The organism is Micromonospora nigra (assembly GCF_900091585.1).
Taxonomy (GTDB): Bacteria; Actinomycetota; Actinomycetes; order Mycobacteriales; family Micromonosporaceae; genus Micromonospora; species Micromonospora nigra.
The window spans coordinates 5,330,723-5,415,000 of record NZ_FMHT01000003.1; the positions used below are offsets into that span (position 1 = coordinate 5,330,723).

General features: G+C 73.4%; 78 protein-coding genes, 1 pseudogene and 1 riboswitch (2 of these 80 running past the window's edge). Of the genes and pseudogenes, 63 read left to right on the forward strand and 16 right to left on the reverse strand.

The genetic code is table 11. From position 1 onward, the window contains the following. The 8 genes from GA0070616_RS23465 to GA0070616_RS23500 all read left to right on the forward strand — a co-directional run. On the forward strand, positions 1-353 hold the 3' end of the coding sequence (locus GA0070616_RS23465; RefSeq protein ID WP_091087357.1) for a lipopolysaccharide biosynthesis protein. The gene continues 1,288 nt to the left of window position 1, outside the view; 353 of the gene's 1,641 nt are visible here — the last part of the coding sequence; its start codon lies beyond the left edge, outside the window; it ends in the stop codon at positions 351-353. Between the two features lie 3 nt (positions 354-356). After that, the gene (locus GA0070616_RS23470; RefSeq protein ID WP_091087361.1) at positions 357-1,694 is read left to right on the forward strand and encodes an O-antigen ligase family protein; all 1,338 of its coding nucleotides are present in this window, start codon (positions 357-359) and stop codon (positions 1,692-1,694) included. Further along, positions 1,691-3,292: a lipopolysaccharide biosynthesis protein gene (locus GA0070616_RS23475; protein WP_425412968.1), complete on the forward strand. Its 1,602-nt coding sequence runs from the start codon at positions 1,691-1,693 to the stop codon at positions 3,290-3,292. Before GA0070616_RS23470 ends, GA0070616_RS23475 begins: the two co-directional genes overlap by 4 nt. A gap of 18 nt (positions 3,293-3,310) precedes the next feature. Further along, entirely contained in the window at positions 3,311-4,213 is a 903-nt protein-coding gene (locus tag GA0070616_RS23480) for a sulfotransferase domain-containing protein (RefSeq protein ID WP_091087365.1), read from the forward strand. After that, positions 4,210-5,598 (forward strand): hypothetical protein, encoded by a 1,389-nt coding sequence (locus tag GA0070616_RS23485; protein WP_091087369.1) that lies wholly within the window; start codon positions 4,210-4,212, stop codon positions 5,596-5,598. Before GA0070616_RS23480 ends, GA0070616_RS23485 begins: the two co-directional genes overlap by 4 nt. Positions 5,599-5,809: 211 nt before the next feature. After that, positions 5,810-6,292, forward strand: coding sequence for a glycosyltransferase family 28 protein (locus GA0070616_RS23490; RefSeq protein ID WP_091087373.1), 483 nt, complete (start codon positions 5,810-5,812; stop codon positions 6,290-6,292). Beyond that, a complete protein-coding gene (locus GA0070616_RS23495; protein ID WP_091087376.1) occupies positions 6,289-6,957 on the forward strand; it encodes a glycosyltransferase in 669 nt (222 codons plus the stop codon). The genes GA0070616_RS23490 and GA0070616_RS23495 overlap by 4 nt, the downstream gene beginning before the upstream one ends. Next, complete coding sequence (locus tag GA0070616_RS23500) at positions 6,954-7,874, forward strand: glycosyltransferase family 2 protein (RefSeq protein ID WP_091087379.1); 921 nt, start codon at positions 6,954-6,956, stop codon at positions 7,872-7,874. The genes GA0070616_RS23495 and GA0070616_RS23500 overlap by 4 nt, the downstream gene beginning before the upstream one ends. 120 nt (positions 7,875-7,994) lie before the next feature. Here GA0070616_RS23500 and GA0070616_RS23505 read toward each other — a convergent pair whose 3' ends face one another. After that, positions 7,995-9,329 (reverse strand): cation:proton antiporter, encoded by a 1,335-nt coding sequence (locus GA0070616_RS23505; protein ID WP_139128985.1) that lies wholly within the window; start codon positions 9,327-9,329, stop codon positions 7,995-7,997. Between the two features lie 190 nt (positions 9,330-9,519). Here GA0070616_RS23505 and aroC point away from each other — a divergent pair, with 190 nt between their 5' ends. Both aroC and GA0070616_RS23515 read left to right on the forward strand, forming a co-directional pair. After that, positions 9,520-10,698, forward strand: coding sequence for a chorismate synthase (gene aroC, locus GA0070616_RS23510; protein WP_091087383.1), 1,179 nt, complete (start codon positions 9,520-9,522; stop codon positions 10,696-10,698). Further along, positions 10,695-11,210 carry a shikimate kinase gene (locus GA0070616_RS23515; RefSeq protein ID WP_091087387.1) on the forward strand — a complete coding sequence of 172 codons (516 nt, stop codon included), beginning with the start codon at positions 10,695-10,697 and terminating at the stop codon, positions 11,208-11,210. Before aroC ends, GA0070616_RS23515 begins: the two co-directional genes overlap by 4 nt. On the opposite strand, the gene GA0070616_RS23520 is transcribed toward GA0070616_RS23515, so the two are convergent. Both GA0070616_RS23520 and GA0070616_RS23525 read right to left on the reverse strand, forming a co-directional pair. Beyond that, positions 11,191-12,024, reverse strand: a complete 834-nt coding sequence (locus tag GA0070616_RS23520; RefSeq protein WP_245712865.1) for a cytochrome c oxidase assembly protein — start codon at positions 12,022-12,024, stop codon at positions 11,191-11,193. The two genes, GA0070616_RS23515 and GA0070616_RS23520, sit on opposite strands and share 20 nt — an antisense overlap. After that, a complete protein-coding gene (locus GA0070616_RS23525; RefSeq protein WP_091087390.1) occupies positions 12,021-12,569 on the reverse strand; it encodes a DUF2243 domain-containing protein in 549 nt (182 codons plus the stop codon). Before GA0070616_RS23525 ends, GA0070616_RS23520 begins: the two co-directional genes overlap by 4 nt. 157 nt (positions 12,570-12,726) lie before the next feature. On the opposite strand from GA0070616_RS23525, the gene aroB reads away from it, so the two are divergent. The 4 genes from aroB (at position 12,727) to nusB (ending at position 15,499) form a co-directional block, all read left to right on the forward strand. After that, positions 12,727-13,803 carry a 3-dehydroquinate synthase gene (gene aroB, locus GA0070616_RS23530; protein ID WP_091087393.1) on the forward strand — a complete coding sequence of 359 codons (1,077 nt, stop codon included), beginning with the start codon at positions 12,727-12,729 and terminating at the stop codon, positions 13,801-13,803. Further along, a complete protein-coding gene (gene aroQ, locus GA0070616_RS23535) occupies positions 13,800-14,240 on the forward strand; it encodes a type II 3-dehydroquinate dehydratase (protein WP_091087396.1) in 441 nt (146 codons plus the stop codon). The genes aroB and aroQ overlap by 4 nt, the downstream gene beginning before the upstream one ends. Before the next feature lie 267 nt (positions 14,241-14,507). Beyond that, a complete protein-coding gene (gene efp, locus GA0070616_RS23540; RefSeq protein ID WP_091087400.1) occupies positions 14,508-15,065 on the forward strand; it encodes an elongation factor P in 558 nt (185 codons plus the stop codon). Between the two features lie 23 nt (positions 15,066-15,088). Beyond that, the gene (nusB, locus tag GA0070616_RS23545) at positions 15,089-15,499 is read left to right on the forward strand and encodes a transcription antitermination factor NusB (protein ID WP_175440296.1); all 411 of its coding nucleotides are present in this window, start codon (positions 15,089-15,091) and stop codon (positions 15,497-15,499) included. Between the two features lie 93 nt (positions 15,500-15,592). Here nusB and bldD read toward each other — a convergent pair whose 3' ends face one another. Continuing rightward, a complete protein-coding gene (gene bldD, locus GA0070616_RS23550; RefSeq protein ID WP_013285505.1) occupies positions 15,593-16,081 on the reverse strand; it encodes a transcriptional regulator BldD in 489 nt (162 codons plus the stop codon). Between the two features lie 284 nt (positions 16,082-16,365). Here bldD and pyrR point away from each other — a divergent pair, with 284 nt between their 5' ends. The 18 genes and pseudogenes from pyrR (at position 16,366) to GA0070616_RS23640 (ending at position 37,288) form a co-directional block, all read left to right on the forward strand. Beyond that, positions 16,366-16,950 carry a bifunctional pyr operon transcriptional regulator/uracil phosphoribosyltransferase PyrR gene (gene pyrR / locus GA0070616_RS23555; RefSeq protein WP_091087408.1) on the forward strand — a complete coding sequence of 195 codons (585 nt, stop codon included), beginning with the start codon at positions 16,366-16,368 and terminating at the stop codon, positions 16,948-16,950. Continuing rightward, positions 16,947-17,861: pseudogene (locus GA0070616_RS23560) on the forward strand (aspartate carbamoyltransferase catalytic subunit); the annotation flags it as partial. The gene pyrR and the pseudogene GA0070616_RS23560, both read left to right, overlap by 4 nt. A gap of 7 nt (positions 17,862-17,868) precedes the next feature. Further along, positions 17,869-19,146 carry a dihydroorotase gene (locus GA0070616_RS23565; RefSeq protein WP_091087411.1) on the forward strand — a complete coding sequence of 426 codons (1,278 nt, stop codon included), beginning with the start codon at positions 17,869-17,871 and terminating at the stop codon, positions 19,144-19,146. Beyond that, positions 19,143-20,306, forward strand: a complete 1,164-nt coding sequence (gene carA / locus GA0070616_RS23570; protein WP_091087414.1) for a glutamine-hydrolyzing carbamoyl-phosphate synthase small subunit — start codon at positions 19,143-19,145, stop codon at positions 20,304-20,306. Before GA0070616_RS23565 ends, carA begins: the two co-directional genes overlap by 4 nt. Next, the gene (carB, locus tag GA0070616_RS23575) at positions 20,299-23,688 is read left to right on the forward strand and encodes a carbamoyl-phosphate synthase large subunit (protein WP_091087418.1); all 3,390 of its coding nucleotides are present in this window, start codon (positions 20,299-20,301) and stop codon (positions 23,686-23,688) included. Before carA ends, carB begins: the two co-directional genes overlap by 8 nt. Before the next feature lie 31 nt (positions 23,689-23,719). After that, positions 23,720-24,760: a quinone-dependent dihydroorotate dehydrogenase gene (locus GA0070616_RS23580; protein WP_091091471.1), complete on the forward strand. Its 1,041-nt coding sequence runs from the start codon at positions 23,720-23,722 to the stop codon at positions 24,758-24,760. Positions 24,761-24,880: 120 nt separating this feature from the next. Continuing rightward, entirely contained in the window at positions 24,881-26,155 is a 1,275-nt protein-coding gene (locus tag GA0070616_RS23585; RefSeq protein ID WP_091087421.1) for an adenosylmethionine--8-amino-7-oxononanoate transaminase, read from the forward strand. 64 nt (positions 26,156-26,219) lie between these two features. Next, on the forward strand, positions 26,220-27,059 hold the full coding sequence (gene pyrF / locus GA0070616_RS23590) for an orotidine-5'-phosphate decarboxylase (RefSeq protein ID WP_091087425.1): 840 nt from the start codon (positions 26,220-26,222) through the stop codon (positions 27,057-27,059). A 167-nt stretch (positions 27,060-27,226) separates the two neighbouring features. Next, positions 27,227-27,544: an integration host factor, actinobacterial type gene (gene mihF / locus GA0070616_RS23595; RefSeq protein WP_007458370.1), complete on the forward strand. Its 318-nt coding sequence runs from the start codon at positions 27,227-27,229 to the stop codon at positions 27,542-27,544. Between the two features lie 25 nt (positions 27,545-27,569). Further along, entirely contained in the window at positions 27,570-28,103 is a 534-nt protein-coding gene (locus tag GA0070616_RS23600; RefSeq protein WP_091087428.1) for a nucleoside/nucleotide kinase family protein, read from the forward strand. 51 nt (positions 28,104-28,154) lie between these two features. Next, positions 28,155-28,418: a DNA-directed RNA polymerase subunit omega gene (gene rpoZ, locus GA0070616_RS23605; protein ID WP_007075826.1), complete on the forward strand. Its 264-nt coding sequence runs from the start codon at positions 28,155-28,157 to the stop codon at positions 28,416-28,418. A gap of 12 nt (positions 28,419-28,430) precedes the next feature. Then, positions 28,431-29,639 (forward strand): bifunctional phosphopantothenoylcysteine decarboxylase/phosphopantothenate--cysteine ligase CoaBC, encoded by a 1,209-nt coding sequence (gene coaBC, locus GA0070616_RS23610; RefSeq protein ID WP_091087432.1) that lies wholly within the window; start codon positions 28,431-28,433, stop codon positions 29,637-29,639. 89 nt (positions 29,640-29,728) lie between these two features. Then, positions 29,729-30,922, forward strand: a complete 1,194-nt coding sequence (metK, locus tag GA0070616_RS23615) for a methionine adenosyltransferase (protein ID WP_091087436.1) — start codon at positions 29,729-29,731, stop codon at positions 30,920-30,922. After that, positions 30,919-32,901: a primosomal protein N' gene (locus GA0070616_RS23620; RefSeq protein WP_091087440.1), complete on the forward strand. Its 1,983-nt coding sequence runs from the start codon at positions 30,919-30,921 to the stop codon at positions 32,899-32,901. The genes metK and GA0070616_RS23620 overlap by 4 nt, the downstream gene beginning before the upstream one ends. Before the next feature lie 216 nt (positions 32,902-33,117). Next, positions 33,118-34,101, forward strand: coding sequence for an AAA family ATPase (locus tag GA0070616_RS23625; RefSeq protein ID WP_091087442.1), 984 nt, complete (start codon positions 33,118-33,120; stop codon positions 34,099-34,101). A 136-nt stretch (positions 34,102-34,237) separates the two neighbouring features. After that, positions 34,238-34,798, forward strand: a complete 561-nt coding sequence (def, locus tag GA0070616_RS23630) for a peptide deformylase (protein WP_091087445.1) — start codon at positions 34,238-34,240, stop codon at positions 34,796-34,798. Between the two features lie 7 nt (positions 34,799-34,805). Continuing rightward, complete coding sequence (gene fmt, locus GA0070616_RS23635) at positions 34,806-35,732, forward strand: methionyl-tRNA formyltransferase (RefSeq protein ID WP_091091474.1); 927 nt, start codon at positions 34,806-34,808, stop codon at positions 35,730-35,732. Continuing rightward, entirely contained in the window at positions 35,729-37,288 is a 1,560-nt protein-coding gene (locus tag GA0070616_RS23640; RefSeq protein WP_245712867.1) for an RsmB/NOP family class I SAM-dependent RNA methyltransferase, read from the forward strand. The genes fmt and GA0070616_RS23640 overlap by 4 nt, the downstream gene beginning before the upstream one ends. 85 nt (positions 37,289-37,373) lie before the next feature. Here the strand turns inward: GA0070616_RS23640 and GA0070616_RS23645 are convergent, their stop codons facing one another. Both GA0070616_RS23645 and GA0070616_RS23650 read right to left on the reverse strand, forming a co-directional pair. Beyond that, positions 37,374-38,273 (reverse strand): septum formation family protein, encoded by a 900-nt coding sequence (locus GA0070616_RS23645; RefSeq protein WP_425412969.1) that lies wholly within the window; start codon positions 38,271-38,273, stop codon positions 37,374-37,376. A gap of 81 nt (positions 38,274-38,354) precedes the next feature. Continuing rightward, positions 38,355-39,242 (reverse strand): septum formation family protein, encoded by an 888-nt coding sequence (locus GA0070616_RS23650; RefSeq protein ID WP_091087452.1) that lies wholly within the window; start codon positions 39,240-39,242, stop codon positions 38,355-38,357. A 257-nt stretch (positions 39,243-39,499) separates the two neighbouring features. On the opposite strand from GA0070616_RS23650, the gene rpe reads away from it, so the two are divergent. From rpe to ribH, 7 genes are all read left to right on the forward strand, one after another. Continuing rightward, the gene (gene rpe / locus GA0070616_RS23655; protein ID WP_091087456.1) at positions 39,500-40,180 is read left to right on the forward strand and encodes a ribulose-phosphate 3-epimerase; all 681 of its coding nucleotides are present in this window, start codon (positions 39,500-39,502) and stop codon (positions 40,178-40,180) included. Between the two features lies 1 nt (position 40,181). After that, positions 40,182-41,162, forward strand: coding sequence for a response regulator (locus GA0070616_RS23660; RefSeq protein ID WP_245712868.1), 981 nt, complete (start codon positions 40,182-40,184; stop codon positions 41,160-41,162). A gap of 57 nt (positions 41,163-41,219) precedes the next feature. After that, positions 41,220-41,391, forward strand: a riboswitch (FMN riboswitch). A 162-nt stretch (positions 41,392-41,553) separates the two neighbouring features. Beyond that, on the forward strand, positions 41,554-42,609 hold the full coding sequence (gene ribD / locus GA0070616_RS23665) for a bifunctional diaminohydroxyphosphoribosylaminopyrimidine deaminase/5-amino-6-(5-phosphoribosylamino)uracil reductase RibD (protein WP_091087462.1): 1,056 nt from the start codon (positions 41,554-41,556) through the stop codon (positions 42,607-42,609). 2 nt (positions 42,610-42,611) lie between these two features. Continuing rightward, a complete protein-coding gene (locus GA0070616_RS23670) occupies positions 42,612-43,298 on the forward strand; it encodes a riboflavin synthase (RefSeq protein WP_091087467.1) in 687 nt (228 codons plus the stop codon). Beyond that, on the forward strand, positions 43,298-43,996 hold the full coding sequence (gene pnuC, locus GA0070616_RS23675) for a nicotinamide riboside transporter PnuC (protein ID WP_091087470.1): 699 nt from the start codon (positions 43,298-43,300) through the stop codon (positions 43,994-43,996). Before GA0070616_RS23670 ends, pnuC begins: the two co-directional genes overlap by 1 nt. 64 nt (positions 43,997-44,060) lie before the next feature. Continuing rightward, positions 44,061-45,326 carry a bifunctional 3,4-dihydroxy-2-butanone-4-phosphate synthase/GTP cyclohydrolase II gene (locus GA0070616_RS23680; protein WP_091087476.1) on the forward strand — a complete coding sequence of 422 codons (1,266 nt, stop codon included), beginning with the start codon at positions 44,061-44,063 and terminating at the stop codon, positions 45,324-45,326. 2 nt (positions 45,327-45,328) lie between these two features. Further along, positions 45,329-45,829 carry a 6,7-dimethyl-8-ribityllumazine synthase gene (gene ribH, locus GA0070616_RS23685; RefSeq protein ID WP_091087480.1) on the forward strand — a complete coding sequence of 167 codons (501 nt, stop codon included), beginning with the start codon at positions 45,329-45,331 and terminating at the stop codon, positions 45,827-45,829. Between the two features lie 10 nt (positions 45,830-45,839). Here the strand turns inward: ribH and GA0070616_RS23690 are convergent, their stop codons facing one another. Then, on the reverse strand, positions 45,840-46,685 hold the full coding sequence (locus GA0070616_RS23690; RefSeq protein WP_091087483.1) for an ABC transporter substrate-binding protein: 846 nt from the start codon (positions 46,683-46,685) through the stop codon (positions 45,840-45,842). 160 nt (positions 46,686-46,845) lie between these two features. On the opposite strand from GA0070616_RS23690, the gene GA0070616_RS23695 reads away from it, so the two are divergent. The 19 genes from GA0070616_RS23695 to argH all read left to right on the forward strand — a co-directional run bounded on the left by GA0070616_RS23695 (position 46,846) and on the right by argH (position 67,900). Continuing rightward, entirely contained in the window at positions 46,846-47,109 is a 264-nt protein-coding gene (locus GA0070616_RS23695) for a phosphoribosyl-ATP diphosphatase (protein ID WP_091091480.1), read from the forward strand. A gap of 45 nt (positions 47,110-47,154) precedes the next feature. Continuing rightward, positions 47,155-48,000, forward strand: a complete 846-nt coding sequence (gene hisG / locus GA0070616_RS23700) for an ATP phosphoribosyltransferase (RefSeq protein ID WP_091087487.1) — start codon at positions 47,155-47,157, stop codon at positions 47,998-48,000. Positions 48,001-48,113: 113 nt separating this feature from the next. Next, positions 48,114-48,578 (forward strand): PH domain-containing protein, encoded by a 465-nt coding sequence (locus GA0070616_RS23705; RefSeq protein WP_091087492.1) that lies wholly within the window; start codon positions 48,114-48,116, stop codon positions 48,576-48,578. 345 nt (positions 48,579-48,923) lie between these two features. Next, positions 48,924-49,574, forward strand: coding sequence for a translation initiation factor IF-3 (gene infC / locus GA0070616_RS23710; protein WP_091087496.1), 651 nt, complete (start codon positions 48,924-48,926; stop codon positions 49,572-49,574). A gap of 20 nt (positions 49,575-49,594) precedes the next feature. Continuing rightward, positions 49,595-49,789, forward strand: a complete 195-nt coding sequence (gene rpmI / locus GA0070616_RS23715) for a 50S ribosomal protein L35 (protein WP_091087499.1) — start codon at positions 49,595-49,597, stop codon at positions 49,787-49,789. A gap of 32 nt (positions 49,790-49,821) precedes the next feature. After that, the gene (rplT, locus tag GA0070616_RS23720; RefSeq protein WP_091087503.1) at positions 49,822-50,214 is read left to right on the forward strand and encodes a 50S ribosomal protein L20; all 393 of its coding nucleotides are present in this window, start codon (positions 49,822-49,824) and stop codon (positions 50,212-50,214) included. Positions 50,215-50,286: 72 nt separating this feature from the next. After that, positions 50,287-51,084, forward strand: a complete 798-nt coding sequence (locus GA0070616_RS23725) for a TrmH family RNA methyltransferase (RefSeq protein ID WP_091087506.1) — start codon at positions 50,287-50,289, stop codon at positions 51,082-51,084. Positions 51,085-51,303: 219 nt separating this feature from the next. After that, the gene (pheS, locus tag GA0070616_RS23730) at positions 51,304-52,371 is read left to right on the forward strand and encodes a phenylalanine--tRNA ligase subunit alpha (RefSeq protein WP_091087509.1); all 1,068 of its coding nucleotides are present in this window, start codon (positions 51,304-51,306) and stop codon (positions 52,369-52,371) included. Between the two features lie 40 nt (positions 52,372-52,411). After that, the gene (gene pheT / locus GA0070616_RS23735) at positions 52,412-54,958 is read left to right on the forward strand and encodes a phenylalanine--tRNA ligase subunit beta (RefSeq protein WP_091087513.1); all 2,547 of its coding nucleotides are present in this window, start codon (positions 52,412-52,414) and stop codon (positions 54,956-54,958) included. Between the two features lie 188 nt (positions 54,959-55,146). Further along, entirely contained in the window at positions 55,147-55,830 is a 684-nt protein-coding gene (locus GA0070616_RS23740) for a hypothetical protein (RefSeq protein WP_091087516.1), read from the forward strand. Between the two features lie 3 nt (positions 55,831-55,833). Beyond that, positions 55,834-59,220 carry a P-loop NTPase gene (locus GA0070616_RS23745; protein WP_091087520.1) on the forward strand — a complete coding sequence of 1,129 codons (3,387 nt, stop codon included), beginning with the start codon at positions 55,834-55,836 and terminating at the stop codon, positions 59,218-59,220. Positions 59,221-59,392: 172 nt separating this feature from the next. After that, positions 59,393-60,394: an N-acetyl-gamma-glutamyl-phosphate reductase gene (gene argC / locus GA0070616_RS23750; protein ID WP_091087523.1), complete on the forward strand. Its 1,002-nt coding sequence runs from the start codon at positions 59,393-59,395 to the stop codon at positions 60,392-60,394. Continuing rightward, positions 60,391-61,563, forward strand: coding sequence for a bifunctional glutamate N-acetyltransferase/amino-acid acetyltransferase ArgJ (gene argJ, locus GA0070616_RS23755; protein ID WP_091087526.1), 1,173 nt, complete (start codon positions 60,391-60,393; stop codon positions 61,561-61,563). Before argC ends, argJ begins: the two co-directional genes overlap by 4 nt. A 114-nt stretch (positions 61,564-61,677) precedes the next feature. Further along, entirely contained in the window at positions 61,678-62,565 is an 888-nt protein-coding gene (gene argB / locus GA0070616_RS23760; RefSeq protein WP_091087530.1) for an acetylglutamate kinase, read from the forward strand. Continuing rightward, positions 62,562-63,743: an acetylornithine transaminase gene (locus GA0070616_RS23765; protein WP_091087533.1), complete on the forward strand. Its 1,182-nt coding sequence runs from the start codon at positions 62,562-62,564 to the stop codon at positions 63,741-63,743. The genes argB and GA0070616_RS23765 overlap by 4 nt, the downstream gene beginning before the upstream one ends. Then, entirely contained in the window at positions 63,740-64,708 is a 969-nt protein-coding gene (argF, locus tag GA0070616_RS23770) for an ornithine carbamoyltransferase (protein WP_091087536.1), read from the forward strand. The genes GA0070616_RS23765 and argF overlap by 4 nt, the downstream gene beginning before the upstream one ends. Continuing rightward, entirely contained in the window at positions 64,705-65,220 is a 516-nt protein-coding gene (locus GA0070616_RS23775) for an arginine repressor (RefSeq protein ID WP_091087540.1), read from the forward strand. Before argF ends, GA0070616_RS23775 begins: the two co-directional genes overlap by 4 nt. After that, complete coding sequence (locus GA0070616_RS23780) at positions 65,217-66,428, forward strand: argininosuccinate synthase (protein ID WP_091087544.1); 1,212 nt, start codon at positions 65,217-65,219, stop codon at positions 66,426-66,428. The genes GA0070616_RS23775 and GA0070616_RS23780 overlap by 4 nt, the downstream gene beginning before the upstream one ends. 8 nt (positions 66,429-66,436) lie before the next feature. Continuing rightward, entirely contained in the window at positions 66,437-67,900 is a 1,464-nt protein-coding gene (gene argH, locus GA0070616_RS23785) for an argininosuccinate lyase (protein WP_091087548.1), read from the forward strand. A gap of 124 nt (positions 67,901-68,024) precedes the next feature. Here the strand turns inward: argH and GA0070616_RS23790 are convergent, their stop codons facing one another. Further along, positions 68,025-70,583 carry an AMP-binding protein gene (locus tag GA0070616_RS23790; protein WP_425413009.1) on the reverse strand — a complete coding sequence of 853 codons (2,559 nt, stop codon included), beginning with the start codon at positions 70,581-70,583 and terminating at the stop codon, positions 68,025-68,027. A gap of 103 nt (positions 70,584-70,686) precedes the next feature. Between GA0070616_RS23790 and GA0070616_RS23795 the strand changes: the two genes are divergently transcribed. Next, the gene (locus GA0070616_RS23795) at positions 70,687-71,313 is read left to right on the forward strand and encodes a DNA-3-methyladenine glycosylase (RefSeq protein ID WP_091087551.1); all 627 of its coding nucleotides are present in this window, start codon (positions 70,687-70,689) and stop codon (positions 71,311-71,313) included. A 125-nt stretch (positions 71,314-71,438) separates the two neighbouring features. Here the strand turns inward: GA0070616_RS23795 and GA0070616_RS23800 are convergent, their stop codons facing one another. The 4 genes from GA0070616_RS23800 to ppdK all read right to left on the reverse strand — a co-directional run bounded on the left by GA0070616_RS23800 (position 71,439) and on the right by ppdK (position 78,696). Next, positions 71,439-72,278 (reverse strand): universal stress protein, encoded by an 840-nt coding sequence (locus GA0070616_RS23800; protein WP_091087555.1) that lies wholly within the window; start codon positions 72,276-72,278, stop codon positions 71,439-71,441. Between the two features lie 4 nt (positions 72,279-72,282). Then, on the reverse strand, positions 72,283-73,176 hold the full coding sequence (locus GA0070616_RS23805) for a universal stress protein (RefSeq protein WP_091087558.1): 894 nt from the start codon (positions 73,174-73,176) through the stop codon (positions 72,283-72,285). 33 nt (positions 73,177-73,209) lie between these two features. Continuing rightward, on the reverse strand, positions 73,210-75,804 hold the full coding sequence (locus GA0070616_RS23810; RefSeq protein ID WP_175440189.1) for a cation-translocating P-type ATPase: 2,595 nt from the start codon (positions 75,802-75,804) through the stop codon (positions 73,210-73,212). 231 nt (positions 75,805-76,035) lie between these two features. Further along, on the reverse strand, positions 76,036-78,696 hold the full coding sequence (ppdK, locus tag GA0070616_RS23815) for a pyruvate, phosphate dikinase (RefSeq protein ID WP_091087564.1): 2,661 nt from the start codon (positions 78,694-78,696) through the stop codon (positions 76,036-76,038). A gap of 123 nt (positions 78,697-78,819) precedes the next feature. On the opposite strand from ppdK, the gene GA0070616_RS23820 reads away from it, so the two are divergent. From GA0070616_RS23820 to GA0070616_RS23830, 3 genes are all read left to right on the forward strand, one after another. Beyond that, positions 78,820-79,299, forward strand: coding sequence for a GNAT family N-acetyltransferase (locus GA0070616_RS23820; protein ID WP_091087566.1), 480 nt, complete (start codon positions 78,820-78,822; stop codon positions 79,297-79,299). Positions 79,300-79,384: 85 nt separating this feature from the next. After that, complete coding sequence (locus GA0070616_RS23825) at positions 79,385-80,044, forward strand: hypothetical protein (RefSeq protein WP_091087570.1); 660 nt, start codon at positions 79,385-79,387, stop codon at positions 80,042-80,044. An 86-nt stretch (positions 80,045-80,130) separates the two neighbouring features. Next, positions 80,131-81,588 (forward strand): hemolysin family protein, encoded by a 1,458-nt coding sequence (locus GA0070616_RS23830; RefSeq protein ID WP_091087573.1) that lies wholly within the window; start codon positions 80,131-80,133, stop codon positions 81,586-81,588. Between the two features lie 15 nt (positions 81,589-81,603). Here GA0070616_RS23830 and GA0070616_RS23835 read toward each other — a convergent pair whose 3' ends face one another. From GA0070616_RS23835 to GA0070616_RS23850, 4 genes are all read right to left on the reverse strand, one after another. Next, positions 81,604-81,921, reverse strand: a complete 318-nt coding sequence (locus GA0070616_RS23835; protein ID WP_091087577.1) for a hypothetical protein — start codon at positions 81,919-81,921, stop codon at positions 81,604-81,606. Further along, positions 81,908-82,288 (reverse strand): hypothetical protein, encoded by a 381-nt coding sequence (locus GA0070616_RS23840; RefSeq protein ID WP_091087581.1) that lies wholly within the window; start codon positions 82,286-82,288, stop codon positions 81,908-81,910. Before GA0070616_RS23840 ends, GA0070616_RS23835 begins: the two co-directional genes overlap by 14 nt. Next, positions 82,285-83,511: an NRAMP family divalent metal transporter gene (locus GA0070616_RS23845; protein ID WP_091087584.1), complete on the reverse strand. Its 1,227-nt coding sequence runs from the start codon at positions 83,509-83,511 to the stop codon at positions 82,285-82,287. Before GA0070616_RS23845 ends, GA0070616_RS23840 begins: the two co-directional genes overlap by 4 nt. 173 nt (positions 83,512-83,684) lie before the next feature. Further along, on the reverse strand, positions 83,685-84,095 hold the full coding sequence (locus tag GA0070616_RS23850) for a PaaI family thioesterase (RefSeq protein ID WP_091087587.1): 411 nt from the start codon (positions 84,093-84,095) through the stop codon (positions 83,685-83,687). 79 nt (positions 84,096-84,174) lie between these two features. Here GA0070616_RS23850 and tyrS point away from each other — a divergent pair, with 79 nt between their 5' ends. Next, positions 84,175-84,278, forward strand: partial view of a tyrosine--tRNA ligase gene (gene tyrS / locus GA0070616_RS23855; RefSeq protein ID WP_091091486.1) — the 5' end (the start) only. Its footprint extends 1,183 nt past the window's final position; only the first 104 of its 1,287 coding nucleotides appear in the window; it begins with the start codon at positions 84,175-84,177; its stop codon lies beyond the right edge, outside the window.

Here is an 84,278-nt window from a genome sequence, read left to right on the forward strand (position 1 = left end):
TGCCCCGACCGTCCGGTGACCCGGACGCCACCATCACGCTGCCCCGGGTGAAGTCGGGCGCGTCCAGCGGGAACGGCCGCGTCGCCCAGGTCGCCGGCGCGGTCGCCGTGGGGGTCGGCAGCGTCCGCTTCGGCACCTGGCGGGAGGGCGCCGACCACAAGCTGGTGCTGTACAACGCCCCACCCGCCGAGGCCGACGAGCGGGGCGTGGCGATGGCCCGGCAGGGCACCGCCGTGGTGGTGGTGGAACGCGACCGGACCCGCCAGGGCGACCTGCGTCGCCTCGCCGAGCGGCTGCGCGCCGCCGGCGTCAACCCGTTGGGCTTCGTGCTGACCCGCGCGGGCAAGGGCTGATCGGTGCCCGCGACCCGCGCGCCGGCCACCACCGAACCGGCCGGTCCCGCACCGCCCGCCCCGCCCGCACCCCCGCCCCCGCCCCGCCTGCCGTTGTGGCCGCTGGTCCTGATGTTCGGGCTGGTGCCGCTGTGGTGGCTGGCCGGGGCGTTCTACCTGGGCTGGCCGCTGCTCGGCGCGTTGCTGTTCGCGCTGCTGGTCGTCCGGGGCCGGGTGCCGCTGCCGCCGGCCGCGGGGATCTGGCTGCTGTTCCTGGCGGTCGTGATGGTCAGCGCCACCCAGTTGGGGTCCGCGGCCTCGCTGCTCACCTTCGCGCTGCGGCTGGCGTTCTACCTGACCGCGATCGTGGTCGGTGTCTACGTCTGGACGGTGGCCCGGGAGCGCCCCGACCAGGTCACGGTGCTGCTGCCGCTGTGCGCCTTCTGGCTCGGACTGGTCGTGCTGGGTTGGCTGGGCGTGCTGGTTCCCCGCTTCGCGTTGACCACCCCGGTGGAGGTGCTGCTGCCCGGCGGGGTGGCCAACACCCCGTTCATCCGGGACATGGTCCACCTCACCACCGCCGAGTACAGCGAACGCTCGCTGAACCCGATCTACCGCCCGGCCGCGCCGTTCGCGTACACGAACAACTACGGCAGCGCGTACGCGATGACTCTGCCCTGCGTGGTGGCCTTCACCATGCTGCGCCGCAGCGGTCCGCTGCGCCTGGCGCTGCTGGTGTCGCTGCCGCTGTCGTTGCCTCCGGCGTTCCTCACCCTCAACCGGGCGATGTTCCTCAGCCTCGGCGCGGGGCTGGCGGTGCTCGGCGTGCGGGCGGCACTGCGCGGCAACGTGCGGGTCGCCGCGTCCATCGTCGGGGTGGTGGTGCTCGGCGGTCTGGCCACCCTGTTCATCCCGATCACCGAGCTGATCGGCAACCGGGTCGAGTCCAGCGACACGAACACCGACCGGCTCTCCCTCTACGCGGAGGTGCTGCGTCGCGTGCAGGATTCGCCCTGGCTCGGCTACGGGGCGCCGGTCAACGTCGACACCGTCACCGCCCAGGCACCCATCGGCACGCAGGGGCAGCTGTGGATGGTGCTGTTCAGTCACGGCGTACCCGCTCTGCTGTGCTTCCTCGGCTGGTTCGTCGCCGCCGCGTTCGTCTGTGCCCGGGCGACCTCGGCCGCCGGTCAGTGGCTGTCGGTGGTGCCGGTGATCTGCCTGGTGCAGATCCCGTTCTACGGGATGGCAAACCAGAACCTCGCGGTCGCGTTCTTCGCGGTCTGCTTCGCCATGGCGCTCACCGAACGCGAGACCCGGCTGCGGGCCACCGCCCGGCCGAGGACGGCGGTGCCAGCGTGACCGCCGCCACCCGCCCGCCGGCCGGGGACGGCCCGCCCACCGCGCCGCCCGTGGGCCCGCCCGACGACGGCGCGGCCGAGACCCGGCGCAGCGCCCGCAGCGGCGTCGCCGGGCTGGTCGGCGCGGCCACCAGCGGCCTGTTCGGGTTCGTCCTGGCCGTCGTCATCACCCGTGGCTACGGCGCAGCCGGATCGGGTGCCTTCTTCGCCGCGATCGGGGTGGTCACCGTCGCCGCGGCGGTCTGCACCCTGGGCGCGGAGACCGGACTGATGTGGGCGCTGCCGAGACGCCGCTCCGGCGCGGACGGCGACGCCGCCCGCATCCTGCCGGTCGCCCTGCTGCCGCCGCTGCTCGCGGCGGTGGCGGTGGCCGTGACCGGTGCGCTCGTCGCGGACTCCGTCGCGCCGGACCTGCTGGGTGGGGCGGGAACGGCCGGCGGGCCGCTGCTCGCGGTCACCTTCGCCGCCGTGCCGGCGGTGGTCGCGATGAACCTGCTGCTGGCGGCGCTGCGCTGCGTGCGGCCCATCCGGGCGTACGTGGCGGTGCAGTTCTTCCTGCTGCCGGTGGCCCGGCCGTTGCTGGTCGGCGCGGCGGTGCTCACCGGCGCGGGCTTGCTGACCGGCATGACCGGCTGGCTGGTGCCGGCCGCCGTCGCGCTGCTGGTCTGCCTCGGCCTGGTCGCCGGGCCGCTGGGCCTCGGCGCGGGGGCCCGGCTGCGGCCGGAACGGGCCGACTGGCCGGCGTTCTGGCGGTTCGCTCTGCCCCGCGCCGCCTCGGCGGCCATCGACGCCGGCAGCATGTGGGTGGGGGTGCTGCTCACCTCGGCGCTCGCCGGCCCCGACGACGCCGGCGTGTTCGGTGCGGTGGGCCGCTACATCCTCGCCGGCCAGCTAGCCATGCAGGGGCTTCGGGTGGCGGTGTCGCCGCAGCTGTCCCGCCTGCTCGGCCGGGGTGAGCGGGCCGCCGCGGCGGCGGTGCACCGGCAGCTCACCACCTGGGGGCTGGTGCTGTCGTGGCCGGTCTACCTGCTGCTGGCGGTGTTCGGGCCGGCGTTCCTGGAGCTGTTCGGCCCGGAGTTCTCCGCCGGGGCGGGCGCGATGACGGTGCTGGCGCTGGCGATGCTCGTCAACACCGGGGTCGGTAACGTGCAGAGCCTGCTGCTGATGGGTGGGCGCAGCGGGCTGCACCTGGCCGGGGCGTCGGCCGGGCTGCTGGTCACCGTGTCCCTCGGGCTGTGGCTGATTCCCGCCCACGGCGCGACCGGCGCGGCGCTGGCCTGGGCGGCCGGCATCGCCACCGAGAACCTCACCGCGTTCGGCTGTGCCCGGGTCGTGGTGGGCCAGCCGTTGCTCGACGCGGCGCTGGCGCGGGCCGCCGCGGCCACCGTCGCCGGGGTGGGCACGGCGGCCACGGCCGGGCTGCTGGCCTCCGGCCGGGGCATCGCCGGCCTGGCGGTGGCGCTGGGCGTGCTCGCCGCCGGCTGCGTCGGCTTGTTGACGTTGGCCCGGGTGCGGCGCGGCATCCGGGTGACCATGATGCAGATCCGTGGGCGCGGCCCCGGTGGCCTAGCCGCCGACCGGGCCCACGACAGTCGATGAAGGGCAGGTGAGGTCGTCGTGCCGTCCATCCGGGACCGGGTGAAGCAGCTCGTACCGACCCAGGTGACCAACCGGGTGAAGGAGAGCCTCGTCGACTACGGGGTGCGCACCAGCGACCGCCGGCCGGTGCCGGACTTCCTCATCATCGGCACCAAGCGGGGCGGCACCACGTCGCTGTGGAACTACCTGATCCAGCATCCGCTGGTGCCGCGCCTGTTCCCGGCCTGGAACACCAAGGCCTCCCACTACTTCGAGGAGAACTGGGGGCGGGGCGAGGCGTGGTACCGCTCGCACTTCCCGACGCAGCGCCAGCGGGCGGCGCTGGAGAGCCGGCACGGCGGCGCGACGCGGGTCGGCGAGGCGGCCCCGTTGTACATGTTCCACCCGTTGGCGGCACAGCGGGTCTCGGCGCTGATGCCCTCGGTGAAGCTGATCGTGCTGCTGCGCGACCCGGTCGAGAGGGCGTACTCGCACTGGAAGGAGCGGCGCACCAACGGGGTCGAGCCGCTGGACTTCGCTGCCGCCCTGGCCGCCGAGCCGGAGCGTACGGCCGGCGAACGGGAGCGGTTGATCGCCGAGCCGGAGTACTTCAGCGAGGCGTACGACTGGTACACCTACCGGGCCCGGGGGCGTTACCTGGAGCACCTGGAGCCGTGGCTGGAGCGTTTCGACCGGTCCCAGATCCTGTTCCTGCCCAGCGAGGAGCTGTACCGCGACGCGCGGGCCACCTACCAGCGCACCCTGGACTTCCTCGGCCTGCCCCCGCACGACCTGCCCGACTTCAAGGTCTACAACGACCGGCGCTCCGCGCCGCTGGAGCCCCAGTTGCGCGCCGAGCTGACCGGGTACTACCGGCCCTACAACGACGCGCTGCGGCAGCGGCTGGGCATGGACCTCGACTGGCCGGACCGGGCGGCGTGACGGCGGCAGCCACCACGTCGACCGATCCCCGGTCGCGGGCCGACGGGCTGGGCTGGGTGACGCGGGCGGTCTTCGGCGACGAGCGGATCACGTTGACGGTGGGCGGGCCCCCGCCGGCCGGCCACACCGCCGTGGCCCGGTACGCGGTGGTCCCGTCGCTGGACCGGGCACGGTTCCTGCTGCCGCTCGGCGCACCCCGGGTCACCGCGGCGGCCCTGCTGGCGTACAACGCGCTGCGCCCGGCGAAGGTGCGCGCGATGCGGGCGGTGCTCGGCGGGGCGGCCCGGGTCGGCCTGGTCGACCTGGCGCCGTTTCCGACCCTGACGGTGTCGCTGCCCGCCGGGGTGCCGGCCGCCGACGCCCTGCTGGCGGGCCGGCTCGCGGCGCGGCTCGCCGCCGGGCCGCTGCACGCCGCCTGCGGGGTGCGCCCGCCGGACCCGAACCACAAGCCGACCCTGCAACTGTTCGACGCGACCGGCCGCCCGCGCGGCTACGCCAAGATCGGCTGGAACGACGCCACCCGCGCCCTGGTGACCGCCGAGGCCGCGGCGCTGCGCGAGCTGCCCGGGGTGTCCGGGGTGGCCGACCATCCCGTCGCGCCCCGGCTGCTCGCGGAGGTCGTGGAGCGGGACCGGGCGGTGGCGGTGGTGGAGCCGCTGCCGCCGACGGTGCGCGGAGTGCCGGTCACCGAACCGCCCGACACCGGGGCGCTGCTCGCGGTGGCCCGCCGGGGCCGGCCGCCGGCGCCGGCCCGGCCGCTCGCCGGGTCGCCGTTCCTGGCCCGGCTGGCCGCCGAGGCGCAGCGCGCCGCCGATCCCGCGAGGGCGCAGCAGGGTGGCGGGGCCGACTCCGCCGGAAGGCAGCAGGATGGCGGGGCCGACTCCGCCGGAAGGCAGGACGGTGGCGCCGCCGACTCCGCCGGGGCGCAGCGCGATGACGGAGCCGGCGCCGCCGGGGCCCGGGTGGTCGCCGCCGTGGCAGCGTTGGCGCGACGGCACGGCGCAACGGCCGTGGAGTTCGGACACTGGCACGGCGACTGGGTGCCGTGGAACCTCGGCCGGCACGCGGGCCGGCTGGTCGCCTGGGACTGGGAACACAGCGGGCCGGACGTGCCGGTGGGCTTCGACCTGGCGCACGACGCGTTCCAGCGGTCCCTGGTGCTGCGCGGCGAACCGGCCGCCACGGCGGCGGGGGCGGCGGACGCCCAACTCGCCCGGCTCGGTGGCCGGCTGGGGCTCGACGAGGCCGCGTGCCGACTGGTGGTCGACGCGTACCTGGTCGAGATGTGGCTGCGGACGTGGCGGCTGGCCGCCGCGGGTGCCGGCTGGAATCCCGCCCTGCATCCCGCCCTGTTGGACGTCGTCGAGAAACGACATAACGGGTGAGGCATCCCGGCGCGGGGCGACCCGCTGCCGGAGAGTGACGACAGATCTGCTGGTCGTGACGGGCGTCGATGGATGGCGGCCGCGCGGCGCACCTACCCGCCACGAACGGAGCTCGACCCGCCGGCCGGTCACCAGTGTCCACCGGCCGGGGAACGTGTGGTCTGCTGCTGCGTGGCACCGACCTGAAGGCCAAGCGAACGTGGGGAGTCGCGTGGACGTGAACAACGAGCAACCCGGGGACCGTCCGGTCCTGCTGCTGGTCGGGTCCAGTGGTGGGCACCTGGCCCAACTGCTGGCGCTGCGGCCCTGGTACGAGAGGCATCCGCGCTGCTGGGTCACCTTCGACACCCCGGAGGCGGTGTCGCTGCTGGCCGGCGAGGAACTGGTTCCGGCACACCACCCGACCACCCGAAACGTGCCGAACCTGCTGCGCAACGCGGTGCTGGCCTGGCGGGTGCTGCGCCGGCGCCGGATCGCCGCGGTGGTCACCACCGGCGCGGGAGTCGCGGTGCCCTTCGTCGTGCTGGCCCGGCTGCGCGGCGTCCCGACCGTCTACATCGAGGTCTACGACCGCATCGACACTCCCACGCTGACCGCCCGACTCTGCCGGCCGTTCCTGTCCGCGATGCTCGTGCAGTGGGAGGAACAGCGTCGCCAGTACCCGGAGGCGACCGTCGTGGGGACGCTGCTGTGAACGGCGAGGCCACGACCCGGCGCGAGGCCCACGCCGCCGGGCAGCCGCCGCGCCTGCCGGCCCAGCGGGGCCCCGACGGAGTGACCCGCACCAGCGTCCTGGTCGCCGTCGGCACCGACAAGCACCCCTTCGTCCGACTCGTCGACTGGCTCGGCGGCTGGCATCCGACGGTCGCCGACCGGGTGGCGCTCACCGTGCAGCACGGCCACACCCCGGCCCCCGGCCTGCCCGGTGCGGTGCCCTTCCTCGGCCACGACGAACTCCAGTCGGCGATGGCGGGTGCCGATCTGGTGGTCTGCCACGGCGGCCCGGCCACCATCCTGGAGGCCCGCCGGCACGGCCGCCTGCCCATCGTGGTCCCGCGCGACCCGGCGCACGGCGAGCATGTCGACGACCACCAGCAGTTGTTCGCCCGCCGTCTCGGCGAGGCCGGCATGGTGGCGCTCTGCGAGACCAGGCAGGCGCTGCTGGACACCCTCGCCACCGCGCTGGCCGACCCGGCCCGGTTCGACGTGACCGTCGACGCCGCCACCGAGGCGGGCCGGCACGCGGCGGTGCGCCGGGTGGGCACGATCGTGGAGGAACTGGTGGCCGCCGCCGAGTCGCGGCGCCGTCGACCCTGGTGGCGGGCGCGGGCCGGCCGGAACGGAGAGCACAGCCGATGACGACCTTCCCCAGCGTGAGCGCCGTGGTGCCCACCCGGGACCGCCCCGAACTGCTGCGGGCGGCGGTCCGGGCGATCGTCGGCCAGGACTATCCGGGCGAGGTCGAGGTGGTCGTCGTGTACGACCAGTCCGAGCCGGACGACTCCGTCGCGGAGCTGTCCGCGCCGGGACGGCCGGTGCGGGTCGTGCGCAACACCCGCACCCCCGGCCTGGCCGGGGCCCGCAACTCGGGGGTCCTGGCGGCGACGGGTGAACTGGTGGCCTTCTGCGACGACGACGACGAGTGGCTGCCCGGCAAGCTGCGCGCCCAGGCCGGAGCGCTCGCCGCCGCCCCCGGTGCGCAGTTCGTCAGCTGCGGCATCCGGGTCAGCTACGACGGGCACACCGTCGAGCGGGTGCTGACGCGCGCCTCGATCAGCCTGGCCGACCTGCTGCGCGACCGGATGACCGAGCTGCACCCGTCGACGTTCCTGATCCGGGCCGCCGCGCTGCGGGACGGCTTCGGGCTGGTCGACGAGGAGATTCCCGGCAGCTACGCGGAGGACTACGAGTTCCTCCTGCGGGCCGCCCGCAGCGCCCCACTGGTCAACCTGGCCACCCCGTACGTGCTGGTGCGGTGGCACAAGCGGTCGTACTTCGCGCAGCGGTGGGACACCATCTCCGAGGCGTTGCAGTGGTTGTTGGAGCGCTATCCGGAGTTCGTCACCCAGCCGGCGGGGGAGGCCCGGGTCGCCGGCCAGATCGCGTTCGCCCGAGCCGCCTCGGGGGACCGCCGGGGCGCGGTGCGGTGGGCGCGGCGCACCATCCGGCGCAATCCCCGCGAACCCCGCGCGTACCTGGCACTGGCGGTCGCCGGGCGGGTCGTCCGGGCCGACGCGGTGCTGCGCACCCTGCACAAGCGGGGCCGCGGCATCTGACGGCGGCGCACGACTGCGACGCCGCGGCTGGCCGCCGGCCGGCACACCCCGGCCGGGGCCAGCGTGGACTGTCCGCCCCGCCGACCGGAACGACCCCGGTCGGCGGGGCTGCCCCGGGGATCACTCCCGCACGGTCCCGTCCGGTCCGGTTTCGCCCGGTCCGGTTTCGCCCGGTCCGGTTTCGCCCGGTCCGGTCCCGTCCGGTTCGGTCCCGTCCGGTTCGGTCCCGTCCGGTCCGGTCATGCGTCGCTCGCGCCGTTCGGCGGACGCCTGTCGCAGCCGCTCGTACCAGGCCGGCGTGGTGACGGGGTCGAAGATCCGCGCGATCGCGATGTCGGTGGAGGAGTGCGCGAGAATCGACAGCACGATCGTCAACGCCACCAGGTGGAAGATGGCATCCGCAGCGGGGATGCCGGCTTGGAGCACGAGCAGTCCGTAGACGACCGAGGCGAATCCCTTCGGCCCGAACCACATGGCGGCGAACTGCTCGGTGCGGCTCAGCCGGGAGCCGAGGAAGGACACCGCGAGCGCGGCCGGCCGCGCCAGCACGATGGCCAGCACGGCGAAGACCCAGCCGGGCCAGGAGATCTCCCCGAGGAACTCGACCGAGATCAGTGCGCCGAAGACCAGCAGCGCCGCCAGCTTGAACAGCTCCGCCAGCACCTCGCCGAAGTGCGCGAAGCTCTCCCGCTGCCGCTCGCCGAAGGTCGCCACCGTGACGCCCGCGGCGAACGCGGCCAGGAACAGGTTGGCGTGGGTCACCTGGCCCAGCGCGAGGACGAGCAGCCCGATCGCGACCCCGTTCAAGGGCTCGTACTGGGTGGAGGCGGAGAAGAAGCGGCTCCGTTCCAGCCGCAGCGCCAGCCAGGGGACCGCCACCCCGATGACGACTCCGAGCAGCAGCTCCGTCCCGAGCTCGTCGAGGTGCAGGTCGTCCGAGCCGGCGGCGACCGCGAGGAACAGGATGACGAACGGCAGGGCCAGACCGTCGTTGATGCCGGACTCGACGTTGAGCAGGTGCCGCAACCGGGCGGGCACCCGCTCGTTGCCTACCAGTGCGGCGGCGAAGACCGGGTCGGTGGGGGCGAGGATCGCGCCCAGTAGAAAGGCCTCCGGCCAGTCCAGACCCGCCACGAAGTGACCCAGCCCCGCGGTGATCAGCAGGGTCAGCGGGAGCCCCCAGCCGAGCGCCCGACCGGGTAGCCGCCAGGCCGTGCGCAGGTCCGACCACCCGACCCGCATCCCGTCGGTGAACAACACGGTGAACAGGGCCAACTCGGCAAGTGTCGCCACGATGGGGGCGTCGGCGGTGACGTCCAGCACGCCGGTGGTCTCCGGGCCGAGCACGAAGCCGGCCGCCAGGAACACCACCGCTGTCGACAGGACCGTCCGGTGGGCGAGGCTGGACAGCAGCACGGCGACCAGCAGCACCGCCGCAAACGCGAAGAGCAACACTCCGACTCCCGGACTTCGTGATCACCGGCCCGGCTGCCCGGCGATCCCGCCAGTGCGCCGCGCCTGATCGTACGGCCGCCACCGCCCGATCGCCTGTCGACGCTGCTGCGCCGACCGGCTCCGCGTCCGCAGGGCGGGACGGCGCGGGCACCGCGCGGTGGCGGCCACCGGACGTGACAGACTGAGCGCTGTGTTGCGCTGGCTGACTGCAGGTGAATCGCACGGTCCCGCCCTCGTTGCCCTGTTGGAGGGGGTTCCCGCCGGGGTGGAGGTGACCTCCGCCGACATCGCCGGGGAGCTGGCCCGCCGTCGCCTCGGCTACGGCCGGGGCGCCCGGATGGCCTTCGAGCAGGACGAGGTCGAGTTCATCGGCGGCCTTCGGCACGGGGTGACCCTGGGCAGCCCGGTCGCGATCCGGGTGGGCAACTCGGAGTGGCCGAAGTGGCAGACCGTGATGGCCGCCGACCCGGTCGACGCCGACGAGCTGGCCGGGCAGGCGCGCAACGCCCCGCTGACCCGCCCCCGGCCCGGCCACGCCGACCTGGCCGGCATGCAGAAGTACGGCCACACCGACGCCCGGCCGATCCTGGAACGGGCCAGCGCCCGGGAGACCGCGGCCCGGGTGGCCGTCGGCACCGTCGCCAAGGCGCTGGTGAAGCAGGCGCTGGGCATCGAGATCGTCTCGCACGTCGTCGAGCTGGGGCCGGTGGCCGCGAAGCCGGGGCTGCGACCCGTGCCGGGCGACGCCGAGCGCATCGACGCCGACCCGCTGCGCTGCCTCGACCCCGAGGCCAGCGCCCGGATGGTCGCGGAGGTCGACGCCGCGAAGAAGGCCGCCGACACCCTCGGCGGCGTGGTCGAGGTGCTGGCGTACGGGGTGCCGCCGGGCCTGGGCAGCCACGTGCAGTGGGACCGCAAGCTCGACGCCCGGTTGGCGACCGCGCTGATGTCGATCCAGGCGATCAAGGGGGTGGAGATCGGCGACGGCTGGCAGCAGGCCCGCTCCCGTGGTTCGGAGGCGCACGACGAGATCGTGCCCACCGCCACCGGCGTCCGGCGGATCACCGACCGGGCCGGTGGGCTGGAGGGCGGCATCACCACCGGTGAGCCGCTGCGGGTGAAGGCCGCCATGAAGCCGATCTCGTCGCTGAACCGGGCCCTGTCGACCGTGGACGTGACCACCGGAGAGCCGGCCACCGCGATCAACCAGCGCTCCGACGTGTGTGCGGTGCCCGCCGCAGCCGTCGTCGCCGAGGCGATGGTGGCGCTGGTGCTGGCCGAGGCGGCCACCGAGAAGTTCGGCGGCGACTCGGTCGCCGAGATCCGGCGCAACCTCGCCGGTTACCTCGACGCCCTGGTGATCCGGTGACCGCACCGACCCGCCCGGTCTGTGTGCTGGTCGGCGCACCCGGCTCGGGCAAGACCACCGTCGGGCAGGCCGTCGCCGCCACGCTCGGCGTCGAGTTCCGCGACACCGACGCCGACATCGAGCGTCTCGCCGGCAAGCCGATCCCGGAGATCTTCGTCGACGAGGGCGAGGAACACTTCCGTACGCTCGAACGGGCGGCCGTGGCGGCGGCGCTGGCCTCCTGCCCGGGGGTGCTCGCCCTCGGCGGCGGCGCGGTGCTCGCCGAGGACAACCGCGCCGTGCTGATCGGGCACCGGGTGGTGCACCTGTCCGTCGAGTTGCCCGACGCGGTGAAGCGGATCGGCCTGGGGGCCGGCCGGCCGCTGCTGGCGATCAATCCGCGCGCCACGCTGAAACACCTGCTGGACCAGCGTCGCCCGTTGTACGCGGAAGTGGCCACGGCCACTGTCGTGACCGACGGGCGGACGACGGAGGAGGTCGCCGCCGAGGTCGTCACCCTGCTCGGCCACTGAGGTCGGCCCGGTGGCCGGGCCGCGGCCGGTGCCCGGCGGTGCGCGTTGCCGCCGGCCGTCGGGGCCCCGGGCGCCAGCCGGCCAGGAGGGCGAGGGCGAGCAGGATCTCGGCCAGGTCGCCGCCGTAGTACATCACCGTGGCCCCGGCACGCAGCTGCTCCGGCGGGGCGGGGACGTCGACCAGCAGGCCCGCGTACAGCAGTTGGGCGAGGGACGCGTGGGCGACCACCGCCGCCCCGAGCACCACCAGCCGCACCGGCACCCGGGGGCGGTGCGGGCCGGGATCCGGGCCGGCCATCGACCAGGTGAAGAGGCATCCGCTGACCAGGAAGTGCAGGTGGACCAGGTCGTGGAGCAGCGGGTCGACTAGGGTGGCCCGGTACAGCGGGGTGAGGTGGAGCAACCAGAGCCCGCCGGCGGTGAGCAGCAGCCCGGTGACCGGATGGGTGAGCGGCCGCAGGGCCGGGTGCCGCAGCACGTGGACCGCCGCCCGCCCGGCCCGCCGGTCGACCGTGCGTAGGGCCAGCGTGCCGGGTGCACCGAGGACCAGCCCGAGGGGGGCCAGCATGCCGAGCAGGAGATGCTGCCACATGTGCCCGACGAAGTCGTCGGCCGGCAGGATCAGCGCCGTGGCGAGCAGGGCACACCCGGCGGCGAAGGCCGCCGTTCGCCAGTGGCTCCAACCGGCTCCGTCCCGGCCGCGTTGGCGCAGCGCGGCGGCCAGGTAGACCCAGCAGGCCGCCAGGGGCACGAGCAGCGCCGGCCCGACGGTCGCGTGACCGGCGTGGTGCCCGGCGACCAGCGCGGTGTTCACCGGTCCGTGGTCGGCGTGGTTGCCTGCTCGTCGGCCGCGCAGAGGTCCACGGCGCGGGCCCGGCGCTGCACGAGCCAACCCACGACGATGAACACCACGCCGAGGGCGAGGAAGCCGAGGTCCCACCAGAGCTGGTCGGGCCCGGCACGGACGTGGTGGATGGCCAGGACGTGGTGGTCGACGACGCCCTCCACCAGGTTGAACAGCCCCCAGCCGATCAACGCCCAGCCCCACAGCATCGGCGAGCGCCAGAGCCGGCCCCGGGACCGGGTCACCCGGGAGTAGAGCAGGGCCAGCCCGGTCAGCACCGCCACCCAGGTGACCACGTGGAAGATGCCGTCCCAGAGCGTGTTCATCTCCAGCCCCGCGACGGTGTCGACCGGGTAGTCACGGACTCCGATGTTGTCGCTGTCGGTGCTGCTGAGCAGGTGGTGCCACTGCAACACCTGGTGCAGCACGATCCCGTCGACGAATCCGCCGAGGCCGACGCCGAGGATGGTGGCGGGCAGCCGGATGTCCGCGCCGTCGATGGTTCCTTCCGCCATGGGCGGACCTCCAGATCCCGTCAGCTGCGCACGATCCCGTCGGTCGGGCGGAGTTCTCGTGCCCGGGCTGTCGAGGGTTAAACCGCGCGTTCCACCGAGTGGTCACGCGGAGTGGGTGGACCGGGTCGGGTGCGGTTGCTGGACTAGGCTGCCGGCGATGGACGAGACGACCCGGATCCCGGTCGGCGGTGAGCGGCCGTACGACGTGCTGGTGGGACGCGACCTGCTGGGCAACCTGCCCGGGCTGCTGCCCGGCGCGGCGCGGGTGGCGGTGCTGCACGCGCCCCCGCTGGCGGCGCTGGCCGGTGCCGTGGCCGAGCGGCTGCGTGCGGGTGGCATGACGCCGCTGCCGGTCGAGGTGCCGGACGCCGAGGGCGGAAAGCACGCCGACGTGGCGGCCCGCTGCTGGGACCGACTCGGGGAGGCGGGCTTCACGCGTACCGACGCGGTGGTCGGTGTGGGCGGCGGCGCGGTCACCGACCTGGCCGGCTTCGTCGCGGCCTGCTGGTTGCGCGGGGTGCGCTGGGTGCCGGTGGCCACCTCGCTGCTGGGCATGGTCGACGCCGCGGTCGGCGGCAAGACGGGCATCAACACCGCCGTCGGCAAGAACCTGGTCGGGGCCTTCCACCCGCCGGTCGGTGTGCTGGCCGACCTGTCGACGCTGGACAGCCTGCCCCGGGCCGACCTGGCCGCCGGGATGGCCGAGGTCGTCAAGTGCGGGTTCATCGCCGACCCGGTCATCCTCGACCTGGTCGAGCGGGCGCCGACGGCGGCCACCGACCCCACCGACCCGGTCGCCCGTGAGCTGATCGAGCGGGCGGTGCGGGTGAAGGCCGACGTCGTCGCCGGTGACCTGCGGGAGTCGGGGGAGCGGGAGATGCTCAACTACGGGCACACCCTGGCCCACGCGATCGAGAAGGTCGAGGGTTACCGCTGGCGGCACGGCGACGCCGTCGCCGTCGGCCTGGTGTACGCGGGCACGCTCGCCCGGCTCGCCGGGCGGCTGGACGAGGCGACCGCGCAGCGGCACCGCACGGTGCTGACCGCGCTCGGCCTGCCCACCGGCTACCGGGCCGACGCCTGGCCGCAACTGCTGGCCACGATGCGGGTCGACAAGAAGACCCGGGGTGACCGGCTGCGCTTCGTGGTGCTCGACGGGCCGGCCCGTCCGGCGATCCTGGAGGGCCCCGACGACGAGCTGCTGCACGCCGCCTACCGGGAGGTGACCGGATGAGGGTGTACGTGCTCAACGGGCCGAACCTGGGCCGGCTCGGCACCCGGCAGGTCGACGTGTACGGCACGACCAGCTACGCCGACCTGGTGGCCCTCTGCGAGAGGACCGGGCGTGAACTCGGCCTCGACGTCGTCGTGCGGCAGACCGACGCCGAGCACGACCTGATCGGTTGGCTGCACTCCGCCGCCGACGAGGCCGCCGCCGTGGTGCTGAACCCGGCGGCCTGGTCGCACTACTCGATCGCGGTGCGGGACGCCTGCGCGTTGCTGCGCGGCCCGCTGGTGGAGGTGCACATCTCCAACATCCACGCCCGCGAGGAGTTCCGGCGGCACTCGGTGGTCTCCGCCGTGGCGACCGGCGTGATCTGCGGCCTCGGCCCCGACGGCTACCGCCTGGCGCTGCATCACCTCGCCGCCATTCGGGACCAGTCGGCCTGAGGTCGCGGCCGGGCCGGGCGCTCGGTGGCTTCCGCGCCGACGGCCACCCCCTCGTGATGGTTACCGTGTGTGATCGACTTCTTGCCGTCGGTCCACCTCTGCTCGCCCGCCGCGCGGCTGCACCGGGGGCGGTCCGGTGTGCTCGGGAGGCTGCCCGACCGGCCCGGCGGGGGCGGCGGACGGTGCGGCGTGCGGTGGCTACGGTGTGCCGCGCGGTGGCTAGTAGACTTGCCAGGTCTGTCCGCCAATTGATGATCAAGGCAGGAAATGGCCACCACCAACGACCTGAAGAACGGCCTGGTACTCAACCTCGACGGAGAGCTGTGGGCCGTCGTCGAGTTCCAGCACGTCAAGCCTGGTAAGGGTGGTGCGTTCGTGCGTACCACGCTGAAGAACGTGCTGTCCGGCAAGGTGGTCGACAAGACCTTCAACGCGGGCACCAAGGTCGAGACCGCGACCGTGGACAAGCGCACGATGCAGTACCTCTACGCCGACGGCGAGGACTACGTCTTCATGGACCTGGAGACGTTCGACCAGATCACCGTCCCCGACGGGACGGTCGGCGAGGCGGCCAACTACCTGCTGCCCGAGGCCGAGGCCACCGTCGCCACCCACGAGGGTGTTCCGCTCTACATCGAGCTGCCGACCTCCGTGGTGCTGGAGATCACCTACACCGAGCCGGGCCTGCAGGGCGACCGCTCGACCGGTGGCAACAAGCCGGCGACCGTCGAGACCGGCGCGACCGTGCAGGTGCCGCTGTTCATCACCACCGGCGAGAAGATCAAGGTCGACACGCGCGACGGCCGTTACCTCGGCCGCGCCTGATGGCCGAGGGGCCCAAGCAGCAGATGCCGGCGCGTCGCAAGGCGCGCAAGCGGGCGCTGGACGTGCTCTTCGAGGCCGACCTGCGGGACCACCCGCCGGTCGAGGTGCTCGCCGGCTACCTCGGGCGCATCTCCAGGCCCCATCCCGACCACCTGGACTACGCGGTGAGCCTGGTCGAGGGCGTCGCCGGCCACCTCGACCGGATCGACGAGCTGATCGCCAGCTACGCCGAGGGCTGGACGCTGGACCGGATGCCGGTCGTCGACCGCAACCTCGCCCGGATCGCCGTGTACGAGTTGCTCTACGTCGACGAGATCGACGACGCGGTGGCGATCAGCGAGGCCGTGGAGTTGGCCCGGCAGATGTCGACCGACGACTCGCCACGGTTCCTCAACGGCATCCTCGGCCGCATCGCCGAGTACGCCACCCGCTGAGGCAGCGCCGGCTGTCGGCCGCGCCGGCTGCCGACCGACCAGCGACGCGAAGGGCCCGTGCCGTCCGGCACGGGCCCTTCGCGTCGTCGGTGTTCAGGAGGCGAAGAACGCCCGGGGGTCGGCCACGAGCACGCCGTGCTCGGTCAGCCGCTCGATCAGGCCGGACGGCGAGGCGTCGTAGACGATCGCCAGGGCGCGCAGGTCGTCGGCACGGATCGACAGCACCCGGCCGTTGTAGTCGCCGCGCTGCTGCTGGATGGCGCGGGCGTACCGGGCGACGTAGGCGAGGTCCTCGCTGGCCTCGTCGTACAGGCGCTCCAGGTCCAGCACGATCTTGCTGGTGGGCTCGTGCCGCACGCCACTGCCGTCGGGCAGCAGCTCTGAGACGGGAACCCGGTAGAAGTCGGCCAGCTCGGCCAGGCGGGACACGGTGACGGCCCGGTCGCCGCGCTCGTACGAGCCGACCACCACCGCCTTCCAGCGCCCGTTCGACTTCTCCTCCACACCCTGCAGGGACAGGCCCTGCTGCTGGCGGATGGAGCGCAGGCGGGCGCCCAGAGACTTCGCGTATTCAGAGGGCATTCGGACACTCCCAGTGCTGCTCGGGGTTCTCCCAGCGATCGCTACGGAGCGTGACGGTACGGGGATTGCGACACCTGGTCAAGTGGTCGTGACCTTCCTGTTGGTCAGCGCGGAGTGAGATGTCCCGTTTCGCCGGGCTGACCGTGGGATCAGCGGCCGACGTCGGACCGCGCCGCCACCACTGGTAACGTGGCATGAAGCCCTCCGCCGGTCGTCCGCGGCCGCCCCGGAGCATCCGACGTCCTTTAACGACCCGTCCCGTGAGGCGGGGAAGGAGGTCCGCCGTGGCCTGCCCACCGGCTGTCCCCACATCGTCGCCGCGACAACCCTCGGTGAAGATGATCCTGACCGAGGCCGACGTGCACCGCGTAGTCGACCGGATCGCCCACCAGATCCTGGAGAAGACCCAGGGTGCCGCCGACACGGTCCTGCTCGGCATCCCCACCCGGGGCGCGCCCCTGGCCAGACGCCTCGCCGCCCGGATCAGCGCCTTCGAGGGCATCGACGTACCGGTCGGTGTGCTCGACATCACGCTCTACCGCGACGACCTGCGCCGGCACGCCACCCGCGCGGTCGGCCCGACCCAGGTCCCCGCCGGTGGCATCGACGGCAGGCGGGTCGTCCTCGTCGACGACGTGCTCTTCTCCGGCCGCACCGTGCGCGCCGCCCTCGACGCGCTGAACGACGTCGGCCGGCCGTCGTCGGTGCAACTCGCCGTCCTGGTCGACCGGGGTCACCGGCAGCTGCCCATCCGCGCCGACTACGTCGGCAAGAACATCCCGACCGCGCTGGCCGAGAGCGTGAAGGTCACCCTCGCCGAGACCGACGGCGTCGACGAGGTCAAGCTCTACGGGGGAGCCACCTCATGATCCGTCACCTGCTCTCCGGCGCCGACCTGGACGCCGCCACCGCCACCCGGATCCTCGACACCGCCGCCGAGATGGCCACCGTCGCCGGCCGGGAGGTCAAGAAGCTGCCCGCGCTGCGCGGGCGCACCGTGGTCAACCTCTTCTACGAGGATTCCACCCGCACCCGGATCTCCTTCGAGGCCGCCGCGAAGCGGCTGTCCGCCGACGTGATCAACTTCTCGGCGAAGGGCTCCAGCGTCACCAAGGGGGAGAGCCTGAAGGACACGGCGCTGACCCTCCAGGCGATGGGTGCCGACGCGGTGGTCGTCCGGCACCCCGCCTCGGGTGCCCCGCACCGGCTGGCCGCCTGGGTCGACGGTTCGGTGGTCAACGCCGGTGACGGTACCCACGAACACCCCACCCAGGCGCTGCTCGACGCGTACACGATGCGGTCCCGGCTGGGCCGGCTCGCCGGCCTGTCGGTCGCGGTGGTCGGGGACGTGCTGCACTCCCGGGTGGCTCGCTCCAACGTGCTGCTGCTGTCCACCCTCGGCGCCAAGGTGACCCTGGTCGGGCCGCCCACCCTGATCCCGCTCGACGTCGTCACCGCCCTCGCGCCGGGCACCGACGTCTCCTACGACCTCGACGCGGTGCTGCCCACCTCGGACGTGGTCATGATGCTGCGGGTGCAGCGGGAGCGGATGAGCGACTCCTACTTCCCCTCGGCGCGCGAGTACGCCCGCCGCTACGGCCTCGACGGCCCGCGCATGCGCCGGCTGCCGGAGCACGCGATCGTCATGCACCCCGGCCCGATGAACCGGGGCATGGAGATCACGCCCGAGGTCGCCGACTCACCCCGCTCCACCATCGTCGAACAGGTCGCCAACGGGGTCTCCGTGCGGATGGCCGTCCTCTACCTGCTGCTCGGGGGAACAACCTGTGAGCCCGTACCTGATCACCAACGTCAGCGTCGTCGGCGCCGCGCCGACCGACCTGCTGATCCGCGACGGCGTCGTCGCGCAGACCGGCGCCGGCCTGACCGCGCCGGACGCCACCGTCGTCGACGGCACCGGGCTCGTCGCCCTGCCCGGCCTGGTCGACCTGCACACCCACCTGCGCGAGCCGGGCCGGGAGGACGCTGAGACCGTCGAGTCCGGCTCCCGGGCCGCCGCCCTGGGCGGCTACACCGCCGTCTGCGCGATGGCCAACACCTCCCCGGTCGCCGACACCGCCGGCGTGGTCGAGCAGGTCTGGCGGCTCGGCCGCGAGTCCGGTCTGGTCGACGTCCAGCCGATCGGCGCGGTCACCGTCGGCCTGGCCGGTGAGCGACTGGCCGAACTGGGCGCGATGGCCGACTCCGCCGCCCGGGTGCGGATCTTCTCCGACGACGGGCACTGCGTCGCCGACCCGAAGCTGATGCGCCGCGCCCTGGAGTACGTCAAGGCGTTCGACGGGATCATCGCCCAGCACGCCGAGGAGCCCCGGCTCACCGAGGGCGCGCAGATGCACGAGGGCGAGGTGTCGACCCGGCTGGGCCTGACCGGCTGGCCGGCGGTCGCCGAGGAGGCGATCATCGCGCGGGACGTGCTGCTCGCCGAGCACGTGGGCAGCCGCCTGCACGTCTGCCACGTGTCCACCGCCGGCAGCGTCGAGGTGCTGCGTCAGGCCAAGGCCCGGGGGGTACGCGTCACCGCCGAGGTGACCCCGCACCACCTGCTGCTCACCGACACCAGGGCGGAGACCTACGACCCGGTGTACAAGGTCAACCCGCCGCTGCGCACCGCCGCCGACGTCGCGGCGCTGCGGGCCGCCCTGGTCGACGGTGTGATCGACATCATCGCCACCGACCACGCCCCCCACGCGGTGGAGGACAAGGAGTGCGAGTGGGCGTACGCCCGACCGGGCATGCTCGGCCTGGAGACGGCGTTGTCGATCGCCCTCGACGTGCTCGGCCCCCGGTGGGACCTCATCGCCGAGCGGATGTCACGGGTGCCCGCCCTCATCGCCGGGCTGACCGAACACGGCCACGACCCCGCCCCCGGCACGCCGGCCAACCTGACCCTGGTCGACCCGTCCGTGCGGCGGGTCGTCGAACCGGCGGAACTGGCCAGCCGCAGTCGCAACACCCCGTACGCCCACATGACGCTGCCGGGTCGCATCGTGGCGACCTTCCTGCGCGGTGAGCCGACGGTCCTGGACGGAAAGGCAGTCAAGTGACCCGCAGAAGATCGGCGATCCTGGTTCTGGAGGACGGCCGGACGTTTCACGGCGAGGCGTACGGCAGCATCGGGGAGACCTTCGGTGAGGCGGTCTTCAACACCGGCATGACCGGCTACCAGGAGACCCTCACCGACCCGTCCTACCACCGCCAGGTGGTGGTGCAGACGGCCCCACACATCGGAAACACCGGCGTCAACGGCGACGACGACGAGTCCCGCCGCATGTGGGTGGCCGGCTACGTCGTCCGCGACCCCGCCCGGATCAGCTCGAACTGGCGGGCCACCGGTGGGCTGGAGGACCGGCTGGCCGCCGAGGGGGTGGTCGGCATCAGCGGGCTGGACACCCGGGCGCTGACCCGGCACCTGCGCGAGCGCGGCGCGATGCGCGTCGGCGTGTCCAGCGTCGACGACGACCCGCAGGCCCTGCTGGAGCGGGTGCGCCGCTCGCCGCAGATGGTCGGCGCCGACCTGTCCGCCGAGGTGACCACCACCGAGCCGTACGTCGTCGAGGCCGAGGGCCCGCACCGGTTCACGGTGGCGGCCCTCGACCTGGGCATCAAGCGCAACGTGCCGCGCCGGCTCGCCGCGCGCGGCGTCACCACCCACGTGCTGCCCGCCACCGCCACCATCGACGACCTGCTCGCCACCGGCGCCGACGCGGTCTTCCTCTCGCCCGGCCCGGGTGACCCGGCGACCGCCGACGCCCCGGTGGCCCTCGCGCGCGAGGTGCTCAGCCGCAGGGTGCCGCTGTTCGGCATCTGCTTCGGCAGCCAGATCCTCGGCCGGGCCCTGGGCTTCGGCACCTACAAGCTGGGGTACGGCCACCGGGGCATCAACCAGCCGGTGCTGGACCGGGTCACCGGCAAGGTCGAGGTGACCAGCCACAACCACGGCTTCGCCGTGCAGGTGCCCGGGGCCGGGCCCGGCGTGGTCGTCCCCGACCAGGTGATCGAGACCGAGTTCGGCGGCGTCCGGGTGTCGCACGTCTGCCTCAACGACAACGTGGTCGAGGGACTGCGGGCGATGGACGTGCCCGCCTTCACCGTCCAATACCACCCGGAGGCGGCGGCCGGCCCGCACGACGCGGACTACCTGTTCGACCGCTTCGCCGAGCTCATCGAGGGCCGGACGAACACCGAGGGGCGCGCGAATGCCTAAGCGGACCGATCTGAAGCACATCCTGGTCATCGGGTCCGGCCCGATCGTCATCGGCCAGGCCTGCGAGTTCGACTACTCCGGCACCCAGGCCTGCCGGGTGCTGCGCAGCGAGGGGATCCGGGTCAGCCTGGTCAACTCCAACCCGGCGACGATCATGACGGACCCGGAGTTCGCCGACGCCACCTACGTCGAACCGATCACCCCGGAGTTCGTCGAGCTGGTCATCGCGAAGGAGCGTCCCGACGCGGTGCTGCCGACCCTCGGCGGGCAGACCGCCCTGAACACGGCGGTCGCCCTGCACGCCGCCGGTGTGCTCGACAAGTACGGCGTGGAACTGATCGGCGCCAACATCGACGCGATCAACCGGGGCGAGGACCGGCAGCTGTTCAAGGACATCGTCGCCAAGGCCGGCGTACGGCTCGGCCTGGCCGACCCGTCGGGCCTGGTGCCCCGTTCCCGGGTCTGCCACTCGATGGCCGAGGTCGAGGCGACCGTCGCGGAGCTGGGCCTGCCGGTGGTGATCCGGCCGTCGTTCACCATGGGCGGTCTCGGCTCGGGCATGGCGCACACCCTGGAGGACCTGGCGCGCATCGCCGGCGCGGGGCTGGCGGCCAGCCCGGTGCACGAGGTACTCATCGAGGAGAGCGTGCTCGGCTGGAAGGAGTACGAGCTCGAACTGATGCGCGACCGCCACGACAACGTGGTGGTGGTCTGCTCGATCGAGAACGTCGACCCGATGGGCGTGCACACCGGCGACAGCGTCACCGTGGCCCCGGCCATGACGCTGACCGACCGGGAGTACCAGCGCCTGCGTGACCTGGGCATCGCGGTGCTGCGCGAGGTCGGCGTGGACACCGGCGGCTGCAACATCCAGTTCGCGGTGAACCCGGCCGACGGCCGCATCGTCGTCATCGAGATGAACCCCCGGGTGTCGCGGTCCTCGGCGCTGGCGTCGAAGGCGACCGGCTTCCCGATCGCGAAGATCGCCGCGAAGCTGGCCATCGGCTACACCCTCGACGAGATCCCCAACGACATCACCCTGAAGACCCCGGCGGCGTTCGAGCCGGCCCTCGACTACGTGGTCGTCAAGATCCCCCGGTTCGCGTTCGAGAAGTTCCCCGGCGCGGACCCGGAGCTGACCACCACGATGAAGTCGGTGGGCGAGGCGATGAGCCTCGGGCGCAACTTCACCGAGGCGCTGAACAAGGCGATGCGCTCGATGGAGACGAAGGCCGCCGGCTTCTGGACGGTGCCGGATCCGGCCGACGCGACGCGCGAGAACACCCTCGCCGCACTGCGCGTCCCGCACGACGGTCGGCTGTACACCGTCGAGCGGGCGCTGCGGTTGGGTGCCTCGATCGCCGAGGTCGCCGAGGCGTCCGGCGGGATCGACCCGTGGTTCCTCGACCAGATCGCCGCCCTGGTGGAGCTGCGCGCCGAGATCGTGGCCGCCCCGGTGCTCGACGCCGGCCTGCTGCGGCGGGCGAAGCGGGCCGGCCTGTCCGACCGGCAGCTCGCCGCGCTGCGCCCTGAGCTGGCCGCCGAGGACGGCGTCCGGACGCTGCGCCACCGGCTGGGCATCCGGCCGGTGTACAAGACGGTGGACACCTGCGCCGCCGAGTTCGAGGCCACCACGCCCTACCACTACTCGTCGTACGACGCCGAGACCGAGGTCGCCGGCTCGACCCGGCCCAAGGTGCTGATCCTGGGCTCGGGGCCGAACCGGATCGGACAGGGCATCGAGTTCGACTACTCCTGCGTGCACGCGGTGCAGGCGCTGCGGGAAGCGCCGCTCGGCACGGCCGCCGCGCCGGGCGCCGAGGGTGATGCCGGCTTCGAGACGGTGATGGTCAACTGCAACCCGGAGACCGTCTCCACCGACTACGACACCGCTGACCGGCTCTACTTCGAGCCGCTGACCTTCGAGGACGTCATCGAGGTCTGGCACGCCGAGGACACCTCCGGCCGGGCGGCCGGCGGGCCGGGCGTGGTCGGGGTGATCGTGCAACTGGGCGGGCAGACCCCGTTGGGGCTGGCCCAGCGGCTCAAGGACGCCGGGGTGCCGGTGGTGGGCACCTCCCCCGAGTCGATCCACCTGGCCGAGGAGCGCGGCGCGTTCGGGTCGGTGCTGGGCCGGGCCGGGCTGCGCGCCCCGGCGCACGGCACCGCCACCTCGTACGAGGAGGCGCGGGCGATCGCCGAGGAGATCGGCTATCCGGTGCTGGTGCGTCCGTCGTACGTGCTGGGCGGGCGCGGCATGGAGATCGTCTACGACGACCCGACGCTGCGTGACTACATCGGCCGGGCCACCGACATCTCCCCGGACCACCCCGTGCTGGTGGACAGCTTCCTCGACGACGCCATCGAGATCGACGTGGACGCGTTGTGCGACGCCGAGGGCGAGGTCTACCTGGGTGGCGTGATGGAGCACATCGAGGAGGCCGGCATCCATTCCGGCGACTCCTCCTGCGCGCTGCCGCCGATCACGCTGGCCGGTTCGCACGTGGCCCAGGTCCGTCGGTACACCGAGGCGATCGCCCGGGGCATCGGCGTGCGGGGCCTGCTCAACGTGCAGTACGCCCTGAAGGACGACGTGCTGTACGTGCTGGAGGCCAACCCGCGCGCGTCGCGGACCGTGCCGTTCGTGTCCAAGGCCACGGCCGTGCCGCTGGCCAAGGCGGCGGCCCGGATCGCACTCGGCGCGACCGTCGCGCAGCTCCGTGCCGAGGGCATGCTCCCGGCGACCGGGGACGGCGGTTCGCTGCCGCCGGGCGGCCCGATCGCGGTCAAGGAGGCGGTGCTGCCGTTCAAGCGGTTCCGCACGCCGGCCGGCAAGGGCGTGGACTCGCTGCTCGGCCCGGAGATGAAGTCCACCGGCGAGGTGATGGGCATCGACACGTCCTTCGGGCACGCCTTCGCCAAGAGCCAGTCCGCCGCGTACGGTTCGCTGCCCACCAGCGGGAAGATCTTCGTCTCGGTGGCCAACCGCGACAAGCGCGGCATGATCTTCCCGGTGAAGCGCCTGGCGGACCTGGGCTTCGAGATCGTGGCGACCAGCGGCACCGCCGAGGTGCTGCGCCGGCACGGCATCGCCTGTGAGCAGATCCGCAAGCACTACGAGGCCGGCGCGGACGACGACGCGGTGTCGCTGATCCTCGGCGGGCAGGTCGCCCTGGTGATCAACACTCCGCAGGGCTCCGGTGCCAGTGCCCGCTCCGACGGCTACGAGATCCGCAGCGCGGCGGTCACGGCGGACATCCCGTGCGTCACCACGGTGCCGGGTGCCGCGGCCGCGGTGATGGGCATCGAGGCGCGTATCCGTGGCGACATGCAGGTCCGCCCGTTGCAGGACCTGCACGCCATCCTGCGGGCCGCCCGGTGACCGGGGCCGCCCGCCGGCGGAGGTGCCGACGGTGATCTTCGAGCGGGTGGTGCGTCCGCGGCTGTTCCGCCTCGGCGGTGGGGACGCCGAGGCGGCGCACGAGTGGACGCTGCACCGGCTGGCCGCGCTGTCGCGGCGACCGGCCGCGCTCGCCGCCCTGCGGGCCCGTTACGCCGTGCGGGCTCCGCGCGAGGTGTTCGGGGTGCGGTTCCCGAACCCGGTGGGGCTGGCCGCGGGGATGGACAAGGACGGGGCGGCGTTGCCGGCCTGGCCGGCGCTGGGCTTCGGCTTCGTGGAGGTCGGCACGGTCACCGCCCATCCGCAGCCGGGTAACCCGCGCCCCCGGCTGTTCCGGTTGCCGGCCAGTGAGGCCGTGGTCAACCGGATGGGCTTCAACAACGCCGGGGCGCAGGCCCTGGCGGCCCGGCTGGCGGCCCTGCCGCGCCCGCTGGGGGTGCCGTTGGGCATCTCCCTGGGCAAGTCCAAGGTGACGCCGTTGGACGAGGCCGTCGAGGACTACCTCGCGTCGTACCGGGCGTTGCGCGGGTACGGGGACTACTTCGCCGTCAACGTCTCCTCGCCGAACACCCCGGGGCTGCGCTCGTTGCAGGACCGGACCCACCTGGACGCCCTCCTGGCGGCACTGGTGGGGGAGAAGCCGGTGCTGGTGAAGATCGCCCCGGACCTGACCGAACCGGCCGTCGCGGAGCTGCTGGAGGTGTGTCTGGCCCGGGGCGCCGCCGGGGTGATCGCCACCAACACCACGCTGGGCCGCGACGGGCTGGCCACGGCCGACCGGGGGCGCGGCGCCGAGACCGGCGGGCTGTCCGGTCGGCCGCTGACCGGCCGGGCGCGGGAGGTGGTCGCGTTCGTGCACCGCGAGACGGGCGGACGGCTGCCGGTGATCGGGGTCGGTGGGATCCTCGACCCGGACGACGCCGCACGGATGTTCGACGCGGGAGCGAGCCTGGTGCAGCTCTACACCGGCTTCATCTACCGGGGCCCGGCCCTGCCCCGGGCGGTGGCCCGCGCGGCCGCGGGTGCGGCGCCGGACCGGGTCGGGGGCCGGTGAGCGCCGCCCCCGGCGCGACACGGGGCCGGCGGGCGGTCGGCGTCCGCCGGCCCCGGTGGCGTACCCCCGCGTGGCCCCGCCCGGTCGCCGGGCCCGCGACGGCTCGGGGAAGGAGCGCCGGTGACCCCGGAACAGATCGAGTCGGCTGACGCCGCCCACGTGTGGCATCCGTACTCGGCGGTGCCGCCGGCCGTGCCGCCGTACGTGGTCGACGGGGCCGAAGGGGTGCGGCTGCGGCTGGCTGACGGCCGGGAACTGGTCGACGGCATGTCGTCGTGGTGGGCGGCGATCCACGGCTACCGGCACCCGGTGCTGGACGCGGCCGTCACCGACCAGCTCGGCCGGATGAGCCACGTGATGTTCGGCGGGCTGACCCACGAGCCCGCGGTGCGCCTGGCCCGCGCCTTGGTGGAGCTGACCCCCGACGGCCTGGAGCACGTCTTCCTGGCCGACTCCGGGTCGGTCAGCGTCGAGGTGGCGGTGAAGATGTGCCTGCAGTACCAGCGCGCCACCGGCCGGCCTGAGCGGCGCCGACTGGGCACCTGGCGGGGCGGCTACCACGGCGACACGTTCCACCCGATGAGCGTGTGCGACCCGGAGGGCGGGATGCACCACCTGTGGGGCGACGTGCTGCCCCGGCAGGTGTTCGCACCGGCCCCGCCCGCCGGGTTCGACACCCCGCCCGACGCGGCGTACGTCGCGGCGCTGGAGGCCGCCGTCGAGCGGCACGCGCACGAGCTGGCCGCGGTGATCGTCGAGCCGGTCGTGCAGGGCGCCGGCGGGATGCGCTTCCACCACCCCCACTACCTGCGGGTGCTGCGCGAGGTCACCCGGGCGCACGGCGTGCTGCTGGTGTTCGACGAGATCGCCACCGGGTTCGGTCGCACCGGCACGATGTTCGCCGCCGAGCACGCCGGGGTCGCCCCGGACGTGATGTGCGTCGGGAAGGCGCTCACCGGCGGCTACCTCACCCTCGCCGCGGCGTTGTGCACCGCGGAGGTCGCCCGGGGGATCTCCGCCGACGGCGTCCTGGCGCACGGGCCGACCTTCATGGGCAACCCGCTCGCCTGCGCGGTCGCCAACGCCTCCCTGGGGCTGCTGGCGGTCGGGGACTGGCCCGGGGACGTGCGGCGGATCGAAGCGGGCCTGCGGGCTGGTCTGGAGCCGCTGCGCGGGGCTCCCGGGGTGCGGGACGTGCGGGTGCTCGGCGCGATCGGTGTGGTGCAGCTGGACCACGAGGTGGACCTCCCGGCGGCCACGGCCGCAGCGGTGGCGCACGGGGTCTGGCTGCGCCCGTTCCGCGACCTGGTCTACACGATGCCGCCGTACGTCACCGACGACGCCGACCTGGCGCGCATCGCCGCGGGCGTCACGGCCGCCGTCGGGGCCGGCTGACGCCCGGGGCGGCCCCGGCCACGGGCGGCGACCGCCGTTCCGTCAGACAGAGAGAGGCACTGCGATGGAGAGCTTCGGCGCCCGGCTGCACCGGACCGTGACCGAACGGGGTCCGCTCTGCGTGGGCATCGACCCGCATCCGGGGTTGCTGGCCCGCTGGGGGCTCGACGACGACGTCGACGGGCTGGAGCGGTTCGCCCGGACGGTGGTGGAGGCCCTCGGGGACCAGGTCGCCGTGATCAAGCCCCAGTCGGCGTTCTTCGAACGGTACGGCTCCCGAGGAGTGGCCGTTCTTGAGTCAATTATCCGACAGTTGCGAGATCAGGGCGCTCTCGTCCTGCTCGACGTCAAGCGCGGCGACATCGGATCGACCGTCCGGGCGTACGCCTCGGCCTACCTCGACCCATCCAGCTCCCTGTATGTCGACGCGGTGACCGCGAGCCCGTATCTGGGCGTGGGGTCGCTCGCCCCGATGTTCGAACTGGCGGCCGAGCACGGCGGCGGGGTGTTCGTGCTGGCGCTGACCTCCAACCCCGAGGGCGCCGCCGTGCAGCGGGCGCACGGGGCGGACGGACGCACTGTCGCGCAGACGGTCATCGACGAGATTGCGCAGCTCAACGCGGGTGCCGATCCGCTCGGCAGCATGGGCCTGGTGGTCGGGGCGACCATCGGCGAGACCGGGCACGACCTGTCCGCCGTCAACGGTCCGCTGCTCGCTCCCGGGCTCGGCGCACAGGGTGCCACCGCGGCCGACCTTCGGGTGGTGTTCGGCTCCAGCCTGCCGTCCGTGCTGCCCTCGTACTCCCGGGAGATCCTCTCCGCGGGCCCCGACCCGCAGGCCCTGCGGGCCGCCGCCCACCGCGCGGCGGGCGAGTGCCGGGCCGTTCTCGGCGGTTCCTCCTGACTGATTGCTCGGTCACTTTGTGGTGATCATCGCGCGTCCACGTTGCCGAAATCTCCGTCTACCGCTAGTTTTCCCCGCGCTGGGAACCCCTTGGTTCACAGCGACACCACGTTTCACAGATGCGGCGGTGCGTCCCGCCCGTCGCGATAGGGACCTGAGGAGAACTGGTGCCGCTCCCGTCACTGACCCCCGAGCAGCGCGCAGCCGCGCTGGAGAAGGCTGCGGAGATCCGCAAAGCCCGTGCCGAGCTGAAGGAGCAGCTCAAGCAGGGCAAGACCACCCTCGGAGCCGTCCTCGAGCGGGCCGAGTCCGATGATGTCGTCGGCAAGCTCAAGGTGTCCGCCGTGCTGCAGGCGATGCCGGGTATCGGCAAGATCCGGGCCACCCAGATCATGGAGAAGCTCAAGATCGCCGACAGCCGTCGCCTGCGTGGCCTCGGTGAGCAGCAGCGCAAGGCCCTGCTTGGGGAGTTCGCCGCCAACTGAGGTCGGCAGCGTGTAGAAACAAGCAGTGAGCTTGGATGACGAGGCGCGCCCGGCGGCTCGGCTCACTGTCCTGGCCGGTGCCTCCGGTGCCGGCACGGAGAGTGTCGTCGAGTTGGTCCGGGCGCGTTCTCCGTCGGTGTGGACGTCCGTGCCGGTGACCACCCGGCCCCGGCGACCGCACGAGGTGGACGGGGTGCACCGGCACTTCCTCACCCCGGTCGAGTTCGACCGCCGGCTGGCCGCTGGCGAGCTGTTGGAGTGGAGCCGCCTCGGCACCCACCGACGGGGCACCCCCGTCGGGCCGCTGCGGGAGCGGCTCCGCGTCGCGCAGCCCGTCCTGTTGCCGCTGGACCTCACCGGGGCGCTGCTGGTGCGGGCCGCCCTGCCGAACGCCTGTCTGGTGCTGCTGCACCCGCCCGGCCGGATCCCCCGGGCGGCTCGGGACGCGGGCTTCGACCACGCCGTGCCGCACGACCTCACCGAGCGGGCCGCGGCGGAGCTGATAGGCTTTCTCGGTTCTTCCTTTCTGGCTCCGGCCCGACCGCGTCCGCGCGGTTGAGCGCCAGCACCGCGTTCACGCGGTCCGTGCGAAAGACGCAGAGGTTAATTCGTGGGATCCATCGCCAACCCCGAAGGCATCACCAACCCGCCGATCGACGAGCTCCTCGAGAAGACGACGTCGAAGTACGCGCTGGTCATCTTCGCCGCCAAGCGGGCGCGTCAGGTCAACGCCTACTACAGCCAGCTCGGTGAGGGCCTGCTGGAGTACGTCGGCCCGCTGGTCGAGACCACCCCGCAGGAGAAGCCGCTCTCCATCGCCATGCGCGAGATCAACGCGGGTCTGCTCACCGCCGAGCCGACCGACCAGCCGTAGTCCCCGCCCCCGATGCCCGCCCGGATCGTCCTCGGCGTCGGTGGTGGCATCGCCGCCTACAAGGCGTGTGAACTGGTTCGGCTGTTCACCGAGTCGGGCCACCAGGTCAGGGTGGTGCCGACCGCGTCGGCGCTGCGGTTCGTCGGCGCGCCGACCTGGGCCGCGCTGTCGGGCCAGCCGGTCGCCGACGACGTCTGGGCCGACGTGCACGAGGTTCCGCACGTACGGCTCGGCCAGCAGGCCGACCTCGTGGTGGTCGCGCCGGCCACCGCCGACCTGCTCGCCAGGGCCGCCCACGGTCTCGCCGACGACCTGCTCACCAACACGTTGCTGACCGCCCGTTGCCCGGTGCTGCTGGCTCCGGCGATGCACACGGAGATGTGGGAGCACCCGGCGACGGCCGCGAACGTCGCCACGCTGCGCGCCCGCGGGGTCCGGGTGGTCGAGCCCGCGGTCGGCCGGCTCACCGGCGCCGACACGGGTAAGGGACGACTGCCCGACCCCGCCGAGATCTTCGCCGTGGCCCGCCGGGCGCTCAGCCGTGGCCCTGCCGCCCCCGCCGACCTGACCGGTCGGCACGTGGTGGTCACCGCTGGCGGCACCCGCGAACCGCTGGACCCGGTGCGGTTCCTCGGCAACCGGTCCTCCGGCAAGCAGGGCTACGCCTTCGCCCGCACGGCCGTGGCCCGTGGGGCCCGGGTGACCCTGGTGTCGGCCAACGTGTCGCTGGCCGACCCGGCCGGGGTCGACGTGGTCCGCGTCGGCACGACCGAGGAACTGCGGGCCGCGACCCTGCGGGCGGCCGACGACGCCGATGTCGTGGTGATGGCGGCGGCGCCCGCGGACTTCCGTCCCGCGACCTACGCGACCGGCAAGATCAAGAAGTCGGACGACGGCAGCGCACCCACCGTGGCGCTGGTCACCAACCCCGACATCGCCGCCGAACTCGGCCGGCGGCGCCGCCCGGAACAGCTGCTCGTGATCTTCGCCGCGGAGACGGGCGACGCCGAGGCCAACGGCCGGGCGAAGCTGGTCCGCAAGCGTGCGGACCTGGTCGTCGTCAACGAGGTCGGCGCCGACCGGGTCTTCGGGGCCGACACCAACGCCGCCACCGTCATCGGCGCGGACGGCACGGTCGCCCACCTGCCCGAACGGTCCAAGGAAGACCTTGCCGACGGGGTCTGGGACCTCGTGGTGTCCCGGCTGACGACCCCCTCCTGACGGGTGGACCGTGTCTCGACCGTCGCACTGGGTTCAGCCGGAAGTGACTACACTGCCGCCGAACGACTTTCCGAAAACTTAGGAGTGCCGTGACACGCCGCCTCTTCACGTCCGAATCGGTGACGGAGGGCCACCCGGACAAGATCGCCGACCAGATCAGCGACGGCATCCTGGACGCCCTGCTGTCGGAGGATCCGCACAGCCGGGTTGCTGTCGAAACGTTGATCACCACGGGTCAGGTACATGTGGCCGGTGAGGTCACCACCAAGGCGTACGCCGACATCCCGACGATCGTGCGGGACACGATCCTGGGCATCGGCTACGACTCGTCGAAGAAGGGATTCGACGGCGCCTCGTGTGGCGTGAGTGTCTCCATCGGCGCGCAGTCGCCGGACATCGCGCAGGGTGTCGACAACGCCTTCGAGTTGCGCACGGGCGCGTCGGAGAGCGCGTTGGACGCGCAGGGCGCGGGCGACCAGGGCATGATGTTCGGGTTCGCCTGCTCGGAGACGCCCGAGCTGATGCCGCTGCCGATCGCGCTGGCGCACCGGTTGGCGCTCCGGTTGTCGGCGGTCCGCAAGGACGGCACCGTCCCCTACCTGCGGCCCGACGGCAAGACCCAGGTGACCATCGAGTACGAGGGGCTGCGCCCGGTTCGGTTGAACACGGTGGTGGTGTCCAGCCAGCACGCGGCGGACATCTCGCTGGAGTCGCTGCTGACCCCGGACGTGCGTGACCACGTCATCGCCCCCGAGCTGGAGAACCTCGGCCTGGACACCGAGGGGTACCGCCTGCTGGTGAACCCGACGGGCCGGTTCGAGATCGGTGGCCCGATGGGTGACGCGGGCCTGACGGGCCGGAAGATCATCGTGGACACCTACGGCGGGTACGCGCGGCACGGTGGTGGGGCGTTCTCGGGCAAGGACCCGTCGAAGGTCGACCGGTCGGCGGCGTACGCGATGCGGTGGGTGGCGAAGAACGTGGTCGCCGCCGGCCTGGCGGAGCGGTGTGAGGCGCAGGTCGCCTACGCGATCGGCAAGGCGCACCCGGTGAGCCTGTTCATCGAGACGTTCGGCACGGAGACGGTGCCGGTGGCGTCGATCGAGAAGGCGGTGTCGGAGGTGTTCGACCTGCGACCGGCCGCGATCATCCGGGATCTGCACCTGTTGCGCCCGATCTACCGGCAGACCGCGGCCTACGGACACTTCGGCCGGGAGTTGCCGGAGCTGACCTGGGAGAACACCGACCGGGCCGCCGACCTCAAGTCGGTCGCGGGAGCCTGACCGGCACCAGGCGAGGCGACCGGCGACCCGCTGACGGGTCGCCGGTCGCTCGCGTCTGCGTGGACGTCCCGCTGGCCCACCTGGACCGGCCCTTCGACTACCTGGTGCCGGCGACGCTCGACGACGAGGCGACGCCGGGCGTGCGGGTGAAGGTGCGCTTCGCCGGCCAACTGGTCGACGGCTGGCTGCTGGAGCGCGTCGACGGGTCCGACCACCCCCGGCTGGCGTACCTGGAGAAGGTGGTGTCCCCCGTCCCGGTGCTCGCCCCGGAGGTGGCCCGGTTGGCCCGGGCGGTCGCCGACCGGTACGCGGGCAGTCTCGCCGACGTGCTGCGGCTGGCCGTCCCGCCGCGGCACGCCCGCGTCGAGAAGGAACCCACCTCCGACCCCGAACCCGCCGCCTCCGTCGCCGTCGGGCGCGGTCGGGTCGACGTGGAGGGGTGGGAGGACTACCCGACCGGGCCGGCCCTGCTGCGGGCGCTTGTCGACGGGCGGGCCCCCCGCGCGGTCTGGTCGGCACTGCCGGGGGAGGACTGGGCGGCACGGTACGCGACCGCCGTGGCCGCCGCCGTGGCCGGCGGGCGCGGCGCGCTGGTCGTCGTCGCCGACGGCCGCGACCTGGACCGGCTCGACGCGGCCCTGACCGTCACCCTCGGACCGGACCGGCACGTCTGCCTGTCCGCCGCGCTGGGGCCCGCGCGGCGCTACCGGGCGTTCCTCGCCGCCCGGCGCGGCGACGTGCCGGTGGTGATCGGCACCCGGGCGGCCATGTTCGCCCCCGTCGCGCGGCTCGGCCTGGTGGCCATCTGGGACGACGGGGACGACCTGCACGCCGAACCCCGGGCCCCCTACCCGCACGCCCGCGAGGTGCTGCTCACCCGCGCCCAGCTCGGCGACGCGGCGGCCCTCGTCGGCGGGTACACCCGCACCGCCGAGGCACACCTGCTGGTGGAGACGGGTTGGGCCCGTGAGGTGGTGGCCGACCGGGCGGTGCTGCGGGCGCGTACCCCCGCCGTCGCCCCGACCGGCGACGATCCGCAACTGGCCCGGGATCCGGGTGCGGCGACGGCCCGGCTGCCCAGCCTGGCCTGGACGGCCGCCCGGGAGGCGCTGCGGGCCGACCTGCCGGTGCTGGTGCAGGTGCCCCGCCGGGGCTACCTGCCCTCCACGGCGTGTGCCGACTGCCGGACGCCCGCCCGGTGCCCGCACTGCGCCGGCCCCCTGGCGCTGCCGTCGGCGGGGGGTGCGCCGATCTGCCGGTGGTGCGGCCGGGTGGCCGCCGCGTACGCCTGCCCGCAGTGCGGCGGGCGGCGGCTGCGCGCCTCCGTCACCGGTGCCCGCCGAACGGCCGAGGAGTTGGGTCGCGCCTTCCCGGGGGTGCCCGTGCGGACCTCCGGCCGAGAGGAGGTCCTGGCGGCCGTGCCGGCGGGCGCGGGCCTGGTGGTCGCCACGCCCGGCGCCGAGCCGGTCGCGGAGTCCGGCTACGGCGCGGTGCTGCTGCTGGACACGTGGGCGCTGCTCACCCGGGCCGACCTGCGGGCCGGTGAGGAGGCGCTGCGCCGCTGGCTGGCCGCCGCCGCGCTGGCCCGGCCCGCCTCGGCGGGAGGCCGGGTCGTGGTGGTCGCCGACGGCGGACTCGCCCCGGTGCAGGCACTGCTGCGCTGGGACGCCCCGTGGTTCGCGGCCCGTGAGCTGGCGGAGCGCCGTGAGCTGGGGTTCCCCCCGGCGGTGCGGATGGCCAGCGTGACCGGGGCACCGGCGGCGGTGGCCGATCTGCTGGCCGGGGCCCGGCTGCCCGACGGCGCGGAGGTGCTCGGCCCGGTGCCGGCCGACGGTGAGCGGGAACGGATGCTGGTGCGGGTTCCCCGGGGGCGGGCCGCGGAACTGGCCGGGGCGCTGCGCGCGGCGGCGGCGGCCCGCAGCGCCCGCAAGGCCGCCGACCCGGTCCGCCTTCAGGTCGACCCGCTCGCCCTGTTCTGACTGCCGCCGTGGCGGGTCGCCGTAGCGGTGGCACGCCCGGTGAGGTGGGTGTCACCGGCCGTTGACGTGCCGGCCGCGTCGGGAATGGCGGCGACGCGGAGGTGATAGCATCGCCCGTCAAGCCGGGCGCACGGACTGCGCGACGAGGGCGGGGAAGCGTCGGTGCGGCGCGATGTCGATGATGTCAATCAGCCGGTGATCAGGGGTGGACCAGTCGTGACCGACCGTCAATCGATCGTCTTCAACGGCGACCTCGGCAGCGGCAAGAGCACGGTGTCGGTGGAGATCGCCGAGCGGCTCGGACTGCGCCGCGTCAGCGTGGGTGACCTCTACCGGCAGATGGCGCAGGAACGGCAGATGACCGCCCTGCAGCTCAACCTGCACGCCGAGCTCGACCAGGCCGTCGACGGGTACGTCGACCAGCTCCAGCGCGACATCGCCGCCTCCGGCGAGCGCCTGGTCATGGACTCTCGCCTGGCCTGGCACTTCTTCACCGACGCGCTCAAGGTGCACATGATCACCGAGCCCGGCGAGGCGGCCCGCCGGGTGCTGCTGCGCCCCTCGGGCCCGGCCGAGAGCTACACCTCGCTGGAGGAGGCGAAGGCCAGGCTCCGGGAGCGCAGCGAGAGCGAGCGCGGCCGGTTCATCATCCGCTACGGCGTCGACAAGGCCCGGCTGCGCAACTACGACCTCGTCTGCGACACCACCCGGGCGAACCCCGAAGAGGTGATCACGCACATCATCGACGCGTACGAGGGCCGCCTCGGCGCGGAGGTGCTGCGTGACGGCCCGCCGCTGCTGCTGCTCGATCCCGCCCGCGTCTACCCGACCGAGGACGTGGCGACCCTGCGCGGCCTGTGGGAGTCGGACTTCGTGGGCGAGGTCGCCGCCGCCGGCGACGAGGCACTGGAACCGCTGCGGATCGGCTACACCGGCGAGTACTTCTTCGTCGTCGACGGCCACCGCCGGCTGAGCGCGGCGCTGCGCAGCGGGTTCCGGCTGGTGCCGGGCCTGCTGGTCGCGGAGGTCGACGAGCCGGTGGTCGGCGGGATCAGCGCGGTCGACTACTTCGCCCGCCAGGCCAGCCCGAGCGTGATCCACGACTGGGAGGCCGCCCACGGGATCGACCTGCCGCTGCCGGCGCACACCCTGCTCGGCGGCGACGCGGTGCTGGCCGGGGAGCCCGGCGCGACGGCCTGACCCGGCGGCTGTCCTTCCGTCCCCGCCCGGCACCCCATCCACGACCGGTCCCGGGCCGGTACGCCGGCCCAGGTGTCCGGGGGCACTCCGTAGACTGGAACGGCCCAGCTCGTTTCGATCGAAGGAGCCACCCCGCGTGACCGTTCAGCCCATCCGTCTGTTCGGCGATCCGGTGCTGCGCACGCCGGCCGACCCGGTGGTCGACTTCGACGTCGAGCTGCGCAAGCTCGTCGCCGACCTGACCGACACGATGCGCGAGCAGAACGGTGCCGGCCTGGCCGCGCCGCAGCTCGGCGTGGGCCTGCGGGTGTTCACCTTCGACGTCGACGACGTGCTCGGCCACCTGGTGAACCCGGTGCTGGAGTTCCCCGACGAGGAGGAACAGGACGGCCCGGAGGGCTGCCTGTCCATCCCCGGGCTCTACTTCGACACCAAGCGACGGCAGAACGTGGTCGCCAAGGGGTTCAACGGCTACGGCGACCCGGTGCAGATCGTCGGCACCGGCTTGATGGCCCGCTGCGTGCAGCACGAGACCGACCACCTCGACGGGGTGCTCTTCGTCGACCGGCTCGACCCGGCCGGCCGCAAGGAGGCCATGAAGGCGATCCGCCAGGCGGAGTGGTACGACGACGCCGCCCCACCGACGGTGAAGGTGAGCCCGCACTCCGTCGGCAGTCCCTTCGGGCTGGGTGGGTGAGCCGCCGGTGCGTGTGATCTTCGCCGGTACGCCGGCCGTCGCCGTCCCCGCCCTCGCGGCGGTCGCCGCCTCCCGCCACGAACTCGTGGCCGTGGTGACCCGGCCGGACGCCCCCGCCGGGCGTGGCCGGGGGCTGTCCCGCTCACCGGTCGGCGCGTGGGCCGACGAGCACGGCGTGGAGGTGCTCACCCCCGCCCGCCCTCGGGAGCCGGAGTTCCTCGACCGGCTGCGCGAGCTGGCCCCCGACTGTGTGCCCGTGGTCGCGTACGGGGCGCTGGTGCCGCCGGTCGCCCTGGCGATCCCCCGGCACGGCTGGATCAACCTGCACTTCTCGCTGCTGCCCGCCTGGCGGGGTGCCGCGCCCGTGCAGCATGCGGTGCTGCACGGCGACGAGCTCACCGGGGCCAGCGTCTTCCAGCTGGAGGAGGGCCTGGACACCGGGCCCGTGTACGGCACCCTGACCGACGCGATCCGTCCCACCGACACCTCCGGAGACCTGCTGGACCGGCTGGCCGACTCGGGGGCCGGGCTGCTGGTGGCGGTCCTCGACGCGATCGAGGCCGGCACCGCCCGGGCCGAGCCGCAGCCCGCCGACGGGGTGTCCCTCGCGCCGAAGCTGACCGTGGACGACGCCCGGGTGCGCTGGAGCGAACCCGCCTTCGCGGTGGACCGCCGGGTCCGGGCCTGCACCCCGGCTCCCGGTGCCTGGACGACCTTCCGGGGCGACCGGGTCAAGCTCGGCCCGCTGACCCCCGTCGACGACGACGCCGGCCTCAAGCCCGGCGAGCTGCGGGTCGAGAAGGCGCAGGTGCTGGCCGGAACGGCCACCGGTCCGGTCCGGCTCGGCGAGGTGCGCGCCGCCGGCAAGAAGGCGATGCCGGCGACCGACTGGGCGCGGGGCGTCCGCGTCGCGGGCGGGGAGCAGTTCGCGTGACGGGCCGCGACGACAGGCCCGCCGGTGGTGTGCGCGGCGAACGGCCCGTCGGGGAGCGTCACGGATTCCGACCCGCCGACGCGTCGTCAGCCGGGCGTCCGGGTGGCCGACCCGCCGGGGGCGACCGGTTCGGCCGGGGCGAGCGGCCCACGGGCGACCGGCGCGGCGAGCGTACGCCCCGGGGCGGCCCGCGGCGCCCCGCCGTCGACCTGCCCCGGTACGCGGCGTACCAGGCGGTCGCGGCGGTGCACCGCGACGACGCGTACGCCAACCTGGTGCTCCCGTCGATCCTGCGGGAGGAGGGACTGGTCGGTCGGGACGCGGCGTTCGCCACCGAGCTGACCTACGGCACCCTGCGTCATCTGGGCACCCTCGACGCGATCCTGACCGCTGCCGCCGGGCGCGACGTGCAACGCATCGACCCGCCGGTACGCGACGCGTTGCGGATCGGGGCCTACCAGCTGCTGCACACGCGGGTGCCCGCGCACGCGGCGGTCTCCTCGACGGTCGACCTGGTGCGAACCGTGGGGCCGGGCGCGACCGGCTTCGCCAACGCGGTGCTGCGCGAGGTGGCCGGCCGGGACTCCGAGGCCTGGGTGGCGCACCTCGCCCCGCCGATGGAGACCGACCCGACGGGGCACCTGGCCCTGGCGTACAGCCATCCGCAGTGGATCGTCCGGTCGTTCACCGAGGCGCTCGGCGGTGACCTGGGCGAGACCACCCGCCTGCTGATCGAGAACAACGAGCGCCCCCCGGTGCACCTGTGCGCCCGACCGGGGCTGGCCGATGCCGTGGAGCTGGCCGACGAGGTCGGTGGCGTACCCGGGGCGTTCTCGCCGTACGCCGTCTACCTGGCCGGGGGTGCGCCCGGTGACCTCCCGGCCCTGGCCGAGGGCCGCGCCCACGTGCAGGACGAGGGTTCCCAACTCGTCGCCGACGCGCTCGCCGCGGCCCCCGTCGAGGGTCCGGACGGGAGCTGGCTCGACCTGTGTGCGGGGCCCGGCGGCAAGTCCGGTCTGCTCGGTGCTCTCGCCGCGCGGCGCGGCGCCCGGCTGACCGCCGTCGAGGTGGCCGAGCACCGGGCCCGCCTGGTGGAGCAGGCCACCCGGGGGCTGCCGGTGACCGTGCTGAACACCGACGGCCGCAGTGTCGGCCGGGATCCGTCGCTGCCGGAGGCGCACTTCGACCGGGTGCTGGTCGACGCCCCGTGCACCGGTCTGGGTTCGCTGCGGCGCAGGCCCGAGTCGCGTTGGCGGCGGCAGCCGTCGGATCTGCCGCCACTGACCCGGTTGCAGCGCGAACTGCTCGCCGCCGCGTTGCGGGCGGTCCGCCCGGGTGGTGTCGTGGCCTACGTGACGTGCTCGCCACACACGGTGGAGACCCATGTGACGGTGACCGAGGCGGCCCGCCGCTGCGGGGTGCCGGTGGACTTCGTCGACGCCCGCCCGCTGCTGCCGGCGGGTATGCCGGGGCTGGGTGACGGGCCGACGGTGCAGTTGTGGCCGCACCGGCACGGCACCGACGCGATGTTCCTGGCGGTCCTGCGCCGAACCTGAGTCGACGTGCGGTGCGGGCCGCCGGCCCGCACCGCACACGTCGTCGGCCGTCGTCCCGAGGGCCGGTAGCCGATCGGAGCGGAAGTCAGCGGTAGTTGATCGGCAGGCCCCTGGTGCCGGCGCCCTTCACCGACCGGGTGAGGTTCTTGCCGCTGAGCCACAGGAAGCACTGCACGCCGCGGTTGCCGCTGCTCCACTCCCGCTCGAAGGGGTGGTAGTAGATGGTGCCGGCGCGGTACCGGATGTTGCCGTCGTCGGGCACCTTCGCGTAGCGGGCGATCACCTTCAGGCAGGCCTTGTGGGTCCGCTCGCCGGCCTTGCGGAACGCCGCGTAGCTGGTGTCGGGGGCCTGCCACACGCCGACGAACTCGGCGGTGTGCTTCTTCGTGCAGGAGACGGCGACCATCTCCGTGATGTCGCTCGCCTTCAGCTTCGGGTTGAAGCAGCGGTGCCGCAGCGGTGAGTCGCCGGTCAACGCGCCCTTCAGGCTGGCGGTGCGCAGCACCACCCCCGACTCGTCGAAGGCGCGTAGTTCCGAGGCGTCGCAGCGGAACCAGCGCGAGCCGCCCGTCCAGGCGTCGGGGGAGGGGAACACCACGGCCAGGCCGATGCGGCCGGTACGCCAGTCCGCGCCCAGGGCCCTGCCGGCCTCCCGGTCGCATTCGGCACGCGCGGCGCGCATGGCCTTCGAGTCGACCGCCGGGGGAGTGCCGCCGGCGGCGTGCGCGTCACTGAGGGTGCCGACGTGCAGGGTCTCCACCCGGTGGCTGCTGTCGCAGCCGACCGGCGTGTACGCGCTGAGGTAGCCGACCTCCTGGGCGTGCGAGTGGCAGACCCCGGCCTCCGGTACGAAGGCCACGGGCGTGCCGATCGCCGTCCAGTCGTCGACCAGGTCACCGTCGGTGCCGGTGGGCGTCGTCGAGCAGCCGGTCGCTGCCAGTGCCGCCACCGCGCCCAGCGCGAGACCCCTCAACCAGCGTCGCATCCTCGTCGACCTCCCGTGGTCGGGCCGCACCGCCCCCGCCGGTCGATGTGTGCCACGGAGCGGCAGCATACGGCACGGGGCTCAGGTGATGGGCAGTCCCTTCGGCCCCACGCCCCGCACGGAGCGGGTCAGCTTGCGGTCGTCACTCCACAGGAAGCACCGGACCCCACGGTCGCCCTCCTCCCATTCGCGCTGCGACGGGGGGTAGAAGATGGACCCGGCACGGTAGGGCAGTTCACGGTTGTCCGGCACATCGGCGAACGCGGCGATCAGCGTCATGCACCGCCGGTGGGCCTGCGCCGCGGAGCGGGTGAACTCCTCCCAGCTCATGTCCCGTTCGAGGTAGACGCCCACGAACTCGGCGCGGTGCGGCTCGGTGCACAGCACCGGGGCCATGTAGTTGAGGTTCTCGCCGATCAGTTTCGGATCGAAGCAGCGGTGCAGCAGTGGCGAGTCGCCGATCATCGCCCCGCGCAGGCTGCCGGTGCGGTTGACCGGGCGGGTGTTGTCGATGCTGTCGGTCTCGCTCAGGTCGCAGCGGAACCATCGGGCCCCACCCTTCCAGGCGGGCCCGGACGGCAGGGCGATGGTCAGCGTCAGCCGGGCGGTGTGCCAGTCGCCGCCGAGCAGCAGGCGGGCCCGTTGGTCGCACTCGGCGCGGGCGCCGCGCAGCGTCGGGGTGCCCGGCTCGGGGCGGGGGCCCGCCGCCTCGGGGCCGGTGAAGAAGCCCACGTGCACCGTCTCGGCGAGATGACTGCGGGCGCAGTCGACCGTCTCGTACGTCGCCGCCTGCACGACGGCGGTGGTCCGCGGCAGGCAGACGTCGGTGACGGGGACGAACATCTGCGGTGCGGCCAGTGCCGGCCAGTCGTCGACCAGGTCGCCGTCGGCGCCGCCGGGCCGGACACAGGCGGTCAGCAGGAGCGTCGCCGTGCCGGCCAGTGCCAACGCCGTGAGCCACCGTCGCATCGTCCGCCCTCTCCGGAGCTGACGGCCCCCGGTCGTCGCGGACCGCGCGACGTACCCGCCCTGGGGCCTGCTACCTCCGTCACCGTCCCCGATGGAGTCTTGTCGGGTTTCGGGCGTTCGGCCAGTCGCAGATGCCTCATCGCCGGAATTCCCGTTCAAGACGGCTCATTCTGCACCACTGGTCACCGCCGGGTCACGGGGCGTCCCAGATGGTGCCGGCTGCCGGCGGTGGGTGACCACGTTCGTACACTGGCCCGGTGACCGTACCGCCGCTGATCGTCGCGCCGAGCATCCTCGCCGCCGACTTCGCCCGCCTCGCCGAAGAGGTCCGTGCCGTCGAGGACGCCGCGGACTGGCTGCACGTGGACGTGATGGACAACCACTTCGTGCCGAACCTGACCATCGGCCTGCCGGTGGTGCAGAGCCTGCGTGCCGCGACCCGGCTGCCGTTCGACGTGCACCTGATGATCGACGACCCGCGGCGCTGGGCTCCGGGGTACGCCGACGCCGGGGCGTACAACGTCACGTTCCACGCCGAGGCGTGCGACGACCCGGTGGCCCTGGCCAAGGACCTGCGGGCGGCCGGCGCGAAGGCGGGGCTGGCCATCGACCGGGACACGCCGATCGAGCCGTACCTGGACCTGCTGCCCAGCTTCGACACGCTGCTGGTCATGACGATCAAGGCCGGGTTCGGTGGGCAGCGCTTCATCCCGCAGTTGCTGGACAAGGTCCGCGCCGCCCGCCGGCACGCCGACGCCGGCCACCTCGAACTGCGCATCGAGGTCGACGGCGGCATCGCGGCCGACACGATCGCCCAGGCCGCCGAGGCGGGCGCCGACGCGTTCGTCGCCGGCACCGCCGTCTACGGTGCCGACGACCCCGCCGAGGCCGTGCGCAAGCTGCGGGCGCTCGCGGAACGTGCGGCCGGCGGGGCCTGAGGTGGAGTCGGCCGACGACCGCAAGGACGTCATCCTGGTCGTCGACGACGACCGGGACATCGCCCGGTTCGTCGAGTTCAACCTGCGCCTGCACGGCTTCGACGTGGTCATCGCCGGCGACGGGCAGGAGGCGCTGGACCTCATCGAGCGGCAGCGGCCGGATCTGGCGGTCGTGGACCTGATGATGCCGCGGGTCGACGGCATGGAACTGACCCGACGGCTGCGCGCCGACCCGATGACCGCGGCTCTGCCGGTGATCATGCTGACGGCCAAGGGAATGACGGTCGACAAGGTGCACGGCCTCAGCGCCGGCGCGGACGACTACCTGGTCAAGCCCTTCGACACCGCCGAACTGGTGGCCCGGGTCAGCTCCACGCTGCGCCGCAACAAGGAGTTCCGCGAGGTCTCCCCGCTGACCGGCCTGCCCGGCAACAGCCGGATCCGGCGGGAGATCGCCGACCGGGTCCGCAGCGGCTCGGACTACGCGGTCGGCTACATCGACATCGACCGGTTCAAGAGCGTCAACGACCGGTACGGTTTCGTCCGCGGCGACGACTACATCTCCGCCCTGGCGCGCAGTCTGCACCGGGCGGTGGTCTCGGTGGGGCTGCCGCCGGCGTTCCTCGGCCACGTCGGCGGCGACGACTTCGTCTTCGTCTGCACCCCCGACCAGGTGCTCCCGCTGACCTCCCGGGTGTCGGCCGACTTCGAGAAGGCCGCCGACGCGCTGTACGACCCGGTCGACCGGGAACGCGGCTACGTCGAGTTGAAGGACCGCCGGGGCAACATCCGTCGCGCGGCCCTGGTCACGCTGTCCATCGGGGTGGCCGTGTCGAACACCGACAAGCGCATCGCCGATCCGCTGGACGCGATGACGGTCGCCTCCGAGATGAAGACGGTGGCCAAGAGCCAGCCCGGCTCGTACGTGGCCGTCGATCGGCGGCGCGGTGTCGGTGATCCACATCACCGACATGTGAAGTAGCCCGTTCGGAAGATGAAACGCCGCTGCGATCGTGCAAGACTTCGGGTAGTACCCACCACGCGCTGGCGGGACTCGGTGTAATTCCGAACCGGCGGTGATCCACGGTCCGACCGTGGTAAGCCCGCGACCCGGGAGCGGTTCGTCCGCCCGGTGGACCTGGTGAAACTCCGGGGCCGACGGTTGGGGCGGGCCTACCCGCCCCAGACAGTCCGGATGGGAGACAGCGCGCGGGACGGACGGGCCGTGCCCAGGCCGCTGACCCCAGCGTGCCCACGCCCGCCGGGGCGGCCCCGCCGTACCCGGATCTCCGCCGCCGCGTGTCCGCGGCCCCTATGGCCGACGACTCCCACCGCCCGCGCGCCGGCCGGCGAGCGAGAGGGCAGGGCAGGGCATGGTCTCCGTCGACGAGGCGATGCGGCGCGCGATCGACGTCGCCGCGCGGGGACTCGGCACGACCAGCCCCAATCCCGTCGTGGGCTGCGTGCTGCTCGACGCCGACGGCGAGGTGGTCGGTGAGGGTTTCCACGCCTACGCCGGTGGCCCGCACGCCGAGATCGTCGCCCTCGCGCAGGCCGGCCGTCGGGCCAGGGGCGGCACCGCCGTGGTCACCCTGGAACCCTGCGACCACACCGGGCGCACCGGCCCCTGCAGCAGCGCGCTGGTCCACGCCGGGGTGGCCCGGGTGGTCATCGCCGTGCCGGATCCCAACCCCGTCGCCTCCGGCGGTGCCGCCACCCTGCGCGCCGCCGGGATCCAGGTCGAACTGGGGGTACGCGCCGCCGAGGCGGAGGCCGGCAACGTGGCCTGGCTCACCGCCACGCGGCGGGGCTGGCCGTACGTCATCTGGAAGTACGCCGCCACCCTCGACGGCCGGTCCGCCGCGGCCGACGGCACCAGCATGTGGATCACCTCCGAGGCGGCCCGGATGGACGTGCACGCCCTGCGCGGCACCGTCGACGCCGTGGTCGCCGGGGTGGGCACCGTGCTCACCGACAACCCCCGGCTCACCGCCCGGAACCTGCGCGACGGCACCCTGGCCATCCGGCAGCCGCTGCGGGTGGTGGTCGACTCGGCCGGGCGTACCCCCGCCGACGCCCGGGTCCGCGACGCCGCCGCCCCCACCTGGATCGCCACCGCCGCGCAGGTCGGTGCCGGGCCCGACGGCAGGGTGGACCTGCCGGCGCTGCTCGCCGCCCTGCACGACCGGGGCGTGCGGGCGGTCCTGCTGGAGGGCGGGCCCCGCCTGGCCGGGGCGTTCCTCGCCGCCGGCCTGGTCGACCGGGTCGTCGGCTACGTCGCGCCCCGGCTGCTCGGTGCCGGTCCGACCGCCCTGGTCGACGCCGGGGTGAGCACCATCGCCCAGGCCATCGACCTGGAGATCACCGACGTTACGCAGGTCGGCCCCGACCTGCGGATCACCGCGCTGCCCCGGAAGAGGGAGGGCTAGGCATGTTCACCGGCATCGTCGAGGAACTGGGTGAGGTCGTCGGGGTGACCCCGACGGCGCAGGACTCGGCTCTGGTCGCGGTCCGTGGCCCGCTGGTCACCTCGGACGCCCGGCACGGCGACTCGATCGCGGTCAACGGCGTCTGCCTGACCGTCGTCGACGTCGACGCCGGGGTGTTCACCGCCGACGTGATGGGCGAGACGTTGCGCCGCTCGGCGCTCGGCGGGCTGCGCCCCGGCGACCGGGTCAACCTGGAGCGTGCCGCCGCGCTGGGCAGCCGCCTCGGCGGCCATTTGGTGCAGGGGCACGTCGACGGGGTCGGCGAGGTGCTGTCCCGCGAGCCGGCCGCGCGGTGGGAGACGGTCCGCTTCCGGATGCCCGCCGCCCTGTCCCGGTACGTCGTGGAGAAGGGCTCGATCACCGTCGACGGGGCCTCGCTCACCGTGGCCGAGGTCGGCCCGGACTGGTTCGCCGTCGGGCTGATCCCCACCACCCTGTCGCTGACGACCCTCGGTGCCCGCCGCGTCGGCGACCCGGTGAACCTGGAGGTGGACGTGCTGGCCAAGTACGTCGAGCGGCTGCTCGGCGCCCGGTCCGCCGATGCCGCCGGTCCGCCCGTCGACCTGCCGGGCGTCACCGCCGGGACACCGGCGGTCGCCGGACTCGACGGTGCGGGCGGGGCGGCCTGATGGGCCCCCTCGGTTGGCTGCTGACCGCGCAGGTCGAGGTCGCCGGCTCGCCGGTGCTGGTCCGGGAGGTCGTCGGCAACGTCTTCGGGTTGGGGTCCGCGCTGCTCGGCCTGCGCCGCGTGGTGTGGGCCTGGCCGGTCGGCATGGTCGGCAACGCGCTGCTGTTCACCGTCTTCCTCGGCGGCGCGTTCGCCACCCCGCAGGCACACGACCTGTACGGGCAGGCGGGCCGGCAGTTGTTCTTCTTCGCCGTCAGTCTCTACGGCTGGTGGCGGTGGTCGCGTACCCGTCGCCTCGGCGCGGCACCCGACGGGGCGGCGGTGGCGCCGCGCTGGGCCACCGGCCGGGAACGACTGGGTCTGCTGGTCGCCGCCGTCGCCGGCACCGCCGTGGCGTACCCGGTGCTGGCCGCGCTGGGCTCCTGGGGTCCGCTGCCGGACGCCTGGATCCTCACCGGCAGCCTGCTGGCCACCTACGGCATGGCGCGCGGCCTCGTGGACTTCTGGCTGATCTGGATCGCCGTCGACGCGGTGGGGGTGCCGCTGCTGCTGCGCGGCGGGTTCTATCCCTCGGCGGTGATGTACCTCGTCTACGGCGCGTTCTGCGCCTGGGGCCTCGCCAGTTGGTGGCGTACCTCGCGGCTCGTGGCGACGACCCGCGCCCCGATCCCGTCGACCTACTCGGAGGCCGTCGCATGAGCGAGCGGAGCATCAGGTCAGGACGTGCGGCCCACGGTGGCGCACAGCGGAACGGAGTACCGGCATGACAGCGTTCGCCAGCATCGACCAGGCGGTGGCGGACATCGCCGCCGGCCGGCCCGTCGTCGTGGTCGACGACGAGGACCGGGAGAACGAGGGCGACCTGATCTTCGCCGCCGAACTGGCGACGCCGGAGCTGGTCGCCTTCACGGTGCGCCACACGTCCGGCTTCATCTGCGTGCCGCTCACCGAGAGCGAGTGCGACCGGCTCGACCTGCCGCCCATGCACCACACCAACCAGGACCGGCGGGGCACGGCGTACACGGTGACCGTGGACGCGCGGGAGGGGGTGAGCACCGGCATCTCCGCCGCGGACCGGGCGCACACCATCCGGCTGCTCGCCGACCCCGCCACCGGCCCGGTCGACCTGGCCCGGCCGGGGCACGTGGTGCCGCTGCGCGCCCGCGAGGGCGGGGTGCTGCGCCGTCCCGGGCACACGGAGGCCGCCGTCGACCTGACCCGGCTGGCGGGACTGCGCCCGGCCGGGGTGCTCTGCGAGCTGGTCAACGACGACGGCACCATGATGCGGCTGCCGGATCTGGAGAAGTTCTGCGCCGAGCATTCCCTGACCCTGGTCACCATCGCCGACCTGGTCGCCTACCGGCGGCGTACGGAGAAGCAGGTCGAACTGGTCGCCGACGCCCGCATGCCCACCGAGCACGGCGTGTTCCGGGCGCTGGGCTACCGCGCCGCGCACGACCCGGCCGAGCACGTCGCGCTGGTCATGGGTGACCTCGGCGACGGGCGGGACGTGCTGGTCCGGGTGCACTCGGAGTGCCTCACCGGAGACGTGTTCAGCTCGGTGCGCTGCGACTGCGGCCCCCAGCTGAACGCGGCCCTGGGCCGGGTGGCCGCCGAGGGCCGGGGCGTGGTGCTGTACGTGCGCGGCCACGAGGGGCGCGGGATCGGCCTGCTGCACAAGTTGCAGGCCTACCAGCTCCAGGACCAGGGCCGCGACACCGTCGACGCCAACCTCGACCTCGGCCTGCCCGCCGACGCCCGCGACTACGGCACCGGCGCGCAGATTCTCTACGACCTCGGGGTGCGTTCGATGCGCCTGCTGACCAACAACCCGGCGAAGCGGGCCGGGCTGGAGGGCTACGGCCTGACCGTCACCGGGCGGGAGGGCCTGCCGGTGCGACCGCACCCGGAGAACGTGCGCTACCTGCGCACCAAGCGGGACCGGATGGGTCACCTGATCGAGCAGTTGGACGAGGTGACCGAGGCTCCCATGGGCCGCCCGGTCGCCGGCGACGAGATCGGAGCGTAGCGATGGCGGGTTTCGGCGAACCGGGGGTGAGCACGGTCGACGCCACCGGGATGACGGTGGGCGTGGTCGCTGCGCGGTGGCACGGTGAGCTGACCGACCACATGCTGGGCCGTGCCGTCGCCGCCGCGCAGGCGTGCGGTGCCGCCACCGTGGTGGCGCGGGTGGCCGGCTCGGTGGAGCTGCCGGTGGTGGCGCAGGCCCTCGCCCGCCGCTGCGACGTGGTGGTGGCTCTCGGCGTGGTGGTGCGCGGGGCGACGGCCCACTTCGACTACGTGTGCCGGTCGGTCACCGACGGCCTGACCCGGGTGGCGCTGGACGAGGGCCGGCCGGTGGCGCACGGGGTCCTCACCGTCGACACGATCGAGCAGGCCAGGGATCGGGCCGGGCTGCCCGGCTCGGCGGAGGACAAGGGCTGGGCGGCGACGGTGGCCGCGCTCGACGCCGCCGTGGCGATCCGCACGGTGTCCGCCGGCCCCGCCCAGCGCCTCGGCTTCGGCGGCTGACCGGGCCGCCTCACCGCAGCTCGGGCACCCGTGCCGCTTCGACCAGCCAGGTCTGCTCCAGTTGCTTGAGCGTGCCGTCCGCGGCGAGCTGGCCGACGGCGGCGCTGACGCAGCCGGTCAGCGGGGAGTCCCGGTCGAGCAGCAGCCCGAACGCCTGCGGGGCACCCACCTGGGGCAGCTGCCCGACGACGACCGTGTCGGGGAGGGCGAAGGCGGTGGGCAGGTCGACGACCAGCCCGTCGATCTGGCCGCCGCGCAGGGCCTGCACGGCGGCCTCGTCGCTGTCGAACAGGCGGGGCCGGGTGGTGGGCTCCACCAGGTCGGTGATCGCCTGTTCGCCGGTGCTGCCGGCGCGGGCGCCCAGGCGGGCGTCCCGCAGGTCGGCCAGGGACCGTTTCCCGACGATCGGGGAGGACTTCACGGCGACGACGGTCTGTCGTACCAGGTAGTAGGGCGCGGAGAAGTCGGCGGACCGCTTGCGCTCCTCGCTGATGGCCACCTGGTCGACACCGACGTCGAAGGTCTTCGGCCCCGGCGCGAGGGCGGCGTCGGCCGGCACCCGGGTCCAGGTGACCTCGTCGCGGGCGTACCCGAGCCGGGCGGCCACCGCGTAGGCCACGGCGGCCTCGAAACCCTCACCGGTGGTGGGCCTGTCGTCGACGAACCACGGCCGCTGCGCCGGCTCGCCGGTGGCGACGGTGAGCGTGCCGGGGGTCCGGGTGGGCAGGCTGTCCTTGGTGCACGACGCGGTGGCCTCGGGGGCGGTGGTCGCCACCTCCGGCGGTGTGCAGGCGGTGGCCGCGAGCAGGGCGGCGCCGGCGACGATGAGCGCGACGGTACGGGATGTGCTGGCCATGGCGGACAGCGTAGAGGCACCCTTCGATGCCGTCGACGATCTTCCCAGTATGTCGACGGTAGCCGTCCATCGACGCGACCCATCGACGCCGGTCGCCGTGGCCGCTGACCGGGTGCGGACCCGGTGTGAGCGGCCCACGGTCGGCTGGGAGAATCGCGGGGTGAAGACGTTCGAGGAGTTGTTCGCCGAGCTGCAGGCCAAGGCCGCCGCCGGCACCCCCGGCTCGGGCACGGTCGCCGCGCTGGACAGGGGGGTGCACTTCATCGGCAAGAAGGTCGTCGAGGAGGCCGCCGAATCGTGGATGGCCGCCGAGCACGAGGGGCCGGAACGCACCGCCGAGGAGATCTCCCAACTGCTCTACCAGGTCCAGGTGCTGATGCTCGCCAGCGGCCTCGACCTCAAGGACGTCTACCGACATCTGTGAGTGCGCCCCTCGCTGATCCGACCTGATCGAAGGAGCACTCCCACCATGCTGCGTGTCGCCGTACCCAACAAGGGCGCCCTGGCCGAGAAGGCCGCCCAGATGCTGCGCGAGGCGGGCTACCGCCAGCGCACCGACCCGAAGGACCTCGTCTGCCGCGACGAGGGCAACGACATCGAGTTCTTCTACCTGCGCCCGAAGGACATCGCCACCTACGTCGGCTCGGGTGACCTGGACGTCGGGATCACCGGCCGGGACCTGCTGATCGACTCCGGTGCTCCGGCCGAGGAGGTGGTGGACCTCGACTTCGGCCGGGCCACCTTCCGGTTCGCCGCCCGCCCCGAGGACGTCGACGACGTGCGGGAGCTGGGCGGCCACCGGATCGCCACCGCGTACCCGGGGCTGGTCGAACGGCACCTGGCCGAGCTCGGCGTCAAGGCCGACGTGATCCGCCTCGACGGCGCGGTGGAGAACGCGATCCGGCTCGGCGTCGCCGACGTGGTCGCCGACGTCGTCGAGACCGGCACCACGCTGCGCCAGGCCGGTCTCGTGGTCTTCGGCGAGCCGCTGCTGCGGTCCTCCGCCGTGCTGGTGCGCCGCACCGAGGCCCCCGTGCACCCGCAGTCCGCACAGTTGCTGCGCCGGCTGCACGGCGTGCTCGTGGCCCGCCGCTACGTGATGCTCGCCTACGACGTGCCCGCGGGCCTGCTCGACCGGGCGAGTTCGCTGACGCCGGGAATCGAGTCGCCCACCGTCTCCCCGCTGCACCGTGAGGGCTGGGTGGCCGTGCAGGCGATGGTACGCAGCGACGACGTCCACCGGATCATGGACGAGCTGTACGACCTGGGTGCCCGCGCCATCCTGGTGACCAACATCCACGCCTGCCGGCTGTGACGCCGGTGCCCGGCCGGGTCGGGGTGGCGGCTGTCGCGTTGCCGGCCGTGACACCGGTGCCCGGTGCCGCGGGGTGGCGACGGACGACCCCCGGCGGGTGGCAGACTGGTGGGGTGAGCGCTGTCGAGCCGGTCCGTGTCAAGCCCCGCCGTGTCCGGCTGGTCTGCTGGGTGTCGGCCGCCGCCCTGCTGGTGCTGTTCGGTGCGATGGCCGTCTCGCTGAGCGGGTCCACCGGCAACGGCTACGGCACCTTCCAGCGCGGTGACGGCGTCGCCCTGGCCGGGCTCGGTGTGCTGTTCTCCCTCGGGGTGCTGGCCTTCACCCGACCGAGGGTGGAGGCCGACGGGCGCGGGGTGCGGGTGCGGAACCTGATCGGCTGGTCCGAGGTGCCGTGGGAGGTCGTCCGGGGCGTGCGCTTCGACCGGGGTGCGCCGTGGGCCTCGCTGGAGCTGCACGACGACGAGCTGCTGCCGGTGTTGGCGCTGCAGGCCGTCGACAAGGACCACGCCGTGGACGGCGTGCGCGCTCTGCGCCGGCTGCACCGGGCCCACGCGTCGGTCGTCGCCGGAGGTGCGTGAACTCTTCGTCCGTGCCCCGGCGACGAGGATCCGGCGGGCAGGGTGTAGTGTGGTGGGGTCGACCAGGCTGTCTCCGTGTGCACGGAATCGTGCGCCGAAGGCCGCCATGAAAGTGGAGCGCCTGCTCCCACCCGTAGTCGCCGCCACGGTGGCCGGGTCCGGTCACCGGTTTCGGATACTCTCCGAGGCCGGATGCGCGATCCTGTGATCGTGCCGACCGGTCGAGCGGGCCCTGGCATGTGCCGGGGCCTTCTGCTTTCCGGGGTCGGTTCCCACCCGGGAGCCGCGGGGTCGGCCGTGCAGGAGTTTTCGACTCGAGGAGGCCCCATCAGCGTCGAACCACGCGTGAACGAGCAGATCCGGGCACGTGAGGTCCGACTGGTCGGCCCCGAGGGTGAGCAGGTGGGCATCGTCCCGCTGGAGCGCGCCCTTCAGCTGGCCGCGGACGTCGATCTGGACCTGGTCGAGGTTGCGCCGATGGCGCGCCCGCCGGTGTGCAAGCTCATGGACTTCGGCAAGTTCAAGTACGAGAGCGCACTGAAGGCGCGCGAAGCGCGGCGTAACCAGCAGCAGACCGTCATCAAGGAGATGAAGCTCCGGCCGAAGATCGACCCGCACGACTACGAGACCAAGAAGGGTCACGTGGTGCGGTTCCTCAAGGCGGGCGACAAGGTCAAGGTGACGATCATGTTCCGCGGTCGGGAGCAGAGCCGCCCGGAGCTGGGATACCGGCTCCTGCGCCGGCTCGAGTCCGAGATCACGGAGCTGGGATACGTCGAGGCCGCCCCGAAGCAGGACGGCCGAAACATGATCATGGTTCTCGCTCCGCACCGGGCCGTGAAGGCATCCGCGGTCGCCGCGACGGCGTCCCGTGGCGCCGCCCGGGACCGGACGGCGGACGAGTCCGCCGCTCCGGAAGCTGGCGGGGCCCCGGCGGCCGGCGAGACCGCAGCAGCCGGTGACACCGGCACCGTCGCCGACAACAGCGGCGAGTAACAGGGGAGAAGACGTTTCACATGCCCAAGATGAAGAGCCACACGGGGATGGGTAAGCGGGTCAGGGTGACCGGCAAGGGCAAGATCGTTGCCCAGCAGGCCGGCCTGCGCCACAACCTGGAGAAGAAGTCCTCCACCCGGACCCGTCGGCTGACCGGCACGGTCGAGGTGGCCAAGGCCGATGTCAAGCGCATCAAGAAGCTGCTCGGCCGCTGACGCGCGCCACCTGAGCCCAAGAAGGAGTTGAGATGGCACGCGTCAAGCGGGCTGTGAACGCCCAGAAGAAGCGCCGTACCCTGCTGGAAACCGCGAGCGGTTACCGCGGTCAGCGCTCCCGGCTGTACCGCAAGGCCAAGGAGCAGGTGCTGCACTCGATGCAGTACGCCTACCGGGACCGTCGCGACCGCAAGGGCGACTTCCGGCAGCTGTGGATCCAGCGGATCAACGCGGGTGCCCGCGCCAACGGGATGACCTACAACCGCCTGATCCAGGGCCTGCGCCTGGCCGGCATCGAGGTCGACCGCAAGATCCTGGCCGACATGGCCGTCAACGACGCCGCCTCGTTCGCGGCGATCGTCGAGCTGGCCCGGGCCGCCGTCGCGGCCGAGGGCACCGGTGGCGCCGCGGCCCAGGCCGCCTGATCCCCTGCGTATCGACGACGAGGCGTCCTCCGTCCACGACGGGGGACGCCTCGCCGTGTGACGAGGACACCGATGCCGTTCACACCGCGTACCCCCAGGGTGGTGGCCGCCCGCCGGCTGCACCGCCGCCGCGACCGGGAGGCCACCGGCCGGTTCCTGGCCGAGGGACCGCAGGCGGTCCGTGAGGCCCTGCACCGCCCCGGCACGGTCACCGAGCTGTTCGGCACACCGGCGGCCCTCGACCGGTACGCCGACCTGGCCGCCCGCGCGGCCGGCGCCGACCTGCCCGTCTCCGAGGTGACCGACGAGGCCCTGGCCGCCCTCGCCGAGACCGTCGCCCCGCAGGGCCTGGTCGCGGTCTGCCGGCACCTCGACGTACCCCTGGACGACGCCCTGGAGCGCGGGCCGCGACTGGTGGCCGTGCTCGCCGGGATCCGCGACCCGGGCAACGCCGGAACGGTCCTGCGCACCGCCGACGCCGCCGGGGCCGGGGCGGTGGTGTTCGCCGGCGACGCCGTCGACCCGTACAACGGCAAGTGCGTGCGGGCCTCCGCCGGCAGCCTGTTCCACGTCGACGTGGTCCGCGCCGCCGACCCGGTGGCGGTGGTCGACGGGCTGCGCGCCGCCGGCCTCACCGTGCTCGCCACCACCGGCTACGGCGACGACGACCTGGACGACCTGACCGACGCGGGTCGGCTCGCCGCGCCGACGGCCTGGCTGTTCGGCTCCGAGGCCCACGGCCTGCCCGGGGAGCTGACCGCCGCCGCCGACGCCCGGGTACGGGTGCCGCTGCACGGGCAGGCCGAGAGCCTGAACCTGGCTGCGGCCGCGGCCGTCTGCCTGTACGCTTCAGCGAGAGCGCAGCGGTGACCCTCCACGAGGTCCCGCCAGCACACGACAGGGGAGAGCAACCGCCCATGAACGCGCCACGGCGTTCGTTTACCCAGCCCGCCGGTGTCGGCGGGCGGCGGGCCTGATCCTGCTCCCTGCGCAACTCCCACCGGCGGGCTGCGGCACAGCCGCGCGTCCGTAGACTCGCTTCGCCGCCCGACGAGGGCCGGTGCCGCCGTGAGGGAGTGCCCGTACGCCATGAGCTACCGCAACGATCCGTACGACCCGAAGCAGGTCGCCCTGCTCGACCCGGCCGCCCTGGCCGAGGCCGTCGCCGAGGCCGGGACGGCGTTCGCCGCCGCGACCGACCCGGACGCGCTGACCGCGCTGCGCCCGGCGCACCTGGGTGACCGGTCCCCGGTGTCCCTGGCGCGCCGCGAGATCGGCGCCCTGCCACCGGCGGCGAAGGCCGACGCCGGCAAACGGGTCAACGAGGCCCGGCGGGCCGTCGAGGCCGCGTACGCCGCCCGCGCCGAGGTCCTGCACCGGGAGCAGGCCGCCCGGGTGCTGGTCGAGGAGCGCGTCGACGTCACGCTGCCGCACGACCGGCGTCCACGTGGGGCGCGGCACCCGCTGAGCGTGCTCATGGAGCAGATCAGCGACCTGTTCGTCGGGATGGGCTACGAGGTGGCCGAGGGCCCCGAGGTCGAGCTGGAGTGGACGAACTTCGACGCCCTGAACATCCCCGCCGACCACCCGGCGCGCGGCCTGATGGACACCTTCCACATCGCACCCGAGGGCAGCGGCCTCGTGCTGCGCACCCACACCTCGCCGGTGCAGGCGCGCACCATGCTGTCGCGTAAGCCGCCGATCTACGTGATCTGCCCGGGTCGGGTCTACCGCACAGACGAACTGGACGCCACCCACGCGCCGGTCTTCCACCAGGTCGAGGGCCTGGTGGTCGACGAGGGCATCACCATGGCGCACCTGCGCGGCACCCTCGACCACTTCGCCCGGGCCATGTTCGGGCCCGACGCGAAGACCCGCTTCCGCCCGCACTACTTCCCGTTCACGGAGCCGTCGGCCGAGTTCGACGTGTGGTTCCCGGAGCACCGCGACGGCCCCCGCTGGGTGGAGTGGGGCGGCTGCGGCATGGTCAACCCGCGGGTGTTGCGGGCCTGCGGCATCGACCCGGAGGTCTACTCCGGATTCGCCTTCGGGATGGGCATCGACCGGACGGTGATGTTCCGGCACGGGGTCAGCGACATGCGGGACATGGCCGAGGGCGACGCGCGGTTCACCCGCGCGTTCGGGACCGGGGTGTAGGACGTTGCGGGTCGAGTCACGAAAGACGGTGGTCTGAGTCATGCGAGTTTCTGTCAGTTGGCTGCGGGAGTACGTCGACATCCCGACCGACCTGCCCACCGGCGACCTGGAACAGGCCCTGGTCGACCTCGGCATCGAGGTCGACTCCGTCGTGGACCTGCGGGCCACGGTCACCGGCCCGCTGGTCGTCGGCGAGGTCCGCGAGATCGAGGAGCTGACCGGCTTCAAGAAGCCGATCCGGCACTGCCTGGTCGACGTCGGCGCCGCCAACGGCACCGGCGAGTTGCAGGAGATCGTCTGCGGGGCCCGCAACTTCGCCCCGGGTGACCGGGTCGTGGTGGTGCTGCCCGGCGGTGTGCTGCCCGGCGGCTTCGCCATCGGTGCCCGCAAGACCTACGGCCGGATGTCCGCGGGCATGATCTGCTCGGCCCAGGAGCTGGGCCTGGGCGACGACCACTCCGGCATCATCGTGCTGCCCGCCGACGCCCCCGGCGGGCCGGGCGACGACGCGCGGCCCGTCGTCGGGCTCGACGACGTCGTGCTGGAGTTGGAGATCACCCCCGACCGGGGGTACGCGATGAGCCTGCGCGGCCTGGCCCGTGAGCTGTCACACGCCCTGGACGTGCCGTTCCGCGACCCGGGTCTGGCGGCGGCACCCGGCGCCACCGCCGAACCGGCGTACCCGGTCCAGGTGCGCGACACCGTCGGCTGCGACCGGTTCGCCGCGCGGATGGTGCGCGGCGTCGACCCGACCGCGACCACCCCGGCCTGGATGCGGCAGCGGCTCACCACCGCCGGCATCCGCAGCATCTCCCTGCCCGTCGACATCACCAACTACGTGATGCTCGAACTCGGCCAGCCGATGCACGCCTTCGACGCCGACCGGATCACCGGCCCGCTGGTGGTCCGCCGCGCCGAGGCGGGGGAGAAGCTGACCACGCTCGACGGGGTCGGCCGGGTTCTCGCCGCCGAGGACATGGTCATCTGCGACGACACCGGCCCGATCTCGCTGGCCGCCGTGATGGGCGGGGAGACCAGCGAGGTCGTCGCCGGCACCACCAGCGTGCTGTTCGAGGCGGCGCACTGGGATCCGGTGATGGTGGGGCGCACCGCCCGCCGGCACCGGCTGTTCAGCGAAGCCGCGAAGCGGTGGGAGCGGGGCGTCGACCCGGCGCTGCCGCTGGTCGCGGTCGACCGGGCGGTCCAGCTGCTCACCGTGCACGGTGGCGGCACCGCCGGAACGGAGATCCTGGACGTCGACCACGTGCGGCCGCGTACCCCGGTGACCCTGTCGGTGGACCTGCCGGGCCGCCGGATCGGTGTGGCCTATCCCGCCCAGCGGGTCGTCGCCCTGCTCGAGCGGGTCGGCTGCACCGTGACGCGGGGCGTGGACCGGCTGGCCGAGGACGCCGGCGAGGTGGGTGTCGCGGCCGGCGGCGACGAGGTGCTCGTCGTCACCCCGCCCAGCTGGCGACCCGACCTCTCCGACCCGGCCGACCTGGTCGAGGAGGTGGCCCGCCTCGACGGGTACGACCGGGTGCCGTCGGTGCTGCCGACCGCGCCCCCCGGACGCGGCCTGACCTGGCAGCAGCGTCGCCACCGGGCGGTGTCCCGGTCGCTGGCGGAGCGGGGGTACGTCGAGGTCGTGGCGCACCCGTTCGTCTCCGCCGAGTTGGCCGACCAGCTCGACCTGCCGGCCGACGACCCGCGCCGGCAGGCGGTGCGACTGGCCAATCCACTGTCGGAGGAGGAGCCGCTGCTGCGCACCACGCTGCTCGGTCCGCTGCTCGGCACCGTCCGGCGCAACCTCGGCCGGGGCCTGCGCGACCTGGCGCTGTACGAAATCGGCACGGTCTTCCACCCGCGTCCCGGTGCCGGTGCCCCACCGGCGATGGGCGTGGACCGGCGGCCGACCGACGTCGAGTTCGCCGCGGCCGACGCCGTGGTGCCGCACCAGCCCCGGCACGTCGCGGTGGTGCTCACCGGCGACGTCGAGCCGGCCGGCTGGTGGGGTGCGGGTCGGGCGGCAGGCTGGGCCGACGCCGTCGAAGCCGGCCGGGAGGTGCTGGCCGTCGCGGGCGTCCCGGCCGATCGGGTCGAGGTGCGGGCCGCCGAGTACGCGCCCTGGCACCCCGGCCGGTGCGCCGCGCTGCTGGTCGACGGCGTCGTCGTCGGCCACGCCGGTGAGCTGCACCCGACGGTCCTGGCCACGCTGGAACTGCCCCGGCGCACCAGTGCCATGGAACTGGACCTGGACGCTCTGCCCGCTCCGGACCTGGCGCCCGCGCCGACCGTGTCGACGTTCCCGCCGGCGCTGATCGACGTGGCGTTGGTGCTCGACGCCGGGGTGCCGGCGGCCGAGGTGCGGCGGGCCCTGGCCGAGGGTGCCGGGGACCTGTTGGAGTCGGTGCGCCTGTTCGACGTGTACGCCTCCGAGCAGCTCGGCGTGGGCCGCCGGTCGCTGGCGTACAAGCTCACCTTCCGGGCTCCTGACCGGACGCTGACCGTCGAGGAGGCGGTGGCGGCCCGGGACGCGGCGGTGGCCGTGGCGGCGGAACGGTTCGGCGCCACCCTGCGCGGCGTCTGATCCTCGGTGCCCGGGTCCTCGCGAGCGACGCGGGGACCCGGGCACCGGTCGGCGTTCTAGGTGCTGGAGCTGTCGACGACGTTCGCCGGATGGTAGGCATGAGCTGTTGTCGGCATTCGTACAAGGGAAGCTGCCGCGGGTCGGCGAGTGCATAGAGTCCTCCGACAGTCGCAGGACGAGAGGCACTCATGTCGGATTCCCCTTCTGAGCAACTCCTGACGTCGGTGCAGGACGCGGTGATCCAGGCCTACTACCCGGATCGGGTCCGGGCTGCGGCCGGGGCCCGAACTCGGGCACAGGCGGCCCAGTCCGTGGTGACGGTGTTCGCTGGGGCGTTGGTGGCGACGTTCACACTGACTTCGCTGGCCACCACCGCGACGGCGACGCGGATCGCCGCCTGTGCCGCGGTGGCGTTGTGGCTCGGCGCCGCGACCCTCTACGTCCGGGCAATCGCCACGGTCGTACCGCCACCGCCGACGGCAGCACGGCAGGCGCGCAACGCCCAGACGCTGATTGAGGAGGTTCTCAAGAGAGGAGATGCGGAGGCGCGGCAGGTTGACCGGCGACAGTCGGTGGCGAACGGGCTGTCGGTCCTCGCGCTCGCGGCGACCTTGCTGACCTTCAGCCTCGCGCTGTTCGTCGAACACCCGGACAAGTCGCGCCGGGGTGTCCTCATTCTCAAGTCGGACGCGCGGGTGAGCCTCGCTGCCCTGTGTGGGGCGGAGGTGAGCAGGGTCGAAGGCGAGATCGACGTGCTGTCGGTACGGAGTCAGTTCGTTGCGGTCACATTGTTCAGCTGCGGTGACCGCCGCGATGTCAAGGTGCGCATTCCGAGGAACTCGGTGTCGGTACTGCTTACGAAGGAGAGCTGAGCTGTGACCCTTGGCAGCGATCCCACCCTGCTCATTGTCCGGGGTGCACCCTCGGTGGCATCCGCTGTCGGTGAGCTGGCGACTTCGTGTCTGGCAGCCGTCGCCAGGCTCCACCGGGCAGGCGGGGCGCTGGACGCCGTAATCCTCATCGGCAACCTGACGATGTCAGCGGACTTCAGCGAGTACGCCACGGTGTCTGAGCTGGTAGATCGGATCCTGACCGAGTGCTGTAACGCTCCGGTGCCCACGGAACTGCCTGCGGTGCTGGCTGTGCCCGGGCCCGGAGACCGACTGCCGATGCCTTCCGCGCTGGTGACCGTGCGATCCCTCACCGACCTTTGGCCCATGGTACGGGACAGCTTCTGGAACGACGAGACCCCTGATGTGCGGGAAGCGATCCGGACGGGGTTCCGGCCCTTCATCGAGTGGTACGACGGGTACGCGACAGAGGCCAGCTGGCGGCCGGGGCTGTTGCCCGGAGAAGGCGGGCTGGTGATCGGCACCGAGGGGCGCAGGCTCGGGCTGGCAACCGTCAACAGCGCCTTTCGCATGATCGCTTCCGATGCGACGACGGATCTCGCCGAGGTGAGCCAGCGGCAAGTGGAAGCGGCGACTGGAGCATGGGAGGGGCCAGTCGAGGCTGTCGCCGTCTTTGCGCCCCTGACGGCTGAACTGCCCGAGGTGGTGAGTTCTCCGGTGGTGGCGATCGCCGGGGGCGTCGGTACTGGAGAAGTGGCCGAGTGGTGGGCTGTCGAATCCGGTGCCCATCTTCTCGTCGCTGACACCGGAGTGAATGGTGCCGTTCGGCTGACCGAGCTCGATGGTCGCGCAGCCGCAGTGGCCCGGCGTCGTCCGGCTGCGACCTCCACTGTGATGATCGACGAACCGGAGGCGGTCGTTGCCTCGGTGACCTCCGCGACGAGAGATCTGCTTGCCGAGTTGGATCTGGCCTTGGCCACCGGCCACGCGGTTCTCGTGCTGACTTCTGGAATAGAGAGCGAGTCGAAGGGGGAGTGGTCGAGCCCGTTGGGTAGCGCGGACGACGTCTTCGAGGCGCTGGTGACACAGCTACCCGCGGATGTCACCGGTGGGCGGGTAGCCCTGGCCACGGTGATGCAACGCCTGCGGCAGACGGATCCCTCGCTGGTGAGACGCACCATCGCCGGCATGCTCGTCAGCGACGGCTCGATGCTCAACGAAACCGCACTGCGCCTGCTCCTGGCACCGTGGTACCGGGTGTACGACTGCACGGGGACGAACATATTCCAGGACCTTTCTATGCGTATGGACATCGATGCCAACATGGTGATCGTTGACGCGTACCGGGATCCGCCCGGCCGGGGCCGACCACAACTCGAGGTGGTGGCGATGAATGGCATCGCCCCGGGCAACGCCGCCGCTCCGGTCAGCTTCGACATCGACGACCGGGGGCGCGGGTGGCGGGCCCAGTGGTTCCGCCAGATGAAGGCGGACGCGATAACACATCCGGTGGTGTTCGCGGCCGGTGCGCTGAGCAGCGGGCACCTGTCGCTCTACCTCGACGCGCTGATCTCTGACAGTGACATCAAGTCCCCTTACCCCCGTTTCGTGGTGGCCCCGGGGTCGGATCCGACCGCTCTGTGGAAACTGGCCGGCGGTGGATGTGCCCATATCCAGGCAAGCCTCGCCGAGGTAGCTCGGGAGCGGCTGGGGATGACGAGGGAACCAATGCGGCGGGGCCGTCAGCTCCGCGCCCGGATGCGTTCCGTCCTCGACACCAACGCAGGTGTGCAGCTGGTGTCGACATTGCTGGAAGCGGCACCGCCGGGTGACCCCTTCTACCTGCGTGGTACGGATCCCACCTGGGGTGACGTCAAGGAGGAGATCCCAGCGACCCTCTCGTCCCTTGGTGCAATGGTCGAACGGGCGGATGCGGGAGGGGCCCGGAAGCCGGTAGTGGTCCTCAACGACCGCTCCGGCACCGGCAAGTCGACGACGTTGATGCAGTTCGCGGTTACGCTGCACGCCCGTGGCTTGGCAGTGGGATGGGTGGACAGGGCGACCACCAGGTCGAGCCATGACGTTCTCAACGAGTGCCTCGAACTGGGCTTGGACGCCGTTCTCATCGACGACGTGGACATCTTCGGTGCGGAAGCGGCACGACTGATGACGCGGCTGGGCCAGCGAGGCAACGTCCTCGTGGCCGCCACCATCCGCAGTACCCGGGGCCACCTTCTCGACGGGGTGCCCGGGCTGGTCCGGGTACCACCGTTGCGACTGACCGACGACGACCTGAACGCCCTGGTGCACCGACTGGAATCGTTCCGGCAACTTGGCAAGCTCAAGCAGTACAGGCTGCATGACGCACGGGTGGAGCGGTTGCGTCAGGTCTCTGACCGTGACCTGATGGCGGCGATGGTGGAGGTGATCACCGGCTACCGGTTCGAAGAGCGGGTCAGCAGCGAGTTCGCTCAGCTCGACGCCCGTGAACGAGACATCTATGCGACGGTGTGCCTGTTCGAGGCCCTGCAGTACGAGGATCGCTCGCTGACCCTGCCGCAGAACGCCCTACTGCAGATCGCCTCGGACGGGCCACCCGATCCAGGCGTCAACCGCGCCATCGAGAGGCTCGTCTCGGGCCGCAGAATGCTGGTGCGCCGGGAGTCGGGCCACATCCGCACCCGGCACCGCGTCGTTGCCGAGGCGATGGAGAAGTTCATTCGGGATGACAAGGTCTACTTTCAGGAACTCCTTGAGCGGCTGCTGCTGTTCTACGTGCAACGCGGCGCTGGCATCACGAACCGTAACGATCCGACGCGGCGGGCCATGGTGGCCCTGATCAATCACCGAGTGATGATCAAGTCCGGACTTCCGGTCAAGTCGGTACGGGACATCTACCACCTGCTGCACGACTACCTCAAGGATGACTTCCACTACTGGCTCCAATGCGGCTCGTACGAGCTCGAGCAGCGCAACCTCGATCTTGCTGCGACGTTCCTGGAGACCTCCCGCGGATGCGAGGGTGGGCAGAACCACTTCAAGGTCGTCACGACCTGGGCCATGGTTTACCTGCGACTGGCTATTCAGAACCCGTCTGACGTGGGCCGGCACGACGAGGCGGTCGACGCGTTCCGGGAGCTTGAGCGGATCGCCTTGCAGGAAGGCGCCCGATCGCCGCACACGATCGTGACGATCATCAAGGATGGAACCCACTGGCTGCAGCGTGGAACGTTCTTCACGAACGACGAGCGACAGAACACGGCTCGTCGCATCCTGCGTTGGATTGAGGTTGGGCATCGCCTGTTGGACATGAACGGCGAGTTCCGGGCGGCGGCGAATCGCTGCACCGGCCCCTTGGAGCGGATGGTCCGAGCGGACGAGGACGAAGAAGACGTCTCGATTCCGCTGTAACGAGCGTCGTCAAGCGTGCACAGCGGGATGCCGCGGTTCGCGGTGCCGGTCCGCATGCGGAGGGTGGGGTAGGAGCGCTTCGACCCTGAGTATTTCCATACAGCATGACGCATGAACTTGCAGCGGCGGCCCGGAGGGGCTAGCCTCACTGCATAGTCATGCGGAGGTAGGTATGGGAATCCGAGTCGCGGTCGCCGGGGCGAGCGGCTACGCTGGTGGCGAGCTGCTGCGCCTGGTCGCCGGGCACCCCGAGTTCGACCTGGTCGCCGCCACCGCACACAGCCAGGCAGGGCACCGCGTCGACACCGTGCACCCCCAGCTGACCGGGCTGGATCTGGTGCTCGGCGAGACCGACGCCGACCGGCTGGCCGACGCCGACCTGGTCTTCCTCGCCCTGCCGCACGGCGAGTCCGCCGCCCTCGCGGCACGCCTGCCAGCCGAGGTGCGCATCGTCGACCTCGGGGCCGACCACCGGCTCGCCGACCCCTACGACTGGGCCAACTACTACGGCGGCACCCATGCCGGCCCGTGGACCTACGGCCTGCCGGAACTGCCCGGTCAGCGGGAGCTGATCGCCGCCTCCACCCGGGTCGCCAACACCGGTTGCTACGCCGCCACCATCACCCTCGCCCTCGCCCCGCTGATCGCCGCCGGTGCCGCCGAGCCCGCCGACGTGGTGGTCGTGGCCGCGTCGGGCACCTCGGGCGCCGGCCGGGCCGCCAAGGCGCACCTGCTGGCCAGCGAGGTGATGGGCGACCTGTCGCCCTACCGGGTGGGGGCCCACCAGCACGTACCCGAGATAAAGCAGGCCACCGCCGCGACCAGCCTGTCGTTCACCCCCGTCCTCGCGCCGATGCCGCGCGGCATCCTGGCCACGGTGACCGCCGTGCCGGCGCGGGGGGTCGACCCACGGACGGTGCTCGCCGAGGCGTACGCGGACGCGCCGTTCGTGCATGTGCTGCCCGAGGGGCGGTGGCCGCACACCGCCGCCACCCTCGGCTCGAACTCCTGCCACCTGCAGGCCACCGTCGACGTCGACTCGCGCCGGATGATCGTGGTCGGGGCGCTCGACAACCTCGGCAAGGGCGCCGCCGGGCAGGCGGTGCAGAACGCCAACATCATGCTCGGCCTGCCCGAGACCACGGGCCTGTCCGTCTGGGGGACCGCGCCATGACCGTCACGACGCCTCGTGGGTTCCGGGCGGCCGGGGTGGCCGCCGGGCTGAAGGGCAGCGGCGCCGCCGACGTCGCCGTCGTGGTCAACGACGGTCCTGACGCCGGGGTGGCCGGGGTGTTCACCGCCAACCGGGTCAAGGCCGCGCCGGTGCTCTGGACCCAGCAGGTGGTCCGGGGCGGCGTGGTCCGGGCCGTGGTGCTCAACTCGGGTGGGGCCAACGCCTGCACCGGCCCGGCCGGCTTCCAGGACACCCACGCCACCGCCGAGGACGCCGCCGCCACGCTCACCTCGACCAGTTCCCGGCTGATGCTCGGCGCGGGTGAGGTGGCGGTCTGCTCGACCGGCCTCATCGGGGAGCGGCTGCCGATGGGCAGGCTGCTGCCGGGCGTGCGGGCCGCGATCCGGGGCCTGGCCCGCGACGGTGGGCAGGCCGCCGCCGAGGCCATCATGACCACGGACACCCGACCGAAGACCACCGTGGCGTACGGCAGCGGCTGGACCGTCGGCGGCATGGCCAAGGGCGCCGGCATGTTGGCCCCGGCCATGGCCACCATGCTCTGCGTGCTGACCACCGACGCGGTGGCCGGCCCCGACGCCCTCGACGCGGCCCTGCGCGCGGCCACCCGGGTCACCTTCGACCGGGTCGACTCCGACGGTTGCATGTCCACCAACGACACGGTGCTCCTGCTGGCCAGCGGTGCCTCCGGCATCGAGCCGACCGGGGCGGAACTGACGGTGGCGGTCACGGCGGCCTGCCACGACCTGGCCCAGCAGTTGCTCGCCGACGCCGAGGGCGCCACCAAGCAGATCGCGATCGACGTGGTCGGTGCGGCCGGCGAGGACGACGCGGTCGAGGTGGGCCGCAGCGTGGCCCGCAACAACCTGGTGAAGACCGCGTTGTTCGGCAACGACCCGAACTGGGGGCGGATCCTCGCCGCCGTGGGCACCACCACCGCCGCCTTCGAACCCGACGCCGTCGACGTGGCGGTGAACGGGGTCTGGGTCTGCCGGGGCGGGGCCGCCGCCGAGGACCGGTCGAAGGTGGACCTCACCGGCCGCGACGTCACCATCCGCATCGACCTGCACGCCGGCACGGCCGAGGCGACGGTGTGGACCAACGACCTGTCGCACGCCTACGTCCACGAGAACTCGGCGTATTCAACGTGAGCGCGAGGAACGCAGCGCAGCGGAGTCCCGCAGTCGTGAACGAAGGGTTGGCCCGGTGAGCGCGAGGAATGCAGCGCAGCGGAGTCCCGCAGTCGTGAACGAAGGGTCGACCCGGTGAGCCTGACCTCCGATCTAACCCGCGCCCAGACCAAGGCGGCCACCCTGATCGAGGCGCTGCCGTGGCTGGCCCGCTTCTCCGGCTCCATCGTCGTGGTCAAGTACGGCGGCAACGCCATGGTCGACCCCGAGCTGCGGCGGGCCTTCGCCGCCGACATGGTGTTCCTGCGGTACGTCGGCCTCAAGCCGGTGGTGGTGCACGGTGGCGGCCCGCAGATCTCGGCGATGCTGGGCCGGCTCGGCATCGACAGCGAGTTCCGGGGCGGCCTGCGGGTCACCACCCCGGAGGCGATGGACGTCGTGCGGATGGTGCTCGTCGGCCAGGTCGGCCGGGAACTGGTCGGTCTGATCAACGCCCACGGTCCGCTCGCCGTCGGCCTCTCCGGGGAGGACGCCGGGCTGTTCACCGCCGTGCGGCGGCCCGCGTACGTCGACGGGCAGCCGGTCGACGTGGGGCAGGTCGGCGACGTGGAGTCGGTGGATGTCTCCGCGGTGACCGACCTGATCGCCGCCGGCCGCATCCCGGTGATCTCCACCGTCGCGCCGGACGTCGACGGGGTGCTGCACAACCTCAACGCCGACACCGCCGCCGCCGCGCTCGCGGTCGCCCTGGGGGCCCGCAAGCTGGTCGTGCTCACCGACGTGCCGGGGCTCTACGCCAACTGGCCCGACACGTCGAGCCTGGTCAGCGAGATCACGGCCGACGACCTGGCGAAGCTGCTGCCGACCCTGGAGTCGGGCATGGTGCCGAAGATGGAGGCCTGCCTGCGCGCGGTCCGCCAGGGAGTGCCCACCGCACACGTCGTCGACGGCCGCGTCGCCCACTCCACGCTGCTCGAGGTGTTCACCTCGGAAGGATTCGGAACGATGGTGATCCCCTCATGAGTATGCTCGTCGAACGCTGGCAGCAGTCCATGATGGACAACTACGGCACGCCGCCGCTGGCGTTGGTGTCCGGCTGCGGCGCCGTCGTGGTCGACGAGGCCGGTCGGGAGTACGTCGACCTGCTCGGCGGCATCGCGGTCAACGTTCTCGGCCACGCCCACCCGGCGGTGGTGGCCGCCGTGTCTAAGCAGGTCGCCACCCTCGGGCACGTCTCCAACCTGTACGTCGCCGAGCCGCCCGTGGCCCTGGCCGAGTTGCTGCTGGCCCTGGCCGGCCGGGCGGGCCGGGTCTTCCTCGCCAACTCCGGCGCGGAGGCCAACGAGGCAGCCTTCAAGCTGTCCCGGCGCACGGGCCGTACCCACGTCGTGGCCGCCGTCGGCGGCTTCCACGGCCGCACCATGGGTGCCCTCGCCCTGACCGGGCAGCCGGCCAAGGCCGACCCCTTCCGCCCGCTGCCCGGCGAGGTCACCCACGTCGCGTACGGCGATGTCGCGGCCCTGGCGGCGGCCGTCACCGACGCCACCGCCATGGTGATCCTGGAGCCGATCCAGGGGGAGAACGGCGTCGTCGTCCCGCCCGCCGGTTACCTGGCCGAGGCCCGGCGGATCACCGCCCGGCACGGCGCACTGCTGGTGCTCGACGAGGTGCAGACGGGTGTCGGCCGCACCGGGCACTGGTTCGCCCACCAGGCCGAGGGCGTCGAGCCGGACGTGGTGACCCTGGCCAAGGGCCTGGGCGGCGGGCTGCCCATCGGCGCCACCGTCGCCTTCGGTCGGGCCGCCGAACTGCTCGGCCCCGGCTCGCACGGCACCACCTTCGGCGGCAACCCGGTCAGTTGCGCCGCCGCCCTCGCGGTGGTGTCCACGATCGCCAGCGAAGGGCTGCTCGACCACGTCAAGCGGGTCGGCGAACGGCTGCGCCGGGGCATCGAGGCGCTCGACCATCCGCTGGTCGGCGAAGTGCGGGGTGCGGGCCTGCTGCTCGGGATCGTGCTGACCGCCCCGGTGTCGGCGGTGGCGGCCGGTGCGCTGCGTGAAGCCGGCTTCCTGGTCAACCCGGTGCAGCCGGACGTGCTGCGGCTCGCCCCACCGTTGATCCTCACCGCGGCCCAGGCCGACGCCTTCCTCGCCGCCCTTCCGACCGCCCTGACCGCGAGCAGCACGGAGGCCCCCGAATGATCCGGCACTTCCTGGCCGACGACGACCTGTCGCCCGCCGAGCAGGCCGCCGTCCTCGACCTCGCGGCGCGGATGAAGACCGACCGGTTCGCGTACCGCCCCCTCGACGGGCCGCGGTCGGTCGCCGTGCTGTTCGACAAGCACAGCCTGCGTACCCGGATCTCCTTCGACGTCGGCATCGCCGAACTCGGCGGCCATCCCCTCGTCGTGGACGCCCAGGCCACCCACTTCGGCCGGGGCGAGACGCTGGCCGACGCCGGCCGGGTGCTGTCCCGGTACGTCGCGGCGATCGTGCTGCGCACCCACGGCGACGACCGGATCGCCGAGGTCGCGCAGGGGGCCACCGTGCCCGTGGTCAACGCCCTCACCGACGGCTACCACCCCTGCCAGCTGCTGGCCGATCTGCTCACCGTCCGCGAGCGGTGCGGTGGGACGGCCGGACGGACCCTGGCGTACGTGGGCGACGCCGCCAACAACATGGCCCACTCGTACCTGCTGGCCGGCGCCACGGCCGGGATGCACGTGCGGGTCGCCGGGCCGGCGGACTTCCAGCCCGATCCCGACGTGGTGGCCCGGGCGGAGAAGATCGCCTCCGCTACGGGGGGCAGCGTCCGCGCCCTGGTCGACCCGGTCGAGGCGGTACGCGGCGCGGACGTCGTCGCCACCGACACCTGGACGTCGATGGGGCAGGAGGGCGACGGGCGGGACCGGATCACCCCGTTCCTGCCGTACCAGGTCAACGAGGCGCTGCTCGCCCACGCCGCGCCGACCGCGATCGTGTTGCACTGCCTGCCCGCGCACCGCGGTGAGGAGATCACCGACGAGGCGCTCGACGGCCCGTGCAGTGCGGTGTTCGACCAGGCGGAGAACCGGCTGCACGCCCAGAAGGCGTTGCTGACGTTCCTGCTGGAGGCCAGCATCCCCGACCCGGCGGCGTCGCCCGCCGCCACCAGGGAGACATCGTGACCACGCCGCTGACCCGTGCCGCCCGGCACGCCCGCATCGTCGAGCTGATCCGCGACCGGGCGATCCACTCGCAGACCGAGTTGGCCGACCTGCTCGCCAGCGACGGCATCCAGGCCACCCAGGCGACCCTGTCGCGCGACCTCAAGGAACTGGGCGCGGTCACCGCGCGCGGCGGCGACGGGCGGGGTGTCTACCTGATCCCGGAGGACGGTCACCGGCCGCTGCGCGATGCCGAGGCCGCCCCCGCGCGGCTGGTCCGGCTGCTGCACGAGCTGCTCAACGGGGTCGACTCCAGCGGCAACATCGCCGTCCTGCGCACCCCGCCGGGCGCGGCCCACTACCTGGCCAGCGCGGTGGACCGGGCGGGCCTGCCCGACGTCGTCGGCACCATCGCCGGCGACGACACCATCCTCGTCGTGGCCCGCGAGGCCGACGGCGGGGCCGCGCTCGGCGACAAGCTCGCCGGCTGGGCCCGCCGCGTCGACACCGTCGAAGGGAACACCGCACCATGACCGAGCGGGTCGTCCTGGCGTACTCCGGAGGTCTCGACACCTCCGTCGCCATCGCCTACCTTGCCGAACGCACCGGCGCCGAGGTGATCGCCGTGGCGGTCGACGTCGGCCAGGGCGGTGAGGACCTCGACGCCATCCGGCAGCGTGCCCTGGACTGCGGCGCGGTGGAGTCCGAGGTGGTCGACGCGCGCGACGAGTTCGCCGCCGACTACTGCCTGCCCGCGGTGCGGGCCAACGCCCTCTACATGGACCGCTACCCACTGGTGTCGGCGCTGTCCCGACCGCTGATCGTCAAGCACCTGGTGGCCGCGGCCCGCCGGCACGGCGGCACCATCGTGTCGCACGGTTGCACCGGCAAGGGCAACGACCAGGTGCGTTTCGAGGCCGGCCTCGGCGCGCTCGCCCCCGACCTGAGGATCGTCGCGCCGGCCCGGGACTTCGCCTGGACCCGGGACAAGGCGATCGCGTTCGCCGAGGAGAAGGGCCTGCCGATCGACGTGTCGGCGAAGTCGCCGTACTCGATCGACCAGAACCTGTGGGGCCGCGCGGTGGAGACGGGCTTCCTGGAGGACATCTGGAACGGCCCGGTCGAGGACCTGTACGCCTACACCCGCGACCCGGCGCAGGAGCGCGACGCCGACGAGGTCGTCATCACCTTCGACGGTGGCGACCCGGTCGCGATCGACGGTGAGACGGTGACCCCGTACCAGGCGATCCTGGAGCTGAACCGGCGGGCCGGTGCGCAGGGCGTGGGCCGGCTCGACATGGTCGAGGACCGCCTGGTCGGCATCAAGAGCCGCGAGGTGTACGAGGCGCCGGGCGCGATCGCGCTGATCACCGCCCACCAGGAGCTGGAAGCGGTGACGGTCGAGCGGGATCTCGCCCGCTTCAAGCGTGGTGTGGACCAGCGCTGGGGTGAACTGGTCTACGACGGCCTGTGGTTCTCGCCGCTGAAGGACAGCCTGGACGCGTTCATCGGCGACGCCCAGCGGCACGTCTGCGGCGAGGTGCGGCTGACCCTGCACGGCGGCCGGGCCACCGTGACGGGGCGGCGCTCCGAGGCCAGCCTGTACGACTTCGGCCTCGCCACCTACGACACCGGCGACACCTTCGACCAGTCGCTGGCCAGGGGATTCGTGCAGTTGTGGGGTCTGCCGAGCAGGATGGCCGCCGCGCGGGACGCCCGGCTGAACGGGACGTCGTCGTGACCTACAAAATGGGCAGCGTGGATGACAAGAGCCTGACCGAGAACAGCGCCGCCACCAACCGGACGAGCCTGTGGGGCGGCCGGTTCGCCGGTGGCCCCGCCGAGGCCCTCGCGAGGCTGTCGGTGAGCGTCCAGTTCGACTGGCGGCTGGCCCCGTACGACATCGCGGGCTCCCGGGCACACGCCCGGGTGCTCGCGGGCGCGGGCCTGCTCGACCCGGACGAACTGGGCCGGATCCTCGCCGCCCTCGACGACCTGGAGGCCGCCTGTGCCTCCGGCCAGTTCCGCCCGACGGTGGACGACGAGGACGTGCACACCGCCCTGGAACGGGGGCTGCTGGAACGCCTCGGCAGCCTCGGCGGCAAGCTGCGCGCCGGCCGGTCCCGTAACGACCAGGTCGCCACGGACCTGCGGCTCTACCTGCGCGACCACGCCCGGGGGGTGGCCGCCCGCTTGGTCGAGCTGGCCGAGGCGCTGGTGGAGCAGGCGGAGCGGCACGTGGCGACCCCCGCCCCGGGGATGACCCACCTGCAGCACGCCCAGCCGGTCACCTTCGGGCACTGGCTGCTCGCCCACGTGCAGCCGCTGCTGCGCGACCTGGAGCGGATGCGCGACTGGGACCACCGCACGGCCGTCAGCCCGCTGGGGGCGGGTGCCCTCGCCGGGTCGGGCCTGCCCCTTGACCCGGTGGCGGTGTCGAAGGAGCTGGGCTTCCGGACCTCCTTCGCCAACTCGATGGACGCCGTCGCCGACCGGGACTTCGTCGCCGAGTTCCTCTTCGTCACCGCGCTGGTCGGGGTGCACCTGTCCCGTCTCGGCGAGGAGGTGGTGCTGTGGACGTCGCAGGAGTTCGGCTGGGTGGAGCTGGACGACGCCTTCGCCACCGGCTCGTCGATCATGCCGCAGAAGAAGAACGCGGACATCGCCGAGCTGGCCCGGGGCAAGTCGGGTCGGCTCGTCGGGGGGCTGATGAGCGTGCTCACCATGCTCAAGGGCCTGCCGATGACCTACGACCGGGACATGCAGGAGGACAAGGAACCCGCCTTCGACGCGGTCGACACGCTGGAGCTGCTGCTGCCCGCGCTCGCCGGAATGATCTCCACGATGACGGTCCGGGTGGACCGGCTCGTCGCCGCCACGCCCGTCGGGTTCTCCCTGGCCACCGAGGTGGCCGACTGGCTGGTGCGCAAGGGCGTGCCGTTCCGCGAGGCGCACGAGATCACCGGGAAGCTGGTGGCGTTGTGCGTGGCCCGCGGCTGTGAGCTGGACGAGGTCGGCGACGGCGATCTCGCCGCGGTCAGCGAGCACCTCGACCCGGGCGTACGGGACGTGCTGTCGGTCCGCTCGGCGCTCGCCGCCCGGATCACGCCCGGCTCCACCGGCCCCGGCCCGGTGGCCGACCAGCTCGCCGCCGCCGCCGACCAGCTGGCCGGTTGGCGGGCGTGGGCCGCCGAGCGGGTGGTGCCCCGCTGAGGCCGACGGGTCGGCGCGACGGTACTCGCGCCGACCCGCACCTCCTTGTCGCCTTCCCACGGTGGCTGCTGCTCCAGGCTCACCTGGCGTCCCTGATGCGAGGCGGGCAGGTGCGGGGTGGCTGTCAACGTTTCGTTGATGCGCTGATCCGGCGTCCCACCCGGTCGACCACCATGGCGTAGGCGACGCCGACGGCGAGGGAGGCGGCCAGCGCCAGCAGCGGCACGTCCCGCAGGTGCGGGTACACCTGCCAGTGCGTCAGGTAGATGTACAGCGAGCTGCCCGCCAGCACCCCGGCGACCCGGTTGACGACGCCGAGGCTCGGCACGCTCGGCAGCCAGACCAGCAGGGCCAGACCGGCCACGACCAGCGCCTCGCGGGACGGCTGGCCGAAGAACCCCGGCACGGTCACCGCCGCCGCGACCGTGACCAGCAGCCGCTGCCGTACGCCGTCGGCGCGGGCGGCCGCCCAGCCGAGAGTGAACAACCAGCCGGCCACCAGTGCCGTCGGCAGATCGTGGCGGGCGTCGAGGCCGAACACGTCGTAGCGGCCGAGCAGGCCGAGGGCGGTCAGGCCCAGCGGCAGCGCGAACGGGTACCGGCGTTCGAGCCGGTCCACCCGACGCAGACCGAGCAGCGCCGTCAACCCCACCAGCAGGTAGACCACGGCCTCGATGAACCAGAAGTGCCACCCCGTGGCGGAGTCCGGCGGGCCGGCCAGACTGTGCAGCAGCAGCAGGGTGCTCGGGCCGTACTGGTCGCTGACCAGCATCACCGCGCCGATCCAGGCCACCGTCGGCAGCACGATGCGGGCCAGGCTCGCCCCGATCTGCCGCAGCCGGTCGATCCGGCCGGCGGGGGTGAGCTGGAACCGGGCGAAGTTGAACCCGGCGACGCCGAGCAGCAGGTGCGCGCCGCCGGTGACCGTGAACAGTGGGATGTGCGAGCCGACGATCAGCACGATCGCCGCGGCGCGCAGGGCGACGCTGGTCTCCAACGACCGTCGTCGCCGGGGACGGCCGGCGGCCCGGCGCAACTCCGCGATCGGCAGGGTGTGCCAGTTCGCGGGCAGGTGACCCAGCTCCCGTTCCAGCCGGACCGACATCTGCACGTACGACAGGGAATCCCCGCCCAGGTCCACGAAGCTCTGCCCGGCGGTGACGTCGTCGCGGTCGAGCACCTGCGCGTACAACCGGCACAGCTCGCCGACCGGATCCCGCCCGTCGCCGACCGGATCCCGCCCGTCGTCGACCGGGTCCCGCCCGGCGGCGGGCGCGGGCGTCGCGGCCAGGGCCCGCAGGGCCGGCAGGTCGGGCTTGCCGCTGGCCAGTCGGGGCAGCTCCGCCAGCGCCAGCACCCGCACGGCGTGCGGCGGCAGACCCACCTCGTCGGCTACCAGTCGACGGACGCGGCGCTCGTCCGGCGTGCCGACGACCGCCACCACCAGGTCGTCGTCGCCGCCCACGCAGGTGGCCGCCACCCCGTGCCGGTCCAGCAGCGCCTCCACGCGCTGCGGGTCGACGCGCAACCCCAGGATCTTGGCGAACCGGCTGCGCCGGCCGACGATCTCGTACAGGCCCTCGGGGGTACGGCGGGCCAGGTCGCCGGTGCGCAGCACGTCGACGGTACGCCCCAGGGCCAGGTCACCGGGACCCTCGGCGTAGCCCAGCATCACGTTCGGGCCCGTGTAGACCAGCTCGCCGACAGCCGGGTCGGGCTGGTCGGCCACCGGGGCCAGCTCGAACGCGCCGCCGGGCACCGGCACCCCGATCGCCGCCGGATGGTCTTCGGCCAGCTCCGGCGGCAGGTACGCCATCCGCGCGGTCGCCTCCGTCTGGCCGTACATGACGAACAGCCGCCAGCCGGCGCGCCGGCCCAGCTCGGCGAGGCGGCGTACCCGGTCAGGAGCCAACCGGCCCCCGGCCTGGGTCACGTAGCGCAGGTGCGGCAGGTCCATCCCGGCGAACCCGACCCGCTCCAGCAGCTCGAAGGTGTACGGCACGCCGGCCAGGGTGGTGCACCGCGCGTCCCGGAACAGCTCCCAGAAGCAGGCGTCGGCGACGGACAGGTCGGTGAGGACCAGCGTCGCGCCCCGGGCGAGGTGACTGTGCACCACCGACAGGCCGTAGCAGTAGTGCAGGGGCAGCGAGGTGATCGCCCGGTCCGTCGGCCGGATCCCCAGGTACCGCCCGATCGACTCGGCGTTGGCCTGCAGGTTGGTGTGCGAGAGCCGGACCAGCTTCGGCGAACCCGTGGAACCGGACGTGCTCAGCAGCAGCGCCAGGTCGGGGTGCAGGTCGTGAGCCGTGCCCGGACGGCGCTCGTCGACCGCCCACCCGCCGGCCGGGGCGAGGACGACGTCCGGGTCGTACGCCGCCACCAGGGCGGCCAGTGCGGCGTCGTGCCCGTCCGGCACCAGCAGCACGGGGTGCCCGCCGTGCACCGCACCCAGGTAGGCGACCAGGGACTCCACCGTGTTCGTGCCGACCACCAGCACGAGACGTCGCACGGTGCCGAGGCCGTCGGCTACGGCCGCCACCCGCTCGGCGAGCGCGGCGTAGCTGACGTCCCCGTGCCGGGTCACGACCGCCGGCCGGTCGCCGTGGTCGGCCAGGTCGCGCACGAAGGGGACCGCGCGCGGTGCTGTCCGCGCGGCCGGGAGCAGGGAGGACCGGGGTGCCACGGGCACCCACCCTAAGGTAAGGCAGCCCTAAGCGGCAGGTAGGGCGGGCGGGGTCACACCGGCCCGGGTTGCCGATCGGCGGCGGGACGGCTTTCCTGGTGCCGTGGACCACGCCTGGCTGCACGCCCCCGCCGCCCGTGTCGCCGGGACGGCGCGCACCCTGCTCGGCTGGGAGGTGACGTGCGGCGACGTCCGGGTCCGGCTGACGGAGGTCGAGGCGTACGCCGGCACGGGCGAGGATGCCGCCTCCCACGCGCACCGCGGGCCCACCCCGCGGACGCAGGTCATGTTCGGGCCGCCGGGGCACGCCTACACGTACTTCGTGTTCGGCATGCACTGGTGCCTGAACGTGGTCTGCGGAGCGGCGGGGGAGGCCGCCGCGGTGCTGCTGCGGGCCGGTGAGGTCGTCGCCGGACACGAGTCCGCCCGCGCCCGGCGCGGCGACGTTCCCGACCGCGACCTGGCGCGCGGGCCCGCCCGGCTGGTGGTCGCGCTCGGCGTGCCGGCGGCGGCGAACGGCACCTGCATGGTCGACGGTGGCGGGCCGCTGCTGCTGACCCCACCGACGCGCCCGGTGGTGCCGTCGGACGTCTCGGCCGGCCCGCGTGTCGGGGTGGCCGCCGCGCACGAGGTGCCGTGGCGCTTCTGGATCACCGGAGACCCGACGGTCAGTACCTACCGGCGGCACGTCCCCCGCCGCCGGCCACCGGCCACGACGTCGGCGGGATGACGGTCCGTGCCCCGAAGCGTCGGGCGGGCCCGCCCGTGACCACGTAGGGCCGGGCGGACCCACCCGTGACCCGCTGGGGGCCGACTCCCCAGCACGACCAGGCGGGCGGGCCCGACGACGTGCGCTCAGCCGGCGTGACCGTGCGGACGGGCGATCAGGACCGGGCAGTGCGCGTGCTGCACCAGCGTCTGCCCCACCGAGCCGAGCAGCAGGCCGGCGAACCCGCCCCGCCCCCGGGACCCGACCACCACCAGCGCGGCTTGTGCGCTCGCCTCCACCAGCGCCCGGTCGGGCCGGTCGGAGCGCAGCAGCCGTTCCTCGACCACCAGGCCCGCCCGGCTGCCCCGCGCCGCCGCGCCCGCGGTGGCCAGCAGCCCGGCCGGGTCGTCGGTGTCGTCGCCGTCACGGGCCACGTGCACCAGCACCAGGGTGGTCGCACGGCGGGCCGCCTCGTCGGCGGCGTACCCGACGGCCAACTCGGCGGACTCCGAGCCGTCCACGCCGGCCAGCACCGGGCCGTCGACCGGCACCGGCTGGTCGGTGGATCGGACCACCAGCACCGGGCAGTGCGCATGCGTGGCCACCTGGGTGCCCACCGAGCCCAGCAGGAGCCCCGCGAAGCCGCCCAGCCCCCGGCTGCCCAGCACCACCAGGTCGGCGCGCTGCGACTCCTCGACGAGCGTCGCACCCGGGCCGCCCGCCACCTGGCGCACCTCGACCGTCAGGTCCGGCCACCGCCCGGTCAGGTCCCCGGCGACCTGCTCCAGCATCTTCTGGGCGTCCTCGGACGGCGCCGGCAGCCCCACCTCGTACGGGTTGATCGGCACGCCGTGGCCCAGCGCGTGCAGGTAGCCGTGCACCAGGTGCAGCGGCCGGGACCGCCACCCGGCCACCTGCGCCGCCTGCTCCGCCGCCACCAGGCTCGGCGGGGAGCCGTCGACCCCCGCCACGATCGGATGCTCCATCAGATCACGCCCCCGTGGCCGGACGCGGCCGCACGATCGCCAGTGGGCAGTGCGCGTGGTGCAGCACGGCGTGGCTCACCGAGCCCAGCAGCAGGCCGCCCAGTGCACCGCGCCCGTGCGCCCCGACGACCACCAGCTGCGCCGACCGGGACTCCTCGACCAGGATCCGGGCGGCGGAACCGCGGACCAACCGCTGGTGCACCGTCACGTCGGGATAGCGCTCGGCCCAGCCGGCCAACGACTCGGCGAGGACCCGTTCCTCCTCCGCGCCGTAGGCGTCCAGGTCGTAGACCAGCGGCAGGATGTCTCCGGGGCCCACCGGGGTGGGGTACAGCCAGCCGTGCACCGCCACCAGTGCCGTGCCGCGGCGGGACGCCTCCTCGAAGGCGAACCCGATCGCCTCGGTGGACAGCTCCGAACCGTCCACGCCGACCACCACCGGCCCGTCCGCGCGGGACTCGCCCCGCACCACCAGCACCGGGCACTGCGCCCGGGCCGACACCTGCACGGTGACCGAGCCGATCAGCAACCCGGCGAAACCACCGAGGCCCCGGTTGCCGAGCACCATCAGCGCGGCGTCGCGGGCCTCGTCCAGCAGCACCGACACGGGGGCGCCGTCGACGACGGCACCGGTCACCGGAACCTCCGGGGCCACCTTCCCGGCCTCGGCGACGGCCTCTTCGAGCGCCTTCTCCGCCTGGTTGCGCAGGCCGCCGTCGGCCGGCGCGCCCGGCGCCGGGTCCAGCGGAACACCCATCAGCGGCCAGATGAACGCGTGCACCACCCGCAGCGGCCGGTGCCGGGCAGCCGCCGTCCGGGCGGCCGCCCGGACGGCGTCCAGCGCGACGGCGGAACCGTCCACACCCACCACGACGGGGGCGCCGGTGTTGAGGTTCATGATGTCCTCCTTCGTCTCCGCCTACAGCCTGCCTTACCGGGACTCCGCGCGGTCAGGTACGCCCGGCCCGCGCGGCGGGACCTTCGTCCCGGCCAGCGGTCGGCGGGCCAGCCGCAGCGCCAGCCCCGGCAGGGTGGCCACGGCGGCGCAGGCGAGCAGGTCGACGGCCCCCAGAGGGTCGGTGCCCAGCAGGTCCCGCAGCGGCGACACCAGCACGCCGGCCACCTGCAACAGCGCCGACACCGCCACCGCCAGCGGCAGGGCCAGGTTGCCACGGTGCTCACCCGCCTGCCGGGGTGCCCGCACAGCCAGGGCCACGCCCAGCTGCGCCAGGCCGAGGACCACGAACACCACCGACTGCCAAGGCCGGTCCCACCGGGCGGCCGCCACGCCCGCCCCCAGCACCACGGCGGCGATCAGCGTGCCGATGACCAGGACGTCGCGGCCGAGGCCCGCACCGAGCACCGACTCCTGCGGGGAACGGGGTTCGCGGCGCAGGGTGCCGGGCTCCGCCGGTTCCGCCCCGAGCGCCACGCCGGGCACGCCGTGGGTGAGCAGGTTGATCCAGAGGATCTGCGCCGGCAGCAGCGGCACGGGCAGCCCGAACAGCGGTCCGAGCAGCATGACCGCGATCTCGGCGACGCCACCGGCGAGGGCGTAGCGCAGGAACCGGCGGATGTTGTCGTAGATGCGCCGCCCCTCACCGATGGCGGTGGCCACCGTGGACAGGTCGTCGTCGACGAGCACCAGGTCGGCGGCCTGACGGGCCACCTCGGTGCCGCCTCCCATGGCCACGCCGATGTCGGCCCGACGCAACGCCGGGGCGTCGTTGACACCGTCGCCGGTCATCGCGACGACGTGCCCCCGGGACTGGAGACCGGCGATGATGTCGAGCTTCTGCTCCGGCTGTGTCCGGGCGAACACCCGGGCGTGCGGGTGCGCGTCGGCCGGGTCGCCGTCGTCGCCGCGTACCAGCGGGTCGCCCGCGCGCCACAGGCCGAGCTGTCCCCCGATGGCCGCGGCGGTGGCGGGGTGGTCGCCGGTGACCAGCACCAGCCGGACCCCGGCGGCGTCGAAGCTGCCGGCGATGTCGGCGGCACCGGCACGCAGCGGGTCACCGACGGCCACCAGCCCCGCCGGGCGCAGCCCGGTCGGCCGGGCCGGGTCGGCGGGCGGGCCGTCCACCAGCGCCGTCGCCACCGCGAGCACCCGCAGCCCCTCCCCGGCGAGCCGGTGGGCGGTGGCGGTCAGCTCGGCGAGTTCCTCCGGCGACGCGTCCACCAGCGGCGCGGCGAGCACGTTCTCCGGTGCGCCCTTGCACACCACCAGGTACCGGCCGCAGGACCGGTGCACCGTGGTCATCCGCCGCAGGTCCTGGTCGAAGGGGTGCTCGGCCACCCGCGGCCACGCCGCCCGGGTCTGCTGCGGGTCCAGCCCGCACCGGGCGGCGAACGTCACCAGCGCCGCCTCCAGCGGGTCGCCGACCGCCGTCCACTCCGGCCGTTCGTCGTCCGGCGGGGCGAGGGTGGCGTCGTTGCACAGCAGCCCGGCCCGCGCCAGGTGGCGCAGCTCGTCCGGTACGGCCACCGCCCGGCCCTGCCGGTGCACCTCACCGTGCGGGGCGTAGCCGGTGCCGGTGACCCCGTACCGGTCGCCGACGGCGGTGACGGCGTGCTGCACCGCCATCCGCCCCTCGGTGAGGGTGCCGGTCTTGTCGGAGGCGATCACGGTGACCGAGCCGAGCGTCTCCACGGCGTGCAGCCGGCGGGGGATGGCGCGGGAGCCGGCCATCCGCCGGGCGCCCAACGCCAGGGCGAGGGTGACCACCGCCGGCAGTGACTCCGGCACCGCCGCCACCACCAGGCTGACCGCGGTGACCGCCATGTCCACCACGGGTCGCCCGCCGACCACTCCGACGACGAACACCAGGCCGGACAGAGCCACGGCGGCCAGCCCGAGGAGCCGGCCCAGCGCCGCGAGGCGGCGTTGCAGCGGGGTCGCCGCGGGGCGGGTGGCCGCGACCAGCGCGCTGATCCGGCCCAGCGCGCTGGCGGCGCCGGTGCGCACCACCGTGCCGGTGGCCCGGCCGGTGGTGACCACTGTGCCGGCGCTGGCCTCCTCGTCGGCTCCCCGGCCGACCGGCACCGACTCGCCGGTCAGCGCGGACTCGTCCAGGTGCAGCCGGCTGGCCTCCGTCAACCGCAGGTCGGCGGGGACCACGTCGCCCGCCTCCACCCGCACCAGGTCGCCCCGGACCAGCTCGGCGGCGGGCAGCACCACGTCCTGGCCGTCGCGGACCACCCGCGCGGTGGGCGCGGCGAGCTGGTCCAGCGCGGCGATCGCCCGGTCGGCGCGGACCTCCTGCACCACCCCGATCGCCGTGTTCACCAGCACGACCAGCACGATCACCGCCGTGTCCGGGTAGTCCCGCAGCGCGGTGGTGACCACGGCGGCGGCCAGCAGCAGCGCGACCAGGGGGTCGGTGAGCTGACGCAGGACCCGGGTGGCCAGATGTCGGCGCGGCGGCGGGGCCGCCGCGTTGGGGCCGTCGGTACGCAGCCGTGCGGCGGCCTCCGCCGAGCTGAGCCCGGCCCGGCCCGCCGCCCTGGTCACGGTGTCAGTGCCCACCGGTACGCCTCCGTTCCGCGCGCGTCGTCGCCACCGTCCGCCGCGCCGGCACACCCCGACGGCGTGCCACCCGTTCCACCCTGACCCACCCGCCGGGGTGGGGGCAGGGGCGATGCGCCCGCGCGACCCGGGACCATCGGCCCTGCCGACCGCACACCGGCGGCCGGTCCACCGTGGACGGCCGGCGCCGCCCCGGTGGGGTTCAGGATCGCGGTCATCGCGGGTGACCTCCTAACGTGAGTCGGACACGGCGTCGGTCGTCGTGACGGCGGCCCGGCCGGCGGCCAGCCGGGCGACCGGCACCCGGTACGGGGAGCAGGAGACGTAGTCGAGCCCGGCGTCGGCGAAGAACGCCACCGACTCCGGGTCACCGCCGTGTTCCCCGCACACCCCGGTCGTCAGGTCGGGCCGCACGGCCCGGCCCTCGGCCACGGCCAGCCGTACCAACCGGCCCACCCCGGTCGTGTCGAGGGTCTCGAACGGCGACGCCTCGAACACGCCGCGCTCCAGGTAGTTGCCGAAGAACGAACCCTCCACGTCGTCGCGGGAGAACGCCCAGGTGGCCTGGGTCAGGTCGTTCGTGCCGAAGGAGAAGAACCCGGCCTGCCGGGCGATCGCGCCGGCGGTCAGCGCGGCCCGTGGCGTCTCCACCATCGTGCCGACCGGAATGGCCGGCGCACCCGGCACGGTGGCCAGCACGGCCTCCGCCTCGGCCCGCACGGCGGCCAGCTCCCGCGCCTCGGCGACGAGCGGCACCATGATCTCCGGACGCGGGTCACCGCCGTCCGCCACCCGCTGCGCCGCCGCCTCGGCGACGGCCCGCACCTGCATGGCGAACAGGCCCGGCACCACCAGGCCGAGCCGCACCCCACGCAGGCCCAGCATCGGGTTGGTCTCGTGCATCCGCCGTACGGCGGTCAGCAGCGCCGCGTCGCGGCCCGGGTCCTCCCCGAGCGCCTCGGCGCGGGCCACCCGCGCGGTCAGCTCGTGCAGCGGGGGCAGGAACTCGTGCAGCGGCGGGTCGAGCAGCCGGATCGTCACCGGCAGCCCGTCCATCGCGGCGAGGATGCCCACGAAGTCCGCCCGCTGCAACGGCAGCAGCGCGTCGAGGGCGGCGGCCAGCTCGGCCGGATCGTCGGCGAGGATCAGCCGTTCCACCAGTTCCCGGCGTTCACCGAGGAACATGTGCTCGGTGCGGCACAGCCCGACGCCGGCCGCCCCGAACGCCCGCGCGCGGGCGGCGTCCTGCGGCGTGTCGGCGTTCGCGCGGACGCCGAGGCGACGCACCGCGTCGGCGTGACGCAGCAGCCGGTCCACGGCCGTGACCAGCCGGTCGGACTCCGGTGCCAGCTCGCCGGCCAGGTAGCGGGCCACGGGGGAGGGCCGCACCGGCACCTCGCCCGCGTACACCCGGCCGGTGGTGCCGTCGATGGAGATCACCTCACCGGCCCGCACCACCCGGTCGCCGACGGTGACCTCACCGCGCTCGGCGTCCACGTGCAGTTCCTCGGCGCCGCAGACGCAGGTGCGCCCCATTCCCCGGGCCACCACCGCGGCGTGCGAGGTCTTGCCGCCACGCGCGGTGAGCACCCCCCGCGCGGCGATCATGCCGGGCAGGTCGTCGGGGTTGGTCTCCCGGCGGACCAGGATCACCGGGCCGTCGGCCGCCACCGCCGCGGCGGAGTCGAACACCACCCGGCCGACGGCCGCGCCGGGCGAGGCGGCGACGCCGGTGGTCAGCGGTTCGGGCGCGGCCGAGGTGTCGAAGGCGGGGAACATCAGCTGGGCCAGTTGCGCCCCGGTGACCCGGGTCAGCGCCTCGTCCAGGGTGATCATGCCCTCGTCGACCAGCTGCGCGGCGATCACGAACGCCGCCGCCGGGGTGCGCTTGCCGACCCTGGTCTGCAACATCCACAACCGGCCGCGTTCGATGGTGAACTCCACGTCGCACAGGTCCCGGTAGTGCCGCTCCAGCGTCGTCATGATCTCCGTCAGCCGGTGGTGGCTGGCCGGGTCGATGCGGGCCAGGTCGGTCAGCGCGACGGTGTTGCGGACGCCGGCCACCACGTCCTCGCCCTGCGCGTCGGGCAGGTAGTCGCCGTACACGCCCGGCGCCCCCGTGGCGGGGTCGCGGGTGAACGCCACCCCGGTGCCGGAGTCGGAGCCCAGGTTGCCGAACACCATCGCCATCACGTTGACGGCCGTGCCCAGGTCGTCGGAGATGTGCTCGCGCCGCCGGTAGAGCACCGCCCGCTGGGCGTTCCACGACTCGAAGACCGCCCGGATCGCCAGGTAGAGCTGCTCGTGCGGGGCCTGCGGGAACTCGTGGCCCACCTGCGCGGCGAACACCTTCTTGTACGTCTCGACCAGGTCGCGCAACTGCTCCGCCGTCGGCCCGGCCGACCCCGCCGTGGCCCGCAACGCCTCCAGTTCCCGGTCGAACTCCTCGGCGGGCACGCCGTGCACGGTACGGCCGAACATCTGGATCAACCGCCGGTACGAGTCCCAGGCGAACCGGTCGTCGCCGCTGTGCCGCGCGATCGCCTCGACGGTGACGTCGTTGAGACCGATGTCGAGGATGGTCTCCATCATGCCGGGCATGGAGAACCGGCCACCGGAGCGTACGGCCAGCAGGAGCGGGTCGTGCGGGTCGCCGAGGTACCGGTCCAGCCGTACCTCGATCTCCCGAAGGTGGGCGTTCACCTCCTCGAACAGCCCGGCCGGCACCTCCCCGTCGGCCAGGTAGGCCCGGCAGGCGTCGGTGCTGACGGTGAAACCGGGCGGCACCGGCAGTCCGAGCCGGGTCATCTCGGCCAGGTTGGCGCCCTTGCCGCCGAGCAGGTCGGCGCGGGTCCGGTCGCCCTCGATGAAGTCGTACACGTACGTGGCCATGGTCTCGGCCTCCTCTTCGTGTCGTCCCACCTCTTGGTAGCAACGCGGGCCCCTGCGACGGCAGGGCCGTACGCCACCGGCGCAGGGCCGGAGGTCCCGTTCCGGTGGCGTAGGGTCGGTGGGGTGACCGGCGACCTGCGGCTGCGTCCCGTGGTCGAGGACGACCTGGTGGAGTTCTTCGCCCACCAGGTCGACCCGGAGGCCAACCGGATGGCCGCGTTCACCACGCCCGATCCGGCCGATCCGCGGGCCTTCGCCACCCACTGGGTGCGCCTGCTCACCGATCCGGCGATCGTCGCCCGCACGGTGACCGTCGACGGTGTGGTGGTCGGACACGTGCTGGCCTTCCCGGTGGGCACGTCGACGGAGGTGAGCTACTGGATCGATCGGCGGCACTGGGGTCGCGGCCACGCCACCCGGGCGCTGTCCGCGCTGCTGCGGGAGGTCACCCGCCGGCCGCTGCGCGCCCGGACCGCCGTCGACAACCACGCCTCGCTGGCCGTCCTGCGCCGGTGCGGGTTCGTCGTGACCGGCACCGACCGGGCGTACGCGCCCGCACGCGGCCACGACGTCGACGAGTACGTGCTGGAACTGACCGGGTGACCGCCCGGGTGGGCGACTCCGGCGGACCTTGCCCGGTGCCCGCCCGCCGATCGGTCTGACCTGGGCGAGCACTAACCTCGCGGGGATGAACTGGCTGGAACTCGTCGGCTGGGCCGGCTCCGCGCTGCTGGTCTGGTCCCTGCTGCAGACGCGCATCCTGCGGCTGCGTGCCCTGAACCTGCTCGGCTCGGTGATCCTGGTCGGCTACAACGCCGCCGTGCAGGTGTGGCCCATGGTCGGGCTGAACGTGGTGCTCGCCGTGATCAACGTCTGGTACCTGCGCGGGATGTTGGCCACCCGGCACGACGAGACGACCTACCAGGTGGTGCGGGTGGGCACCGACGACGAGTTCCTGGCGCACACCCTGCGCCTGCACGCCGCCGACATCGCCCGGTTCAACCCCGGGTTCCGCCCGCTGGCCGCCCCGGTCGGGCGCACCGCGTTCCTCGTGGTCCGGGAAGACGAGGTGGTCGGGGTGGTGCTGGTGCGCGACGTCGGCGACGGGGTCGCCCAGATCGACCTGGACTACGTCACCCGACGCTTCCGGGACTTCACTCCGGGTGAGTTCGTCTACCGGCGCAGCAGCCTGTTCGCCGACCTGGGCTTCCGACGGGTGCTCAGCCCGCCCGGAATGGTCGCCCCCTACTACCACCGGGTCGGGTTCCGTCGCGACGGCGACTCGTACGCCCTCGACATCCCGGCCGACGGCGGCGGCGACCGCCCGGGAGACGTCTCCGAACGATGATTCGGCGGTGGCGGCACGGGGCATAGGGTCCGGCACGCCGCCGCAACCGCCGGCGGTGCCGCCGTCCAGCCGAGGGAGTCCCGGGCGTGCAGAGCTACTGGAGCCAACTGGCCCTGGTCGGAGTCCTGGTCGTCCTCAACGCGCTGTTCGCCGGCAGCGAGATGGCGCTGGTGTCGCTGCGCGACAGCCAGATCCAGCGGCTGGAACGCACCAGCCGGGCCGGTCGGGTGCTGGCCCGCCTCGCCAAGGACCCGAACCGCTACCTGGCCACCATCCAGATCGGCATCACCCTGGCCGGATTCCTGGCCTCCGCCGCCGCGGCGGTGTCGCTGGCCCGGCCCCTGGTGCCCCTGCTGGGCGTGTTCGGCGGCGCCGCCGGCCCGGTGGCCGTCGTCCTGGTCACCCTGGTGCTGACCTTCGTCACCCTCGTCTTCGGGGAGCTGGCTCCCAAGCGCATCGCGATGCAGATCCCGGAGCGGTGGGCGCTGCTCGTCGCCCGGCCGCTGGATCTGCTCGCCAGCCTCACCCGGCCGGCGGTGTGGACGCTGGGCGCCACCAGCGACGTGGTGGTTCGCCTGGTCGGCCTGGACCCGACGCCGGAACGTGACGAGATCAGCCCCGACGAGCTGCGCGACATCGTGGCCGGCAACCACGGCTTCACCAAGGAACAGCAGACCATCATCGCCGGTGCCGTGGAGATCACCGACCGGAAGCTGCGGGCGGTGCTCGTACCCCGACTTCAGGTCTTCTGCCTGGACACCGGCACCACCGCGGAGGCCGCCCGGCTGGTGCTCGCCGCGTCGGGGCACTCCCGGGCCCCGGTGGTGCGCCACGGCGGCCTGGACGACGCGGTCGGCGTGATCCACCTGCGTGACCTGGTCGGCGTCCCCGGCGACCGGCCGATCGACGAGTGCGCCCGGCCACCCATGCTGTTGCCGGACTCGCTGCCGGTGGTCGACGCCCTGCGCCAGTTCAAGGCCGAGCGCCAGCACATCGCGTTGGTGGTGGACGAGCGCGGCGCGGTCGACGGCATCGTCACCCTGGAGGACATCCTCGAGGAGATCGTCGGCGAGATCTACGACGAGACCGACCGGGACGTGCGTGCCGTGCGCACCGAGGCGGACGGGGCGCTGCTGCTTCCGGGTACCTTCCCCCTGCACGACCTGGTCGACGTCGGCGTCGAGCTGCCCGGCCGCCCCGAGGGTGACTACACCACGATCGCCGGGCTGGTGCTGGCCTGCCTCGGGCACATTCCCACGGCGGCGGGGGAGAGCGTCACCGTCGACGGCTGGACGCTGGAGGTCGCCCGGATCGACCACCGGGCGATCTCCGCCGTACGGGCCCGCCGCCGGTCCGCCGCCGGGAAGCCGGCCGAGGAGCAGTCTGAGGAGTCGTCCGAGGACCCGGCCGAGGATCAGTCCGGGAAGTCGGTCGAGGATCGGGCCGGGAAGCCGGCCGGGACGTCGGTCGGAGAACCGGCGTCCGGTGTCGGATCCGACGCCGCATCCGCCACCGAGCCCGCCCTGGACAAGGCCCGCGGCTGAACCCGCACCCCCGCGTCACCGTCCTCGGCGGGCCGGGCCGGCGCCCAGGCCCGGCACCGGCGGATCGAGGCGCACCTGGTGCAGCGGAACCTGCACGGTGCTGCGGCCGAGCAGCCGTGCCACGGCGCGGATCATCCACGGACCGGACGGGTGCCGTTCCGGCCCGATCAACCGGCCGCTGAGCCGGCCGTACCAGTGGCCGGTGACGATCAGGTCGGTCAGCCGCAGCCGACCGTCCGGCGGGCCGCCGCGCACCACCAGGTCGACGACCGTGCCCAACCGCCGACCCCGCAGGTCGTACGCGGTGCGCCCCAACACCTCACCCGCCCGCACGGCCGGCCCCCGGGATCCGGTCGACCAGGTTGCGGCGCAGCCACTCCTCCACCGGGCTGGGCGGCAGCTCGTCCAACCGCACCCGGAGCCACACCGCGCTGTCGACCCGGTCGACCAGCCGGTACGGGATCCGCAACGGTGCCACCGGCCGGTCCGTGACGAACCGCTCGGCGGTCAGCACCAGCATCCGGCCGATCCGTCCGCCGACCCGCGCGCCGAGCACGCCGGGCCCGCTGAGCAGCGCGCTCACGTAGGGCGTGCTGTCGGCGCCGAACGCGAACTCGACGTCGTCGACCTTGCCGACCAGCCGGCCGCCGGAGTCGACGAGCTGCCGGTCGAGCAGCCGCCGGCTCACCTGGAGTCTCACTGCCCCATCCTCGTCCCCACGGCCAGCGGGACGGCCGCGATCGACGTGGCGAGCACCACCAGCAGGAACAGCGTCGCGAGTACGTTCAGCCAGCGTCCGTTGACCCGGTCGCCCAGGTAGGTGCGGTCGTTGGCCACCACCAGGATCGGCAGGTACGTCAGCGGCAGCGCCACCGCGCTGACGATCAGCATGTACTCGGTGAGCGTCACCGGATCGACGGTGGTCAGCAGGACCACGACCCCCAGCAGGACGCTGACCAGCAGGACGGTGTGGAAGCGGGCCGCCTCCCGGGGGCTGACCCGCTTGCCCCACTGCCAACCGAAGTACTGCGCGGCGGCGTACGCGGCGGACAGCCCGGTCTCCAGCGCGGCACCGAAGGTGACCGCGAAGAACGCCAGCGCGGCGACCGCCAGGCCCACCGCCCCGAAGGCGAGCACCACCGGCTGCGCCAGCTGCTCCAGCCCGTCCGGGGACGCCCCCACCGGGTGCAGCACCACCGCGGCGGTGGCGATCAACGCGAGGGCGAGCAGACCGCCGACCGGGAACCCGACCAGCACGCTGAACCGGGCGCCGGCGAGGTCGGCGGCGCTCCACCGTTCCTCCACCGCGCCCGAGGAGAAGAAGAACACCTCGTAGGGACTGACCGTCGAGGCGAACAGGGCCACCGCCACGAACCAGTACGCCCCCCAGCCCTGCCCGGCCTCGCCCGGGTGCACCATCCCGCGCCCGAGCGCCGCCCAGTCGGTGGGCAGCCACCACAGCGCCACCGCGAAGACCACCAGCGCGAGCCCGGCCAGCCCGAACACCCGCTCCATGAGCTGGAAGCGCATCCGCCACAGCACCAGCCACACGGCCACCCCGGCCACCGGCACCCAGACGAGGTACGGCACCCGCGTGGCCAACCGGAGCGCCAGCGCCACGCCGCCCAGTTCGGCGGCGAGGGTGAGCACCGTGACCAGGTACGACGCCACGAGGTTGAGCAACGCGATCCGGGCGCCGAGGCGCTCCCGGACCAGGTCGAACACCGCCCGGCCGGTCACCGCCGCGACCCGTCCGGCCATCTCCGCGTACGCGCAGATCCCGACCACGCCGAGCAGCAGCACCCAGGCGTGGGCCATCCCGAAGCGGGCACCGGCCTGGCCCGCCGCCACCAGGTCGCCGACGTCGACGAAGCCGCCGACTGCCGAGAGGATGCCGAGGGACGCGGCGAGGAGCTTCCTCATCTCGGCGTCGGTGCGGGCAGCGTCATCGACGCGACGATAACCGCGCTGAACGGTCCTTCGACCGCAAACCGGTCATCATGTGCCGGATGCGTCCAGCGCAGCCACCGTCCGGGGTGATGGTGACCCCGCGGCCCGACGACCGGCCGATGCGGATGGCTGGGCGGTCGGCCGGTTCAGCCCGCCGACTGGAGGTTCTGCAGGCGGACCTGGCCCCGAGCCACCAGCCGGGACTCCGCGTCGGTGATCTCCACCTGCCAGAGCTGCTGGCTGCGTCCCCGGTGCACGGGGGTGCCCACAGCGGTCAGCTCGCCGTCGCGGACCGCCCGCAGGAAGTCCGTCTGGTTCGACACGCCGACGACGTGGCCGCGGTCACCCAGCCAGAGGGCGCCGCCCACGCTGGCCGCCGTCTCCACCACCGAGCAGTACACCCCGCCGTGCTGGATGCCGTACGGCTGGTGCAGCTCCGGTCGGACCCGCCAGCGGATCACCACCCGGTCGGTGCCCACCTCGGTGAACTCCAGCCCGAGCAGGGCGACGAAGCCACCCGGCATCTCCGGCACCCGCGTGCCCGCATCCTCGATCATGGTCTGCCAGCCTAGCCGCAGCGCCGGGACGGCAAACCCGGTACGGCAGGTCGGGAGCGATGGGGGAGAATCGGTGACCGTGACCGACACCAACCCTCCGCCGTCCGGGCGGGACTCCCTGACCGATGACCTGCGGTGGCGGGGCCTGATCCAGGACTCCACCGGCCCCGACGAGCTGCGCGC

Excerpts from the sequence above, each read along its gene's own strand:
- GA0070616_RS23500 (WP_091087379.1), top strand. The coding sequence starts at position 6,954 with ATGACGACCTTCCCCAGCGTGAGCGCCGTGGTGCCCACCCGGGACCGC.
- GA0070616_RS23525 (WP_091087390.1), bottom strand. The coding sequence starts at position 12,569 with ATGGCGGAAGGAACCATCGACGGCGCGGACATCCGGCTGCCCGCCACC.
- aroB (WP_091087393.1), top strand. The coding sequence starts at position 12,727 with ATGGACGAGACGACCCGGATCCCGGTCGGCGGTGAGCGGCCGTACGAC.
- aroQ (WP_091087396.1), top strand. The coding sequence starts at position 13,800 with ATGAGGGTGTACGTGCTCAACGGGCCGAACCTGGGCCGGCTCGGCACC.
- efp (WP_091087400.1), top strand. The coding sequence starts at position 14,508 with ATGGCCACCACCAACGACCTGAAGAACGGCCTGGTACTCAACCTCGAC.
- nusB (WP_175440296.1), top strand. The coding sequence starts at position 15,089 with ATGCCGGCGCGTCGCAAGGCGCGCAAGCGGGCGCTGGACGTGCTCTTC.
- bldD (WP_013285505.1), bottom strand. The coding sequence starts at position 16,081 with ATGCCCTCTGAATACGCGAAGTCTCTGGGCGCCCGCCTGCGCTCCATC.
- carB (WP_091087418.1), top strand. The coding sequence starts at position 20,299 with ATGCCTAAGCGGACCGATCTGAAGCACATCCTGGTCATCGGGTCCGGC.
- pyrF (WP_091087425.1), top strand. The coding sequence starts at position 26,220 with ATGGAGAGCTTCGGCGCCCGGCTGCACCGGACCGTGACCGAACGGGGT.
- coaBC (WP_091087432.1), top strand. The coding sequence starts at position 28,431 with ATGCCCGCCCGGATCGTCCTCGGCGTCGGTGGTGGCATCGCCGCCTAC.
- GA0070616_RS23645 (WP_425412969.1), bottom strand. The coding sequence starts at position 38,273 with ATGCGACGCTGGTTGAGGGGTCTCGCGCTGGGCGCGGTGGCGGCACTG.
- GA0070616_RS23650 (WP_091087452.1), bottom strand. The coding sequence starts at position 39,242 with ATGCGACGGTGGCTCACGGCGTTGGCACTGGCCGGCACGGCGACGCTC.
- ribD (WP_091087462.1), top strand. The coding sequence starts at position 41,554 with ATGGTCTCCGTCGACGAGGCGATGCGGCGCGCGATCGACGTCGCCGCG.
- GA0070616_RS23670 (WP_091087467.1), top strand. The coding sequence starts at position 42,612 with ATGTTCACCGGCATCGTCGAGGAACTGGGTGAGGTCGTCGGGGTGACC.
- pnuC (WP_091087470.1), top strand. The coding sequence starts at position 43,298 with ATGGGCCCCCTCGGTTGGCTGCTGACCGCGCAGGTCGAGGTCGCCGGC.
- GA0070616_RS23680 (WP_091087476.1), top strand. The coding sequence starts at position 44,061 with ATGACAGCGTTCGCCAGCATCGACCAGGCGGTGGCGGACATCGCCGCC.
- ribH (WP_091087480.1), top strand. The coding sequence starts at position 45,329 with ATGGCGGGTTTCGGCGAACCGGGGGTGAGCACGGTCGACGCCACCGGG.
- GA0070616_RS23690 (WP_091087483.1), bottom strand. The coding sequence starts at position 46,685 with ATGGCCAGCACATCCCGTACCGTCGCGCTCATCGTCGCCGGCGCCGCC.
- hisG (WP_091087487.1), top strand. The coding sequence starts at position 47,155 with ATGCTGCGTGTCGCCGTACCCAACAAGGGCGCCCTGGCCGAGAAGGCC.
- rpmI (WP_091087499.1), top strand. The coding sequence starts at position 49,595 with ATGCCCAAGATGAAGAGCCACACGGGGATGGGTAAGCGGGTCAGGGTG.
- rplT (WP_091087503.1), top strand. The coding sequence starts at position 49,822 with ATGGCACGCGTCAAGCGGGCTGTGAACGCCCAGAAGAAGCGCCGTACC.
- GA0070616_RS23725 (WP_091087506.1), top strand. The coding sequence starts at position 50,287 with ATGCCGTTCACACCGCGTACCCCCAGGGTGGTGGCCGCCCGCCGGCTG.
- pheS (WP_091087509.1), top strand. The coding sequence starts at position 51,304 with ATGAGCTACCGCAACGATCCGTACGACCCGAAGCAGGTCGCCCTGCTC.
- pheT (WP_091087513.1), top strand. The coding sequence starts at position 52,412 with ATGCGAGTTTCTGTCAGTTGGCTGCGGGAGTACGTCGACATCCCGACC.
- GA0070616_RS23740 (WP_091087516.1), top strand. The coding sequence starts at position 55,147 with ATGTCGGATTCCCCTTCTGAGCAACTCCTGACGTCGGTGCAGGACGCG.
- argC (WP_091087523.1), top strand. The coding sequence starts at position 59,393 with ATGGGAATCCGAGTCGCGGTCGCCGGGGCGAGCGGCTACGCTGGTGGC.
- argJ (WP_091087526.1), top strand. The coding sequence starts at position 60,391 with ATGACCGTCACGACGCCTCGTGGGTTCCGGGCGGCCGGGGTGGCCGCC.
- GA0070616_RS23765 (WP_091087533.1), top strand. The coding sequence starts at position 62,562 with ATGAGTATGCTCGTCGAACGCTGGCAGCAGTCCATGATGGACAACTAC.
- argF (WP_091087536.1), top strand. The coding sequence starts at position 63,740 with ATGATCCGGCACTTCCTGGCCGACGACGACCTGTCGCCCGCCGAGCAG.
- GA0070616_RS23780 (WP_091087544.1), top strand. The coding sequence starts at position 65,217 with ATGACCGAGCGGGTCGTCCTGGCGTACTCCGGAGGTCTCGACACCTCC.
- argH (WP_091087548.1), top strand. The coding sequence starts at position 66,437 with ATGGGCAGCGTGGATGACAAGAGCCTGACCGAGAACAGCGCCGCCACC.
- GA0070616_RS23800 (WP_091087555.1), bottom strand. The coding sequence starts at position 72,278 with ATGGAGCATCCGATCGTGGCGGGGGTCGACGGCTCCCCGCCGAGCCTG.
- GA0070616_RS23805 (WP_091087558.1), bottom strand. The coding sequence starts at position 73,176 with ATGAACCTCAACACCGGCGCCCCCGTCGTGGTGGGTGTGGACGGTTCC.
- ppdK (WP_091087564.1), bottom strand. The coding sequence starts at position 78,696 with ATGGCCACGTACGTGTACGACTTCATCGAGGGCGACCGGACCCGCGCC.
- GA0070616_RS23825 (WP_091087570.1), top strand. The coding sequence starts at position 79,385 with ATGAACTGGCTGGAACTCGTCGGCTGGGCCGGCTCCGCGCTGCTGGTC.
- GA0070616_RS23845 (WP_091087584.1), bottom strand. The coding sequence starts at position 83,511 with ATGAGGAAGCTCCTCGCCGCGTCCCTCGGCATCCTCTCGGCAGTCGGC.
- GA0070616_RS23850 (WP_091087587.1), bottom strand. The coding sequence starts at position 84,095 with ATGATCGAGGATGCGGGCACGCGGGTGCCGGAGATGCCGGGTGGCTTC.